Annotated in this window: 129 protein-coding genes, 2 tRNA genes and 30 pseudogenes (2 of these 161 cut by a window edge); 89 read left to right on the forward strand and 72 right to left on the reverse strand. The window is 45.2% G+C overall.

What is annotated here, in order from left to right; genetic code table 11:
* Positions 1 to 134: the beginning of a hypothetical protein gene (locus JCM16161_RS03330; protein ID WP_054854994.1), read on the reverse strand. Its footprint begins 541 nt before the window's first position; 134 of the gene's 675 nt are visible here — the first part of the coding sequence; the start codon lies at positions 132 to 134; its stop codon lies off the left edge, out of view.
* Between the two features lie 224 nt (positions 135 to 358).
* Between JCM16161_RS03330 and JCM16161_RS03335 the strand changes: the two are divergent.
* Positions 359 to 1341, forward strand: a pseudogene (locus JCM16161_RS03335) (NAD(P)-dependent oxidoreductase).
* A 7-nt stretch (positions 1342 to 1348) separates the two neighbouring features.
* On the opposite strand, the gene JCM16161_RS14755 reads toward JCM16161_RS03335, so the two are convergent.
* On the reverse strand, positions 1349 to 1639 hold the full coding sequence (locus JCM16161_RS14755; protein WP_243669159.1) for a hypothetical protein: 291 nt from the start codon (positions 1637 to 1639) through the stop codon (positions 1349 to 1351).
* The gene (locus JCM16161_RS03340; RefSeq protein WP_243668977.1) at positions 1636 to 2415 is read right to left on the reverse strand and encodes a sugar phosphate nucleotidyltransferase; all 780 of its coding nucleotides are present in this window, start codon (positions 2413 to 2415) and stop codon (positions 1636 to 1638) included. The genes JCM16161_RS14755 and JCM16161_RS03340 overlap by 4 nt, the downstream gene beginning before the upstream one ends.
* 98 nt (positions 2416 to 2513) lie before the next feature.
* On the opposite strand from JCM16161_RS03340, the gene JCM16161_RS14760 reads away from it, so the two are divergent.
* From JCM16161_RS14760 to JCM16161_RS14770, 3 genes are read left to right on the forward strand one after another with little or no spacing between them, the layout of a single operon-like run.
* Positions 2514 to 2945 carry a hypothetical protein gene (locus JCM16161_RS14760; RefSeq protein ID WP_243668980.1) on the forward strand — a complete coding sequence of 144 codons (432 nt, stop codon included), beginning with the start codon at positions 2514 to 2516 and terminating at the stop codon, positions 2943 to 2945.
* Complete coding sequence (locus JCM16161_RS14765) at positions 2945 to 3337, forward strand: oligosaccharide flippase family protein (protein ID WP_243668982.1); 393 nt, start codon at positions 2945 to 2947, stop codon at positions 3335 to 3337. The genes JCM16161_RS14760 and JCM16161_RS14765 overlap by 1 nt, the downstream gene beginning before the upstream one ends.
* The gene (locus JCM16161_RS14770; RefSeq protein WP_243668984.1) at positions 3337 to 3984 is read left to right on the forward strand and encodes a hypothetical protein; all 648 of its coding nucleotides are present in this window, start codon (positions 3337 to 3339) and stop codon (positions 3982 to 3984) included. The genes JCM16161_RS14765 and JCM16161_RS14770 overlap by 1 nt, the downstream gene beginning before the upstream one ends.
* Before the next feature lie 93 nt (positions 3985 to 4077).
* Here the strand turns inward: JCM16161_RS14770 and thyX are convergent, their stop codons facing one another.
* The 15 genes and pseudogenes from thyX to JCM16161_RS03395 all read right to left on the reverse strand — a co-directional run bounded on the left by thyX (position 4078) and on the right by JCM16161_RS03395 (position 14414).
* The gene (gene thyX, locus JCM16161_RS03350) at positions 4078 to 4734 is read right to left on the reverse strand and encodes an FAD-dependent thymidylate synthase (RefSeq protein ID WP_243668986.1); all 657 of its coding nucleotides are present in this window, start codon (positions 4732 to 4734) and stop codon (positions 4078 to 4080) included.
* A 73-nt stretch (positions 4735 to 4807) separates the two neighbouring features.
* Positions 4808 to 5176, reverse strand: coding sequence for an ABC transporter ATP-binding protein (locus JCM16161_RS14775; RefSeq protein WP_243668988.1), 369 nt, complete (start codon positions 5174 to 5176; stop codon positions 4808 to 4810).
* 35 nt (positions 5177 to 5211) lie between these two features.
* Positions 5212 to 5559, reverse strand: coding sequence for an ATP-binding cassette domain-containing protein (locus JCM16161_RS14780; protein ID WP_243669161.1), 348 nt, complete (start codon positions 5557 to 5559; stop codon positions 5212 to 5214).
* 41 nt (positions 5560 to 5600) lie between these two features.
* The gene (locus JCM16161_RS14785) at positions 5601 to 5765 is read right to left on the reverse strand and encodes a hypothetical protein (protein ID WP_243668990.1); all 165 of its coding nucleotides are present in this window, start codon (positions 5763 to 5765) and stop codon (positions 5601 to 5603) included.
* Positions 5766 to 5804: 39 nt separating this feature from the next.
* A complete protein-coding gene (locus JCM16161_RS14790) occupies positions 5805 to 5990 on the reverse strand; it encodes a hypothetical protein (protein ID WP_243668992.1) in 186 nt (61 codons plus the stop codon).
* Between the two features lie 20 nt (positions 5991 to 6010).
* Positions 6011 to 6579 (reverse strand): annotated as a pseudogene (locus tag JCM16161_RS14795) (ABC transporter ATP-binding protein).
* Entirely contained in the window at positions 6576 to 6740 is a 165-nt protein-coding gene (locus JCM16161_RS14800; RefSeq protein WP_243668994.1) for a hypothetical protein, read from the reverse strand. The pseudogene JCM16161_RS14795 and the gene JCM16161_RS14800 overlap by 4 nt, the downstream one beginning before the upstream one ends.
* Before the next feature lie 4 nt (positions 6741 to 6744).
* Positions 6745 to 7247, reverse strand: a pseudogene (locus tag JCM16161_RS14805) (ABC transporter permease).
* 428 nt (positions 7248 to 7675) lie between these two features.
* Positions 7676 to 8715 (reverse strand): annotated as a pseudogene (locus JCM16161_RS03370) (ABC transporter permease).
* 141 nt (positions 8716 to 8856) lie between these two features.
* Positions 8857 to 10488, reverse strand: coding sequence for an ABC transporter substrate-binding protein (locus JCM16161_RS03375; protein WP_243668996.1), 1632 nt, complete (start codon positions 10486 to 10488; stop codon positions 8857 to 8859).
* Entirely contained in the window at positions 10464 to 10949 is a 486-nt protein-coding gene (locus JCM16161_RS03380) for an ABC transporter substrate-binding protein (protein WP_054854996.1), read from the reverse strand. The genes JCM16161_RS03375 and JCM16161_RS03380 overlap by 25 nt, the downstream gene beginning before the upstream one ends.
* Positions 10950 to 11118: 169 nt before the next feature.
* On the reverse strand, positions 11119 to 11535 hold the full coding sequence (locus JCM16161_RS03385; RefSeq protein WP_243669163.1) for an acetate uptake transporter: 417 nt from the start codon (positions 11533 to 11535) through the stop codon (positions 11119 to 11121).
* Positions 11532 to 11621, reverse strand: coding sequence for a hypothetical protein (locus JCM16161_RS14810; protein WP_243669165.1), 90 nt, complete (start codon positions 11619 to 11621; stop codon positions 11532 to 11534). The genes JCM16161_RS03385 and JCM16161_RS14810 overlap by 4 nt, the downstream gene beginning before the upstream one ends.
* Before the next feature lie 68 nt (positions 11622 to 11689).
* A pseudogene (gene acs, locus JCM16161_RS03390) lies at positions 11690 to 13664 on the reverse strand (acetate--CoA ligase).
* A gap of 171 nt (positions 13665 to 13835) precedes the next feature.
* Positions 13836 to 14414, reverse strand: coding sequence for a hypothetical protein (locus JCM16161_RS03395; RefSeq protein WP_054854997.1), 579 nt, complete (start codon positions 14412 to 14414; stop codon positions 13836 to 13838).
* Between the two features lie 177 nt (positions 14415 to 14591).
* Here JCM16161_RS03395 and JCM16161_RS03400 point away from each other — a divergent pair, with 177 nt between their 5' ends.
* From JCM16161_RS03400 to JCM16161_RS14825, 4 genes and pseudogenes are all read left to right on the forward strand, one after another.
* Positions 14592 to 14804, forward strand: coding sequence for a hypothetical protein (locus tag JCM16161_RS03400; protein ID WP_054854998.1), 213 nt, complete (start codon positions 14592 to 14594; stop codon positions 14802 to 14804).
* A 39-nt stretch (positions 14805 to 14843) separates the two neighbouring features.
* Positions 14844 to 15563: a hypothetical protein gene (locus JCM16161_RS14815; RefSeq protein WP_243668998.1), complete on the forward strand. Its 720-nt coding sequence runs from the start codon at positions 14844 to 14846 to the stop codon at positions 15561 to 15563.
* A pseudogene (locus JCM16161_RS14820) lies at positions 15560 to 16656 on the forward strand (M1 family metallopeptidase). Before JCM16161_RS14815 ends, JCM16161_RS14820 begins: the two are co-directional and overlap by 4 nt.
* A gap of 38 nt (positions 16657 to 16694) precedes the next feature.
* Complete coding sequence (locus JCM16161_RS14825) at positions 16695 to 17360, forward strand: HEAT repeat domain-containing protein (RefSeq protein ID WP_243669000.1); 666 nt, start codon at positions 16695 to 16697, stop codon at positions 17358 to 17360.
* On the opposite strand, the gene JCM16161_RS03410 is transcribed toward JCM16161_RS14825, so the two are convergent.
* Positions 17357 to 17998, reverse strand: coding sequence for a methyltransferase (locus JCM16161_RS03410; RefSeq protein WP_243669002.1), 642 nt, complete (start codon positions 17996 to 17998; stop codon positions 17357 to 17359). The genes JCM16161_RS14825 and JCM16161_RS03410 overlap by 4 nt on opposite strands.
* 46 nt (positions 17999 to 18044) lie before the next feature.
* Between JCM16161_RS03410 and JCM16161_RS14830 the strand changes: the two genes are divergently transcribed.
* The 5 genes and pseudogenes from JCM16161_RS14830 (at position 18045) to JCM16161_RS03425 (ending at position 20209) form a co-directional block, all read left to right on the forward strand.
* The gene (locus JCM16161_RS14830) at positions 18045 to 18191 is read left to right on the forward strand and encodes a hypothetical protein (RefSeq protein WP_243669005.1); all 147 of its coding nucleotides are present in this window, start codon (positions 18045 to 18047) and stop codon (positions 18189 to 18191) included.
* 2 nt (positions 18192 to 18193) lie between these two features.
* Positions 18194 to 18502 (forward strand): DMT family transporter, encoded by a 309-nt coding sequence (locus JCM16161_RS14835; protein WP_243669007.1) that lies wholly within the window; start codon positions 18194 to 18196, stop codon positions 18500 to 18502.
* Entirely contained in the window at positions 18499 to 18900 is a 402-nt protein-coding gene (locus JCM16161_RS14840) for a DMT family transporter (RefSeq protein ID WP_243669167.1), read from the forward strand. Before JCM16161_RS14835 ends, JCM16161_RS14840 begins: the two co-directional genes overlap by 4 nt.
* Before the next feature lie 56 nt (positions 18901 to 18956).
* Positions 18957 to 19433 carry a 50S ribosomal protein L24 gene (rplX, locus tag JCM16161_RS03420; protein ID WP_054854999.1) on the forward strand — a complete coding sequence of 159 codons (477 nt, stop codon included), beginning with the start codon at positions 18957 to 18959 and terminating at the stop codon, positions 19431 to 19433.
* A gap of 33 nt (positions 19434 to 19466) precedes the next feature.
* Positions 19467 to 20209, forward strand: a pseudogene (locus JCM16161_RS03425) (30S ribosomal protein S4e).
* A gap of 29 nt (positions 20210 to 20238) precedes the next feature.
* On the opposite strand, the gene JCM16161_RS03430 reads toward JCM16161_RS03425, so the two are convergent.
* Positions 20239 to 20892 (reverse strand): hypothetical protein, encoded by a 654-nt coding sequence (locus JCM16161_RS03430; RefSeq protein ID WP_054855000.1) that lies wholly within the window; start codon positions 20890 to 20892, stop codon positions 20239 to 20241.
* Positions 20893 to 20914: 22 nt separating this feature from the next.
* A pseudogene (locus JCM16161_RS03435) lies at positions 20915 to 22163 on the reverse strand (serine hydroxymethyltransferase).
* 178 nt (positions 22164 to 22341) lie between these two features.
* Between JCM16161_RS03435 and JCM16161_RS03440 the strand changes: the two are divergent.
* Positions 22342 to 24137, forward strand: a pseudogene (locus tag JCM16161_RS03440) (ATP-dependent DNA ligase).
* 7 nt (positions 24138 to 24144) lie between these two features.
* Here the strand turns inward: JCM16161_RS03440 and JCM16161_RS03445 are convergent.
* Positions 24145 to 24687, reverse strand: coding sequence for a hypothetical protein (locus tag JCM16161_RS03445; RefSeq protein WP_054855001.1), 543 nt, complete (start codon positions 24685 to 24687; stop codon positions 24145 to 24147).
* Positions 24688 to 24751: 64 nt separating this feature from the next.
* On the opposite strand from JCM16161_RS03445, the pseudogene JCM16161_RS03450 reads away from it, so the two are divergent.
* The 6 genes and pseudogenes from JCM16161_RS03450 (at position 24752) to JCM16161_RS03470 (ending at position 28194) form a co-directional block, all read left to right on the forward strand.
* Positions 24752 to 25689: pseudogene (locus tag JCM16161_RS03450) on the forward strand (carbohydrate kinase family protein).
* A gap of 70 nt (positions 25690 to 25759) precedes the next feature.
* Positions 25760 to 26098, forward strand: a complete 339-nt coding sequence (locus JCM16161_RS03455) for a hypothetical protein (protein ID WP_243669009.1) — start codon at positions 25760 to 25762, stop codon at positions 26096 to 26098.
* Positions 26099 to 26105: 7 nt separating this feature from the next.
* Positions 26106 to 26786, forward strand: a complete 681-nt coding sequence (locus JCM16161_RS03460; RefSeq protein WP_054855003.1) for a nucleotidyltransferase family protein — start codon at positions 26106 to 26108, stop codon at positions 26784 to 26786.
* Positions 26787 to 26849: 63 nt separating this feature from the next.
* Positions 26850 to 27008, forward strand: coding sequence for a hypothetical protein (locus tag JCM16161_RS14845; RefSeq protein ID WP_243669011.1), 159 nt, complete (start codon positions 26850 to 26852; stop codon positions 27006 to 27008).
* Complete coding sequence (locus tag JCM16161_RS03465; protein ID WP_243669013.1) at positions 26963 to 27634, forward strand: hypothetical protein; 672 nt, start codon at positions 26963 to 26965, stop codon at positions 27632 to 27634. The genes JCM16161_RS14845 and JCM16161_RS03465 overlap by 46 nt, the downstream gene beginning before the upstream one ends.
* Positions 27631 to 28194: a hypothetical protein gene (locus tag JCM16161_RS03470; protein WP_054855004.1), complete on the forward strand. Its 564-nt coding sequence runs from the start codon at positions 27631 to 27633 to the stop codon at positions 28192 to 28194. Before JCM16161_RS03465 ends, JCM16161_RS03470 begins: the two co-directional genes overlap by 4 nt.
* Positions 28195 to 28233: 39 nt before the next feature.
* On the opposite strand, the gene JCM16161_RS03475 is transcribed toward JCM16161_RS03470, so the two are convergent.
* A complete protein-coding gene (locus JCM16161_RS03475; protein ID WP_243669015.1) occupies positions 28234 to 28902 on the reverse strand; it encodes a hypothetical protein in 669 nt (222 codons plus the stop codon).
* Between the two features lie 34 nt (positions 28903 to 28936).
* Positions 28937 to 29239 (reverse strand): hypothetical protein, encoded by a 303-nt coding sequence (locus JCM16161_RS14850; protein ID WP_243669017.1) that lies wholly within the window; start codon positions 29237 to 29239, stop codon positions 28937 to 28939.
* 135 nt (positions 29240 to 29374) lie between these two features.
* Between JCM16161_RS14850 and JCM16161_RS03480 the strand changes: the two genes are divergently transcribed.
* The 6 genes from JCM16161_RS03480 to JCM16161_RS03505 all read left to right on the forward strand — a co-directional run bounded on the left by JCM16161_RS03480 (position 29375) and on the right by JCM16161_RS03505 (position 34215).
* The gene (locus JCM16161_RS03480) at positions 29375 to 30760 is read left to right on the forward strand and encodes a cation-efflux pump (protein ID WP_243669019.1); all 1386 of its coding nucleotides are present in this window, start codon (positions 29375 to 29377) and stop codon (positions 30758 to 30760) included.
* A 30-nt stretch (positions 30761 to 30790) separates the two neighbouring features.
* The gene (locus JCM16161_RS03485) at positions 30791 to 31417 is read left to right on the forward strand and encodes a DUF2067 domain-containing protein (RefSeq protein WP_054855006.1); all 627 of its coding nucleotides are present in this window, start codon (positions 30791 to 30793) and stop codon (positions 31415 to 31417) included.
* A 45-nt stretch (positions 31418 to 31462) separates the two neighbouring features.
* The gene (locus tag JCM16161_RS03490) at positions 31463 to 32206 is read left to right on the forward strand and encodes a glycosyltransferase (RefSeq protein WP_054855007.1); all 744 of its coding nucleotides are present in this window, start codon (positions 31463 to 31465) and stop codon (positions 32204 to 32206) included.
* A gap of 35 nt (positions 32207 to 32241) precedes the next feature.
* Entirely contained in the window at positions 32242 to 32628 is a 387-nt protein-coding gene (locus JCM16161_RS03495; protein WP_054855008.1) for a glycosyltransferase family 2 protein, read from the forward strand.
* Between the two features lie 14 nt (positions 32629 to 32642).
* Positions 32643 to 33002 carry a hypothetical protein gene (locus JCM16161_RS03500; RefSeq protein WP_054855009.1) on the forward strand — a complete coding sequence of 120 codons (360 nt, stop codon included), beginning with the start codon at positions 32643 to 32645 and terminating at the stop codon, positions 33000 to 33002.
* A gap of 70 nt (positions 33003 to 33072) precedes the next feature.
* Positions 33073 to 34215, forward strand: a complete 1143-nt coding sequence (locus tag JCM16161_RS03505) for a geranylgeranyl reductase family protein (protein WP_054855010.1) — start codon at positions 33073 to 33075, stop codon at positions 34213 to 34215.
* Between the two features lie 130 nt (positions 34216 to 34345).
* On the opposite strand, the pseudogene JCM16161_RS03510 reads toward JCM16161_RS03505, so the two are convergent.
* Positions 34346 to 34549, reverse strand: a pseudogene (locus JCM16161_RS03510) (TRAM domain-containing protein); the annotation flags it as partial.
* Positions 34550 to 34764: 215 nt separating this feature from the next.
* Entirely contained in the window at positions 34765 to 35598 is an 834-nt protein-coding gene (locus JCM16161_RS03515) for a metallophosphoesterase (protein ID WP_243669021.1), read from the reverse strand.
* Between the two features lie 116 nt (positions 35599 to 35714).
* Between JCM16161_RS03515 and JCM16161_RS14855 the strand changes: the two genes are divergently transcribed.
* Both JCM16161_RS14855 and JCM16161_RS14860 read left to right on the forward strand, forming a co-directional pair.
* Entirely contained in the window at positions 35715 to 36236 is a 522-nt protein-coding gene (locus JCM16161_RS14855) for a hypothetical protein (protein ID WP_243669023.1), read from the forward strand.
* Positions 36237 to 36338: 102 nt separating this feature from the next.
* Complete coding sequence (locus JCM16161_RS14860; protein ID WP_243669025.1) at positions 36339 to 36650, forward strand: hypothetical protein; 312 nt, start codon at positions 36339 to 36341, stop codon at positions 36648 to 36650.
* Here JCM16161_RS14860 and JCM16161_RS03525 read toward each other — a convergent pair.
* On the reverse strand, positions 36645 to 37265 hold the full coding sequence (locus tag JCM16161_RS03525; RefSeq protein WP_243669027.1) for an ATP-binding protein: 621 nt from the start codon (positions 37263 to 37265) through the stop codon (positions 36645 to 36647). The two genes, JCM16161_RS14860 and JCM16161_RS03525, sit on opposite strands and share 6 nt — an antisense overlap.
* Positions 37266 to 37395: 130 nt before the next feature.
* On the opposite strand from JCM16161_RS03525, the gene JCM16161_RS03530 reads away from it, so the two are divergent.
* Complete coding sequence (locus JCM16161_RS03530; protein WP_054855012.1) at positions 37396 to 37971, forward strand: flavin reductase family protein; 576 nt, start codon at positions 37396 to 37398, stop codon at positions 37969 to 37971.
* Between the two features lie 21 nt (positions 37972 to 37992).
* A complete protein-coding gene (locus JCM16161_RS03535; RefSeq protein ID WP_054855013.1) occupies positions 37993 to 38988 on the forward strand; it encodes a Gfo/Idh/MocA family oxidoreductase in 996 nt (331 codons plus the stop codon).
* Here JCM16161_RS03535 and JCM16161_RS03540 read toward each other — a convergent pair.
* The 8 genes and pseudogenes from JCM16161_RS03540 to glpK form a co-directional block, all read right to left on the reverse strand.
* Entirely contained in the window at positions 38962 to 39795 is an 834-nt protein-coding gene (locus JCM16161_RS03540) for an alpha/beta hydrolase (RefSeq protein WP_054855014.1), read from the reverse strand. The genes JCM16161_RS03535 and JCM16161_RS03540 overlap by 27 nt on opposite strands.
* A gap of 50 nt (positions 39796 to 39845) precedes the next feature.
* A complete protein-coding gene (locus JCM16161_RS03545) occupies positions 39846 to 40316 on the reverse strand; it encodes a carbon monoxide dehydrogenase (RefSeq protein ID WP_054855015.1) in 471 nt (156 codons plus the stop codon).
* Positions 40316 to 41530 carry an FAD-dependent oxidoreductase gene (locus tag JCM16161_RS03550; protein WP_243669030.1) on the reverse strand — a complete coding sequence of 405 codons (1215 nt, stop codon included), beginning with the start codon at positions 41528 to 41530 and terminating at the stop codon, positions 40316 to 40318. The genes JCM16161_RS03545 and JCM16161_RS03550 overlap by 1 nt, the downstream gene beginning before the upstream one ends.
* 73 nt (positions 41531 to 41603) lie before the next feature.
* A complete protein-coding gene (locus JCM16161_RS03555; RefSeq protein WP_054855016.1) occupies positions 41604 to 42332 on the reverse strand; it encodes a glycerophosphodiester phosphodiesterase in 729 nt (242 codons plus the stop codon).
* A gap of 42 nt (positions 42333 to 42374) precedes the next feature.
* A pseudogene (locus tag JCM16161_RS14865) lies at positions 42375 to 43225 on the reverse strand (sugar porter family MFS transporter).
* On the reverse strand, positions 43147 to 43383 hold the full coding sequence (locus tag JCM16161_RS14870) for a hypothetical protein (protein ID WP_243669033.1): 237 nt from the start codon (positions 43381 to 43383) through the stop codon (positions 43147 to 43149). The pseudogene JCM16161_RS14865 and the gene JCM16161_RS14870 overlap by 79 nt, the downstream one beginning before the upstream one ends.
* Positions 43326 to 43790, reverse strand: a complete 465-nt coding sequence (locus tag JCM16161_RS14875; RefSeq protein ID WP_243669035.1) for an MFS transporter — start codon at positions 43788 to 43790, stop codon at positions 43326 to 43328. Before JCM16161_RS14875 ends, JCM16161_RS14870 begins: the two co-directional genes overlap by 58 nt.
* 125 nt (positions 43791 to 43915) lie before the next feature.
* Positions 43916 to 45492, reverse strand: a pseudogene (gene glpK, locus JCM16161_RS03565) (glycerol kinase GlpK).
* Positions 45493 to 45575: 83 nt separating this feature from the next.
* Between glpK and JCM16161_RS03570 the strand changes: the two are divergent.
* Together JCM16161_RS03570 and JCM16161_RS03575 are read left to right on the forward strand one after the other, a co-directional pair.
* The gene (locus JCM16161_RS03570; protein WP_054855017.1) at positions 45576 to 46598 is read left to right on the forward strand and encodes an aminotransferase class I/II-fold pyridoxal phosphate-dependent enzyme; all 1023 of its coding nucleotides are present in this window, start codon (positions 45576 to 45578) and stop codon (positions 46596 to 46598) included.
* 183 nt (positions 46599 to 46781) lie between these two features.
* Positions 46782 to 47030, forward strand: coding sequence for a hypothetical protein (locus tag JCM16161_RS03575; RefSeq protein WP_054855018.1), 249 nt, complete (start codon positions 46782 to 46784; stop codon positions 47028 to 47030).
* Between the two features lie 123 nt (positions 47031 to 47153).
* Here JCM16161_RS03575 and JCM16161_RS03580 read toward each other — a convergent pair.
* The 3 genes from JCM16161_RS03580 to JCM16161_RS03585 form a co-directional block, all read right to left on the reverse strand.
* Positions 47154 to 47241, reverse strand: a tRNA-Leu gene (locus JCM16161_RS03580).
* Between the two features lie 59 nt (positions 47242 to 47300).
* Positions 47301 to 47531 carry a hypothetical protein gene (locus tag JCM16161_RS14880; protein ID WP_243669037.1) on the reverse strand — a complete coding sequence of 77 codons (231 nt, stop codon included), beginning with the start codon at positions 47529 to 47531 and terminating at the stop codon, positions 47301 to 47303.
* 38 nt (positions 47532 to 47569) lie between these two features.
* Entirely contained in the window at positions 47570 to 48169 is a 600-nt protein-coding gene (locus tag JCM16161_RS03585; RefSeq protein WP_243669040.1) for an amidohydrolase family protein, read from the reverse strand.
* An 84-nt stretch (positions 48170 to 48253) separates the two neighbouring features.
* On the opposite strand from JCM16161_RS03585, the gene JCM16161_RS03590 reads away from it, so the two are divergent.
* Positions 48254 to 48664: a class II aldolase/adducin family protein gene (locus JCM16161_RS03590; protein ID WP_243669042.1), complete on the forward strand. Its 411-nt coding sequence runs from the start codon at positions 48254 to 48256 to the stop codon at positions 48662 to 48664.
* 170 nt (positions 48665 to 48834) lie between these two features.
* On the opposite strand, the pseudogene JCM16161_RS14885 reads toward JCM16161_RS03590, so the two are convergent.
* From JCM16161_RS14885 to JCM16161_RS03605, 3 genes and pseudogenes are all read right to left on the reverse strand, one after another.
* Positions 48835 to 49172, reverse strand: a pseudogene (locus JCM16161_RS14885) (CTP-dependent riboflavin kinase).
* A gap of 547 nt (positions 49173 to 49719) precedes the next feature.
* Positions 49720 to 50013: a winged helix-turn-helix transcriptional regulator gene (locus JCM16161_RS03600; RefSeq protein WP_054855019.1), complete on the reverse strand. Its 294-nt coding sequence runs from the start codon at positions 50011 to 50013 to the stop codon at positions 49720 to 49722.
* 54 nt (positions 50014 to 50067) lie between these two features.
* Positions 50068 to 51114: pseudogene (locus JCM16161_RS03605) on the reverse strand (hydroxymethylglutaryl-CoA synthase).
* 138 nt (positions 51115 to 51252) lie between these two features.
* On the opposite strand from JCM16161_RS03605, the pseudogene JCM16161_RS03610 reads away from it, so the two are divergent.
* Positions 51253 to 53492, forward strand: a pseudogene (locus JCM16161_RS03610) (CDC48 family AAA ATPase).
* On the opposite strand, the gene JCM16161_RS14890 reads toward JCM16161_RS03610, so the two are convergent.
* Positions 53478 to 53795 carry a hypothetical protein gene (locus tag JCM16161_RS14890; protein WP_243669169.1) on the reverse strand — a complete coding sequence of 106 codons (318 nt, stop codon included), beginning with the start codon at positions 53793 to 53795 and terminating at the stop codon, positions 53478 to 53480. The pseudogene JCM16161_RS03610 and the gene JCM16161_RS14890 sit on opposite strands and share 15 nt — an antisense overlap.
* A 450-nt stretch (positions 53796 to 54245) precedes the next feature.
* Here JCM16161_RS14890 and JCM16161_RS03620 point away from each other — a divergent pair, with 450 nt between their 5' ends.
* The 4 genes from JCM16161_RS03620 to JCM16161_RS14905 all read left to right on the forward strand — a co-directional run bounded on the left by JCM16161_RS03620 (position 54246) and on the right by JCM16161_RS14905 (position 56367).
* Positions 54246 to 54827, forward strand: a complete 582-nt coding sequence (locus tag JCM16161_RS03620; protein ID WP_054855020.1) for a hypothetical protein — start codon at positions 54246 to 54248, stop codon at positions 54825 to 54827.
* Between the two features lie 84 nt (positions 54828 to 54911).
* A complete protein-coding gene (locus JCM16161_RS14895; RefSeq protein WP_243669044.1) occupies positions 54912 to 55583 on the forward strand; it encodes a hypothetical protein in 672 nt (223 codons plus the stop codon).
* A complete protein-coding gene (locus JCM16161_RS14900; RefSeq protein WP_243669046.1) occupies positions 55571 to 55765 on the forward strand; it encodes a hypothetical protein in 195 nt (64 codons plus the stop codon). Before JCM16161_RS14895 ends, JCM16161_RS14900 begins: the two co-directional genes overlap by 13 nt.
* Before the next feature lie 32 nt (positions 55766 to 55797).
* Positions 55798 to 56367, forward strand: coding sequence for a hypothetical protein (locus tag JCM16161_RS14905; RefSeq protein WP_243669048.1), 570 nt, complete (start codon positions 55798 to 55800; stop codon positions 56365 to 56367).
* A gap of 27 nt (positions 56368 to 56394) precedes the next feature.
* Here JCM16161_RS14905 and JCM16161_RS03630 read toward each other — a convergent pair whose 3' ends face one another.
* The 4 genes and pseudogenes from JCM16161_RS03630 to JCM16161_RS03645 form a co-directional block, all read right to left on the reverse strand.
* Positions 56395 to 56709, reverse strand: coding sequence for a hypothetical protein (locus JCM16161_RS03630; RefSeq protein WP_054855056.1), 315 nt, complete (start codon positions 56707 to 56709; stop codon positions 56395 to 56397).
* Positions 56710 to 56746: 37 nt separating this feature from the next.
* Positions 56747 to 58369 (reverse strand): annotated as a pseudogene (lysS, locus tag JCM16161_RS03635) (lysine--tRNA ligase); the annotation flags it as partial.
* Positions 58370 to 58411: 42 nt separating this feature from the next.
* Positions 58412 to 58657: a MoaD family protein gene (locus tag JCM16161_RS03640; RefSeq protein WP_054855021.1), complete on the reverse strand. Its 246-nt coding sequence runs from the start codon at positions 58655 to 58657 to the stop codon at positions 58412 to 58414.
* Positions 58658 to 58774: 117 nt separating this feature from the next.
* Positions 58775 to 58867 (reverse strand) — tRNA-Glu (locus tag JCM16161_RS03645).
* Positions 58868 to 58960: 93 nt separating this feature from the next.
* Here JCM16161_RS03645 and JCM16161_RS03650 point away from each other — a divergent pair.
* From JCM16161_RS03650 to JCM16161_RS14945, 11 genes are all read left to right on the forward strand, one after another.
* A complete protein-coding gene (locus JCM16161_RS03650) occupies positions 58961 to 60136 on the forward strand; it encodes an alpha-amylase family glycosyl hydrolase (protein ID WP_243669050.1) in 1176 nt (391 codons plus the stop codon).
* Positions 60043 to 60261 carry an alpha-amylase family glycosyl hydrolase gene (locus tag JCM16161_RS14910; protein WP_243669052.1) on the forward strand — a complete coding sequence of 73 codons (219 nt, stop codon included), beginning with the start codon at positions 60043 to 60045 and terminating at the stop codon, positions 60259 to 60261. The genes JCM16161_RS03650 and JCM16161_RS14910 overlap by 94 nt, the downstream gene beginning before the upstream one ends.
* A gap of 300 nt (positions 60262 to 60561) precedes the next feature.
* Positions 60562 to 61377 carry a hypothetical protein gene (locus JCM16161_RS14915; protein ID WP_243669054.1) on the forward strand — a complete coding sequence of 272 codons (816 nt, stop codon included), beginning with the start codon at positions 60562 to 60564 and terminating at the stop codon, positions 61375 to 61377.
* 87 nt (positions 61378 to 61464) lie between these two features.
* The gene (locus JCM16161_RS14920) at positions 61465 to 61986 is read left to right on the forward strand and encodes a hypothetical protein (RefSeq protein ID WP_243669057.1); all 522 of its coding nucleotides are present in this window, start codon (positions 61465 to 61467) and stop codon (positions 61984 to 61986) included.
* A 239-nt stretch (positions 61987 to 62225) separates the two neighbouring features.
* Positions 62226 to 62879: a sugar ABC transporter permease gene (locus JCM16161_RS03660; protein WP_243669059.1), complete on the forward strand. Its 654-nt coding sequence runs from the start codon at positions 62226 to 62228 to the stop codon at positions 62877 to 62879.
* On the forward strand, positions 62876 to 63748 hold the full coding sequence (locus JCM16161_RS03665) for an ABC transporter permease subunit (RefSeq protein WP_054855023.1): 873 nt from the start codon (positions 62876 to 62878) through the stop codon (positions 63746 to 63748). The genes JCM16161_RS03660 and JCM16161_RS03665 overlap by 4 nt, the downstream gene beginning before the upstream one ends.
* A gap of 70 nt (positions 63749 to 63818) precedes the next feature.
* Positions 63819 to 64262: a hypothetical protein gene (locus JCM16161_RS14925; protein WP_243669062.1), complete on the forward strand. Its 444-nt coding sequence runs from the start codon at positions 63819 to 63821 to the stop codon at positions 64260 to 64262.
* A 5-nt stretch (positions 64263 to 64267) separates the two neighbouring features.
* Positions 64268 to 65047 carry a hypothetical protein gene (locus JCM16161_RS14930; RefSeq protein WP_243669064.1) on the forward strand — a complete coding sequence of 260 codons (780 nt, stop codon included), beginning with the start codon at positions 64268 to 64270 and terminating at the stop codon, positions 65045 to 65047.
* Complete coding sequence (locus JCM16161_RS14935; protein WP_243669065.1) at positions 64939 to 65787, forward strand: hypothetical protein; 849 nt, start codon at positions 64939 to 64941, stop codon at positions 65785 to 65787. Before JCM16161_RS14930 ends, JCM16161_RS14935 begins: the two co-directional genes overlap by 109 nt.
* A gap of 158 nt (positions 65788 to 65945) precedes the next feature.
* The gene (locus tag JCM16161_RS14940) at positions 65946 to 66245 is read left to right on the forward strand and encodes a hypothetical protein (protein WP_243669066.1); all 300 of its coding nucleotides are present in this window, start codon (positions 65946 to 65948) and stop codon (positions 66243 to 66245) included.
* Positions 66218 to 66595 (forward strand): hypothetical protein, encoded by a 378-nt coding sequence (locus JCM16161_RS14945; RefSeq protein WP_243669068.1) that lies wholly within the window; start codon positions 66218 to 66220, stop codon positions 66593 to 66595. Before JCM16161_RS14940 ends, JCM16161_RS14945 begins: the two co-directional genes overlap by 28 nt.
* 281 nt (positions 66596 to 66876) lie before the next feature.
* Here JCM16161_RS14945 and JCM16161_RS14950 read toward each other — a convergent pair whose 3' ends face one another.
* Positions 66877 to 67017, reverse strand: coding sequence for a TRASH domain-containing protein (locus JCM16161_RS14950; protein WP_243669070.1), 141 nt, complete (start codon positions 67015 to 67017; stop codon positions 66877 to 66879).
* Between the two features lie 280 nt (positions 67018 to 67297).
* On the opposite strand from JCM16161_RS14950, the gene JCM16161_RS03680 reads away from it, so the two are divergent.
* The 8 genes and pseudogenes from JCM16161_RS03680 (at position 67298) to JCM16161_RS14960 (ending at position 72679) form a co-directional block, all read left to right on the forward strand.
* The gene (locus tag JCM16161_RS03680) at positions 67298 to 67594 is read left to right on the forward strand and encodes an MTH1187 family thiamine-binding protein (RefSeq protein ID WP_054855025.1); all 297 of its coding nucleotides are present in this window, start codon (positions 67298 to 67300) and stop codon (positions 67592 to 67594) included.
* Between the two features lie 2 nt (positions 67595 to 67596).
* Complete coding sequence (locus tag JCM16161_RS03685; RefSeq protein WP_054855026.1) at positions 67597 to 68055, forward strand: YkgJ family cysteine cluster protein; 459 nt, start codon at positions 67597 to 67599, stop codon at positions 68053 to 68055.
* A gap of 245 nt (positions 68056 to 68300) precedes the next feature.
* A pseudogene (locus JCM16161_RS03690) lies at positions 68301 to 68854 on the forward strand (2-oxoacid:acceptor oxidoreductase family protein).
* A gap of 1 nt (position 68855) precedes the next feature.
* Entirely contained in the window at positions 68856 to 69131 is a 276-nt protein-coding gene (locus tag JCM16161_RS03695) for a 4Fe-4S binding protein (RefSeq protein WP_054855057.1), read from the forward strand.
* Positions 69132 to 70346, forward strand: coding sequence for a pyruvate ferredoxin oxidoreductase (locus tag JCM16161_RS03700; protein WP_054855027.1), 1215 nt, complete (start codon positions 69132 to 69134; stop codon positions 70344 to 70346).
* Between the two features lie 5 nt (positions 70347 to 70351).
* A pseudogene (locus JCM16161_RS03705) lies at positions 70352 to 71255 on the forward strand (3-methyl-2-oxobutanoate dehydrogenase subunit beta).
* A 46-nt stretch (positions 71256 to 71301) separates the two neighbouring features.
* Positions 71302 to 71931, forward strand: a complete 630-nt coding sequence (locus JCM16161_RS14955; protein ID WP_243669072.1) for a hypothetical protein — start codon at positions 71302 to 71304, stop codon at positions 71929 to 71931.
* An 89-nt stretch (positions 71932 to 72020) separates the two neighbouring features.
* A pseudogene (locus JCM16161_RS14960) lies at positions 72021 to 72679 on the forward strand (hypothetical protein).
* 26 nt (positions 72680 to 72705) lie between these two features.
* On the opposite strand, the gene JCM16161_RS03715 reads toward JCM16161_RS14960, so the two are convergent.
* Entirely contained in the window at positions 72706 to 73455 is a 750-nt protein-coding gene (locus JCM16161_RS03715; protein ID WP_054855028.1) for a TrmB family transcriptional regulator, read from the reverse strand.
* 67 nt (positions 73456 to 73522) lie between these two features.
* Here JCM16161_RS03715 and JCM16161_RS03720 point away from each other — a divergent pair.
* From JCM16161_RS03720 to JCM16161_RS03735, 6 genes and pseudogenes are all read left to right on the forward strand, one after another.
* Positions 73523 to 75239: pseudogene (locus JCM16161_RS03720) on the forward strand (radical SAM protein).
* A gap of 84 nt (positions 75240 to 75323) precedes the next feature.
* The gene (locus tag JCM16161_RS14965; protein WP_243669075.1) at positions 75324 to 75956 is read left to right on the forward strand and encodes a hypothetical protein; all 633 of its coding nucleotides are present in this window, start codon (positions 75324 to 75326) and stop codon (positions 75954 to 75956) included.
* A complete protein-coding gene (locus JCM16161_RS14970; RefSeq protein WP_243669077.1) occupies positions 75943 to 76227 on the forward strand; it encodes a hypothetical protein in 285 nt (94 codons plus the stop codon). Before JCM16161_RS14965 ends, JCM16161_RS14970 begins: the two co-directional genes overlap by 14 nt.
* 47 nt (positions 76228 to 76274) lie before the next feature.
* On the forward strand, positions 76275 to 76478 hold the full coding sequence (locus JCM16161_RS14975) for a hypothetical protein (protein ID WP_243669079.1): 204 nt from the start codon (positions 76275 to 76277) through the stop codon (positions 76476 to 76478).
* A complete protein-coding gene (locus JCM16161_RS03730) occupies positions 76475 to 76738 on the forward strand; it encodes a CTAG/PCC1 family protein (protein ID WP_054855029.1) in 264 nt (87 codons plus the stop codon). The genes JCM16161_RS14975 and JCM16161_RS03730 overlap by 4 nt, the downstream gene beginning before the upstream one ends.
* Positions 76739 to 76814: 76 nt before the next feature.
* Positions 76815 to 77448 (forward strand): annotated as a pseudogene (locus tag JCM16161_RS03735) (30S ribosomal protein S3ae).
* Here JCM16161_RS03735 and JCM16161_RS03740 read toward each other — a convergent pair.
* Together JCM16161_RS03740 and JCM16161_RS14980 are read right to left on the reverse strand one after the other, a co-directional pair.
* Positions 77421 to 77816 carry a hypothetical protein gene (locus JCM16161_RS03740; RefSeq protein ID WP_243669171.1) on the reverse strand — a complete coding sequence of 132 codons (396 nt, stop codon included), beginning with the start codon at positions 77814 to 77816 and terminating at the stop codon, positions 77421 to 77423. The pseudogene JCM16161_RS03735 and the gene JCM16161_RS03740 overlap by 28 nt on opposite strands.
* Positions 77777 to 78019 carry a hypothetical protein gene (locus tag JCM16161_RS14980; protein WP_243669081.1) on the reverse strand — a complete coding sequence of 81 codons (243 nt, stop codon included), beginning with the start codon at positions 78017 to 78019 and terminating at the stop codon, positions 77777 to 77779. The genes JCM16161_RS03740 and JCM16161_RS14980 overlap by 40 nt, the downstream gene beginning before the upstream one ends.
* Positions 78020 to 78225: 206 nt before the next feature.
* Between JCM16161_RS14980 and pgk the strand changes: the two are divergent.
* From pgk to JCM16161_RS03760, 4 genes and pseudogenes are all read left to right on the forward strand, one after another.
* Positions 78226 to 79358: pseudogene (pgk, locus tag JCM16161_RS03745) on the forward strand (phosphoglycerate kinase).
* A 3-nt stretch (positions 79359 to 79361) separates the two neighbouring features.
* Positions 79362 to 80407: pseudogene (locus JCM16161_RS03750) on the forward strand (type II glyceraldehyde-3-phosphate dehydrogenase).
* A 44-nt stretch (positions 80408 to 80451) separates the two neighbouring features.
* Positions 80452 to 81507, forward strand: coding sequence for a M42 family metallopeptidase (locus JCM16161_RS03755; protein ID WP_054855030.1), 1056 nt, complete (start codon positions 80452 to 80454; stop codon positions 81505 to 81507).
* 17 nt (positions 81508 to 81524) lie between these two features.
* A pseudogene (locus JCM16161_RS03760) lies at positions 81525 to 81958 on the forward strand (UPF0179 family protein).
* A 6-nt stretch (positions 81959 to 81964) separates the two neighbouring features.
* On the opposite strand, the gene JCM16161_RS03765 reads toward JCM16161_RS03760, so the two are convergent.
* From JCM16161_RS03765 to JCM16161_RS03790, 8 genes are all read right to left on the reverse strand, one after another.
* Complete coding sequence (locus tag JCM16161_RS03765; protein ID WP_243669084.1) at positions 81965 to 82366, reverse strand: 30S ribosomal protein S15; 402 nt, start codon at positions 82364 to 82366, stop codon at positions 81965 to 81967.
* Positions 82367 to 82475: 109 nt separating this feature from the next.
* Entirely contained in the window at positions 82476 to 82952 is a 477-nt protein-coding gene (locus tag JCM16161_RS03770) for a Kae1-associated serine/threonine protein kinase (protein WP_243669085.1), read from the reverse strand.
* On the reverse strand, positions 82916 to 83143 hold the full coding sequence (locus tag JCM16161_RS14985) for a hypothetical protein (protein ID WP_243669087.1): 228 nt from the start codon (positions 83141 to 83143) through the stop codon (positions 82916 to 82918). Before JCM16161_RS14985 ends, JCM16161_RS03770 begins: the two co-directional genes overlap by 37 nt.
* Positions 83144 to 83179: 36 nt before the next feature.
* Positions 83180 to 84292: a (Fe-S)-binding protein gene (locus JCM16161_RS14990; protein ID WP_243669089.1), complete on the reverse strand. Its 1113-nt coding sequence runs from the start codon at positions 84290 to 84292 to the stop codon at positions 83180 to 83182.
* Positions 84226 to 85041: a hypothetical protein gene (locus JCM16161_RS14995; protein WP_243669091.1), complete on the reverse strand. Its 816-nt coding sequence runs from the start codon at positions 85039 to 85041 to the stop codon at positions 84226 to 84228. The genes JCM16161_RS14990 and JCM16161_RS14995 overlap by 67 nt, the downstream gene beginning before the upstream one ends.
* Positions 85042 to 85052: 11 nt before the next feature.
* Complete coding sequence (locus tag JCM16161_RS03780) at positions 85053 to 85733, reverse strand: electron transfer flavoprotein subunit alpha/FixB family protein (protein WP_054855032.1); 681 nt, start codon at positions 85731 to 85733, stop codon at positions 85053 to 85055.
* Complete coding sequence (locus tag JCM16161_RS03785; RefSeq protein ID WP_054855033.1) at positions 85730 to 85975, reverse strand: hypothetical protein; 246 nt, start codon at positions 85973 to 85975, stop codon at positions 85730 to 85732. The genes JCM16161_RS03780 and JCM16161_RS03785 overlap by 4 nt, the downstream gene beginning before the upstream one ends.
* The gene (locus JCM16161_RS03790) at positions 85975 to 86769 is read right to left on the reverse strand and encodes an electron transfer flavoprotein subunit beta/FixA family protein (RefSeq protein WP_054855058.1); all 795 of its coding nucleotides are present in this window, start codon (positions 86767 to 86769) and stop codon (positions 85975 to 85977) included. Before JCM16161_RS03790 ends, JCM16161_RS03785 begins: the two co-directional genes overlap by 1 nt.
* A 744-nt stretch (positions 86770 to 87513) precedes the next feature.
* On the opposite strand from JCM16161_RS03790, the pseudogene JCM16161_RS15000 reads away from it, so the two are divergent.
* From JCM16161_RS15000 to JCM16161_RS15015, 6 genes and pseudogenes are all read left to right on the forward strand, one after another.
* Positions 87514 to 88376 (forward strand): annotated as a pseudogene (locus JCM16161_RS15000) (phenylalanine--tRNA ligase subunit alpha).
* 134 nt (positions 88377 to 88510) lie between these two features.
* Entirely contained in the window at positions 88511 to 88846 is a 336-nt protein-coding gene (locus JCM16161_RS15005; protein ID WP_243669093.1) for a hypothetical protein, read from the forward strand.
* The gene (locus tag JCM16161_RS03800) at positions 88782 to 89417 is read left to right on the forward strand and encodes a hypothetical protein (protein WP_243669095.1); all 636 of its coding nucleotides are present in this window, start codon (positions 88782 to 88784) and stop codon (positions 89415 to 89417) included. The genes JCM16161_RS15005 and JCM16161_RS03800 overlap by 65 nt, the downstream gene beginning before the upstream one ends.
* A 247-nt stretch (positions 89418 to 89664) precedes the next feature.
* Positions 89665 to 90826, forward strand: a pseudogene (locus JCM16161_RS03805) (thiolase domain-containing protein).
* A 5-nt stretch (positions 90827 to 90831) separates the two neighbouring features.
* Positions 90832 to 91143 (forward strand): zinc ribbon domain-containing protein, encoded by a 312-nt coding sequence (locus JCM16161_RS15010; RefSeq protein ID WP_243669173.1) that lies wholly within the window; start codon positions 90832 to 90834, stop codon positions 91141 to 91143.
* A pseudogene (locus tag JCM16161_RS15015) lies at positions 91128 to 91172 on the forward strand (hypothetical protein); the annotation flags it as partial. The gene JCM16161_RS15010 and the pseudogene JCM16161_RS15015, both read left to right, overlap by 16 nt.
* Before the next feature lie 131 nt (positions 91173 to 91303).
* Here the strand turns inward: JCM16161_RS15015 and JCM16161_RS15020 are convergent.
* The 7 genes from JCM16161_RS15020 to JCM16161_RS15030 form a co-directional block, all read right to left on the reverse strand.
* Complete coding sequence (locus JCM16161_RS15020) at positions 91304 to 91693, reverse strand: hypothetical protein (RefSeq protein ID WP_243669097.1); 390 nt, start codon at positions 91691 to 91693, stop codon at positions 91304 to 91306.
* Entirely contained in the window at positions 91671 to 92087 is a 417-nt protein-coding gene (locus tag JCM16161_RS15025; protein ID WP_243669099.1) for a hypothetical protein, read from the reverse strand. Before JCM16161_RS15025 ends, JCM16161_RS15020 begins: the two co-directional genes overlap by 23 nt.
* A 474-nt stretch (positions 92088 to 92561) precedes the next feature.
* The gene (locus JCM16161_RS03825) at positions 92562 to 93101 is read right to left on the reverse strand and encodes a hypothetical protein (RefSeq protein WP_054855035.1); all 540 of its coding nucleotides are present in this window, start codon (positions 93099 to 93101) and stop codon (positions 92562 to 92564) included.
* Positions 93088 to 93672, reverse strand: coding sequence for a DUF429 domain-containing protein (locus JCM16161_RS03830; RefSeq protein ID WP_243669101.1), 585 nt, complete (start codon positions 93670 to 93672; stop codon positions 93088 to 93090). The genes JCM16161_RS03825 and JCM16161_RS03830 overlap by 14 nt, the downstream gene beginning before the upstream one ends.
* A 15-nt stretch (positions 93673 to 93687) precedes the next feature.
* Positions 93688 to 94503: a D-aminoacyl-tRNA deacylase gene (locus tag JCM16161_RS03835; protein WP_243669104.1), complete on the reverse strand. Its 816-nt coding sequence runs from the start codon at positions 94501 to 94503 to the stop codon at positions 93688 to 93690.
* Between the two features lie 58 nt (positions 94504 to 94561).
* Positions 94562 to 95923, reverse strand: coding sequence for a phenylalanine--tRNA ligase subunit beta (pheT, locus tag JCM16161_RS03840; RefSeq protein WP_243669106.1), 1362 nt, complete (start codon positions 95921 to 95923; stop codon positions 94562 to 94564).
* On the reverse strand, positions 95923 to 96216 hold the full coding sequence (locus JCM16161_RS15030) for a hypothetical protein (RefSeq protein WP_243669108.1): 294 nt from the start codon (positions 96214 to 96216) through the stop codon (positions 95923 to 95925). The genes pheT and JCM16161_RS15030 overlap by 1 nt, the downstream gene beginning before the upstream one ends.
* A gap of 42 nt (positions 96217 to 96258) precedes the next feature.
* Between JCM16161_RS15030 and JCM16161_RS03845 the strand changes: the two genes are divergently transcribed.
* Positions 96259 to 96864: a YbhB/YbcL family Raf kinase inhibitor-like protein gene (locus JCM16161_RS03845; RefSeq protein WP_054855038.1), complete on the forward strand. Its 606-nt coding sequence runs from the start codon at positions 96259 to 96261 to the stop codon at positions 96862 to 96864.
* On the opposite strand, the gene JCM16161_RS03850 is transcribed toward JCM16161_RS03845, so the two are convergent.
* Entirely contained in the window at positions 96861 to 97529 is a 669-nt protein-coding gene (locus JCM16161_RS03850) for a hypothetical protein (protein WP_054855039.1), read from the reverse strand. The genes JCM16161_RS03845 and JCM16161_RS03850 overlap by 4 nt on opposite strands.
* A 143-nt stretch (positions 97530 to 97672) precedes the next feature.
* Between JCM16161_RS03850 and JCM16161_RS03855 the strand changes: the two genes are divergently transcribed.
* Positions 97673 to 98413, forward strand: coding sequence for an adenine phosphoribosyltransferase (locus JCM16161_RS03855; RefSeq protein ID WP_054855040.1), 741 nt, complete (start codon positions 97673 to 97675; stop codon positions 98411 to 98413).
* Between the two features lie 32 nt (positions 98414 to 98445).
* On the forward strand, positions 98446 to 99843 hold the full coding sequence (locus JCM16161_RS03860; protein ID WP_054855041.1) for a glycosyltransferase: 1398 nt from the start codon (positions 98446 to 98448) through the stop codon (positions 99841 to 99843).
* Position 99844: 1 nt separating this feature from the next.
* Here JCM16161_RS03860 and JCM16161_RS03865 read toward each other — a convergent pair whose 3' ends face one another.
* From JCM16161_RS03865 to JCM16161_RS03875, 3 genes are all read right to left on the reverse strand, one after another.
* On the reverse strand, positions 99845 to 100492 hold the full coding sequence (locus tag JCM16161_RS03865; RefSeq protein ID WP_054855042.1) for a uracil-DNA glycosylase: 648 nt from the start codon (positions 100490 to 100492) through the stop codon (positions 99845 to 99847).
* A 78-nt stretch (positions 100493 to 100570) separates the two neighbouring features.
* Entirely contained in the window at positions 100571 to 100774 is a 204-nt protein-coding gene (locus JCM16161_RS03870) for a chromatin protein Cren7 (protein WP_054855043.1), read from the reverse strand.
* Positions 100775 to 100999: 225 nt separating this feature from the next.
* A complete protein-coding gene (locus JCM16161_RS03875) occupies positions 101000 to 101455 on the reverse strand; it encodes a 30S ribosomal protein S6e (RefSeq protein ID WP_054855044.1) in 456 nt (151 codons plus the stop codon).
* A gap of 129 nt (positions 101456 to 101584) precedes the next feature.
* Between JCM16161_RS03875 and JCM16161_RS03880 the strand changes: the two genes are divergently transcribed.
* From JCM16161_RS03880 to JCM16161_RS15040, 3 genes are read left to right on the forward strand one after another with little or no spacing between them, the layout of a single operon-like run.
* Positions 101585 to 102580 carry a YeeE/YedE family protein gene (locus JCM16161_RS03880; protein ID WP_243669110.1) on the forward strand — a complete coding sequence of 332 codons (996 nt, stop codon included), beginning with the start codon at positions 101585 to 101587 and terminating at the stop codon, positions 102578 to 102580.
* Positions 102577 to 102783 carry a hypothetical protein gene (locus JCM16161_RS15035; protein WP_243669113.1) on the forward strand — a complete coding sequence of 69 codons (207 nt, stop codon included), beginning with the start codon at positions 102577 to 102579 and terminating at the stop codon, positions 102781 to 102783. The genes JCM16161_RS03880 and JCM16161_RS15035 overlap by 4 nt, the downstream gene beginning before the upstream one ends.
* 29 nt (positions 102784 to 102812) lie before the next feature.
* Entirely contained in the window at positions 102813 to 103193 is a 381-nt protein-coding gene (locus tag JCM16161_RS15040; protein WP_243669115.1) for a hypothetical protein, read from the forward strand.
* A gap of 90 nt (positions 103194 to 103283) precedes the next feature.
* On the opposite strand, the pseudogene JCM16161_RS03885 reads toward JCM16161_RS15040, so the two are convergent.
* The 3 genes and pseudogenes from JCM16161_RS03885 to JCM16161_RS03890 all read right to left on the reverse strand — a co-directional run.
* Positions 103284 to 103981 (reverse strand): annotated as a pseudogene (locus JCM16161_RS03885) (exodeoxyribonuclease III).
* A 78-nt stretch (positions 103982 to 104059) separates the two neighbouring features.
* On the reverse strand, positions 104060 to 104416 hold the full coding sequence (locus JCM16161_RS15045; RefSeq protein WP_243669175.1) for a hypothetical protein: 357 nt from the start codon (positions 104414 to 104416) through the stop codon (positions 104060 to 104062).
* A 27-nt stretch (positions 104417 to 104443) separates the two neighbouring features.
* Positions 104444 to 105743 (reverse strand): annotated as a pseudogene (locus JCM16161_RS03890) (AMP-binding protein); the annotation flags it as partial.
* A gap of 101 nt (positions 105744 to 105844) precedes the next feature.
* Between JCM16161_RS03890 and JCM16161_RS15050 the strand changes: the two are divergent.
* The 10 genes from JCM16161_RS15050 to JCM16161_RS03925 form a co-directional block, all read left to right on the forward strand.
* Complete coding sequence (locus JCM16161_RS15050) at positions 105845 to 106357, forward strand: MBL fold metallo-hydrolase (RefSeq protein WP_243669118.1); 513 nt, start codon at positions 105845 to 105847, stop codon at positions 106355 to 106357.
* A gap of 59 nt (positions 106358 to 106416) precedes the next feature.
* Positions 106417 to 106653, forward strand: coding sequence for a hypothetical protein (locus JCM16161_RS15055; RefSeq protein ID WP_243669120.1), 237 nt, complete (start codon positions 106417 to 106419; stop codon positions 106651 to 106653).
* A 39-nt stretch (positions 106654 to 106692) separates the two neighbouring features.
* Entirely contained in the window at positions 106693 to 107352 is a 660-nt protein-coding gene (locus tag JCM16161_RS03900) for a hypothetical protein (protein WP_054855045.1), read from the forward strand.
* Between the two features lie 46 nt (positions 107353 to 107398).
* Positions 107399 to 108028, forward strand: a complete 630-nt coding sequence (locus tag JCM16161_RS03905; protein ID WP_243669123.1) for a hypothetical protein — start codon at positions 107399 to 107401, stop codon at positions 108026 to 108028.
* A complete protein-coding gene (locus JCM16161_RS03910; protein WP_243669125.1) occupies positions 107977 to 108537 on the forward strand; it encodes a DUF4129 domain-containing protein in 561 nt (186 codons plus the stop codon). The genes JCM16161_RS03905 and JCM16161_RS03910 overlap by 52 nt, the downstream gene beginning before the upstream one ends.
* Entirely contained in the window at positions 108521 to 109600 is a 1080-nt protein-coding gene (locus JCM16161_RS03915; protein ID WP_054855048.1) for a hypothetical protein, read from the forward strand. Before JCM16161_RS03910 ends, JCM16161_RS03915 begins: the two co-directional genes overlap by 17 nt.
* Positions 109601 to 109620: 20 nt before the next feature.
* Positions 109621 to 110379, forward strand: coding sequence for an AAA family ATPase (locus JCM16161_RS03920; RefSeq protein ID WP_243669127.1), 759 nt, complete (start codon positions 109621 to 109623; stop codon positions 110377 to 110379).
* 8 nt (positions 110380 to 110387) lie between these two features.
* Positions 110388 to 110573: a hypothetical protein gene (locus JCM16161_RS15060; RefSeq protein ID WP_243669129.1), complete on the forward strand. Its 186-nt coding sequence runs from the start codon at positions 110388 to 110390 to the stop codon at positions 110571 to 110573.
* Between the two features lie 131 nt (positions 110574 to 110704).
* A complete protein-coding gene (locus tag JCM16161_RS15065) occupies positions 110705 to 110914 on the forward strand; it encodes a hypothetical protein (protein WP_243669132.1) in 210 nt (69 codons plus the stop codon).
* A 20-nt stretch (positions 110915 to 110934) separates the two neighbouring features.
* A protein-coding gene (locus tag JCM16161_RS03925; RefSeq protein ID WP_243669134.1) for a DUF58 domain-containing protein crosses the window boundary here: on the forward strand, positions 110935 to 111060 show its start. 813 nt of this gene lie beyond the right edge of the window; only the first 126 of its 939 coding nucleotides appear in the window; it begins with the start codon at positions 110935 to 110937; its stop codon lies beyond the right edge, outside the window.

Here is a 111060-nt window from a genome sequence, read left to right on the forward strand (position 1 = left end):
CCTTCAACATTATTAAACCTCTCTTCAATTCTATTGAACGTCTTTTCAATATTATTGAACCTCTCTTCAATACTATTGAATTTACCTTCAACATGGTTGAACCTTAAATCAACATGGCTGAACCTGGACTCCACCTCCGCGAACTTCCTGCCGAGCCAGTAGCTAGAGATGCAGTTGATGACGCAATACTCACCAACACGGCGATTATCGTAATAACATCAACCAAAGCCCACACCCCATTAGAAGGTAACGAACTTAGTATAAATACCTTATTACGTCGTTTATCATTCGCGTCGGCACTATTAGTTAGTCCTGGGCTTGGAAATCCTTAAAAGTAAATGCGTGCATAGACGTTATTGTGAGGGTCCTGGTTACCGGGTGTGGTGGTTACATAGGTACGTTATTAACGCCATACCTACTTAGGAAGGGTTATACTGTAAGGTGTGTTGATAGAATGTTCTTTGGTGATGATGTGCTTAGGCATGTAATTGGTGAGAGGGGTTTTGAGCTCATTAAGGCTGATACAAGGTCATTAAGTAAGGATGTGCTCAATGGTGTTGATGCCGTTGTCGACCTAGCGGCATTATCAAATGACCCAACAGGTGAGTTGAACCCCCAGTGGACGCTTGACATTAATTATAGGCTAGGGCCAGGTTAGCTAAGTTGGCAAGCGAGGTTGGTGTTTCTAGGTATGTGCTTGCCTCAAGCTGTAGTGTCTATGGTAGGCAAAGCGGCATAGCTGATGAGAATACTGAGCCGAATCCATTAACGACCTATGCCAAGGCCAATTTATTGGCCGAGGGAGATGTGCTTCCACTTGCCAGTGATAAGTTCACCGTGACCGCTCTAAGGTTTGCAACCGTGTATGGACCGTCAGTTAGGATGAGGTTTGACCTCGTGATTAATGCGATGACTCTCTCGGCATTTACTGAGGGTGTTATTTATGTTGAGGGTGATGGAATGCAGGAGAGGCCCCTTGTCCATGTTATGGATGTTGTTAGGGCTGTGAATGCAGTACTTGAGGCGCCGAGCGATAGGGTTAATGGCATGGTGTTTAATGTTGGTTCCGATGAACAGAACTTCAGGGTTATTGACATGGCTAGGATCGTGCAGAGTATCGTGGGTGGTGAGGTTAGGTTTAGGGGCATGGTTGATGCCAGGAGTTATAGGGTCAGCTTCAGGCGTATTAGGGAGGTGCTGAACTTTGATGTGCTTTATAACGTGGATGATGGTGTTAAGCAGGTTTACCATGAATTAATCGTCGGGCATTTGAGACCTGAGGATAGGTGGTTCACGGTTAAGTGGTACAAGAACTGCTTGAGCAAAACCCGAAGCTGTTAGATACTTATTAAGCTGTGCTAATGATACTATTTCCCTCACCGAGTATTAAGCTATAATTACCACTACTAAGTCTAACCCTGGATCTGGGACCAATAATGCTATCAATAAGCCTGGCCCTACTCAACTCGAGTGATGCATCGTTAAGTATTAATGACCTGCTTAGGCTCCCACCATTTATTGAGGCGTTCGATTCGACATCAACGTAATGCTCAATTACCGTATCCTTACCAATCACCGAACCCCTCCCAATGTAGGCCGGTCCGTGAACCCTACCCTCGATTACTGCTCCTCGCTCTATAATGACCCTACCATTAACCTCGCCCCTGACCTCACCCTCAATCCTTGGCTTAGCTCATCAAGCATTAGGTAGAGTAGGTCGAGTATGTCCTGGGGTGTTCCCATGTCCTTCCACCAACTATTGGTCACTGAGTACCCCACCCTCCTGCCGTTATCGATGAACCACTGAATTAGGTCTGTTATCTCATACTCACCCCTTGCCGACGGCTTAAGCGTGCTAAAGGCCCTCTCCACATCCCTGGAGTCCCTGAACATGTATATCCCAGTCATTACCAGGCTGTTGGGTGGTGGTTCCCTGGGCTTCTCAATGAGCCTTATTACCTTACCGTCCTTAATCACGGCATTCCCAAACCTAGTTGGGTCCTTATGCTTGGTTAGTACTATGTAGACGTCGTAATCGCCCTCCCTGAACTCGCGGATAAACCTATCGAGGCCCTCACCGAAGTAATTATCGCCTAAGTGCACTATTAACTCGCCGTCCGCGCCCTCCTCAATTGCCCTGTGTATTGCATGGGCAATACCAAGCCTCTCCCTCTGCTCAACATACCTAATACTCACGCCCAGGCTTGACCCATCACCGAGCGCCTGCTTAAATAGAAAGCCTAGGTGACCAATAACCACATGGATATTGCTAATGCCATTGCTCATTAATCCCTCTATTATCCTCGTGATGAGGGGCTTACCCATTATCGGTATTAAGGGCTTCGGCAACGTATATGTCAACGGCCTAAGCCTAGTGCCTTCACCAGCAACGAGAATAATACCATTTATAGGCATTAAATGTCTCCTTTTAGAATTAGTTTTAAAGTGTTTAATTTATGAAAATCGATTTAGTATCCATAATACTTAAAACACTGAGCATGGGGATTTCGTGAATGGTTAAGGAAAGCACCGTTGCCGCTGTTGTACTTAATTACCTACCAACCGCGGCCAATTACGCATTGGCTATTGCGTACATAGTTGTCTTAACGAGGTACATACCATTGACGCAGTACGGCTACTACAACGCGCTCTTCGCAATAATTAATTCAATAGGTGCCCTAATACCAATACCGGGAATTTCAGGTGCAATTGCTAGGGAAGGGGCTATTGAGTATGCCAGGGGTGGTGATGCCAAGCCCTACTTCGCCGCGATGACCTTCATGTCCCTAGTAATGGCTGTAATTTACGGCTTAATCATTGCCTTGGCAACCCCGTTATACGTAGGTAATGGCATACCCAAGTGGTTGCTTGGTACGGCGTATATCTACATCGGTACTGTGTTTATTCAGTCAATTGCGGGTGCCTGGGTCTTTACCTATGGTTGATGGGTAGGGTTGCATCTCAGGGTATGGGATCAACTCTCAACATGCTCGTGATGAGGGCCTTTCAGGTGCTGTTAATAGTCATTATGCGCAATGTCTATGCACTGGCCATATCAGTGCTCCTGGGCTCACTGACGCAATTGCTTTATTACCTTGGCGTTGTTAAGGGCTTTGTAGATCCAAGGTCTGGCATTAACATAGTAAGACGCGGAGCAAGGGGACTTCTAGAGTTTGGTTTTCAGTCGTGGATACTTGGTTACATGGGTACGCTCAGCTTTAACCTATTAATGTACCTTGTCTATGTTTACCTTGGTCCGGGATTCACGGGGATTTACGGTCTAGCAGCCGCAATTGCGAATGCTGTGACTGCTCTAGGCCCCGCGTATCCACGGTAATGAACAGTAGGTTGTCTCAGGGACTTGGTATTGGCATGGATGTCGCCAAGACATTCCGTGAGTATGCAATACCTTCATTCATAGCCGCGTCGTTACTAGCCCAGTTAATAGTCCTCGCATTACCTGCCCTACCAATGATAGGCATAATTAGTGGTGAGTATGTTAGGTCAATACCCTACGCATCGGTACTACTGGGTTACACGCCATTAGCCGTCATAGCCAACGTATACACGTCCTATTACTGGGTCATTGGCAGGGGTTGGTATGCATTACTGGCGAACTCCATTGGCCTGGGCCTTGGGGTGCTCACCTACATAGCCCTTCACTTCCTGGGTATTTACATGGCGATAGCCAGTAACTACCTGATCTACGTATTGACACTCATAGTCTTTTGGTTCAGTGAGAAGTGGAGCGTCCGAAGCATCAATGTCCTGGTCATCGGTTTGTCCCTAGTACTAACCATAATCTCCTCCTGCGCGGTGCCTCTTTTCGACCCACCAATTACCTGGCCATCAACGCAGTTGATTGCCATGGCCATATTATTAACGGTCCTTTACCTAATTAAGCCATTGCCCAAGGCGCTGGTTAACCAGGTTCCAGGGTTTGCGAGACCAATGATCAAGCCATTTACTAGGTCTGAGAAATGAGCTCCATAATTCCCTTTGGTATTTCCATGTTCCATTTGTTGAATGCATCCTTAATGCTTATTATCCTGCAGTCATTGGTGCCGTACAAATCCTTTAGTTTGTCGATGCCCCTGCAGTAGTCTGGGTGTAGCTCGGCAGGTTCTCCCAGACCCACCTAGCCGTTATTGGGAATTTATCGACTAACGTACTGAACATCAACCACGCAACCAACCTAATCTCATGAAAAGCCCCAAGCCCCGTCCTAAGCGGCATGAAGTTTAGGAAGAACTCCCTGGCATTCATCTGAACCCAAGCCCTACTGGCCATAGCGTTGGGTAGTAGGTACCTGGCATCCTCGGGCGCTAATCCCTCCCTAGCCTTAACGTAGGCCTGCGACGCATTGCTAAGGAAGCCGGTCCACTCACTGGCTAGGCCCGGCGGTAGTACGTAGCGTAGTTGCCCCCTTGCGTAGTCGACGTACCTCTGGCTCTCCTGCCAATAACTAGCCACCCTATGCCTAACGAGCTCATGCGTGAACGCCCTACTACCCTCAACAAGCCAACTTGCACCCATGAATTCAAGCACGCTGTGGTGCCCATCCCTCAGAAAACCCGTTATCCTCCTCTGAACAAGCTCGGGCTTCTCCCTAACCCTTTTAATGGCATCCTCAATCGAGTAGGCCCTATAAACCACGTCGGTCATCGCCGCTATCAACTCCTCACTACCCCAGGTGAGTACAAGCTCAACCCTTGGTTTAATTATACTAACCACATTTACCTTTACCTCCTGCACACTTATAAACCGACACTTAATTAAAACTGGGTATGGTGTAAATTAAGCAGTATTACTGCTGTTGATACAGCCAGCAAGCAACCTGCCTATTATTAACTCTTATTAACTGCGGCTCCCTCTCCTTACACACACTCATTGCGTATGGGCACCTCGGGTGGAATCTACAACCGGGCGGTGGATTCACCAGGCTTGGTACCTCACCGGTTGGTGGTTCAAGCTCCTTCCTGCCTATCGTTGGCACGGACTTAAGAAGTAACTGCGTATATGGGTGCATTGGCTTCTTAAAGATCTCATCAACATCCCCCATCTCCACTATCTTACCTGCATACATTATGGCCACCCTATCGGATATGTAGTATGCCACGGCTATGTTATGGGTTATGAATAGGTAGGTGAGTTTCAACTGCTCCTTAAGGTCCATTAACAGGTTAAGTACCTGGGCCTGTAGTGACGCATCTAGGCGGATGTCGGCTCGTCGAGGACTATGAACCTCGGTCTCTTGATAATTGCCCTGGCTATGGCAACCCTCTGAACCTGGCCACCACTCAGCTCCCTGGGCCTCTTATTACCATGCTCCCTATAATTAAGGCCCACCATCTCCATTGCCTCCCTAACCCTATCCTCATCGAAATGACCAAGTGGTTCTGAGATTATTTCCTTAACGGAGAGCCTCGGGTTGAGTGAGCTGTATGGATTTTGGAACACCATGGCGACCTGCTGCCTAACCCAGGGTATCTTATCCTCAGTAACCCTCTCACCCATGAAGTAGTACTCACCACCATCAGGCCTCTCAAGCGTGACCAGTAGCTTGCCCAGTGTTGTCTTACCTGAACCACTCTCGCCAATCAGCCCAGCGTCTCGCCCTCCTCAATCTCAATGCTCACGTTATCCACTGCCCTGACCCAGGCAGGCTTCTTACCAAACAACCTATCCAATATGCCAATCTTATAGGCTAGGTAGTACTTCCTGAGGTTGACTGTCTTAACTATTGGGGCATGCCCATCACCCACCGTAGAGCCAGCACCTAACTACCCTATTATTCACCCTTGTTAATTTGGGTTCCTGAACCTGCATATGTCCTTAACATATGGGCACCTCGGGTGGAACTTACAGCCGCTTGGTAGGTCTAGGAATGATGGTGGGTTTCCAGGTATTGACTGCAACTTAACCTTGCCACTAACGAACTTCGATAGGTCGGGGACACCGGCTATTAATCCCTGGGTGTATGGGTGCATTGGCTCCCTAATAACGGACTCTATGTCCCATCCTCCATTATGCGCCCTGCGTAGAGGACTACGAGCCTCGTGGATATTACGTAGGCAAGGCTTATGTCGTGGGTTATGAATAGGATCGCCGTCTCCATCTCCTTACTCAACTGCTTGAATAGGTTTATTACCTGTGCCTGTATTGTAACGTCCAACGCCGACGTTGGCTCATCCGCAATGAGTATCTTTGGCTTAAGTATTAATGACATTGCAAGCACAACCCTCTGTATCTGACCACCGGAGAGTTGGTGTGGGTACCTCAGCATTATTATCTCTGGGTCTGGGAACCTGAGGTCCTTAAGGCTTGAATGGCCATTTCATAGGCCCTATCCTCACTGTATTTTTCACCACTTCTCTCCATCCTAATCCTGGCGGCCTCCATGAGTTGGTAACCAACGGTCTTCACGGGATTGAGGCTTGTGAATGGGTTCTGCAGAATCATGAATACGGTGGTGCCCCTGTACTTCTCCATCTCCTTCTCACTAAGCTCCAGTAGGTTGACTCCGTCAACCATTATCCTCCCAGAGACGAAGGCATTGCCTGGTAGTACCCTGGCTATTGCCTGGCCAAGGGTTGACTTGCCTGAGCCGCTCTCACCGACGATGCCACTATCTCGCCCTTATCAACGTCCAGGTTTATATCATCAAGTACGTGGAGCTCCCCCATGACCGTCCTATAACCAACGTATAAATCTCTAATTGATAGGAGGACCATACCCACCACTTCAGTACACGGCCCTACCACCTATTATGTCCTGCAACCTATCACCAAGTAGTACAAAGCCCAGCGCAATAATAAGTATTGTTATGCTTGGGAACACGGCCCACCACCAGTACTTCGGGAATCCCCAGCTAACGCCATCAGAAGCCATCTCGCCGAGTATTGGAAGCCCGGGTTGTAAACCGACCCCTATGAAGTTAAGTATTGCCGCCGCCAGTATTACATTGCCGAAGTCGAGCATTGCATAGGCTATTATTGGGTCTATCGTGTTAATAAATAGGTACTTAAAGAAGAGCTTGATTGGCGATACCCCGTAGAGTTGGGCAGCGGCTATGTAGTCCATGGCCTTAACCCTAAGGGTCTCAGCCTGAAGAGCCTCGCGTATATTGGCCACCAAACAATTATGAAGGAGTAAATCATACCTATGAAACTAGCCTTTAGCAGTACGGACACCACTATGGCGAGTATTATGGCTGGTACTGATAGGAATGCGTCGGTTATCCTCATGAGGATCTCATCCCACCAACCGCCCAGATAACCAGCGCTAATGCCCAATGCAGCCCCAATTAGTATTGCCGAGAGCACCACGAGGAATGCCGGGTAAGCGGCGCTGTAGGGTATTGAGTATAGGATCCTCGACAGTATGTCCTGACCCATGTAATTAGTACCCATTAGGTGAGCCCATGATGGTGGTTGGAATGCACCAGCCAGGTTTTGGGCAAATGGATTATACGGCAGCAATACCCATCCAAGTCTTGGGTCTCTGAGGTATGCGGCCAATATCTCTAGTATTCCCTGTATTATCGACCAAATAACGAATGCGGCCACTATGACCAGCCCGACAAGGCCGGCGGGGTCCCTGGATATCAACTTAATCCAATTCCATGCGGCTGCTGCGAATCCGCCGGCAGCCCTTCTCTCTGTTACCTGCTCTGTCATGTTATCCTCACCCTTGGGTCAAGTATTCCATAGAGTATGTCCGCGATGAAGTTTGCAATAATGACTGATATTCCAACGAATAGCGTTATGTCATAAACCATTAATGGATCAACGCTCGTTATGGCCACTGTTGTTATGTAGCCCATTCCGTGATAGTCAAACACGTCCTCAGCAACGTAGGCCCCAGTCCAGGCTAGGGCGAATGTTAATACCATGAGAGTTACCAGCGGTATTAAGGCATTCCTCAGACCAATCTTGTAAACCACGACCCTCCTTGATAGGCCCTTAACGTATGCAAGCCTTACGTAGTCGCTCTCGAGAACATCAAGCATGGTGTTCCTGGCCATCCTAGTATAGACGCCAAAGCTGTAAAGGACTACTGCGAACATGGGCAGTATCATGTGTATTAAGTAGCTCTCCGCATAGGCCCAGTCGTGCTCGATTAACGCATCGATTAAGGGCCAACCTGTTATTGGCTTGGGCCTGGGGAGTAGTGGATTTACGTAGCCGCTTGTTGGTAGGTGGGTCCATGGTCCAAGCATATGGCGAATATTAATAGTAGGAGTAGGGCTATGAAGTATGGTGGTGAGGACCAGGTGAATATGTAGAATGCCCTAATTAAGTAGTCAGCCCACTTATTCCTATTTGCTGAGGCAATGGCGCCTAAGTATGTTCCAAGGAGTACGGTTATTATTACTGCGGGTATCATGAATGTGAGTGTTATTGGCAGGTAATGCATTATTATATAGGCCTCGGGCTCCTTATAGATTGGGTCGTAACCAAGGTTACCGCTAAAGACATTTATTAGGTAGTCAATGAATTGAACATAAAGTGGCGCATCAAGATGATACTCCTTAACTATTGTTTCCAATTGGGCCATTGTGGGGTGAGGGCCTGCGTAAAGCCTAGCCAATGCAAGCGGTGTTGTATATATTGCGTGAACTAAAACGAACATTAGTAGGAGTAATAGCAATAGTGTTATTATGGCATTAATAAACCTCCTTACTACGAATATTAGAAAGTCACGACCAGCCATACAAACATCGATATATTCGTTTCTTTAAAAAGCTTACCCACAGGTACATAGTCCTAAAAATACCTAGGATTATAAATTGATCTGTATTGATTATAAAAAATATCAATATAAATTTTTAAATAATTATAGAAATTATTTATATTATGAGCTTACCTGCACAACCTTGGTTCCGTTGGAGTACGTCACAACTGTTATGGTTACTGGCTTGTAGTACATTGTGTTGTAGTAGTAGCCTGTCCATGTGACTACTATACCCTTCACATACGGCTGCACTAGGAAGTATGGTACTGGGTCTGGTATCCAGACATACGGTGCCTGGTTATAAACTATCTTATATACCTGCTTAGCAATCTGTATCTGCTCGGTTAGGTTTGTCGTGAATGCGGCCTCATAGAGTAGGTTTGTGACGTTCGGGTTGTTATACCAGGCGTAGTCACCGGTTGGTAATGAGCCCGTTAGTATTGATATTGCCATCTGCATTATTGGGTCTGGCCAATCAGCGCACCAGCCAACGTCATAGATCAGCCTACCACTTACTGATGGTGATGTCCAGCTGTCAAACTCTGATGATGTTACGTAACTCACAGCAGTCGGTATTCCTATTTGGCTTAGGTCTTGAGACACGATCTCGAGCTGCTCCTCTAACTGCGGCGTTACTGGCGGTATTACGTATATCGGTATTGACGGTAGCTTCTGCCCACTTGGGTTGCCGATGACGGTGCCGTTTGGTAGTACTGTGTAGAAGTCACCCTCCCAACCGGACTTGTTGAGGTACTCAATGGCTAGGTTCGGGTTATAGCTATAGAATGGTAGGTGGTCTGGGTTGTATAGTGCTGGGTTTAGTGGCGTGAATGGACCTAGGTAGTACGTAGCCAGTGTTGTGTTTAGTAGTGGTGAGTAGTACGTGTATAACAATGCCGTGTAATTAATGGCATGCTCAATGGCTAGCCTGAAGTCCGTTATGTTCGTTGGCCACCTCTGCGTGTTCATTGATAGCATCATTATGCACTCAGGTGTTAAGTCCCAATCAATATGCACAATAGCTGTTGGTGGTAAGTACTGATTGTATGGCGACCAGGCACTATAGACCTGGCTTAGGAATGGCGAACTCACATAAGATAACTGGGCCTGGTTCTCTGCAAATAACTCGACCCTGTCTGTATGTGACTCACTTATCTTCAAATCAATTATTTGTATGTGACCTGGTTGGTCAAGTACAGGTAATGAACCCGCTGGATAATTATTGCCCCAGTAGTTGGGATTGATCTTAAGGACTATTTCTGTGAACTCGCCAGGTGTACCCGTGACACTCTCAATCTCGTATGGTCCTGTACCTGGTAGTCCGTATTGGCATAGGTAACTGTTTGGCGAATTGGGTTGTACACCGCCGTGCGCGTCTACGTAGGCTGGCGGAACCATAGCACCCCACCAAGACGCAATATCAAGTAGGAAGTACATATATGGATGTATCAGGTTTATCTCAACCTCGTAAGGCCCAAGAACCACCACTGCCTGGTTCGGATAACTCATCATCTTCTGAATTGTTGCGTTGTTTACGTTAAAGTTGCTTAGGACATTCGCCAATGCATAGGCACACAGTGTGGCGTTGCTTATGTAGGCATTGTTACCGGTTGCGTAGGCAAGTGCATGGCAAGCACCCCATGGTATGGCATAGCCAGTCTGGCTGTAAACACTCATGTGGAATAGTAATGAACCATAATTACTCACACCTGGTCCTTGTCCCATGATTATAGTCCTGTATAGCTGAACCATACTACGGTTGCGTTGAATGGCTCGCCGTCGGTGAAGTAGACGCCTTGTCTTAGGGTGAAGATGTAGTGCTTGTAGTCTGGGCTCACAGTCCAATTAGTAGCCAACATAGGAACAACATGGAAGTAATCACTACCATTCCAAGTTACCAACTCCTGGTAAACAACATTAAATATCGGCTCATCCATAGTCCAGAAACCTGTTGCTGGGTCTAAGCAATCAGGTGATGCTACGTCCGTTAAGTCAATTAGTTCGTTTGGGTTTGGTGGTGCTAGTGTTATTGTTTGGTTCGAGACCACGGTCACCGTCGGCTTAGTAACTGTCGGAGGCGGAGAAACAACCTTCTTACTCGGGTGATAAGTCACCGCGAAGTAAGCACCCAACGCAACAACCACCACAACAACCACGATTATACCTGCTAGTGCCGCCTTTGAAATTCCCCATTTATTAAGGGACCTAGGCATGAATTAGGATCAATTATTTATCCTTAAAAGTTTTACTCACCACCATATATTAATACTTATGGTTTAGAGATAATTTAGCTAAAAGGCTACTAAATATAAATGTACAAATGATCGTTCTAAATATAAATAGATTATAATTAACCTTTTAATTATTCAATTACACTATAGCTCATGCCGCTGCTGCCTTTGCCCTTATTGGCTGTGAGTTTAATAGTGGTGCTGGTCTATTGAATACTTCCTGGTATATCATTGCGAATGCCGTGTACCAAGCCAGTAATGCGGTTATTATACCAACGTAGCCACCCACGATTGTTAGGCCTGCGGCGAGCAGGAAGAATGTGAGCCAGAGCGTTAGGAATACTAGCCAGAGCGCCCAATTAAGCCTGAAGGTATATATCCAGAAGATAAACGTAAATATTCCAAACGCCGCTAAAACGGCGCTTATGCCCGCAGCGCTCAGTGTAACTAGTCCCATGTGCGCCAGCAGCACGGTTATGAAGTACCACTCCCAGAATGCGCCGTATGTGAAGAATGCCGCGTAGCCAAAGGTATTTCCACTCCTCCACTCATAAAGGCCAGCGACTATTTGGCTAACCCGCCATAGAATGCCGCCAGACCTATTACTACGTCTGAGCCCGCGGTTATTATGTGCGCATTAAATAAACTGAGGATTAAGGTTGTTAATGCGAAGCCGGATAAGCCAAGTGGTGCGGGGTTAGCGGTCTTTTCAGGCATTTAACTCACCCCTGTTTACCAAGCCTTTCTATTTCAGCCTTAAACTCCTCATAGGCCCTCTTAACCTCCTCAACGCTTGCCTCATCCTCGAGCGTCGTAACATCACCCAGCGGTTGACCCGTAACCACAGCCTTAACTAGCCTCCTCATTATTTTACCACTCCTTGTCTTAGGTAGTTTGGTTACGAAGAATATATTCGATAATGTGGCTATTGGCCCCACGAGCTCCCTAACCTTATTATTCAACTCAGCCTTCAACTGCTCAGAGGTTGGTAACCCTGCTTAAGGACTACGTAGGCCACTGGTACCTCGCCCTTCACAGGGTCTGGGACACCGACTACTGCGGCCTCGGCCACGGCTGGGTGTTGTATCAAGGCTGACTCCAGCTCGTACGTACCGAGCCTATGCCCGGCAACCTTAATAACCTCGTCAGCCCTGCCAAGTATCCAGAAGTAGCCATCCTCATCCTTAACCGCGTAGTCGCCTGCGTAGAACATCCCAGGGAACTTACTCCAGTATGTCTTAACGTACCTATCCGGGTCCTTCCAAATCGTCAGTAACATCCCAGGCCATGGCCTCTTAATCACGAGGTAACCCCTCTGGCCCGGTGGCACTGGGTTGCCGTTATCATCAACCACATCCGCATCAATGCCTGGTAATGGCGGCCCATTAGTACCCGGTTTAAGTGGGACCAGGGCGAGGCCTGGTGCATGCGATATCAATATGCCCCCTGTCTCCGTCATCCACCAGGTGGAGCCAAAGGGCACCTTCTCCCTACCCACCAAGTTCCATAACCAGCGCCAGGCCTCTGGTTTATTGGCTCACCAACACTGTGAATGAGCCTTATCGTGCTAAGGTCATGCTTCTTAACCCACTCGTCACCAAACCTCATCAGCGTCCTAATACCGGTGGGGCTTGTGTAAAGTATAGTTGCCCCATACCTCTCAACAATAGCCCACCAACGGTCTGGGTTAGGATAATCGAGGGCCCCCTCAAACATTATCGTGGTCATACCCTCAAGGAGCGGTCCAAAGACTATGTAACTATGGCCGGTTACCCAGCCTATGTCGGCTGTGCAGAAGTGTATGTCGTCCTCCCTGGCATCGAAGACCCACTTCATGGTTGCGTGTAGCAGCACCATGTAACCTCCGGTATCATGAACAATACCCTTTGGTTTGCCTGTCGTACCTGACGTATATAATATATATAACGGGTGCTCACTCTCCACAGGCTCTGGCTCCACGTAGGCGTTCATGGGCACGTCAGCCATAACCTCATGCCACCAGTAGTCCCTGCCCTTAACCATGTTAATGTCACTTAGCCCAACCCTCCTGTAGACGATTACGTTCTTAACCGTGGGCGCTTGCTCGAGGGCCTTATCCACGATATCCTTAAGCCTAATCACCCTACCACGCCTATAGCCGCCATCGGCCGTTATCACGAGCTTCGCATCCGCATCGTTAAGCCTATCCGCCAAAGCCTGCGCCGTAAATCCGCTGAAGACCACCGTGAATATTACGCCAAGCCTTGCGGCTGCGAGCATCGCTATGGGTAGTTCGGGAATCATCGGTAGGTAAATGCCTATGGTATCCCCCTTCTTAAGGCCGAATTTATTCTTAAGCACATAGGCGAGCCTATTGACCTCACGCCATAGGTCGTAATACGTCAATTTACGAACCTCAAGTGGATTGCCATTTTGGTCGACAGGCTCGCCCTCCCAAATAATGGCTACTTTATTCTTTCTACCACCCTTAACATGCCTATCAAGGGTTAGGTACGAGGCATTGAGCTTGCCTCCAACGAACCACTTATAGAACGGTGGCTGTGGATCGGCGACGAGTACCTTATCCCAGGGCTTAAACCACTCAAGCTCCCTGGCAATATTCGACCAGAATGCCTCAATGTCCTTAAGGCTTTCCTGGTGGATCCTTCTATATTCCTCAGGATCAACGGCCCTCTCTTTACCAACCTCGGGAATTATTTTTTTCCTTGAAGGGTAGAGCCCATGTTACGGACATACAAAGTAATACTAATTTAAGGATTTTATAAGCTTTATTAATGATTCATTACTTTATAATAATATATAAAAAATGATAATATAATGATAATATTCAGAATATATAATTAGCGCCAATCAGGTCCTCATTAAACATTATTGAATGGGCCTCCTACTACTCAGTATGTGCTCCACCTGCCTTTCTAGGTAATTCACCGTAAACCTCACACTACTAAACTTCTCATCAATCTCCTTAATCCTAGGCTTAATCTCCTCATTATAAATCCTCCAAGCCCTAGGCTGAAGCACACGCACCAACTGCGCCGTCCTATACATGGCAACAATCTCGGTTGGCCTTAATTCCCAGGGAAGTCTCAACTCCTCAAGTCTCCTAACCCTAACGTACTTGGCCCTACCCATTTCGATGGCGTGCACGTGATGGGCAAATAGGTGGAGGAGCGTGTTCATGTCGATCCTATAATTAATTAGTATTATTGATTCCTCGGGGAGGTACTTACCCGTAATTACCTGGCATTGCTGATCCCTATCGACGTACTCTACGCACTCGTTTGTGGGGTTTACCGTGGCTATTACCCTGGGCTTCTCGATATTCATGCTCTCCGATAGGCTCTCGAGAATTCCCTCTGCGCTACTCTCGATATCCTCGAGGGGTTTAAGGATTGAATTCTCGATCTCCGTAATTACCTGATTAACGAAGTCCCTACCTGCCGACATGAACCCACAATTACCTAGTCCCGAGACTTATAAATTCTCTCCAGGATTATTACTTAATAATAAATATAAATCAAGCGCACGCGCATGGAAACCTATGCAAAAATGCGCAGTGTATTATGCCTAAAGTATTGCTAAGAAACCATTAATACCCTGTGAGTTGGTGAATTAACGGTTGATTTGAGGGGTATTGGCTGTCCGTATGGTAGTACGCTAGCTATGCAGCATTTTCGCGATGCGCCTGTGGGCTCTGTGATAACGTTCATACTCGATGATTTGGAGTGTTATTTAACGCTGAGGAGGTTATTTCCATTACTTGGGCAGAGGGTTATTAAGGCTGAGGAGCAGAATAGGGTTTATAGGCTATCGGTTCTCAAGGTGAGACTCTTCTAATGAGGTAATGCATATTAATTTCGTTTAATGCCATAGCTTGTGTCCTTTGATAAGGCCGGCTACTTAATTGGTAGAAACTTCGTATACCCTGACTATAGGCTTCAATTCCCCAGGTACTACGGCTATACCCTAAGGCACCTAAAGGCTCAAATACGGATTAAGGCCAGCGATAGGGCAATAGAGGGGTTAAGTGAGTATACCATTGACGTACCTCCGGGCAGGGACTATATCGAGCTTGATGCCGCCGAGATGAGGATAGTGTCGGTCAAGGTTGATGGGCAGGATGCGAGGTTTGAGTATGACGGCAGGACCCTTAGGGTATACCTTAACCCAGGGAGTCATGTCGTGCAGGTGAACTATGAAACTAAACCTAGGAAGGGGCTCTACTTCGTATTGCCGGATGAGCATTATAGGGATAGGGTGCCCATGGCTTGGACACAGGGTGAGAGTGAGGACAATCATTACTGGCTACCAATGCCTGACTACCCAAATGTTAAGTTCACGAGTGAACTGATAATAATAGTTCCGAAGCCCTGGACCGCGGTCTCCAACGGCGTATTAGTGGAGACTAGGGACCTCGGTAATGAGGTACTGTGGCACTGGCGGTTGGACAAGCCGCACTCGGCCTACCTCGTGGCCTTTGCGGCTGGCGAGTTTGAGGTCGTCAGGGAGGATTGTGATGGACTAGCCATTGAGCATTATGTACCAGGGGGTATGGCGATAGGGCCAGGTTCAGCTTTTATAGGACATGCGACATGATTAGGTTTTACAGTGAGTACACGGGCATTAAGTACCCATGGCCTAATTATAAACATGTTGCCGTTGGTGAATTCATATATGGCGGTATGGAGAACACCACCGTGACCATAGTCACGGATACCACACTACATGACGAGCATGCCCACTGCCCAGGTTCCAAATTCCCATGCCCAGGTATGGAGGACTTCACGTCGGATGGTTTGGTCGCGCATGAACTCGCTCATCAGTGGTTTGGTGATTATGTCACGACTAAGGACTGGGCCAATATATGGCTTAACGAGGCCTTCGCCACGTACTTCGAGGCGCTCTATATGGAGCATGCAAGGGGCGTGATGAATTCCTATACGAACTTTACCAGAACCTCAGGAACTACCTTAATGAGTATGGCAATAGGTACGCGAGGCCCATAGTCACGAGGCTGTATAAGGACCCTGAGGAAATGTTTGATAGACATACATATGAGAAGGGTAGCCTAGTATTGCACACCCTCCGTAACCTACTCGGTGATGAAGCCTTTAGGAGGGGCATAAACCTATACCTAACTAGGCACGCCCATGGCAGTGCCGATACGGAGGACCTTAGGAAGGCCCTTGAGGAGGTTTCCGGGCAACCGCTTGATTGGTTCTTCGCGCAATTCGTTTACTCATCTGGTCATCCCGTTATTAAGTATTCCTGGAGTTACGACCCAGGTAATAAACTCATTAGGTTAAGTATTAGCCAGGCCCAGGGGGATGACTCATACCCAATCTATAGGCTGCCCCTTGAATTTGAGATTAAGTATTCAGGTGGTAAGGTCGACATGTTCAGGTTTGAATTAAGTGAGAGGGAGGCCACGGTATACATACCAGCCAGCGAGAGGCCTCAATACGTATGCCTCGACCCGCAGTTTAAGGTAGGCATTAAGTCCGTGAGCGCCGATAAGGGTGTTGAGGAGGCCATTGCGGAATTGGGCAGTGATAATTTAATGTGTAGGCTTGAGGCCATTGATGCCCTAGCCAGGGACGGCAGCGCCAGGGCTGTTGAGGGATTGAGTAAGGCGTTAATGAGTGACTCATTCTGGGGTGTCAGGCTGAGGCCGCCAGGCACTCGGTAGTAGGTACGGAGGACGCGCTCAAGGCATTACTCAACGCGTTGAATAATGAGAGGCATCCAAGGGTTAGACAAGCCATTGTGGAGGCCCTGGGCAACTTCAGGGGCAATAGGGATGTGGCTAAGGTCCTTACGTCAATCCTTGAGAATGCGTCTGAGAGTTACTACGTCAGGTCAAGGGCTGCCCAATCACTCGGTAAGTTGGGAATTCTTGATTACGCAGGAGAACTCACTAAGGCCCTTGATTACCCAAGCCATAACTACGTAATAACCCAGGGCGCGCTACAGGGGCTTTCCGAGCTGGGCACTGATGAGGCGGTTGACACGTTAATTAAATATACGGAACTCGGTAAGCCAACCCTCGTTAGGATGGTCGCGACTCAATCCCTGGGAAGGTTCGTGGGCATTAGGAGGGTTTATGATAGGATTAGGGAGCTGCTTAAGGACCCGTATTACAGGGTTAGGTATGCCGCCGTGGCGGCCGTGGAGAGCTCCCTGGACCCGAGGTTCCTGGATATACTCGATGAATTAGCCAGTAGGGACTTGGATGGCCGTATAAGGCGTTATGCGAGAGATGTGGCCAGGAAGATTAGGGAGCATGTGCAGAGGGGCGTTGAGTATGCAAGGCTGAGGGAGGAGATTGAGAGGATTAGGGAGGAGCAGAGAAGGATAATGGATAGGCTGGATAGGATGGAGGCGAAGGGCTAACCCATGACCTTGGCCACATAGGCTATGTAATTACCTGACTTGGCCAGCCTCTCCACAATGTCGTAATTACCATACAGGATCTCCTCAAACCTTGACCTCAACTTTTTCGGCACCACGATCTGCAGTAGGCCGCCGGGTTTAAGGTGATCCTTTGCCTCAATTATTAATCTCCTATTTACCTCGAGACCGGCGGTTATTGGTGGGTTTGAAACTATGGTATTAAACCTCTCGCCCTGAACGGCACTGTATAGGTCGCTTAATCGAACCTCGGCATTACTAACCTTATTAATTCTTATATTAATTGCCGCCAGCTTAATAGCGAGCTTATTTGTATCAACCATGACCACCCTACCCCTTGGCGCCAACTTAGCCGCCACAATACCGAGGACGCCATACCCACAGCCCATGTCTAGTACGTCCCAGTCGTTCATTATGACCATGTTCTCAGCCAACAACCTAGTGCCTGCATCCACATTCTCGCTTGAGAATACGCCAGGGGCTAACACGAAGGTTAGTGGGAATCCCCTGATCATGGTATTAATCCTCCTAACTCTCATCTCCTTAAAGACGGGCTCCCTATCGTAATAATGCATCAATGCACCAAATACCCCTAGGGACAAGCCTTTTATCCCTTTCATTATTTTCAGGAGGAACGGTTTTTAAGGTATGCCATAGCCCGTAGTGATGATGAGGAAGTCCCTATTCATTGGTTACTTACTAATTTATGTATTATCAGCATCATTTAATTACTTCTTCGTAAAATTCGGATTGAGATACGCAACGCCATTGGGCTACATGGCAATTAGGTACGCAATAGCCGGAGCCTATTAGCCATGGCCGCAGCATTAATTAATGGGAGATATTACATAGTATTAAGTAGGGACATAGTCCTCCTGAGCCTATTCTCCTCATTAAGTACGGCGCTCTGGGCCTATGGATTGGCCTATATTGACCCGGGTTCATCAGCCATTTTCGGTTATACAATGCCCTTATTCGCAATACCGCTATCGATCTTACTAATTCATGAGAGGCCAAGGATCCTCAACGTGGTTGGGGCTATTGTTGGGTTTGCTGGCGTTGTTATTTATGGAGTTTCCTCAATAATGAGGGGTGTCTCGTTAATTGCGCGTTGCTTACTGTGATAAATGCCATATTCTGGGCCCTGTACAGTATATACTTCAGGAAGTTGGGTAATAGTGATGGCTTGATCGTTGTTTCTAACATGTTCATAATTGGCTCGGTACTACTCGCCATAATGGGGTTATTGGTTAATGGGCCTGAGACCTTCACCGGCATTGAGTGGGTACCTGGGTTTATCAGCAATTTATTGGGTACCTCCGTGGTTGGCGGTGCCGTTCTGTTTCTTGTTTGGTACCTACTTGTTAATACCATTGGTGTTGCGAATTCAACGCCGTATATATTCACAGTGCCTGCATTGACGCTTGTGCTTAATTACCTCATAATGGGTATTCAACCAAGCATACCCGAGATTATTGGTTCGGCGGTGATGTTCGTCGGTATTTACCTCGCCTCGACCTAACCGTGGACCACCGGCATACTAAAATTTTTAAGTAATTAGCTTAAGCGGGTTCTTGCATGGCCACATTAACAAGGTCCAAGCAACCAAGGAAGCAGAGGAAGGCATTATACAATGCACCACTTCATATTAGGCATAGGTTGATGACCGCCAGGCTAAGTGAGGACCTGCAGAGGCAGTATGGCATTAAGAGACTACCGGTTAGGAAGGGAGATACCGTGTTAATACTCAGGGGCGACTTCAAGGGTGTTAGGGGTAAGGTTATCGATGTTGATTTGAGGAAGATGAGGATTTACGTTGAGAACGCAACCCTGAAGAAACCGAGCGGTGAAACTGTTTATTACCCAATACACCCGTCTAAGGTCATGATCGTCGAGCTAGACACCAGCGATAAAAGGAGGCTTGAGGCTATCGAGAGGGCTAGGAAGCAACGTGAGGAGTACCTAAGGAAGCTTGAGGAGGCTAAGGAGACAAGGGCTTTGAGAAAGCCTGAGGTGATCGTGGTTGGCCAGGGCGGTGGCGAACAAAGGCAGTAAGCCTTTAAATGGGTTTTTCCACGGTGATGCCTAATGCCCAGTAGGCACTTAAGGCGTTATCAAGCACCTGAGTGGTGGCCGGTATCGACCAAGGAGACAGTGTGGGTCGTTAGGCCAAGCCCTGGACCACACCCACTGGCTAAGTCATTACCGCTGGCACTACTTGTGAGGGATGTCCTTAGATACGCGAAGACCCTCAGGGAGGCCAGGTACGTGATTGGTAAGGGGTTAATTAAGGTTGATGGTAGGGTAAGGAGGGATTACAAGTACCCAGTGGGTTTGATGGACGTCGTCGAGATCGTGCCAACAAATGAGATTTACCGAGTGGTTCCACACCCAACGAAGTTCCTATGGCCAATACCAATAGGCCCGGATGAGGCTAATTACAAGCTTTGTAGAATTGAGAATAAGACCATGGTTAAGGGTGGGCAAATACAGCTTAATCTGCACGATGGCAGAAACATACAACTGCCCTACGAGGAGGGGAGTAAGTATGACACACTCGATACAGTGCTAATCGACATTAACGAGAATAAGATCGTGGATCACGTAAAACCGGAACTAGGCTCACTGGGCTTATCGTTGATGGCAGAAACGTGGGTTACTACGGCAAGATAACCGAGATAATACAGACATACAGGAAGAGGGAGTCCACGGTTAAGATCGTTACGAGCGACGGCAGGGAGGTCAGGACAATAATGGATTACCTATTTGCAGTAGGTAAGGAAAAGCCCTTAATAACTATTGCACAACAACAAGTGACTCAATCTCAGTAATTATACTAAGTAATTATTAAGTAATTATACTAACTGACTAATTTAATCATTATATTACTGTTCACGGCCTTTTGAATGACCCTATTAATTAAAGCCCTCGCTATCTCCAGCTTCACCCTCTTTACCTCATCATCCCTCTTCACAACTTTACCTGGATCGAAACCATAAATCCTAACTTCCCTAGCACCCATGTAATAAGCTAGGTAGACAGCCCTGTCGCCGTCGGTAAATCCAGGTATTAATAATGAACAACCCCTGGGCCATACCTGGACCGTTGGCAGTAATTTCCTGACCCTTGATGCATACTTGGGGTAATAGGCGATGTTGTCGCCATGCGCATGACCAAGCACCAAACAATCGCAGTCGATCAACTCCTCAGGTATGAAGTCGAAGTCCGTGATGACAATATCGGGGTTTAGCCCCCAACCACGAAGAAGCCTAACTGAGTAACCCTCAACGGCAATTAATAAACCATTGTCATCAGGCATTGCCCTAGCTGGCGGCATCACTATATTAACAACATCCCACCTAAACTCCCTTAAATTACCATCATAATTACAGAACCTAGGCGCCAACTCAGCCGCTAGGTAATCATCCTTAAAATTCAATTGAGGAAGTAATGCGGTGTAGTAACTCCTAACTAGTAGCCATTCCATTGGATCAAGAACAACGCCACCGCGCATGGCAACCCTAATTTTTAATCGGCTACATTAACATGTTTATGCCAACATCAATACCAACATCCCTCGGGGTTAAGCCATACCTAACCTGGGTAAACTCCTTCCTAAACTCAATAACCTCCTTCCTAACGCTGCCGGGATCCTCCCTCCTTATGAGGACCCTCGCCATGAATTCCGCAATTGTTCTCATCTCGTCCTTACCCATGCCGAACCTAGTCATCTCCTGAACACCAAGTCTAAGCCCGCTTGGATCCCTGAATCCCCTGTCCCAGGGTAATGCATTCTTATTCACGATGATGTTAGCCTCCTCAAGTAAGACCGCTGATTTAGTACCGCCACCAACACTGGATACATCAATAAGTACCTGGTGAGTCCTCGTAAAACCCTTATTCTCAGCAACAACCTTGAACCCCAACGCGTGTAACTCCTCTGCCAACGCCCGTGCATTACTAACGACCTGCTCCGCATATGCCTTACCGAATTTCATCATCTCAATCGCCGTTACGGCAGTCGCGGCATACCTATGGTGGTGATAATTCGATGTCAACCCAGGAAATACCGCCTTCTGAATGACCTTAAACAAGTCCTCCCTATTAGTGAAGATTACACCACCCTGAGGACCGGGAAATGTCTTGTGGTTGATGATGTCATAACATCGGCACCCAGATCAAGTGGGTTTGGAAATGCCCCACCAGCGATTAAGCCGAGTACGTGGCCGAATCATGAAGAAGCACCGCATTGACCTCATGAACGACGTCGAGAAGCTCCTTAATGGGATGCGGAAATAGATATACGGAACCACCGAGTATCACAATTCTTGGTCTAACCTCCCTAATTAACTTAATACTCTCATCAACATCAACATTGAACTCCTCATTATCCCATGGCAAATCCACTACCTTCAACCTAAAAATCCCAGGGGCGCCCGTAGTTTTATGACTTATGTGACCCCCTGAATTAAGCGGCACCGACATTATCGTATCGCCAGGCTGCGCTAACGCTGCGTAAACAGCGGCATTGGCTATAGTGCCTGAGATTGGCCTAACATCAACAAACTTAGCGTGAAATAACTCACCCATTAAGCCTGCAAGGAGTCCCTCAAGCTTATCGATATACTTAGTGCCTTGGTAATACCTACTACCCAGCGTGCCCTCGGCATACCTACCCTCCATATCATTTAAATAAACATACTCGGCTAACGGCGACATCACATTCTCGCTGGGTATGAGGTTTATCGTCTCTAACCTACGCCATTTATTATGTGCCTTAACCATGTTTATTACATCATTTAAGGCTGAGTCTGGATCTAATGACATTTAATGTGGGCTTAGTGAGTAATATATTAAAGCTTTAATGCCCTGCCCAACCAACCTATTCTTAGGGTATTATGGAGCGGTGGATTAATTAATCTCTATAGAGTGTTTAGGGTTGATGTCCGCTGGCAGTAATGACATTAAATTCATCGACGTCGTGAAGGCACTCGAGAGTATTGAGGCGACTACGCAAAGGACAGTAATGGCCAAGTTACTCTCATCGCTCCTCAAGAAGACTCCGCCCAACGCCATTGATAAGGTCATCTACTTCATACTCGGTCAATTAAGGCTGATTGGGAGGGTGTGGAGCTTGGCGTTGCTGAGAAGCTCACCTTTAGGGCTATCGCCAACGCCACTGGTGCGCCCATTAAGCAGGTTGAGGATCTTTATAAGAGACTCGGCGATGTTGGTGAGACGGCTAGGAGAATAATGAGTAGTAAGCCTCAGCAGGGTGGCAAGTCAATACTCGAGTTCTTCGGTGGTGGGGGTGGTGAGGAATTAACGATGGGTAAGGTCTACGATACTTTAATGTCGATAGCCAAGGCGAGTGGTGAGGGTGCTCAGGACACAAAGGTCAAACTCCTCACGTACCTATTCTCAAGGGCTAAGCCTGAGGAGGCTAAGTACATTGCTAGGTTCGTAATTGGTAGGCTAAGGCTCGGGGTTGCCGACATGACGATACTGGACGCATTATCAGACGCGTATAAAGTGCCTAGGGAGGCCCTTGAGAGGGCTTACCACATTTACCCAGACCTCGGTTATATAGCGAAGATGGTTGCCCAGGAGGGTCAGAATGCCCTGGCTAAAATCCACGTGACGCCCGGCGTACCAATACAGCCAATGCTTGCCGAGAGATTGAGCACGCCCGCCGAAATCCTGGCTAAACTAGGCGGCATTGCAATGGTTGAGTATAAGTATGATGGTGAGAGGGCCAGGTGCATAAGACTAGGGATGGTGAGGTTAGGATCTTTAGTAGGAGGCTGGAGAATATAACGCATGCGTACCCTGATGTTGCTGAGTATGTTAAGGAGGCTATTGACGCTAAGGAGTTCATTGTGGAGGGTGAGATAATAGCCATTGACCCGGACACGGGTGAGTTTAGGCCCTTCCAGGAGTTGATGCATAGGAAGAGGAAGCACGACATTAAGGAGGCAATGAAGGAGTACCCAGTCAACATATTCCTGTTTGATGCCATGTACGTTGATGGGCAGGACCTGACGAACCTGCCGCTCATTGATAGGAAGAGGAGGTTATTGGAGATCCTTAAGCCGAGTGAGTATGTTCACTTGGCGACGTGGAGGATAATAAATGATGCGGAGGAACTTGATAAGTTCTTCCATGAGGCTATTAGTGATGGTTGTGAGGGTGTCATGTGCAAGTCCATTAAGGCTGACTCGATATATGAAATGGGTGCCAGGGGCTGGCTCTGGATTAAGTATAAGCGTGACTACAGGAGTGAGTTGACGGATACCCTGGACCTGGTCGTCGTGGGTGCATTCTGGGGTCGTGGGAAGAGGGCGGGTACTTACGGGGCATTGCTGATTGCTGCCTATGACCCGAAGACTGATCAATTCTACACGGTGAGTAAGGTGGGTAGTGGATTCACCGATGAGGATCTCGTGAAGCTGAAGCAGATGCTTGACCCATACAGGATACCGCATAGGCACCCAAGGGTTGTCTCTAAGATGGAGCCTGACGTGTGGTTCGTACCGGCCATAGTACTTGAGATAATTGGCGCTGAAATAACCCTAAGCCACTCCACACATGCTGCATGGGCGCCATTAGGCTGATGTTGGTCTAGCCATTAGATTCCCAAGGTTCACGGGGCGTTATAGGACGGATAAGTCGCCGGAACAGGCGACGACCGTTGATGAGATTCTAGAGATGTATAAGGAGCAGAAGAAGGTTAAGATAGAGGAGGGCGCCAATCCCTAGGATTAAATCATTCACCTGCCTCCTCCTTCAAAACCCTTTCGAGCGTCCAGCGTATCGCCCTAATTATTTCCCTGAGTCTCTCATCACTCCTGTAATTTTTAATGACTATGCCAACCACATTGTCACCATCAAGCTTAATCTCATAATTGAAGGCCTCCTCACGCCTTAACTGACCATCCTTAACCAATTTGTCATCCTCCTGCTTAAAGCCCTCGAGTATCTTATCCCTAAAGAATCTCCTGAATGCCGTGTTATCCTTATCGAAGGGCTTTATCGGCTTAATGCTCACGCCATTCTCGTAAACCTCGACTGTGCCCAGCAATTCATTACCGACCCTAGACCTAATCTCCCTAGTCTCCACTAACTTGCCTAGGTCCTGAGGCTTGCTCATCAATTCTGTGGCTGGAACTATCGACTGTGACTTAATTATGCTATCGATAACGCCCTTAACCTCATTCAATAGGTCAAGCTCCTCCTGAAGCTCCTTAATCCTACTATCCAACTTATCTCTAAGTTCAAGCAATCTCTTTACATCCACTGCATTATCCACGGTTAAGAATTAATAAGTCCAGTTAATAAAGCTACGCGTGAAGAGGCAGGCCGTAGTATTATCAATGGGCAACCTAAACCTAGATATTTATGTAAAGACCGACGCAATACCAAGACCCGATGAGTCAATTGATGCCTATGAGACCTACATGGGCGGTGGAGGCTCCGCGGCTAATTTCTCCGTTGCAGTGGCTAGGCTTGGTCTTGGCTCTAGGTTCCTCGGATCCGTGGGTAATGACCAATTTGGTAATATGCTAATTAAGGAGTTAGAGTCTGAGGGTGTTGATACTAGGTTCATAAAGCGCATCAGCCATGAAAAGACGGGTACCGTTATCGTGATTGTGGGTCTTGACGGCTCTAAACGAATGATCAGGTACTCAGGGCTAACCTGGGATTAACACCGAGCGATATCACTAACGATGTTATGAACGGCGTAGCGCATGTCCATGTAGCCCTTGGTAGGATTGAAATTATCGAGACAGCAAAGCGCATTGCTAAGTCTATGGGGTTAACGGTCTCGGTTGATGGGGGCACACCACTAGCTAAGAAGGGGCTTGATGTTATTAAGGATGTCATGAATAACGTAGATATTTGGTTCATGAATAGCTTTGAGGCTAGGGAATTAGGCCACTCAGAAAATGTTGTTAGGGCTGCGGAGAACATAGCGAGTAGGGTTAGGGTTAGGGAGTTAATAGTTACGCTCGGTCCTCGTGGAGCGCTATTGTTTAGGGATGGTGAGGTTAAGTACTCCGACGCATTTAAGGTTCCTCCAGTGGATACCACGGGCGCCGGTGATACATTTGCCGCGGCTTACGTTGTTGCCTCCGTACTAGACCTAGACCCAATAGATAAGCTCATTTTTGCCAATGCGGCAGCATCACTTAAGGTCACTAGGAGGGGTGCCAGGTCATCGCCTAAACTGAGTGAAGTCATTGACTTCCTTGAATCCCTCGGCTACGCTAAGCTGGCTAATGAGATATTGAGTAGGCTTGGTTATTCCTGAGTTATTTAGTAATGGAAAAAAACTTATATATGTAGGGATTACATTGTGTATTAGGAGTTAGGGGATTACCGTGTCTAAGGTTAATGTTCAGGTTAAGGTTAAGTACTGCGATGGTACCTGGTGTAACTTCCAATACTTCAGGTGCGCAAAGAAGGCACTGAAGATTACTAGGCAGGGTAGTAGAGTCGTTACACAATGCACGTTATTTGGAGGACCCTGCATTGGTTATAAGTGCCAGTACGCCATCTGCGAGGCCCACGTAATGGCTCCCGACGGCAGGTGCCTACTTGATCTCAGGAATATGGAGACTAAGGAGAGGGATATTGTTGAGGAGGCTAAGAAGCTCGATAAGCAGGCCTCAGTGATTAATAGGCATTTAAAGAAGCTTGGGCTTAAGGACTATATGTAGACCGTGAATGATTAAGGCAGTAATCCTAACGGCAGGGCTTGGCGAGAGACTTAGACCGCTAACATACCTGGTTCCTAAACCGTACCTTCCACTTCGCAATGGATTAATAATCGAACACATACTAAGTTGGGTTAAGTCACAGGGCCTTAAGTACGATGACGTGATTATAGTCACCGCGTACATGGCTGATAGGGTAATTTCACTATTAAGTAATTCCATGCCTGGCATTAAATTCGTCATCGCTGATCAATTATTGGGTACCGCAGGGCAGTTGTGGTACGTGAGGGAATACGTTAGTGATAATGATGATGTGATTGTGGTTAATGGCGATGTATTAACCGACATACCCCTAGCGAAGGCTCTTGATTACCATAGGTCAGGTAATGCCGATGTAACCATAGTCTCGATTAGGTATAAATTAACCGCTAGGTATGGGGTACTTGATATTGGCCCGGGTGGTGAGTTCAGGGGTTGGCTTGAGAAGCCCACCATCACACTACCAATAGTTACTGGAATATATATAATGAGGGGCTCATTAATTAGGAGGTTGAATAAGGAGAGGCTTGACATGAATAAGTACATTGAGGGCTTACGGCAGGGTGGTATGAGGATCATGGTCTTCCTAACAGATGGTAATTATGTAGACCTTGGCGTGCCCCAGGACTACCTTAACTCATTAGTAACATGACCATGTTCCATAAATCATTCAACGCAACATATATAAACAATTAAAATACAGGGATTATTAATAATGTCTAGGGCTGTTTGTCCAGGGCTTGAAAGGACCGCGAGCGGCTATGTATGCACATACGCACAGAGACCAATTAACCCATTCCAGTGGTACTGCTTTGGCGATTATTTTGAGTGCCCAATATACGTTCAGTACATGAAGACCAGGGCGCCCAGGTAAAGGCCGAGACCAAGCCCTCACAAACCGTCCAGCCACTGCAGCAGACCCAGCAACAGCCTCAGCAGGTTATTACCGCAGCACCGGCTGCTGTGACCGCGGCGCGTGTTGAGACTGCAGGTGATGCTGAGGATGAGTTAATTAGGAGTAGTGAGTCGATATTATCGAGGTTTGAGGGTAATGCTAAGACCCTTAATGATAAGTGGAGGGATTACGAGAGCTCCGTACAATCGACTAGGCAGAGTTGGGAGGTTGAGAAGGCTAAGTTGAGGAGGTATATTGTTATTCTTGAGAGGATTCGTAATAAGTATGGTGAGGATCTTAAGGAGGTTGAGCTAAGGAGGAGTATGGGCCTAATTAACGATGATACCTACAATAAGCTTAGGGATAGCATTCAGAAGAAGCTTGATAGGATCAGTGATAAGCTTAAGGAGTTGAATACCAGGTATCAGGAGGTTGAGGCAACAATTAACCAACATTATAAGAGGTTGTTAATGACAACGGTAACGCCTGAGGTAAGCAAGCTTAAGCTCTCACTGGCTAAGCTTGAGGAGATGTATAGGGATGGTAGGATTAGTAAGGAGGTTTATGAGAAGTTGAAGGCTGAGATTGAGGGGGTGATATCATGAGCAATGAAATGCTGAAAATATACGAGGAGTTGCTGAAACAAATCAATAAGATGTATGACAACTATACCGAGCAAATAAAACGCCTAAACAACATGTGGTCTGATTACAAGACCGCGGTTAATAATGTTAAGAGAAATTGGGATGCTGATAACATACTGCTGGAGCTTAGGGTTAATGAACTTAAGGCAAGTATTGACTCAATACGTGAGGAACTCGACATGCTTAAGGTTAAGAAGGAGCTTGGCCTGATAGATGATGATGAGTACTCAAAGTCCTCCGCCGAGTTAACGGATACTCTAACGAAATTAACCAGCATGTATGATGAGGCTAAGTCAAAGATTGATGAGATTGACAAGGGTATTAAGGAGCATTGGTTCAGGTCAATGGACGTAACGTCACTAACCACGGATCAGGTCGATGGCATGATTAAGGAGCTTGAGGATAGTAAGGCTAAGGGTGAGATACCTGATGATGTGTATAGTAGGGTTAAGGCGGATCTTGAACTCGTGAGGAGGGTCGTTCAAGCCCTAGCGTTGATAAAGACGGAATCAAAGTCCTAAGCTAATTTAATATTTTAAATTTTTTTTATAAATTTAAATTCATGCATTTGATGTCGAGGAATTTAACCTATGTATTTTGACGGCCTCCTTATACGACTTTATTATGCCGTATAGTCCAATTACACCAACCACTGATATCACTAGTAGGAAGCCTATGTCTATTGCGTCCAGGTTTGGTATTGGTATTCCGGTGCTTATTGCCCAGGCATCGATTTGTGGTAGGAATATTATTAACAAACCAACTAATGCGAACACGATTCCTCCGTAGTAAAGCGTTATTCCTGCGGTCTTCCTACCAACGTACTTAACCTCCTCCTCAGTGAACTTCCTAGCCCTTAATGACCCGCCGAAGATTGCGCCAAGTATTATCTGCATAATCATAGTGCCTATACCGAACATTAAGCCGGGCAATGGCGCATACCAAATACTTGGCATCTGTGGGGCAAGGACAAACGTTATTATTGATGCGTAGGCGCCAAAACCGAAGCCCGCTATTAATCCATGAACAATAGTCATCTTTATCGGAACCTCCCTTGGGTGGGCTTCATGAAGTGGTATTCTCTTGGCTTCATTAGTGTGGTGCTGATGCCCACCTAGTAAGACATCAATTGGTAGGTGGATGTACTTACCCCTCAATATGTAGGACCCCGCTATTGCCATGACTAGACCGACCACGAAATATACAGGTCCATCGAGATTATACTTCATGTAGAAATACGCCAGCCTATGTAGCCAAGAGTCGTTAGGAAGGCCCTCTGTATCGTGAAGCCCAGTGAGAATAGGAAGCCTGCTTCATGCCTCCCTTCGTACTATACTCGCCAACTGCATAGCTGAAGGTTATGGGCCATGTATGTTCATCAGGCGTTATTCCATGTAGCATCCCGAGGAATAGGGACACAATCAGTATTTCGGTTACTGGTAACTGGCTTGGCGGGTGTAGCAGGAAGTTTATGTTGAATATGCCGAGCCCAAGCACAACCGTGGCTAGTGTAAGTAATACCAGGTTTGCCGATTGTATTAGGCCTATTCTGGTTCTCGATATCATTAGGGTTACCCTAAAGTTGGGATTAATAAATCTTTCTCCGACAGTTAGTTTTATAAATTGACATCGGATTAGTTATCGATTTAAAGCATGCCTAAAGATAGGTTAATTAGCAATTCTCGGGATAATAAGGCAAGCATGAAGAACATTTACGTGTACATGAGTAATGAGAAGACGAGGGTCGCCTTATTCTCACTACTAGCGTCAGTACTAATAACCGCTATGAACATAACCGCATGGCTACTCACGAACTCCCTTGCCGTTCTTGCCGAGGCCATGCACACGTTCCTCGACATACTGGTGACTACGATAACGCTGATTGCCGTTAGTGTGGGTTCTAAACCACCCGATAAGGAGCACCCATTCGGTCATGGTAAGGCTGAAAGCATTGGTGGGCTTTTTGGCTCCCTATTCATAATTGTGGCTAGTATACTCATTGGTTATGAAAGCGCCGAGCGTATAATAATGAGGGTACCGTTTAGTCCTGATGTCATCGCCATAATAGTCATGACCATAGCAATAATTATTGACGTGAATAGGTCAAGGGCATTAAGAAAGGCGGCAGTTAAGTGGAATAGTAGGGCCCTTGAGGCTGATTCCTACCACTTCCTAAGTGATGTTGCTATCGAGACTTCCGTTATTGCCCTCATGATCATTGGTTTATTAATGGAGAGGTTAAGCATTGGATTATTTAATGAGTGGGGCACAATACTTGATGCCCTGGTCGCCTTCGCGATAGTCATTTACTTCTCGGTAATTGGTGCGCGTATAATGAGGACCTCGATCGATGAATTAATGGACAAATCATCCGAGGATCTCACTAGGAGAGTTACCGACGTTGCGAAGTCGGTGCGGGGCGTCGTCTCGGTTAAGGATGTTAGGGCTAGGAGGGCTGGCTCAATGGCTCATATAGAGGTGACAATAGGGGTGTCCGACCACCTAAGTATTGCTGAGGCGCATAGTATTGCCGATGATGTGGAGTCGGCAATAAAGCGTGAGGTTGGTCCGTCGATAGTCATGGTCCACGTAGAGCCCGAACTCCGCGAGAAGGTGGAGAGAGCTCTCGCCGGTGTTAAGAATCCGTTAATTAATAATATTCATGAGTTAAATATAATGAAATCTCAGGATGGCGTGATAGTCAGTATGCACATGGTCGTTAGGAGCGATGCTAAACTAAGCGATGTTAATATAGCCATAAGCGAGGTTGAGGACAAGGTGAGACAGGTAATACCCAATGCACTGGTTTGGATCCACTTGGAGCCTGATAAAAAGGCAGGGAATATTGATGAGATTAGGAGAGCCGTGAATGCCGTCTGCTCTAAGTATGGTGGCCGTGTCGGGGACATCAATGTTGTCGATATTGAGGGCATAAGCGCAATACACATCCTGGTATATCTACCACAGAGCATGAGCATTACCGAGGCCCATAATATTGCCACTGAAATAGAGAGTGAGGTGGCGAAGATCTATAGTATGCCGTATCACGTAATAGTTTCGGTGCTACCCGACACCAAAACCTTATAACCCGTTACCTGGATCATAATGTGATCAGTAGTGCGTAGGGAGTTTGTATTTACATTTAATAATATGGATGAGGCATTAACATTCATGGAAATGCTCACCAGCAAGATTAAGAGTAGGGAATTACTTATTCGGTATGACACGGGCAGCGGCATTAGGGTTTGGGTTTCAATACAGGGTGAGCCCCATGAGGTTGAGCTTTACTCAATGGAGATTAAGCGTGTGTACAATGATATTAAGTTGATGAGGGGTAAGTTCGGCGCCCGTGCTTATGACGTATCACTAATACTTAGTAAGGCTAGGCTCAACGCTGCAATACCCATTGACTTAATAATTGACTTACTACATATTAAGGGCGTGAATGCCGAATTAGACGGCTCTAAGATAAGGGTTATGAGCGACATTAAGCTTGAGGATTTAGTAAATCTTGCTGAGGAAATTTCCAGGATATATGGTGAATTAATTGATGCGGAGGTTTCGGCGCAGGCTAAGAGGATAATTGCGCTTTATGCGTTATTGATGGGTAAGGACGTTAAGGACAGTATTAGGGAGTTGCTTAGCAGGGGCTTGTTATCGAGGTATGGTGATACTGAATTGCTCGTTCTTTCCATGGATTATAGGCATGCATTATTGAAGCTTCAGGAGCTCGTAAATAGGTGAGAGAAACGCAAATTAAGGGTCTTAATCAGTAATTGGCATTACATAATGAGCGGTAACGAATATATCGAGATTAAGGAATTGACTAAGCAGTTAATCCAGCAGTACATAATGAATCAATACCCCTGGGGGGTCATAACAAGGCCGTTAACGCCAATGGCCATGACGATACTCTTAATAACGTATGTGATAACAATAGCCATGTTAGTGCTAAGCCTAGTGCAATTAGTCGTACTAGTTAGGTATGGCATAACGAGTTTGGGGTATATGAAGATGCGTAACCATAATAATTATTTGTTAGGGATGGTTAAGGTACGTGATTTACCATTCATATCGATACTAATACCTATTAAGAACGAGGATTTCCTAACCATAGAACGAAGCCTACAAACCATAGCATCGCTTAACTACCCTAAGGAATTACTTGAGGTGCTGTTTATAAGTGATGACCCTGAGTACTACGTAAGCAGTCTCACTAGGATAATAGCGCCAATTGTGAGTAGGCTGGGTATAAACGTTAAAATAATACGCAGGGCGATTGCCAGGGGTTATAAGGGCGGTGCCCTTAACTACGGCATTAAATACGCGAGGGGTGATGTAATTGCCGTGTTTGATGTTGACACCGTAATGCCGAGCGATTACCTATTAAAGGCTGTTGGCGCATTATTAGGTGGTTATGACGCGGTCACCGCGGTATGGAAGGGTTATTATACAATTGATAATTCTATTTCAAGACTCCTGAAGTTCATGTATGATGTATACAACGAAATCTTCATTAGGGTAGATTCCTAAGTGGTGGTTTTCCAGCCATAACTGGGAATAACCTGGTGATTTGGAGAAGGGTCCTTGAATCCATTAATGGATTCTGTGAGTGCACCGGTGAGGACCTTGACCTAAGCATAAGGTTGAGATCAAAGGGTTACAGAATTGGGTTGATTGATGCCGATGTTTATAGCGAGGTACCAAATACGTATTTAGCATTTAAGAAGCAATTCAGTAGGTGGTTATTTAATAGTATTTGGAATATGAAGCATAACTTAAGGTTACTACTCATGAGTAATGATGTCTCAATGTGGGAAAAGGTCGATGGCGTGCTCTGGATGCTTCAGTTCCCAAGTATGTCCTTCGCTGCATTATCAATACTCGCAACCGTAATACTCTCGGTAATTGGCGTTTTAATTCCACCAATGCTATATTACTCCTTGAGGTATTAAATGCCGTTATTATATTGCCATTGACCATAGTACTATGGTTAATTAGTAATGATATTGGTTATAGGACGTGGGATTTCCTGGTGAACGCCGCGAAATCCACACTACTCACTGCATTAATGTCATTCCCAATGCTCATATATTCAATAGAATCATTAATAATAGATGAGTGGGAGTGGGTACCAACGCCAAAGGGTTACTTGATCCATAAGTACTCATTCCTGAGGGATTTAATTCATGAATTATCGATTATCCTAATGCTGATTACCGTAATGATAGTGCTGATATTAAATAATCAATTACTAACAATGTTTTACATAGCCAGCATACTAATTATCCTTTTATACGGATTCCGACTAGTGATTCCGCGTAGATGATTAGATAAAATAGTGGAGGGTATATGAATTAAAGTATCATTATTTTTATTTATTTTTATTTTGGATAAGCATGACTAATACATATGATGTAATAGTAGTTGGTGCCGGCCCATCGGGTTCGATTGCCGCATACGTAGCCGCAAGGCTCGGTTTAAGGGTATTGGTATTAGATAGGTTCCGATTCCCAAGGATTAAGCCCTGCGGGGGTGGTTTAACGCAGAAGTCCATAGCTTTATTGAGGGGTCTTGGTATTGATTTAGATGGTATAATTAGGGATACCTGCAGGAGAGTTGTTGTTATTAATAATGCTGGATCCTTCCTATTGACCGATAATGAACCGATAATAAGTGTGGTCTCCAGGGATGAGTTCGATAATTACCTACTATCTAATGCCCTGGAAATGGGCGCTGAGTACGCTGTTGATAGGGTTATTAGGGTTGATGTTCATGAGGATTACGTTAATGTTGTCGGTACAGACAATACGTATACTGGTAAATACGTGATCGCGGCTGATGGCGCCAATTCCGTAATAGCAAAGCAGCTGGGTAATGACATTAGGAGGAATACGGCTATGGCATTCATGACTATAGCGCGCGGTGATTACCTAAGTGACGTATGTCTAATAGATATGTCAAGGATTAAGTGGGGTTACTCATGGGTATTTCCACGGGGTGATGAGGAGTACGATGCTGGTATTGGCTCAATACATTGGGGTGATTACAAGGCTCAATTAATTAAGTATGTAGGTGATCTTGGATTACGAGGAGGTGAGATACGTGGCCACCCTATACCAATTAAAGCCCGCGATAAATTAGTCTCCAGGCGAGTAGCCCTGGTTGGTGATGCAGCTGGGCTTGCTGACCCAACCACGGGTGAGGGCATCTTCTACGCGATGTATAGTGGTGCGTTGGCAGCATTAACCCTGAGACATTCAATCAATCCAACAGAGTTTATGAATAATTACCTGGGGGTTATTAAGCCATTGATCAAAAACTTATCAATTGCGTATTACCTATCGCTGGGTACGTATGGAATTGATCACCTGGTTATGGGGAGACTTGGGGTAAGTGCGTTTGCCGTATCAGGTACTAGGAACTTGGTTAGGAAAATAATGCGAGGGGATACTTGGTATTACCAGGTACCTATGTCTATGGTTAAGTTCTCGGTATTAAAGGGGCCTCAGTTAATACTTAGGGGGATACTAAACGGGTAATTTTAATTTAGTAAAATTGTGGAGAAACGCGTTATTCTTCGGATTCCTCTTCGAATTCTTCGGTCCCGGTTTCCTCTTCCGTACCCTCCTTAGCGGTTTTCTGCGTTGTAGATTGAGTCCCTTCCTGCGTGACCTCGGCCACTGCGTATGTTCTACCGATCTTTGTTATCTTAACCTTAACCTTATCCCCTGGCTTAGTATTGGGTACAAAGATCACAAAGCCCTTCACCCTAGCTATGCCATCGCCTCTCTTAGATGTCTCAACTATGTTTACCTCTATTACATCACCAACATTCACCGGCTTAGGACCTCTTGGGCCTCTACCCCTGCCTCTTTGGAAGTTTCTCCTTCTCGGTCTTTCGGACTCGGACGTAGTAACCGCCTTACAGCATTAATGGAGAAAGACCCCTTTATAAATCATTCTAAGGCAATTAATATTTAAACCACCTCATTAATTGGTAATATGCGTGATGACCACCTCTGATTAGGACCCATGACTGAGCCAAGCCCCAGACTGAGCGATTAATTATTAATTAATGCATGACATGACTATGAAACATCGACAATATTTAATGAATCATTGTCGAGAACCACCACGTGAGGCCTCGTATCACTATATGGGCCTGCCCTCGACGAGAATACCGTGAGTACCTTACCCCCATGATTCCATTTATAACCCTGCGGTGTGTATTCATGCCCCCGAATAATCATCTTCAACCCACCACTATTAAGGAAGCTCTCGGTTAATGCTGGTCCAAATACATAAGTGCCCGGTCCTCTAATGATGTTTGGTTCATAGTATTTAACGTCATCTGATGGATCATTCCACAACAACTGAAATGTTACCTCATTGTTTGGGATCTCATCAGGCTTTGGCAGCTTAGCTATGTTATCAATACTAATATTATTTATGGGTAAACCACCATGTACCAGGAAGTATTTTTCATTCAGTATTGCCGCTATAGGCATTTGCGAGAATAATTCCTTTAGCCTATCATAGATTGAGTCGCCGTCATACGGTCCAAACTTCCTTAGCAACTCCATGTAAAAGCCATATTCGTAATTTGTCAATGGCGATTCATGATTACCCCTCAATAACACAGCCTTATGTTCAAGAAATAGTCTTAATGCAAGGTACAACGTTTCTATCTGATGTTCGCCCCTATCTACGTAATCTCCAAGCATTATGTACATCCAATTGTCTGGCGGGAACCTTTCTATTATTCGCAGTAGTGTGTTGACATCTCCATGAAGATCCCCAACCACCACAGCCTTACTAGTCGTAATCCTAAGTAACGGCTCATAGGCGCTGAACTCGTTATATAGCTTATCAATGTGCTCCTTAAGGAATTCCTTAATTGTTAAGATGTCCACGTATAGCATTAGTTAATGTGAATTTAAATAAGTTATACTTGGGTTCAGGGACTTGGTTGATAACGTAGTGATGATTAAAATCAGTTGATAAGTTTTTAAATTTTTTAATTTCAATCATTAATTAAATGAATGCGCTTGAGATCCTAGTGAGGATTAAGAGGATTGTTGGTGATATGGTTAAGGAAGCCTTCATAGTTAAGGCGATTAAGGAGGGCTCAATAATGTCGTTAAGTACTGAGGATATTATTAACCTATACCCGTACAATGCCTATGATTACAGGGTTGATGGTAAGAACATGGACTACATAATTGGTGAGGACTCAGTAGCCTTACTGGCTGATTTGGCGAAGATAAATAATTGGCCAATCGACAATATTAAGTACGCGGAATTTAATGACTGTATATCAATAAGTTCCAATGAGGGCGTACTCACCGTGACGTGTAAGGATAAGACAATACGTGAAGGCGAGAGGGTTGCCTATCTCGATAAGTCGTTAATGAGGAAGTACGGTATTGATGTTAAGATAAGGAGTATTGATAGCGAGTCGTTAATACCCCTTGAGAAGGTGTTTGAGAATCCAACGAGCATAGTTGTGGAGAGCTTAATAACACTGCCAATATACTTCGTGATAAATCCAACCATTTAGGCCTTGACGTACTTGCCGACACATACATATACCTCCTGACCAAGGGCTTGAATAGTACCCACGAATACCGACACCGCAGAGTACTTAATAAGTACCAATAAGTTGGGTGATACCTACATTAAGGCTTATGTACTAAAGGAAGACCTCGACACACTTAGAGAGTACTTTGACGTTAAGTTTGATGAGAAGAATGGCATTGTTGAGTATTCAATAAATGGTGAGCATGCACTCACGGCGACGACTATTCAGGGCAGTATTAACCCTGGCCTCCTTAAAATAAGTTGGATTGACCTTGAGATCTTTAAGATGAATGGCATTGGCATAAACCTAATTGATCTGGGTAGTACGAACATACTTGATTGCTCGGGAATGCTTATTGAGAGGACTAAGGAGGAGTTTCGAGGAATACTATAGCACGACATTACCATCATTAAGCACATCACCAATTGCTGAGTTGCCATTACTCATTTTCCTAAAGTTCCTCAACAACATACCGGGCGTCCTCATTGCCGGCTTTACATATTTAATACCAATTCTTTGGGCAAAGAGTCTCAGGTCGTCATCGTGATATTCAATGATCATCCTTGGCGCTGAGTGTAGGAATTTTATTAATGGCTCGAGGACCTCCAGGTCATTTCCCACGAGTAGTGGTATCGTTAATGTGGTAATTACCGTACCGTTAAACCCAAGAACTTTATTAATAAAGCCCTGGGCCATCCTGGGTATTGTGAATGCAGCATCAATATCATCAATGAGAAGAACCCTTGCATTTAAATCATTATGGCAGTCAATAAGCTTTACTGACCTAAGCCCGAGCTCGTTATACGTATTTACGTAGGCCACGGGTATTCTTAACCTTCTCAGTCTATTCATTATTGCTATTAACACCGTGGTCTTACCACTACCAGACTCACCCATTATTACCAACGCCCTCTCATTACCCATAACCTTACCCACCGCCCAATTAATGACCTCCCTAATTGATGAACCAACTAACGAATCCTCATTAGTTCTTCCACAGTTAATCACGTAATCATACATCAACTAGTGCTGTTTCACGAAATAAAATTACCATATATTTACAATAATTGATAATGCATGGGAGAATACATGGGTAATACCACCATGTAGGTGAGGAACTAGGTTTTTAAGTACCGTAATGTCTCTATGCGTGTCATTCATAGAGTATAAGGGTGCGTTCTATAGACTCCTACATCCAAGACCGACAATACTACTGATTACTTTATGCCCTGGCGATAGAACGAACATAATGCCGGCCAGCTGGAATTCGCCATTATCCGAGGAACCACCAACGATTGGCGTGGCTATTTACAGGGAGACATTCACATACCAATGCCTTAATTATCACCCGGAGGCCACAATTAATGTACTAAGTATTGACCATGTCGACTTGATTTACCAACTCGGCTCTGTCTCGGGTAGGGACGTGGATAAGATAAGGGAATTCAATATCCAATTAATACCGAGCGACCTCGTTAGGGTACCGACCTGGAGAGACGCCATTGCCGTGTATGAGACTAGAGTCATTAATAGGATTGATGTTGGTGAGAGCACATTATTCGTGTTTAAAGTGTTAAAGGTTAAGGTTAAACCGGGGATTGCCGATGAGTGGAGTATAGACTTTAGTAAGACGAACATACCACTTCACGGGGCTGGCAGGGTGTTTCACAGGGTTGATCCAAGGAAGGTGTTTGCCAAGAAATACATTAAATAGCAATGCGTATCGGCCTCTTTAATGACCCTTAAAATCGCGGTTGTTGGATGTAGGGGTTTTGGCAGAGTCCATCTAAATGCAATGTCGAAATTACGTGATAAGTATGGGCTGGAGATCTACGTGTTCAGTAGAACCGAGGATTACGCCAGGGACTGCTATAGAGAGTATGATGCGAGTGGTTATTTCACGAAGTACAGCGATGTCCTAAGGTCTGACATTGATATTGTGGACCTAGTGGTTAGTCACGATGCCCACATGCCCATGAGCATAGCAGCACTTGAGGCTGGTAAGCACGTGATGCTCGAGAAACCAATAGCAAGGACCATCGAGGAGGCAATGAGCATAATCAATGTTGCTAGGTCCAGTGGTAGGAAATTCATGGTCCTTGAGAATCATTATTTCGATCCGTCAGTATGGAAGGCCAAGGAACTCATGGGTAAGTTAGGTAGGATCTCGATGATTATTGTTAGGAAGCTTCAGTTTAATTCACCAAGTGGTTGGAGAAGGGTTAGGGAGTTGATGGGTGGTGGTGCGCTTATCGATGGTGGTATTCACTACGTCGATACCTTACTCAACCTTGGCGGTGACTATACCGAGGTTAAATCTATGTGCATGCGAGGCTTTTCCGGACTTGAGGGTGAAGACGTGAGCGCATCAATGTTTAGGTTTAAGAGCGGGGCCTTGGGCATTTTGCTTTATTCCTGGTCTGCACCAGGTGGTGACAATGCTCCGGTCTTTGAGGTTTATGGCGAAAGGGGATTTATAATGGAGGACCCGAGCAGTCGAGTTCCTGGCAAGCCGTATGGTGACTTATTAATTAGCAGTGATGGTAAGCAGGAGAAGATAATTGTTGAGAAAGTCAATGTTATTGAACGGGAAATTGAATCATTCATACAGGCCGTTATCAACAATACCGACTTGCCGATGCCTCCTGAGGTCGCATTACGTGATTTAAGGGCCGTACTGGACGCCTATAGGAGTTGCGGTGAGTTAGGTGTGGGTTTTCAACCAATCTAGCACGTCCCTATAAACCACCTCCCTATTCAACTCATTTAGTATTTCGTGGTACATCCCATCATAGATCTTCATAGCCTTATCACTAACCCTCAACCTACTGAATACTTCCTGGGTAGCCCTTGGTGGTACCACCCTATCCTCACCACCATGCATCATCATTATGGGTACCGATATATTATCGACATACTTCCAAACATTCCTTGATGCCCTAACAAGCTCATACAGGATCCTGACAGTTGGCTTTTTAAAGACGAGGGGGTCCCTCACGTATTCCTCAACGACCCTCTTATCATGGGTCAGGAACTCAGGGTTTATCGGTAGGTTTAGTCTATACCTTGGTGATAATGCATTGAGTAATGATAGCATGAACCAGGAACCAGCGCCAACATCGACTATCGCGGCGGCTCCACTCGTCACCGCAGCGCGAATCCCCCTACCAATCCTACCTAGGTAGTGAAGCACTATTAAGCCACCCATTGAATGCCCAAGTAGGAATGCCGAGTTGAAGCCTGTCCTCTTGAGCATTAACTCGATGAACTCCTCCAGGTCATTTAGGAATAGGTCGAAGTTATCTACGTAACCAAGGTCCTTGGGACTCGCCGTTAATCCATGACCCCTCAGGTCCTGCATGCACAGTGAGTATCCATTGCTTGATAGGTAATTACCGAAGTCATTATACCTACCGCCATGCTCTGCGAAACCGTGAACCCCAATCACGAGACCCAGTGGTTTATCTGCTAACCAACACCTATAATACGCATTAATGCCCGTGCTCAGTGAAATCCTATCCTCAATCCTCTGAGTCATGAATATAGCCTATACTACCTGCTTTTAAGCTTACGAAATACATAAACTACTTACCTCAATAGGCATTCTATAAATCCATGAATAGTATCCTCAGAAATCCTCTTAACCAATGAGTCAATGCTTACAAACCTGCTCATCATCTGAAGTAACCTGCCCAGGCTTGCGGTGGCGTCCCAATCAATTCGAGAACCATCACCCAACTCATTAACCCTTATGGCCAGTAAAACGCCTATTGCGCTACCCGCGGCCCTACCATCAACCCTATACCTAACCTCGTTACCTAACTGACTAATTAATTCAATGGTCGCGTCCGTGGTTATCCTCCTCAACTCGGCAATGGGAACCTCATTACCCAGGTCAACCCTAAACCTGGCCCTAACCCTATCCTTACTAAGCACCTCATAACTAATGATATTGGGTATACAGGTTATTGCCCTAGGCAAATCGGTTATGAAGTTTAGGACATCAATTGGTGACTTGCCTACTGTAAATGAACCACTATAATGTAACTCGCTCGACATCAGGACCACCCAATCAATGACCTACTCCTATGGGCAACGTGTTGGAGTATTAACGATAATGACGCTATTAAGCCCCTCTCCTCATCAATGCTTCCCCTAAATGACTTGATAATTGACACCACCTCCTGATCCAAATCCTTAATATTAATACTTAAGTCAGATCCAAACAATGTGTAATTCCTGGTCATTGATGCCTTATTAACACCCAGTACCTTGGAAACCTCATCAGCAAGTTTCTCGCCGACCAACCTACCCGTTGTGAACTTGCCGCCGATGACCGAGACGAGGTTCCCTGGCTTATCATGCCTAACAACCATGAAGTCCCTGGTGGCCTCCCTCCCAGTAGCCCCCGGTATACTTATTAACGGCCTAACAGATGCGTAGGCCCTAACAATGGGTTCCCTCGCTAATGCAGGGACCATTTGAGAACCCTCTGACGTTAGAAAATCAATGTCATCCTTAGCTATTGTTAGGTTGTCTGGATCCTCTATGATTACTGCCGTGGTTCCCATAATCGATGCTGAACCATACGGCACTAATATGTCACCATCTGATGGAGGTCTCATCCTATTAATGACCCTCCTCGTTAATCTATGCCTATAAACCACCATAACGCCCATCGTGGGCATTATATCAACGCTTATACCAGCCATACTAGCAATACGCCCAGCCCAGGGACCAGCCGCATTAACAAAAACCCTTGCATTAACATGCTTAACATCACCCTTAACATTATCCTTAACCTTCACACTCGTTATCTCGTTATTGTTAATATCGAAGCCCACGACCTCGGCACCCTGAATTATCAATGCACCTTCAATGTATGCCGATATAGCCGCACTCATTAGTAATTCCCTCGCATAGACTACCTTATCAGGAACCTCAATCACCGCCTTAACCTCAGGATTTAGGTTAGGCTCCTCCCTAATTGCTTCTTTAACGTCGACAATCCTATAATCAATGTTAGCCCTCCTTAAACTACTAACGAACTCCTCCTGGAAGTCCAGGTCATCCTTCGTAATCGCCACGAAGTAACCACCAGTATCATCAACCGCGTGAGGAGCTATCCTGGCAACGACCCTATTCTCCTCCGCACACTCAACAGCGGCCTTTGGATCCGTGACCACGTACCTAGCACCACTATGTAGCAGACCATGCATTTTACCCGACGTGCCACCACCAATGACCCCTCTTTCAAGGAGTATAACCTTCAATCCCCTAAGGCTAGATCCAACGCTGTAAATACGCCGTTAACCCCACCGCCGATCACGGCTACGTCAAACTCCATTACCAAGTCACCTTACTGGTCTTAACAACTCGTAAAATCCTGTCCGGATAATTACTAGTAATGTCATCAATGCCCATATCGACGAGACGCTTTGCCTCCTCCTCATCATTCACAGTCCAGGCACCAACCTTTAGACCAAGCCTATGTGCCATTTCAATGCCCCTCTCATCGATTAGGTCGTGGGATGCATGAAGCCATTGTGCATTCAATTTCTTAGCAATGTCTATGAACCAGTTAATCCTACCGATAAATATTATGCCAATCTCTATGTCCCCATCAACAGCCCTGACGTTGCTCAGGGCATCAAAATCGAAGGAAATTATTTGAGCATCCACACCGTACTTCCTAATTAACTCAACAACCTTCTTCTCAATGCCAGGGTAGTAATCACTACCACGCTTAATCTCAACCTTATACTTAATCCTCCTACCAAACTCCCTAAATACCTCCTCAAGTGTTGGAATAGCAACACCACGCCACTTACCACCAAACCTGGCACTAGCGTCGAGTTTCTTAATCTCCGCCAGGGTTAAGTCCTTAACAAAGCCGCTACCGTTTGTCGTCCTATCAACCGTGAAGTCATGAATAACCACGACCTCACCATCCCTAGTCATGTGAACATCAAGCTCAACACCATCAACACCCATGTCAATGGCCATCCTAAACGAGGGCAACGTATTCTCAGGGGCATAACCCATGGCGCCCCTATGCCCAAAGACCAAAACCATATCTTTATCGTTTTAACTTAAAGCGATTACAGTAATTAAACATTACTGATGCCTTTCAACACCTGGAATCTCAAGTCTTGGATGTAGGCTTGGTGCTCTAGTTCTGGCTATGGCTATCAACTCAAGGGGAATGCCCTTAGTCTCTGGCGTGAAGAATATCGTGAAGATAAACGCGATAAATGTTACTGCAAATAGGAACTCAAAGAATGTTAACTTACCGATGGCTAAAGCAATGTATGGGAACTCAAAGGCGCTTAAGAACGATACGAATCTCGTTATCGCAGTTGCGGAGCCCATTGATGTAGATCTTAACTTTGTTGGGAATAACTCAATTGCGTAAAGCCCCATCGTATTTCCTGGACCCAGGTTACCAATACCATATCATAGTATAAGCCCTATAACACCAATAATTAATGCCAATAATGTAAACGCGCTCTGCCAAATGGCGGCTAAGGCGACGAATAACATGCCAAGGCAGAACCACCAAAACCAATTAACTGCAACTTCCTCCTACCCCAAACATCATTCAGAAATGCAGCCCCTAAAGCTCCTAAGAAGCCAGGTATGTATAGCAATGATGAAAGAAGTATTGCCAGCGCCCCCTTGAACCCGAGCATCGCAAGTATTGCAGGTGCGTATAATCCAAAACCGTAAGAACCAATATCATATAGTATCCATTGCGTCCACACAATTGCCGTCCTCTTAGCAAAATCACCCTTGAATAGCCAGCGCCAATCACCTGGTCTTACCTGATCCATTAATTTCCTCTCAATTTCTATTAATTTACTCAATTCCTCCTCAGTTAAGCCGGTAACTACAGAAAGTCTCTTTGCCTCTGTAACAGCATCCTCAGTACCCTGTACGGCGACTCTCCATCTCGAAGACTCGGGCATGCTAGCCTTAGCACTACAGTAATTAGTGCTGGTATGGCGCCAAGGCCAAGAGCCCAGCGCCACCCAATAATGGGATTCCAAATATAGAGATAATACCCGATTAAGAAGGAAACCAGAGCTCCAATACTCCAGAAGGACCAAACCCAGCCATAGCCCATACCCCTCCTACCCGTTGGTACATCTCAGTAGCATACACGGGGCTTAAGGAATAATCAGCACCAACGCCCCAACCAACAAAGAATCTAAAAATAATTAATTGAATAATATCGTTAGCAACCGCACTGAGTACGGCAAATATTACGAAAAACAATAAATCCCAAACATATAAGTACCTACGCCCAAGTCTGTCAGAGTAATGACCGAATATTATCGCACCAACCATAGCACCTAATAACGCGGCCCCACTCACGAAGCCAAGTTCTAAACTAGTATAATGCCAAAACTTAAACTGAAGAAGAGCGTAAGTGAAAACACTGATCACGCTAAGATCATACCCATCTAAGAAGTAATCCATTGCTGATAAAACCGTATATGTACTTCTTTTAGGCAACTTCTGAATGTTCATATAAAGGCGGCCGATGAACATTATTTTTAAGTATTGCCTTTATATATTTAATTTATTATTATTTTTTTCGTAAAATATTTTTACTATTAATAAATATATTATGACTATATATTATTCCTTATGTTTCACCTATAATCCATAGGCCACGGGACCTCCTTAGCCCAGCCCAGGGCTCTCTGTACGGCTGCCCTCCAGCCCCTGTACAACCGCTCTCTCGTTTCTATGTCCATCCTCGGCTTAAATACCCTATCCAATTTCCAGTTCCTGGCAATTTCATCTAGGTTTTTCCAAAGACCAACTGCTAAACCAGCCAGGTAAGCCGCACCCAGCGATGTTGTTTCAAATATGACAGGTCTCCAGACCTCAATACCCGTTATGTCGGCCTGGAACTGCATTAGGAAGTTATTCCTAGCGGCGCCACCATCGACCTTGATCCTCGGTATTTTAATCCCCGTGTCGCTCATCATGGCCTCAAGAACATCCCTATTTAGGTACGCTATTGCCTCAAGGACAGCCCTGGCAATGTGCTTCCTCTCCGTACCACGCGTAATGCCTATTATAAGCCCACGGGCATGTTGGTCCCAATACGGCGCACCAAGTCCCGTGAACGCTGGTACGAAGTAAACGCCACCGGTATCAGGGGCTGAGGCTGCCAATGCTCTATCTCGTCAGAAACCTCTATTATCTTAAGACCATCCCTCAACCACTGCACCGCCGCTCCAGTTATGAATATGCTACCCTCAAGCGCGTACATAGCCTTACCCTCCTCAATGGAATAATAAACCGTAGTCAATAAATTCGCCTTAGACCTTACCGGCGAGTCCCCAATATTCATCAGTATGAAGTTGCCGGTGCCGTAGGTCGACTTAACCTCACCAACCTCAAAACCAGCCTGCCCAAAGAGAGCCGCCTGTTGATCACCGGCATCGCCACAAACCGGAACACTCACGCCACCAAGTATTTGAGAGACCTCTGGGCCCGTATAACCATATATCCTACTATCGCTCGATGGCCTTGGTAAGGGTAGTATGTCCCTGGGTATCTTACCTTCAATCTCGAGTAACTCATCATCCCAGTCAAGCTTATGGATGTTAAATATCATGGTCCTGGATGCATTGCTATAGTCAGTAACATGTGCACCGCCTCTCTCGGGTGTTAATACATCCTTATTACCCCTAGTTAGGTTCCAAATTAACCAGGTATCGATAGTGCCAAAGACCACCTCGCCTTTCTTGGCTCTGTCCCTAAGTCCAGGTACATTATCAAGGAGCCACCAAATCTTTGACCCAGAGAAATAAGCGTCTGGAACGAGGCCTGTCCTCTCCTGGATCACACCCAGGTAATTCTGCTTTAAGTAGTCAACCATAGATGATGTCCTTCTGTCCTGCCAGACAATGGCGTTGTAGACCGGTTGTCCATTCCTTGGATCCCAAATAACCGTGGTCTCACGCTGATTAGTAACTCCAATCGCCGCTATTTCCCTCGGGTCAACCCTTGCGAATTCAAGGACCTCCTTAATCACGAGCCTGGTCTTCTCCCAAATCTCCAGCGGATTATGCTCGACCCAGGCAGGTTTGGGGTAGATCTGGGCATGCTCGTGATATGCATAGCCTATTATTGAGCCGTCCTGGGAAATCAATGCTGCCCTCGTACCGGTGGTTCCCTGGTCAATGACTAATACAAACCTCTTTTCGTGCGTCATGACTTAACAATTAATACACCGTATTTTAGGATTAACCCGATGTGGATATTGCTTATTAATTAAGGAGCGATGTTACCCAAATCGTGGAGATTGGGCACTTCACATGGCTGAGAACCCACAGGGCTAGGTATGACGTGTCGAGCAGCGGTGTTAAGCCAATACCGCTGGATGATGTGGTAAAGCTTGGTGAGGTAGGTAATTTCATGGAGGATTTAATGAGCGTTTACGGTGTTGATAGGAAGAACCTGGCTATTACGCATGGTACGCAGGAGGGTAATTTCGCAGCATTAACTGCATTAAGGGAGTTGGGACTTGTTGAACGCGTGGTTACCGTAATACCTGAGTATGAACCAATTAGGGTGTTACCAGGTTTTCTTCATTTAAGGCAGGTGGAACTTAGCATTAATGAATCATTGACTGAGCTGCTTAACCATATCGAGAAAGGCTCTACGCTCTTCTTCTCAAATCCAAATAATCCACTTGGCGTGTTCCTTAGTAAGAAATTGCTTTGGGAATTGAGTGATGAGTTGAGGAGGAGGAATGCCTACGCTGTTATTGACTCGATATTCCTGGAGTTCGTGGAGAGGGACTTGAGGGACCTACCCACGGAGAATGTTGTCTTTACCTTCAGCACATCAAAGTTCTACACAATGAGCGAGCTTAAGGTTGGTTGGGTCGTCGGTGACGATAGGGTGATAAGGGAGATTAATGGAATAATTGACTTAGTTAGCCCATTAGTTATTGACTTAAACCTGAGGTATGCATCAATACTCATACGGAATAGGAACTGGGTCAGGGAAAGGAATCTTGGTATTATAATACCGAATGTCGATATCATGAGGAGGGTGATGGGTGATGTCCGTGATTATGCAGACATTAGTTATGTGGAGTACATGCCAATATTATACATGAGGATTAAGTGCAATGGGGTTTCAGGAACATCCCTTGCGAATGAATTATTGAGTAGGAATGTCCTGACAGTGCCTGGGCATTACTTCGGTAGGGATGATGGCATTAGGGTTGGGTTAGGGTCTGTGAGTAGTGAGGACTTTGAGGAGGCCATGAAGATAATAATGAACGTGACTTATGAAAAATGCCGAAGATAAACTGTGCTGGGGGAGCCCCATGACCCGACGGGTACCGATTCACGGGCCCGCGGTTTCGCGGGTCTTATCGGCGCGGGGAACCATTATCAATGTAAGGTATTAGTCAAATAAGCTTTACTGAGGATTTCCGACGTGATCATTTCCGTGCAATGGGTATTTAAATAGGCCAAGTGAGGAATTACCGTGGACTTAAAGGTAATTATCATATCAATAACTGTATCATTACTGATAATAGCCGTGGCGATGATTATTCATTGGTTAAATACTGCATATGGGCATGTACATTATGAAATAGGTAGCGTTAATAATACCGTGAATCCACGGATGATTAAGAATTATTACGGCAATAATGAAATTAATTACACAGCAATCATGACAGAGAGGGAGGCAATGGCTAGGAATAAACACGTTATTAGACCATGCGGTGCCTAATCAACGACAGGGTTAATCACGGAATCCCCAACAACATCGCCAAAACACGCAATTACCAAACCATTAACTACGCAGAAACTCATCGAACACGCCATGAAAACAGACCAAAGAAAAATCAGTTCCTGGTGCGGGGGGTGGGATTTGAACCCACGCAGGCCTTCGCCAGCGGATCTTAAGTCCGCCCCCTTTGACCAGGCTCGGGCACCCCCGCAGGACTAATCTTCACTACGGGATTTTTAAACCTTAAATTACCCTGATAAACATTCATTCCTATCTATTTCTCGATAATGGTTTTAGCACCTTCCTTGGGTTATCATCAACGATCTTCTTTATTGCCTCCTTCGGTATTGGGATGTTTAGAAATGCCTGTAGGTTCGCCTTTATGTCATAAACACCTGGTCCTGGATAATCACTCCCATATATTGATTTATCACTTATCTCAATTAGCCTTGGTATATAATCAAGGATTCTCCTAGGTGGTATGCTCGATAGGTCAGCCATTATATTTTGCCTTATCCTGATTAATTGAAATGCTGTGGCTACCCAATTTGGCCTGCTACATGCGACATTATTATTGTTAGCCTTGGGAAGTCTACCGCAACGTCATCAACGAATATCGGATCTCCATACTTATTCCTTGCCCTTGAGAAGGCGCTGGTGCCTGTATGAATATAAACAGGCAGTCCATGGTCCTCCGCGAACTGATAAATAAGTTCAAGCTGCTTTAGACCGCCCTCCTCAGGTCTATAGGCATTTGGCTTAAGCCACATGTGCGGTGGATGAACCTTAATCGCGCTAATACCGGCCTCATACTGTTTCTCAAGCCAGTACCTAGTTTCCTCGATTGTTAATTCATTGGCCTCCACACCCCCTATAATCGCGAACCTATCGGCATAGTCTCTAACGGCATTCACAACCTTTATTGCATAATCCTCCCTGGCAATGCCTAGTTTCCTCGATGGATACGCCATAACACCTACGTAATCGATGTTCGCATCATCGAGGATCTCGACGACGTCCTTGACACTCATTGTTAAGGCTTCACGTGGTGCACCCCACTCCCTTAACGCGAAGTTCATTAATTCCTCGGTTATCGTCTCTTTAAACACTATGTGGGTGTGAGCGTCGATATAGCCCATCAATTACAGATTTATGTTAATGCTTATACGTTTTTGCGGTATATAGAGTATGTTTTTTTATGCCTATAGCATACCGCCCCTTGTATGAATGAGGCATCCCTAAGGAGAATTATTGTTGAAATATTTAGGTTGGCATACGTAAGGAGGCTCGTAGACCTACTTGGCGGTAATGCAAGTGCTAGGCTAAGTAGTGATGAGGTATTGATAACACCGACGTCAATGCCGAAGGTACTCATGAAGCCGCAGAGCATTGTTAAGATTAGGCTTGATGGTACGGTGATATCCGGCGGAAACCCCAGCAGCGAGTGGAGGATGCACGTGGGTATTTACAGGGTTAGGGATGATGTGAGGTTTGTACTTCATACACATCCACCCAACATATTGGCGTTAACCAGGGCAGGCTTAAGATCGACCTATCCCTTAGCGAGGCAATTTCGTATGTTGGTGAAATTGCCGAGTTCCATATTTAAAGCCAGGAAGTGCAGAGCTTGCTGACGCAGTTAGTAAGGCGATATCTAGGAGAAATGTTACCGCGGTGATTTTAAAGAATCATGGATTGGTTACGGTGGGCTCAACACCATATGAAGCACTCAATAGGGCTGAGGTCCTTGAAAACCTCGCATATATAACGTTACTTTCAAATTGCTTTGCCAAATAATTGAAATTTACAGAGTCACTAATACCTCAATCTCATCGCCATCCCTAAGGCTAAGCCTATCCCTTAGTTTATAGGGCGATATTACCTCTATGGTGTCGGGCCCGTGGTGTGTCCTTTCAATTAGCAATACAGCACCTGGCAACCCCTGTATTGTCGCCCTGAAGCATTTAACGCCTCCGTAGGTCCTAACGCCGTTACTAAAGCCCTCTATGTATATGCCGGGCAGTGCATCTAGGTAGAGCCTATACTTAACGTATTCGGGCTTTAACCTAACATTGAGGTTCCAGGGTATGGCTTAAACCCGAGCTTCTCGATGAACTGCTTGACATAACCGTCAAGGCTCATGTAGAAACTACCCTCACCAAGTCCAGAAACGATGTATCCAACGAGCCTAATCACTAACCTCTCATCAAGGTAATGCCTAATTGTGTCAATCACAAATTGAAGTGCCTCAGAGGCCCTTTGCGTGAACTTAATTGCTAATTGGCCACTAATGGTGGACTTTATTATCAACCCTTCCTCAGCAAGCCTATTTATTATCTTAAATACGTTCTGAGGCGTTGTACCAATATCATTGGCAAGTCTCGTTAGGTTTATCGCAGTATAATCCTTATCATTAATCCCATACTTAACGAGAAGTATTAGGTACGGTATTCTTCGGAGAAGCTTATAGTCAATTCCTAATGAAGCACGGCTCACGGTACTTCCCATACACTTCGTATTGGCGTAAAGAACCTATTTATTAACGCTTTCTCCTAATCGTGATAACCTGACTCAATAGGGATGAGACCCATGTATATCATCGTAATCAGTGTGAGACAGTCTCGTCATTTTTTACGGATTCTGCCCGCCTCATCACTCAACTATCCTATTTTTATATAGATTAAAAAGCCTAAGCCCCCTCTGCCGATTCCTCGCCCTCCATGACCTCCTCCTTAACCTCCTGCTCAAGCGACTTAAGGGCCTCCTGGGCATTATCCGCAGCCTTCCAATAAGCCACCTTACCCCTCTTAATCTCCCTAATCAACCCATCCCTCTGAAGGAGCTTTAGTGCGTAGAAGACTTGGCTGTGGCTTAGGTTCGTCTTCTTGACAATCTCGTTTGTCGGTAATTCACCCTCCTTAATTAATAATTCAAGTATTTCCTTCTTCCTCTCCACGATTCGTACTGTCTGTTTGCGAGGCATTACGATGATTTTTAACTAATCATTTTTAAAGATTAAGAGACCGACAAATCGATATTACTGAATTACCTTGATTAAGTTCCTAAACCTCAGGTAAAGCGCGTAGTCTATGTAGGTCTTATTCTCAAGGTAATAACCAACGGTTCTTGCCCTACCCACCTTCTCAGGTAGTAAGTCCGTGGTTACTAAACTGAACGCGTTCGAACCAGCACCACTGCCGAAGGAAACCATGAGTATCCTAGAGCCTGGCTTGGCATTCTCAAGTATGTTTGCAAGCCCTATCAATACCGCGCCATTGTATGTATTGCCTATCCTATCAACCACAATACCAAGCTTAACCTTCTCAAGGGGTATACCAAGCATTTGAGCAACCCTTACTGGGAACCTCGCGTTCGGCTGGTGAAATACCGCGTAGTCAAAGTCACTTGGTTTGAGGCCAGTGGCTCCATGAGCGCCTTCGCGGCGTTCACGATGTGCCTAAAGTACGCGGGCTCGCCCGTGAATGACTCACCATGTACCGCATATGGTATGCCATCCCTACGCCAGAAGTCTGGTGTATCCGAATTATATGCATATATGTGCTCAATCTCGGCAGCAACATTGTCAGACCCTATGATGTACGCTGCTGCACCGCCAGACACCGTGTAATCAAGGTGATCCCCCGGCTCTCCATGACTATGATCAACACCGACGGCCAACCCATACTTAATAAGGCCACTCTTGACAAGGCCTGTTGCATTAACTATGGCGTCTGAACCTGCCTTACATGCAAACTCCATGTCAACGGCAAAGGACTGCTTTTTCATCCCAAGGGCTTCAATGAGTATTGAAGCAATGCTTAACCGCGTAAGGCTTCGACTCAGTACCAACAAACACGGAACCCAACTCCCTAGGATCAATACCCGCCCTCCTCAGTGCATTCCTTGAGGCCTCCACAGCCATCGTAACCGCATCCTCATCAGGACCACCAACACTCCTCTCCTCAACCCAGTAAAGATCCTTAATCCTTAGTGGGTCATCACCCCAAACCCTAGCTATTTCCTTTGTGCTTATTCTGAACCTTGGTATGTAGACGCCCCAGCCAACAATGCCTACCTTACCCACAGAACGCGTTATTTTATGCCCTATTTAACTTTTAGCGTTGCTGAATTCGACAGATAACGCACGGTATTGATCTACTGAAGTGGTAAGATGAAGATAATTATATAAGCTGACCCCGGGATTAAGTAGTGAGGATTAATCATGGGTTCTAATAATGAGGTTAGTCTTAGGGTTGCGGAGGCTAGGACTAGGGATGTTGGTAGGCTCATTGTTAGGATACCCCAGCGATACATGAGGGTGCTTGGCATTGAACCTGGTGAGTACGTGGAAATTGTTGGCAATAAGCGCAGCGCCTATGCCAGGTATGGCCTGCCTACACCGATGATGAGGATAAGGACTACATAAGGATGGATGGTGTCCTAAGGCAAAATGCCGGTGTTAGTATTGGTGACGTTGTTAAGGTTAGGAAGGCCAATTTAAGGTCTGCACAGAGGGTCACGATAGCGCCAGTGGGTGAGTACATAAGGGTTGACCCTGACTATCTGAAGAGGGCTTACTTATTAGGTAAGCCGTTTGGAAGGGTTCAATTATCGAGATACCGTATTACACGGGTTCCATTAGATTCATGGTGACGAGCGTAACACCAGGGCCTGCGTCCTACGTGGGCATCGATACTGAGGTTCAGGTTAGGGAGGAGCCTGTTAGGGAGGTGGAACTAACGATGCCTAGGGTTACCTGGGAGGACATTGGTGACTTAGAGGAGGCGAAGAGAAAAATTAGGGAGTTGATTGAGTTACCGCTGAGGCACCCTGAGATATTCAAGCACTTGGGTATTGAGCCTCCTAAGGGTGTTCTCTTGATTGGTCCACCTGGCACTGGTAAAACGCTCTTAGCGAAGGCAGTGGCTTCAGAGGCTAATGCCTACTTCATATCGATTAATGGCCCCGAAATAATGAGTAAGTACTACGGGGAATCTGAGGCTAAGTTGAGGGAGATTTTTGAGGAGCTAAGAAGAACGCCCCAGCCATAATCTTCATTGACGAGATAGACGCAATAGCACCAAAGAGGAGGAAGTAACAGGCGAAGTAGAGAAGCGTGTGGTTGCTCAGCTGCTCACATTGATGGATGGACTACAAGAAAGAGGTCAAGTAATTATTATAGGTGCCACGAATAGGCCGGAAGCCGTAGACCCAGCACTAAGAAGACCAGGAAGATTCGACAGAGAAATTTACATCGGAATGCCTGATAAGAATGCTAGGAAAGAAATACTACAGGTTCATACCAGGAATGTCCCGCTGTGTACTGAGGACGATGTTAAGGAGAAGATATGCGATCCTAATGATGTTGTGAGTATTGACGCCATTGCTGAAATGACCCATGGTTATACAGGCGCTGATCTGGCAGCTCTTGTTAAGGAGGCTGCAATGATAAGGCTTAGGGAGGCTATAGACGTCACGAAGGAGATCGACCTAGATCAACCACAGATACCACCCGAGCAATTGGCTAGGATTAAGATTAGGATGAGGGACTTTCTGGAGGCCATGAAGTACATACAGCCAACAGTGCTTAGGGAGGTCATCGTCGAGGTCCCCGAGGTTCACTGGGATGATATTGGTGGTTATGATAATGTGAAGCAGGAGCTTAAGGAAATGGTGGAGTGGCCGCTTAAGTACGAGGTACTTCGAGGAACTTGGCGTTGAGCCTCCTAAGGGTATTCTTCTTTTTGGTCCTCCTGGTACTGGTAAGACGCTTTTGGCTAAGGCTGTGGCTACTGAGTCGAATGCTAATTTCATTGCTGTTCGCGGACCTGAAGTACTGAGTAAGTGGTTCGGAGAAAGCGAGAGGGCAATAAGGGAAATATTCAAAAAAAGCAAGAATGGCAGCACCATGCGTAATATTCTTCGACGAAATAGACGCAATAGCACCAGCAAGGGGATTGAGGGTTGATAGTGGGGCTACCGATAGGATCGTTAATCAATTACTAGCCGAGATGGATGGGATTGCGCCGTTGAAGAATGTGGTGGTTATTGCTGCTACGAACAGGGCCGACATAATAGATCCAGCTATTGAGGCCTGGCAGGTTCGATAGGATCGTCTATGTGCCACCGCCCGATGAGAATGCGAGGTTCGAAATACTTAAGGTCCACATTAGGGGCTTGAAGCTCGCTGACGATGTTAAGGATGGAAATTATAAATACCTTAGGGACCTAGCCAGGAGGACCGAGGGTTATACCGGGGCTGACCTAGCGGCGTTGGTTAGGGAGGCCGCAATGTTGGCTCTAAGGGAGACCATAAGGAGTAATACGAATCAGGTTAAGCCCGTCGGTATTGAGCACTTTGAGGATGCCCTGAAGGTTGTTCCGCCATCATTGTCTAAGCAGGACATTGCCAGGTTTGAGGAGATGGCTAGGAATCTCAGGAGGACATTAAGGGGTCTCTGATTTTTCATACTCAACCCTCTTCCTAATAAATACATCTACACTATAAATTGGCTTAGCGGGTACACCAGCAACGACCACGCCTGGCGGTACGTCCTTAGTCACCACCGAACCCGCCGCAACCACCGCGTTCTCCCCAATCTCAATGCCCGCTATTAACGTCGCATTGGCGCCAATTACGGCGTTTCTCCTAATCTTAACACCATCAAGTCTCTTACTTGGTGGATACTTGTCATTCGTTATCACGACATTGGGCCCTAGGAACACGTTATCCTCGATAACCGTACCCCTCGGTATATAGACCATGCTCTGTATACTAACGTTACTACCAATCACCGTATCCCCATCAATAATGACCCCAGACCCAATCCTGGTATTTGCACCAATCCTCGTGTTCTCCCTGATCAACGCATTATGCCCTGTCTCAACACCATCGCCCATCTCCACATTCTCATAAATAATTACATTACTCCTAATAATGCAGTTCTTACCAATTACAGCACCATTACTAACATCATCCATTAACTGCTCAATGACCGAGCCCTTATCCCTTATGCTTATGAGCTTTGATCTAATGGGATGGCCTATAACAACGAAGGCTCCACTATCGTGCCCTCGCCGATTACTGATGGGCCAAGTACTACGACATCCTCACCCATGCTTTTACTTAGTATTTTTGCCCTTGGGGATATGTACGTCATTGATTGATTCTCACAAGATAAATATTTAAGTAATTACTAATTTGGTTAAATTGCAATGGGCTATTACCCAGCGCCGCCCCCACCTCCACGTGAGGACCCAATAACCAGGATTCTCAGGGAACTTATGAACCTAAATAGCAAGGTTGATCAGCTGTCCAGGAATCTAACAGACATTGGCGCCAGGGTTGAGAACCTGGAAAGTAGGGTTAATGAGATTGAGAAGTCGCTATCCAGTCTAATCAAGGCTCAAGAATTAATTAGTGGCATAACTCCACAGAGCATGGCTGAGCTGGCAGGTATGCTGTCAAACACATTGAGGGAGTTGACGAGGATTGAGGCATCGTTAATTGCCTATAGGGACTCAATATCGTCATTGCAGGGTAAGGTTGAGAGTGCCGTGGATTTACTGGCGAAGGTATCCATGGATTTAAAGGAGTACAGGACCCTCGATATTAACCAGGTCGTTGAAATTACAAATCAATTGTCTAATGTTGCGACAAGACTTAATGAGGTACAGAAGCTTATTGAGGAGCAGGGTATTAGGTTGATTTCTGAGTATAGAAAAAGTTCTGAGACGATTGAGGGGCTTAAGTCAGTTATTTTGGATGTTTTGAGTAAGGGCGCTGGTAAGTCCTAGTTTTATGTTGTTTTTCATTACGTTCAATTTCATTTAGAATAATAAAAGCAAAATATATTAGTTCCCCCGTTTAAAATACGTACCGTGTTCAGGTCTAAAGAGACGTCTGAGCTTTACCAGAGGATTAATGACATAAGTAATCTACTTCAGGCATTGCAGCAAAACGTCCAAGCCCTAATCAATAGCGCCAACCAAATGCAGAAAAGCCTTCAAGCAATTTCAACTGGAGTTGAGAGAAACGACAAGACGCTACAGGATGCCATTAAGGTCATAAACTCATCAACCACGGACATAGCCAGTAGAGTCGCCCAAATGAATACTATCGTTAATCAATTCAACGACACGAGTAAGAAGCTTATGGATTCATTATTTGATGCCCTTGAGAAGATAAACAACCTACTAGATAGGCTTCAGGGATTATCAAGTAATATGCAACAAAGCCTCACGAGCGCGACCGCCATCCTGGAATCAATTAATAATAACGTTAAGGACCTCAACACAAAAATTGAGAGCGGTGTCGATAAGGCATCAGCCCTTGTCTCGGAGGTATCCAAGTTGAGTAATTTATTGGCGGAGTTGAATAAGGTGTATAACGAGGTTCTCAATAGGGAGAAGGACCTAGAGAATAAACTACTTGACATCAGTAGGAGAGAGAGTGACGTTTCCGTTAGGGAGAAGAGCCTTGAGGAGGTTAGACAAAGGTTGGAGAGCGATAAGAAGGTCTTGAGGAGGAGAGGGCTAAGTTGGCTGAGATGAGTAATGTAATGGCGTCGCTCATAACGCTCTCTAATCAATTAACAACGAGACTTAGTGAGCTTGATAATAGGGAGAAGGCCCTGGCCGAGAGGGAGAAGGCACTTAATGAGAGGGAGGCCAAGCTTAGGGATTGGGAGTTGGAGTTGAAATCGCGTGAGCAGAGGCTTGAGATGGAGCCGTAAGGATTGATGCCGAGAATGCAAGGCTTAGGGAGTTGGAGAAGAGGGAGCAGGAGATTAAGGAGAGGCTTGAGCAGTTAGCTCAGAGGGAGGCTGAGCTTAAGGAGCTTGAGAAGAAGTTGAATGAGAGGCAGGAGGCGTTGAATAAGCTTGAGACCGAACTTAAGGATAAGGAGAATAGGCTCAACTCCCTAGAGAACCTGCTCAGGGAGAGGGAGGATACGTTGAAGAGACTTGATGAGGAGATTAATAAGAGGAGGAGAGAGCTTATGGATAAGCTTGAGCCGTTAATGACGAAGCTTCTTGAGGAGGAGAAGAGGCTCACGGATTGGGAGAAGAGACTTCTTGATAAGGAGAGGGAGTTGATGAATTATCAGAGGGCGTTGATAATTAGGGAGAACACCCTGGTCGAACTTAGGGAGAAGCTTGATAGGGAAAGGGAGGAGCTGGAGAGCAAGATGAAGGAGGTTAGTAAGATTGAGAGTGAGTGCCAGGATATACGTAAGAAGTACGAGCAATTGCTTAAGGAGAGGGAGGAACTAATGAAGATTATTGAGAGCAAGGATAAGGAACTTAATCAATTGAGGGCCTTAATCAAGAAGTAAAAACAATACTCTTTTTCAATTATTATTTTAAATAACCACGATAAGTACGTATGCAAAAACTAAAATAATGTTAATAATGTTTAGCCCCAGCGAGAAAAATGCTAAAATTCTCTTTAGCTTTCCAATTATTAATTCCCTATCTGTATATGCGGTGTTAACATCATACCAGGTCTGCTTAATTGATAGGAATGAAGTAAAGAAACTAATTAACGCTAATACGAGTACGGTAATGTCCAGGGTAAAATTACCCTTACTTGGTAGGTATGTACCTGCCAGTGATGATAGTAAAACCGTATAAACAACCACCGCGAGAACTATAGCCGCCACCAACAACCTGGACATAATCATCACCTCAACGCGTCCCTTAACCTATTAATTACGAAGTCCTTACCAAGCATCGCCAGATAAGGCGCAATCCTCGGGCCACTCGGCTTACCGAAAAATATCAAATAGGTAGCCTCAAAGAAGGCTCTCTCAACATCCTTATTCTCCCTGGGAACCCTCTTCATAGCCTCCTTAATATTATCCTCACTCCAAACATCAACCCTCTCAAGCTCCTGAAGCAAAAGTCCCAACTTACTTCTTTGAATATCCGTTAATGAAGCCCTTACGGACTCCGGCAACTCCTCAAGAACCTTAATCCTGTACGCTTCGGGTGCGTACTTACTGACCCAATTACGAGCTCTTATGAGCCTAGACTTGATCCTCTCACGGGATAAATCATCCAACTCCTTAGTGAGTATCTTCGTATCCCTCAACCTCTTAATAACCCTCTCCATAAGCTCCTCCTCACTCAGCGACTGCGGCAACGTCTGTATCAGGGCAACAGCATGTAGGTATGGCAATTGAAACGGCATTTCCTTAGGTAATGGTCTCCTCAACTGTGCATATTCATAGGACTTAATAATTAGGTCAAGGTAATCCTTCTCCTTGGGGCTGGGCTTATCAACGCCGTAGTAAAGGCGCTCAGCCCTATCATAGATATCCACATATTGATAAATAGAGTCGAGGCTAAAGGTAAGCCTCTTCGTTGGTTCATGGAATATGTATATGTACCTAAGAACCTCAGGCTCGGCAACCTCAACCCACTCCCTCGGTGTAAAGCCTATAAAGTCACTACTACCCATATCACCGACGTCCTTACCATTAACCACATAACCAACCCATTCATACCAGGTACCCAATGGTGGGTTAATACCATAAACAGACTTGGCAATCTCAATGGCCGAGTCCCTAGAGCCACCGGGCATTGCGTGGTCCTTACCGTAGGCTCAAAGTCGACTTGCAACGTATACCAAACACCGACCCACTCAACCCTCCACGGAAGCTTGCCATCCGTCAACTTAGCCCTACCAACATGACCACAGTAAGTGCACCTATACTCAACTTCGTATTTATCGAGATCAAGCTTTGTGACCTCCGCGGTGCCAATCCTACCGCAGTTCTCGCATATTGGTTCGAATGGTATCCAATCTTTCGGGTATGGATTCCTACCCCTATACTTGTTAATGACTTCTATTAGCCTCTCTCTATTTCTCATGGTCATTATTATGAACTCCCTCATCCTAGGATGCTCCCTATACATCTCGCCCGTCGTTATAACCTCAACATTCTTCGCGAAGTAATCAAGGTAATCACCAAAGTCCCTCCAGTAATGATCAACCCAGGACTTATGGCAACCCTTAGGGTCAGGAACACGCTCAAGAGGCCACTCAATGTATTTCCTACCAACCTCAGGATCCAGGAACTGCTCGAGCTGTTTATCCTTACCCTTCCAGGGATCCATTGTATAGAGGGTTAAGACCTGCCTGACCTTCAATCCAGCATCCCTTAATTTCTCAGCAATGACACTATTCAGTATTATCTCACCCCTAAGCCTACCAATGTGCTGAAGTCCGGAAACGCTAAGGCCACCATTAAGTACGCACTCATCCTTACCCTCACTACGGCACCTCTCAAGAACCTGGCTTGCTATCTTATCAATCCAATGTGTATAACTCATTGCTGGGAAGAAAAGCATTAACTAATTTATAAGTTATCCTAATTAACCGCCCTCCGCAGGTGGTAAGAACACCACTTCATCATTATCGTTAAGCTTCGTGGCAAGTCCATTAAGCCACTCAATGGCCTTACCATTAACCAGGACCACGTACTCACCCCTAAGCTTGCCATCACCATCAAGCACGGCCTCGGCGAACTTAGGATTGAACGTATGAGAAATAAGGTCAATGAGGTCGCGCACAGAGAGACCATTTGGAGTCTCAAGCTCAATTCTAAATGCACCAATCAATTCATAAAGATCACCAAAAAAACTTAACCTTAATCCTCACAAGACCGGGCAGATTAAGTACAAAATAAAAATTTAACTCAGTTTATAGGTTTGTGTTAAAATTAGAAATTGAACGTATGGTGCCCCGGCCGGGATTTGAACCCGGGTCACGGGCTTTCCTTGCCTAGGCTCGAAAGGCCCACATACTTGACCGGGCTATACTACCGGGGCTCGTTAATCATTAAATACGTCGGTTTTTAAGCCTTTATGCCATTTTTCTCATTAGGTTAATTAATTTAAGTTCGCGACTTTGCGGTTGGTTTAATGCCCATTGCCATATTTAGAAGCGGTGATCTTTACTTCATTAGGTTCTCAATAAATAGACGCCCCAGGAGGGCTGCCTTCGTTATTGGTAACTTTACAGCATTCATGAAACCAATAGAACTTGAGTTTTGTGGCTCTGATTACTGCGCCTACGTTTCGTTACCTCCAGGTGATTATTACTATAGGTACTTAGTTGATGGTGAGGTGGTCCTTGATGATGGCCCTACGGAGAATGGCTTTAACGTACTTAGGCTTAGTGGTTTTGTTAAGAGAATTCCCGAGAATAGGCGCAGGCTGTTTAGGGCTATTTATGGTATTTTCGTTGATAGGTTTGGGTGTAAGAGGGAGGGTGGTCCTAGGGATAGGCTCGGTGGCGATTTGCTCTTCATTAAGGACAAGCTTAGTTATATTAAGTCCATGGGCTTTGACGCGGTTTATTTAACGCCGATCTTTAAGGCAATGTCTTACCATAGGTATGACGTTATTGATTACTTGAACGTCGATGACGACCTGGGCGGTAATAAGGCATTTAGGGAGTTGCTGAGGAGGGCTCATGAACTCGGTATTAAGATTATACTGGACCTGCCCATACACCACACAGGCTCCGACCACCCAGCCTTTAAGTCCGCCTTAAGTGGTGACCAGGAGTATTCCCGTTGGTACTATATCTATAATGGAGATTACGAGAAGTTCATGGATGTCAGGAGAATGCCTAAGCTTAACATGAAGTTCGCCGGTGAGTGGGTTAAGGGCGTAGTGCTTCACTGGGCATTGATGGGTGTTGATGCCTTCAGAATAGACGTTGGCGCCGGAATACCGCCCTGGTTCTTGTGGGACCTAAGGAACTTCATTAATAAGCCATTAATTGCCGAGGTCTGGGGCGACCCATTCCTATGGAGAAATGCCGTTGATGGCGTCATGAATTACCAGGTCTGGGAACCACTGATTAAGTTCCTACGTGGTGAAATAGATGCTGAGGATTTCGTCCAGGTGCTTAAGAGGCAATTGAACGTATTGCCAAAACACTTCTTAGTTAATTCCTGGCTCTTCATGGATACCCATGACACGCAAGGGCAGTTACAATGCTTAATAATGATATTGAGAAGCTTAAGGCAGCGCTCGTATTCGTATACACCTGGGTCGGAACACCAATGCTTTATTACGGTGATGAGGTAATGCTTGAGGGAGGCCCCGACCCTGATAATAGGAGGTGTATGGATTGGAAAAGAGTTAATGGTCCCAATACACTTCATGAATTCATAAGAAGACTATCAGAATTAACCTTAACGCCAAGCACGTAATAGCTAACTCAAGCGATTTAACATATTATGATGATAAATTCGAGGTTAGGTTGAGTAACGAGCCAAGAAGGTATAATGGTGGTATCCTAAGTGGTGATTACTTCGTTATTAAGAGTAGGTAATTTGCCGAGAACTATCGTTACTTAATGGTTATTAATAACTGTTTATTAATGAGTATACCTAGGTATAAACATATAGATTAATATCTAAGTTTTATCTTTTTTTATTTATGAACATGCATGAATTATATAAATCAATCACGGTAATGCTTTTAAACCTATTCATAATACCTGAATACGTATGAACAGGCTTGGACTATCCACAGGCGCTATAATAGGCATAATCGTTGCTGTGATAGTCATAGTAGCGGCGGTCGTTGCCGTAGTTTACCTGTATAAACCCTCCGCACCAAAACCAGCAACACCACCTGGCTTCGTAATACCAATAAGTGACTTCACACCGCAGAATGTGTATAGCCCTAGCTTTGCCCAAACCTTCTGTTCCAAGGTTGGTAACGTAACAATAACCGTGTGGGATACCTACAGCGTTAGTGAGAATCAGGCATTCAATGCCTCATTGGCATCCTTTGAGCAGTTATACCCATGCATACACGTTGAGGTAACGTACGGCGTTGGCATTGCAACGAGCAACTTCATATCAGCAGCAAAGGCTGGGCAGGCACCCATCGTCTATAGGGACACAAGCGATGATGCCGGCAAATTATTCGCAGCAGGCCTACTGCTTAACCTAAGCGAGTATCTACCACCATCGGTTTTTGAACAGTACCTACCCACGGCCGCCCAGAACTTCTACTTAAACACGCCAAGCGCCCATGGTTATTACGGCCTACCTGATAACATAAACTACATAGTCATGTTCTACAATAAACAATACATAACATCACCACCAAACACCACGGACCAACTAATCAACATGTGCCTGCAGGTCAACAGTACGTACCACGTATGGTGCATTGCCTACGGCGTCGGCTCTGAGTGGGGTTATAGGTTCGCCGCCTGGTTCGCTGGCTTTGGTGGGCAGATATTCGGCCTAACAACATGCCGCAACTCAACTCAAGCGCCATGGTTAATGCCTTGGAATTCTGGTACAACCTAACGTACGGCCTGCACATAAATGCCCCAGACATGAACCCAAGCCTTGAAGGCCAGTTATTCACAAGCGGCCAAGCTGCAATAATATTTGATGGCCCATGGGATTTGTACGTACTTCAAGGCCCTTGGCTGCAACCTGGGTGCCGCACCACTACCAGTGGTTAGCCAGACGGGCCTGCACGCGAGCCCGTTGATAGGCAGTACTGGTTGGGTAATTGCGGCGCCGCAGGCAAGCGGCGCCACGCCGCAGCAATTGGAGGCCGCGTTAGTGTTTATATTGTACATGACTGGACCGCAGGCAGATCTTAACCTATGGAATTATGCTCACGACATACCAGCCAATATACAGGCCTATGACCAGGCAGTTAGTCAGTTAAAGGCTGGGCAGCTAACGCCGTCGTGTCTAAACGACATTATGGAGGCATATTCGCCCAGGCCCAGTATGGTCAGAAGTTCCCCAACATACCGGCCATGGCCTATTACTGGCCAGCATTCCACCAGTACGCAACTGCCTACTTTGCTAACCAGACTACTGCTCAAGCCGCTGCCCAGGGTATGGAGCAGTACATGCTCCAGCAGTTGGCTCAGTCAAGCGGTTAGGTTAGGTGATTAATAATGGATTCCCTTCAAAATCTCAATCGTGTTTTAATCCAATACCTCTACCTCCTTCCCATCATTGCCATTGCGTTATTCCTATTCCTGTACCCAGTGGCCTACGCTGTGTATATATCATTCACAAACTTTGATCTTTATCATCTATTTTATTACACATTCGTTGGATTAAGAATATATCAGAAAATACTAACTAGTAATACTTTTTATACGTTATTACTGAACACGGTTATTTGGACGGTGGGTAGTTTAGTTCCAATGGTGGTTACCGGGTTCATACTGGCCCTAATACTTAATCAGAGGGATATTAAGGGTAGGAATGTATTCTTTACATTACTCCTGGTACCCTGGGCATTCCCAGCATACATCTCATTAGTGATTTGGTATGGCATGTGGAATTACGAGTATGGAATCGTTAATAAATTTCTCGGCTTATTTGGTATCCCGCCAATTAACTGGTTAACATTTACAAACACCGCCTGGGCTGCGTTAATATTAACGAATCTGTGGTTATCATTCCCATACTACACGGCGGTCTTCCTATCAAGCCTGCAGAGTATACCTAGTGAGTTGTACGACATTGCCGTGGTTGATGGCGCTAATGCGTGGCATAAGTTCAGGTATATAACATTACCCCTGATGAGGAGCGCCATAGCCTTCGTCAGTGTTGGCGGCTTTGTTTTTACATGGAATAACTTCTACCCAATATACATACTGACGGGTGGTGGTCCCGGCATATCAACCGATATACTAATTGTTTATACATATCAGGAGGCATTCTCCTACGGTTATTACAATATTGCCGCTGCATATTCGGTAATTTCAACAATTATCCTAGCAATAATGGCCATACTAATGCTCAGGGTTGGTAGGGTACTCGAGGTGATAACATGAGCAATAGGTATAGTCTGAAGAATAAGGTAATTAGTTGGGTTAGGCTTGGTATATCGTACATAATACTCGCTATAGTAGCTGCCATAGCGATATTCCCAATATATTACATAATAATCACGTCCGTAAACCCAATACCAACCCTTGCCTCAATAACCCTACGCTCACTCCTACCTGAGCACCCATCACTAGAGGCATATTATTACATATTGTTTAAGGAACCATTTCTGCTTTGGCTCAGGAACAGCCTAATTCTCGCGACAGGTACCATAGCCATTACGGTGATAGTCGCCTTCATAACGGGGGCTGCCCTGTCGAGGTTTAACGTACCTGGAAAAACAACGCTTATGGTGACGATCTACGTCATGACGTTCTTCCCGTTTGCAGCAACGGCGCTGCCGCTTTACCTAATGTTCGCATCGCTGGGTATGCTTAGGGGGTGGGCCGTATACGTAGCTTTAATATTGGCTTATTCTGGAGGTACGTCGATATTTAGTTCATACCTGGTTAAGGTGTTCCTTGATAGGGTACCTAGGGATTATGAGGAGGCGGCGTTGATTGACGGCTTAACGAGACCCGGGGCCTTCTTTAGGATTCTCCTGCCGATGGCTAAGCCGATAATTGCGTTTGTGGCGCTCCTGGCGTTCATGGGCGCCTACACGGATTACGCATTGGCCAATGCTTTCATAATGCAGGGTAGTATGTGGACGCTGACCCTGGGCATGTATTATCTGGCCTTCGTTAATAGGGCAACGCTGTATAATGTGCTTGCAGCATTCTCCGTGCTCATGGGAATACCGATATTCGCAATATTCATTGCATTCCAGAAGTACCTGGTGCAGATATACGCGATGGGCGGAATTAAGGCATGAGAAGTTGAAAATAATTAAAAGAATAATTGAAAAGAAAAGTTTAAATATCTAAAAAAAATACCCAAATATTATGACAAATAAAATAATATACACGGTATTTCTTTTACTAATAGTAGCAGTACTACTCGCAGCACCCAGAGCCCATGCCCAAAGCTCATGTCTATACATAGTGTCCTTCAATGTGACACCGACGTCGGGTCCTGCATACATAACAGTGGCAATAACAGGATTGCCAGAGGGCCATGAAGTTTATCTACACTGGGGCATTGAGCCGTATCCGCAGGGACCTTGGTCAAGCGTTACTGATACGTTAATGACCTGGAACGGGACCAGTTACGTAGCCACAATTGGGCCATTCCAACCTGGTACCTGGGTTGCTTGGGTATTTCATGATGCAACCACGAATACCTGGATTAACTATCAATGCGTACCCTTCTGGAACTGGAACGTTGATGTTAATCCACCGAATCAGGCTATACATGGGCCTATGTTTACCCAAATGGCTCAATACTAATAACGGTGCTCGGTAGAACGCCAGACAACATACTCCTTTGGTACGGCCTAACCTCAGGCCCTGGAAACGTGCCCTGGTACACCACGAGCGGTGCGCCGGGCGCCATGAACGCAACAATGACGTTCAACCCACTCTGGGGTAATTACTCAGTCATGATTGGGCCATTCAAACCGGGGCAGTGGGTGCAATGGGTTTATTGGGACACGACGACCAATACCTGGCTCCACTGCTCAACCAATTTAATAAGTGGCGTTGTAACATGCACACCCAATGGGAATTTTGCAATACAGGATGTCTACTCACCATTAGTTTTCATAAACGCCACATACAGTAGGTACGTTTACCTGGTTGGGCAGAATGCCACTGTCTACGTACTTTTTAAGAATGAGTTTGGAGAGCCCGTTACGGTTAACATGACGCTCACGGTAAATAATGAGGAATTCAATTATTACGATATAACCATAATGCCGGGTTACTACACGGTGGCGCTTAACTTTACCGTGAATATGCCACAGGGCATTTATACGCCTATGCTCACGGTCTACAGCCTAGGAACCACACTGACCCAAGCCTCACTACCAAGTCTCTATGTACTCAATACAACTGGTAAGCCACCAATTAGCCTTGTCATTGTATGGAACATGCATCAACCACTTTATATTGAGCCTAACGGCACGTGGGAGCAGGCCTGGTCCTACTTCATACATGCCACGACTTCCTATGGAATGGGACGTGGGTCGGTGCCTATGAACTTCAGGCATTACTGCTTAGTGAGTATAATGTAAGCGTAACCATCGACTTCACACCCGTGCTTCTGTATCAGTGGGAGACAATACTCACTGAGGGTACGTTCCCCTACTCACCCGCTTGGCCAAGCCCATCAACACTTAATGTAAACATGACCCAGTGCCTCGAGGCCATAAACTACACAATTAGCCTATACAGGGAGCTTGCCCAGGAGGGTAGGGTCGAGATTTTAACCGTGCCATTCTACCACCCATTGCAGGCAATAATCTATGATAATGGTTGGCAGAGCGACCTACTGGCTCAAATACTCATGGGTGAGGAGATGACTGAGGAGGTATTTGGCGTTAGGGCAACGGGCGCTTGGACACCCGAGATGGCATTTAACATGGGTCTGGTCCACTTATATAATGAGACGGGTATTGAATTCACAATACTTGATGCCCAGGCATTCCTACCCTACGCAACCGTAGTCAGCGGTACTCCATCACCGTACGGGCCTATAATTGTTGAGGACTCTACTGGTGAACAGGTGATAGTCCTGTTCAGGGATACGGACCTCTCGAACGCATTCTCCTTCGCCTACTTCAGCCAATCACCGCAGGTAACCGCCAGAGAATTGATTCATTACCTAGCCAGGATATACATGCAGAACCCGGGCGCTGTCATCGTGGTGGCGTTAGATGGCGAGAACCCACTAATCTTTAACCCAACCACTGGGCCTGCCGACCTACAGGCTATTTACCAAGTACTCTCCGAGTACCAGGTACCTGGTTCATAACGCAGACGGCCAGCGAGGCCATAGAAACCCACAAACCCATAGCAATACTGACTAACCTGCCCGAGTCCTCATGGGCCCTAAACCTAAACAATTGGAATAATGGCTATCCAGGTAAGGTCGAGATATGGCGCTCGGTAGCTCTTGCCAGGGAGTACCTAGTGGCGTTTACGAAGGCCGTGGGCATGCCAATATCACCTGTAGTACCACTACCCTTCAACATAACACCGAACTCAACAAATCCCATATACACGCTGTGGAACTACCTATACATTGCCGAGGGTAGTGACTGGACCTGGCAGACTGGACCTCCGAACTACGGCCCGGCTTGGTTCCAGGAGCAGGCATTGACGTACACGAGCGCCATAATTAATACCATAGAGGATTGGTTATCCCAGGTCAAGCTTGTTAAGTACGTTGTTAAGGATGATGCGTGGTACTCCAGATATACAACGGCCTGAACTACACACTATACGTAACGCTGGTTGTGGGTAATGGCACGTACACAATTGCTAAGCCCATAGTGCTGAAACCGCACCACATAATGACGATACCCGTGATAGGCATTGAGAATGCAACGATAGCTCAGCTATACTCACCGATTACGGATAATGAACTTGGTGACCACCCAATACCAATTAACCAATACGGATTCCCACTAGCCACATTTGCGCTATCGCACGGAAACTCACAGGCAATATCAGCAACGCAGGGAGAATCCAGTGAATTAATAACAGGCCTTATAGCTGTTTTACTTAGTGCGTCAGTAATAATGATGATTTTACTAATTCAAAGAGGAATACTTAGGTAACTTCTTGTCATATGATAGTAGATAATATAAGTTAAAAATCATTTCTCCTCTTTGCCCAATTCCTTAGAGGTTATTGAGTAATACCTACTTAGTACTGGGCATCCACGACCACCACTAAGGCAGAAATTAATGAATTTACTCCTGCTTACCCTCCAATCCTCAGGCGACATGAGTATACAACGCTCACCATCATACGTCCTCTGATAAAAAAATGCACTTATTCCCACTGCTAGATGACACGGTAATTCACGACGCACTAGCCTTATTTTTATTACTCCGGCCTATTTCTTCTTCAATTCCCTTAAGCAAGTCTCACAACATATGTAATACGTCCTCCTACCCCTCCTATACACGATTAGCACTGTTATTGGACCGCCGCAGTAATCGCACACAAAGCCGACGCTAACCAACTGCCTGCTCACCGGTCTCAGTGCTATATGAAGCCCATCCCTACCTTAGCATTAATGACACCGATTAATTCATCGAAGTCCTAGCCCTTACGACGGTATGTACTTATCATAAAACCAACTTGAAGCACTCACCGAGCCTAGTAATTATAAGCGCCTTCAGTGAATTCTCTGGAGCATCTGCCGTAAATTTAACGCTCTTATTAACTAATGACTTCAATGCCTGTATACAGTTATCCTCGACAGCAGTGAACCTAGTAAGTCTTAATAATAGCATTAAGTTCTAGCTATAAGTATGAGCGTCATTGTGGAGATAGCAGTCGATCCAATCGGGACGGGTACCCCGAGCGTTGGTGATTACGTTAAAATTGCCATAGACGTTATTAAGAGGTCAGGTTATAAATATGAGGTAGGCCCCATGGGAACCTCGGTTGAATTACCGAGCGTTGAGGCATTGGGCAAGTTGCTCCAGGATATCCATGATGCCCTTTATAGGGCTGGTATAAAGAGGATTGTGACCACTGTTAGGATTGATGATAGGAGGGATAAGGCAATAACGATGGCTTATAAGGTTGAGAGGGTTAGTAAGTGATTATGGTTAAGATACGCGTTAAACTTGGCACGGTATTCGACGACCCAGAATTCTTCGAGGTTAAAATGAACTGCACAAAATGTGGTAAGTGCTGCCTAAACACACAAATGGAGCTCCTACCTGAGGACATAGAGAGAATAGTTAGGCTTGGCTATAGGCTCAATGACTTTGCAGTGTTTGATGGCGAGACGTGGAGGTTAAGGAATGTAGATGGCCATTGCGTATTCCTTAATCCACATACCATGGAGTGCACCATTTATGAAAATAGACCAATTGGTTGTAGGCTATACCCACTGGTTTATGATAATGTTGAGGGCCCATATATTGATAGGGAATGCCCAGCGTGGAATACCGTGAATCCCAATGAAATAAATAGACTTGGGAAGTACCTGCCATTATTCATAGCCAGGTCATACCAAACAGATCAATGGGTCAGATTGAGGTACGGCATTCGACGTTAACCATTTTACTTAAATAAATAATGCTTTAATAAACTGTCACTAAAATATCTTTTGATGATATCATCATATTAATTTAGGCATGTTTTTAGATAATGCGACGACTAATCTTATGTAATTCATAGCTTATTTATTAAGTCATTTCAATAATCCTATGGATTTATATTTAACTATTTTTACCATTTAGAGATAAATAACCTACCAGAAGCATTTATAAAGCCCTAGTGTTTTACGGTTCATGAGATAGTATGGCTGAGGTAACTGAATTCATAATACTTGGTAGGGGTGGGCAAGGTGGCGTTACCGCTGCTAGGATACTTGTGTCCGCTGCGCTTAAGGATGGTAAGTGGGGTCAGGCAATTCCTGAGTTTGGTGCTGAGCGCAGGGGCGCCGTTGTTAAGTCATATGCGAGGATCGCTGATAAGCCCGTACCCCTTCACAGTAATGTTAGGAAGGCTGACGTACTTATTGTCCTCGTCTCAAGCGTTTTAGACTGGTAAATGTTGATGACCTTATGAAGAGCAGGGACTCGATAATAATTGTTAATTCAGCATCACCAATAAGGACTGGATATAGGACTTACTACGTTGATGCAACATCAATAAGTGAGAAGCTTGGGCTCGTAATCGCCGGCTGGCACATAGTGAGCACTCCATTGTTGGGCGCGGTTGCTAGGGTGACGGGTGTCGTGAGCCTTAATTCAATAATTGCCTCACTGCCCGAGTTTGTTGGTAGGGAGAATCTGGTTAAATTGAATGCCGAAGCCGTTAAGATGGGTTATGAGTTGGTCAAGGGTGAGTGATATGAGCGCGGCTGAGAAGTTAAGGGGTCTCTTATTATCAACACCAGCCGAGGGCGCTGGCGGTAGGACAGGCACGTGGCGCGTGTATAGGCCCGTGATTAATTACTCCAAGTGCACGAAGTGCGGGATTTGCTGGTTATACTGCCCTGAGAACGTGATTGAGTGGCTTGAGGATAAGAACGTTAGAATTGACTATAATTATTGTAAGGGCTGCGGAATCTGCGCCGATGTTTGCCCTGTCAAGGCTATTGACATGGTTAAGGAGGGGGTGGTGTGAATGAGTAAGCAAATATCCCTCGCAAGGCAGGTTAGGAAGGTCCTGGTCGGGGATCACGCAGTCGCCGAGGCTGTGAAGCTGGCTAGGGTTAATGTTGTCTCGGCATACCCAATAACACCACAGACATTAATCGTCGAGAGGATTAGCGAAATGATCGAGAGAGGCGAATTAAAGGCTGATTATGTGAGAGTCGAGAGTGAGTTCGCCGCGTTAGCTACGGTGTACGGCGCCGCCGCAGGCGGTGCAAGGGCTTTCACCGCAACCTCAAGCCACGGACTCTTCTACATGTATGAGATGCTTTGGTGGGCCGCGGCCTCGAGGGTCCCACTCGTTATGGCTGTGGTTACTAGAGTTGTTGGGCCTCCATGGAATATACATGACGAGCACACAGACCTGCTTGCCATTAGGGATAGTGGTTGGATAATTGGAATGGCTCAAAACGTGCAGGAGGCATTTGACATGACTCTGACGGCATTCAAAATAAGTGAGGATGAAAGGGTATTATTACCCGTCGCAGTAGGCCTTGATGGATTTATCCTAAGCCATACGGCAGAGCCCCTTGACATTCCATCACAGGAGGATGTTGATTCCTGGTTACCACCTAGGAACCCGAGAATTCCATACACCATTGAACCCGGTGGTGAGGCTATTACGATGGGTAATCTGCCTGGCAATGACGTTTACCACGCATTACTTAAGAAGTATATGGATGAGTCTATGGAATCTGCGAAGAAGGTTATTGCGGAGGTTTATGACGAATACGCTAAATTAACGGGCAGGAGGTACGGCCCATTAACCGAGTGCTACAGATGCAGTGATGCTAAGTACCTGGCCGTATCAATGGGTGCATGGAGTGGTGATATAATGAACGCAGTTGATAGACTTAGAGATGAGGGATACCCAATCGGTCTGTTAAGGATGAGGTATATCAGGCCATTTCCTGAGGAGGACATTGCTGGGTGGGTTAATGGCATGAAGGGAATAATCGTGTTTGATAGGGACTATTCAGCGGGTATGGGTGGTGTATTAGCCAGCGAGGTAAGTGGCTTTGTTCCTAGCAACATATCCTTCGAGGGCGTTTTAGCCGGGATTGGAGGATTTGACGTTTCATCGGATGAATTTAAGATGATAATGAGGGAGTTCGTTGATAAGGTTGAACGCGAGGGTTTAGTAAGGATTAGGAAGTACTGGTATATACCTAAGATTGAGAGGTGATGGGCATGGTCACGATGAACGAGCTACATAAGTATGGGAGGACTAAGTTCATAATGCCTGGCACTGCGGCATGTCCAGGCTGCCCATTGCAGGTTGGTATGAGGCAATTAGCGATGGCTCTTGATGGTAAGTTCGTCATGGTGATACCGGCTGGTTGCTCAAGTGTAATACCAGGTTCTGCGCCGTACACGGCATACACGGTACCCGTACTCCACGTACCATTTGCATCAAGCCCAGCCGTGGCAAGCGGCATAGTTAGGGCCGTTAGGCAGAGGGGTAATAATGGACCTGTGGTTGTTTGGGCTGGTGACGGCGCAACCGCAGATATTGGGTTCGCCACATTAAGTGGCGCTGCCTATAGGAATGAGGACATACTCTACATAATGGCTGATAACGAGGCATACATGAACACGGGAATACAGGCTAGCGGCACAACGCCCTGGATGGCTTGGACGACCACGTCACCAAGGGGTAAGACTGAGGATAAGAAGGACGTGGCGTTAATAATGCTCATGCACAAGGTGCCCTACGTAGCCACAGCAAGTATTGCCTACCCCATGGACTTCATCGACAAGGTTAGGAGGGCGATGCAGGTCAAGGGCTTCAAGTTCATACACCTACATGCACCCTGCCCACCCGGTTGGAAGATGGACGATGCATATACGATCAGGCAGCCAGGCTCGCCGTTGAGACGGGCGCTGGATACTCTGGGAGTATAACCAGGGCAAGCTAACGATAAGTCCACCAAGCCTTCCATATAAGGATAAGTCAAGGAGAAAGCCGCTGGAGGAGTATCTAAAGATTCAGGGTAGGTTTGCCCACCTCAAGCCTGAGGATATTAAGATCATGGAGGAGAAAATAGATAGGCAGTGGGACTTGATACTCAGGCTGGCTGAGATTTTCAAATAATCACTTCAAATAAAATTTAATAATTGTGTAAATCCTAGGAACAACAATGAGCTGGAGCTTATTGGATGCATTACGAAATAAACCAGACATTGTTAGGGAGTCACTCAGGAAGAGGAGGATGGACGTTAGTATCGTCGATAAATTCCTCGAATTAGACAGTAAGTGGAGGAGTCTCAAGGCGGAGATTGATGAGTTGAGGCATAGGCATAATGTAATCACTAAGGAGGTTAGTAAGCTGAGCGGTGCTGAGAGGGAGAGGAAGATAATGGAAGCTAAGGAATTACTAAATGAGATTCAGAAGAAGGAGGAAGAGTTAGAAGGCGTTGAGAGGGAGAGGGAGAGGGTTCTTAGATCGATACCAAACCTGGTTCATGAGAGCGTACCCTATAATTGCCCGGAAGGTGTTGACGCAATACCAGTTAGGTTTTATGGAACACCCAAGGTTTGGGTTGGGCATATTAAGGAGTTTAAGGATCAAACAGAGCGTTTTGGCTTCAATGTACCATATGAAACCATTGATTGGAGACCCATTGGCCATGCCGACATGCTTGAGATAGTACTTGGCATGGGTGATACGCTTAAGGCCGGCGAGGTCGCTGGATCCAGGTTTTACTACCTATTTGATGACTTGGTAATGCTTGACATGGCGTTGATAGCTACGCCATCGATTACATGACTAAGAAGGGCTTTAGACTCGTGCTTCCACCATACATGCTAAAGTACGAGGTACTCTCCGAGGTGCTGGATATGGAGACATTTAAGGACATGGTGTACAAGATCGAGAATGAGGACCTATACTTAATAGGCACTGCCGAGCACCCAATAGCCGCTTATCTAAGGCGTACAGAGCTCCTAGAGGATCAACTGCCGCTCCTATTTGTTGGCGTCTCGCCAAGCTTCAGGAGAGAGGCCAGCGCGGGTAATAGGGATATGAAGGGTATATTCAGGGTTCATCAATTCCATAAGGTTGAGCAATTTGTATTCTCACTACCCGAGGAGAGTTGGAAGTGGCATGAGGAGTTGATAAGGAATGCCGAGGAACTGTGGCAAGGCCTTGGTCTACCATACAGAGTCGTACTGCTTTGCGCCATGACATGGGTAGGTGCGCCGCCAAGCAGTATGACCTTGAGGTTTGGATGCCGGCCCAGGGAATGTATAGGGAAATGGTCTCATGCAGTAACTGCACTGACTGGCAGTCGGCTAAGCTCGGTGTCAGGGTTCTTAGGAAGGATATGAGGAGGGAGTTCGTGCATACTCTTAACTCAACAGCCATAGCGAGCACGAGAGCCATAACGGCGATCCTCGAGAATTACCAGGAACCTGATGGTACCGTGGTAATACCCAAGGTCCTGAGGAAGTACCTAGAAATATTTAGTAAGGGGCCAACCGATGCTATTTACCCGAGGAGGAAGGTGAGGAGATGATAAGGGTAATCCAATAATTGAGTGAATTAACGCCGGAGAAGCTCGGCATCACTCCATAAATTATTGAAATAGGTCTTCGCGATATCGATTATGTAGTCCTGCCTCGAGAATAGGCTTATGTAATCCACGCCGTGCTTAATAATGAGGACCACACCACCAACACCAATAAAACCACCGCCAAATAGTTTATCCCTAATCCTAATGTGTATCCTGGGCGGCAGGTCCTTAACATGGTTAATAATGTCACGGGAAACCAACAGCCTCACCTCATTATTACGTGATATATCCTCAACCATGGATAGCACCCTATGGTCAAGCAACTCCATGTATGGAGTTGCAACATCGAGGTTTCCATAACCCATGGACTTCATTATTAATTCCTTAGTACTATCGAGACCCCTAACAACATAGAGAAGCTCGCTTTGGGCGGCTACCCTACCCTTATAGGCCGATTCATACATTAACTGCAATGAATCTATTAATGGCTTTATTGAATTCACATAATCGGAAAACCTCTGGATTAATTTATTAAATATGTCCGTTGGTGACACGGCATAGAATAACTCAGGCCTCTTTTTATCATCGATCTCAACGTAACCCAGCCTATACAGCTTATGAAGTACTGAGTATACCTTAGATGATGGTATGTTGGCCTTCATCGCGACATCTCTTGCGGTTAATGGACCATTCTCCACAAGCGCTATGTATGCCTTTATGTCGTAACTTGTTAATCCTATGAACCTGGCGAGCTCCTGAAGTCTCTTCTCAATGCTCATACTAAGACACTTCTGAGAGTATCAGTTGGTGACAAAGTTTTTAAATAATTAACCCTCAACTACCGTAATGGTTCAGGTCGCGGCTGCAAAGACGGAATTGATCGAGGTACAAAGACCGAGAAAGCCACTTGTGGACCTAAGCAGGTTTAAATTACCCAGCACTACAGGAATGCCCTAGAGAATGAGAGACTCCAGCAGATGTGGAAGAAGCAATTCGGCTTACCGGACCATGTTCGTGTAGTTAAGGTCTCGGTATCCGTGTGCCCCGTCTGCAGTAGGCAGATACCAATGGTTGTCTATGAGGAGGATGGAGCAATATGGCTGAAAAAGACTTGCCCAGAACATGGAACATTCAGGGATTTGTACTGGGGCGATGCCGAACTTTATTACTACTTCCTCCAGTGGGATTCTCCGGAGTATATTGGTAATGGTACTGCGAATCCCAATACAGACCTAGATTACTACGTAATTACCAGTGGTTGTCCGTTCGCTTGTGGATTATGCCCTGTTCACAAGACTAATACCGTACTTGCCATAATTGATGTAACGAATAGATGCAACATGAAGTGCCCAGTATGCTTTGCCAACGCCTATGCCGCCGGCTACGTGTATGAACCAACACTCGAGCAGATAGAGCACATGCTTAGGACGCTCAGGCTCAGAAGCCCTGGGCGCCAAATGCCATCCAATTTAGCGGTGGTGAACCAACATTAAGGAATGACCTGCCTGAGATAATCAAAATGGCGAAGGCGCTCGGCTTTGACCATATCGAGGTAAATACTAATGGTATAAGGCTTGCGAATGATATTGATTACTATAAGAAGCTCCTAGACGCCGGCATGTCAACGATTTATCTGCAGTTCGACACGATAGACCCGAATAACCAGGGAGTATGGAGGCACAGGCTTTATGACCCAAGGGCATACGTAGCTGTCAAGAGAAAGGTCATTGAGAATGCCAGGAAGCTTGGCCATAGGTCTGTGGTTCTCGTGGTCACGATGGCCAGGAACTATAATGATAAGGATATCGGTAAGATAATTGACTTCGCAGTTGAGAATAGGGATGTTGTTAGGTGGATTAATATACAACCAGTTGCCTTTGCGGGTAGGGCTAAGGAGTATAGTCCTGAGGAGATTAGGCAGTTTAGAATCACAATACCTGATGTGATAAATGAAATTGAGGCCCAGACAGGCGGTAGGATAAGTAAGTGGGATTGGAGACCTGTTAATTGGCCTGTGGCCCTTGGTAAATTGGTTGAGGCGATAACGGGTAGTCCAAAGCCAATATTCGGTAATAATCCAGTCTGTGGTGCATCAACGTTTATTTACTATGATGAGGATACCAAGGATATACTACCAATAACAAAGGTTGTTGATGTTGATGGTTTCGAAAAGGCTGTTTGGGATCTACATAGTAAGGCCGTTAGGGGTGGTGTTTGGAGGGGGATAGCCACGGTGGAGACCCTTAAGTTGCTTAGGTACGTTAAGCATAAGGGCTTTAGGAACATACTTGCTAATTTCCTGATAAAGAAGGACTATGAGTCACTGGGGCAGGTAATGTTTAACGTGATTGGCCTCGGAATAATGCACTTCATGGATGTCTTTAACTTTGATGTGCAGAGGGTCCAGAGGTGCGATATACACTACGCCACACCTGACGGTAGGATAATACCCTTCTGCACAATGAATAACTTCCATAGGGATAAGGTTGAGCATAGCTTTAAGATGGACGTGAAGGATTGGTTGAAGATAAAGCTTGCAAGGAACACGGCAGTTTATATATGATTTAATACTTCGTAAAGATTTGTCCGTATTTATTCAACCCACACCTAAGTAATTATTAATAAGTATTCTTTACCCACAAGAAGTGTGAAATCTAGAGGTAGGCTTATCCTGGATTCAATCATAAATTCATCAGATAACCTACTCATAGTAGTACCGCCATTCATAAATTCCCTATTTTCAGCCATGACCATTTTAATGGAACGATTTAATAGGGGCTTATTAACGCACCTAACATTATTAACGTTGGAGTCATTAAATGACTTAAGAAGAGACGTAATAAGTAGGTATAATTCGGTCCTGCTCATTGATCCACCCACAATTATGAGACTTGACGAGCTAGCGCATTCATTCAACGGCAAGAGAGTGCTAGTAATTGGTAGGGAGGGTATTGACTGGATCACTGCCGATGCCTATTTGGAGTTTATGGACTCAATGCCTCAATTAATATGGCAATTGTTAAATAATGAATTAAGCCAGGACTCAATGAAATTCCTGGAGACCGCTATCACCTACGAGTTTTACGTAACACCTGACTATAACACTTCATTATTTAATGGTTGGTTAACAACCGAATTAATTAATTACCCAGCATTACCCGGCATACTCAGATTGCCGCTGAGCACCTCACTCTCACGCGCCTTCTCACCCATAATACCCAACATCACGGGTAATGAGGCTGAGGCTAGGAATCTCATAAAGGCCATTGCCAAGAGATGATGCATCATACAGGGATCTCGGTGAGGACGAGGTAATGACCCTACTTAAGTATATTAGTGATTTTATGCTGAGGGCAGGGTTTAGGGGTGATTACCTCGATAAGTTAGTGCTTATGCATAGGAGGTGGATTAACACGGATGTCGATGTTCTAGAGACAATACTTGCCGTAGAGTCTCAATTGGTGCTTTGGGAGTATGCGGGTGGCTTATTAAACCCAGTACTTAACCCACAAAGTGTTAAGGACATGATGGCACACTTACTAAGTATGTAGCCGTAATCAGCGAGTACGTAAAGCAACTGGATAGGGATAGTATTACGGTGAAGCAGGGCTATCAACCATTAACATTGATTGACAGATTATGCTCAATCATAAACTTCAAAACCGAGACCGGGAGTAAGCCCTTCCTCATTGAGAATGAGCCACAGCAATTAATTTGTGCATTTAATGAGGATATTACAGATGCGGATTTAGTGTTTAAACGCGGTAATTACTCAATAGCCGTGAAGGGGTTAAGGCAATGATGATTAGGGGCAGGGTTATCCTAGAAATTACTGTGAGGAATTATGAGGATTGCCAAGTAATTGCATCGTCATTACTACCCGATGAGAAAGACCTGCCGCAGGGTGTCTCATCAATTATTAAGTGCGTTGATAATAAGTTGGTTTATGAGGTTACATATAATGTTAATGATGATAAGTTATTGAGTGTTTATAATACGATTGATGACTTTATTAGAAATTTAAAAGTCGTGATGGAGTCCCTCAGTGGTTTAGGAAGGTAAAAATATAAAAAGGGTTTTTTTGATCAATGATAAGATCAACGTGTCTGAGCAGAAGCAGGCTAAGACGGGTAAGTGGATGATTAAGAAGTGGTTTACGGTGTATGCGCCTGCGTTATTCAATGGTATAGAGATTGGTGAGGTGCCTGCCAACGAGCCTAACGCGCTTATTGGTAGGACAATAGAGGTAACATTATTTGATATAACAAGGGATCTTAGTCACCTTCATATAAAGTTGAGATTTCAAATAGATAGGGTTGAGGGCGAGAAGACTTATACGAGGTTTAAGGGCATGGAATTAACTAGGGATTATATAAAGAGCTTGATCAGGAGGGGTTCAAGCTTGATTCAATTAATACAGGACATAAATACCACGGATAACGCATTGCTTAGGGTCACAGTACTCGCCATGACACCAACAAGGTGCAAGTCAAGCCAAAAAAAGGGCAATTAGGAAGGAATTTTCTAAGACTTTGAATGAATTTGCGAGTAAGGTTGACTTTAACGGGTTCATAAAAGCCGCGGTATTTGGCGATGTAAGTAATCAATTATTTGCTGTTGGTAAGAAGATATATCCACTGAGGAAGGTTGAGGTTTATAAGATAAAGGTATTGAGGTACCCAACAGGTGGTGAGGTCAAGCCCGTGGGTGAGGAGGTTAAGGTCACAGAAACAACAGCTGAGTCTCAACCCTCCTCCTCGCCTTCCTCGTAATAAGTCCTGCTCAACCTCTCCATCAACTCCCTATACCTACTCTCCCTCCTCCAATTCTGAATCCACCTATACACAGTGGCGTGTTGCCTACCTCGGATGAGCATCTCTATGGCCTCTCTGGCAACCTTAACGTTCTCATAAAGACCGAGAATCGCTATGTACTTATCACCAATCACTATGTTCGTATCCGTTAACTCCTGGAGAACCCTCTTAGCCCTACCATCCTCACCAATTATCCTAGCCTTGATCCTACTGATGTGGTTGGACTTATCCTTATTATTAATGTAGTCCCTCAAATCAATTATCTCAAGGGTATAATCATCGCTCCTTAGGTTTTGAGCGTCATTATAGTCAAAGCCGTATGAAATGGCCTCAATGATATTCTTAGCTTCATTAACTGATCAAAGTTTGTATTAACGCCTGGGATTATCGTGACCTCACCTTTATCATTATCAACCATTACCTTAACGCCAAATTCCTCCTCGATTGCCTTTACCGAATCGCTGATTGCCTTCAACCTATTCTTCTCAACCACGAGCTTGAAGCCTCCCTTCATGTAGTCACTTATCATGTTCCCATTTACATAGTCTCCTCGGATTAAAAATCTTGCTTTCTCCGTGAATTTGTAAATTATTAATAATTATAATTATTACTATGGTAGGAAAATTTTAAATATACTACCTATCATAACTGAGTAGTATGGGTTTACCCAGTTTACCCAGTTCACTTCCAACAATAAACCTATGTAGTAAGGGCAGGGTCTTAGTTAGGGTTGACATGAACGTCCCAATAAATAGGGACTCCGGCGAAATACTTGATGAGTATAGGATTGAGGCTCACTCAAGGACTATTAAGCACCTAGTTGATTCAGGTTTGCCCGTCGTCGTAGTGACGCATCAGGGTAGGCCCGGAGATCCAGAGTTTGTGTCCCTTGAAATGCACGCTAAGGTACTAAGTAAGTACCTGGGCATGGAGGTGCATTTCGTAGATGATGTAATGGGGCCCAAGGCACGTGAGGAAATAAGTAGGTTAAGGCCCGGCGAGGTATTAATGCTCGATAACCTCAGGTTCATTAGTGAAGAGGTTATTGAGGGGGAGCCGCAGAAACTTGCGAATACGTACCTAGTGAGGAGGTTGGCGCCATTATTTAATTACTTCATTCTTGACGCGTTCGCCACGGCGCATAGGTCACAGCCAAGTATTGTTGGTTTTCCATACGTACTACCAAGCTGTATGGGGCTTATCATGGAGAGCGAGGTCAATGCATTGGGTAAGGTATTAAGTACGAGGGGCGTATCCACGGTATTAATCGCGGGCGGCGCAAAGGTTCCCGAAACCGTTAAGGCCATTAAGGCATTGCTTAGTAAAAACCTGGTTAGTAAGGTGTTGGTCGGCGGTCTGGTTGGTCAATTGTTCCTTGCCCTGAGACATGGTAATAATAAGTTGCTTAGCAATGTTAAGGTTGACCAGGGCACGGTTAATGACGCTATGGATATCATGAAGCTATTTAATGATAAGGTGGTGCTTCCAGTCGATTCTGTTCAGCCAGATGGTAAGGTCGTCGAACCAAGCAATGCGCAGTCAATGCTCGATATAGGTCCTGGGACCATTGACTTATTTAGTAAGTACGTTGCGACAGCCGATATCGCAATAATGACAGGACCGCTCGGCCTGGTTGAAGTTGATCAATTTGCGGTGGGTACTAGGGATGTTATGAGGCTATGGTTGATAATGCACAATTCACGGTAATTGGCGGTGGTCATACGATAATGTCCGCCAGGAAGTTCGGGTTAATAAATAGAATAAGCCACGTGTCCACTGGTGGTAGGGCATTCATCCAGTTCTTGGCAGACCCATACCTACCCGGTATTAAGGCCCTCGAGCTTTCCAAATCTAGGTTCTGGGTGTGAGCCATGACTGTGAGGATTGGCATAATGGGTTATGGAACGATTGGTAAGAGGGTTGCTGATGCAGTAATGAGGATGGATGACATGGAGCTGATTGGCGTAATTAAGCAAACACCTGATTACGAGGGTGAGGTCGCCATAAGTAAGGGCATTAAGTTATACACCTATGAGGATAGAATCAGCAAGTTTGAAAAGGCTGGAATTAAGGTTGCGGGGACTGTCAACGACCTTATAAAAGATGTAGACGTAATCATCGACGCCACACCAGATGGTGTTGGCGCTGAGAATAGGTCAAGGATCTATGAACCATCGGGGCTAAGGGCCATATTTCAGGGAGGTGAGGAAGCGAGGTTGCCGAAGTGAGTTTTAACGCGCTTGCTAATTACGACATGGCCATTGGCAAGAGGTTTGTGAGGGTCGTTAGTTGCAACACGACCGCACTCTCGAGACTAATAAGCGCCTTTTTAATCCATGGTTATAAAATAAGGAGGGTCAGGGCATACCTAGTAAGGAGGGGTGCAGATCCCAGGGAGTTTAAGAAGGGGCCCATCAACGACGTAGTATTCAACCCAGCAACCGTGCCCAGTCATCATGGACCTGATGTACAGACGGTAATACCCACTATCGATATCATCACCATGGCGGTAGCCGTACCCACAACCATGATGCACCTACACATGGTCAACATAGAGTTTGACGGGCAGGTAAGTAGGGGCGAGGTTATGAAGGTTCTTGAGGAGACCCCTAGGATACTATTGTTTAGCTCATCATCGAGAAAGTTCGAGTCACTTGCACAAATAATTGAGTGGGCTAGGGATGTGGGTAGGCTTAGGGGCGATGTTATGGAGAACGCGGTAATCGAGGACTCAATAACGGTGTTCCAGAACGAGTTATTCCTTATGCAGGGTGTTCACCAGGAAAGTATTGTAGTTCCCGAGAACATAGATGCCGTAAGGGCCATGTTTAAACTCTCCAGTAAGTGGGACTCTATTAGGAAGACTGATTTGGCGCTTAATCTCGTAACCACAGGTAAGAATTACAACCTTTCTTAATCACAGATTCAAAGCTTTTAAGCCCGAATAATCCCCGTACTTGTATGGACATAGACATACTGAGTCGATTATCAACGGAGATAGGCCCCTCGGGCTTCGAGGATAGGGTAAGGAGAGTTATTAGGGACTTCATAAGCGATTATGTAGATGAGGTCACTACTGATAATATGGGAAACCTAATTGCTAGGGTTGGTAATGGCCCATTCAAAGTCCTGATCAGTGCCCATATGGATGAGGTTGGCGTTATGGTTTCCCACATAGACCAAAGGGGCTTTCTAAGAATAATACCTATTGGTGGTCTAGACCCATGGACACTCCTTGATAAGGAGTTAGTGTTTATGGGTAAAAATGGCGATGTTGTTGGTATTGTTGGTGTTGACCCACCGCATTTACGTAAGGAGAAGCCTCCATCAAAGTTTGAGGAGCTGTATGTTGATGCAGGCTTTAGTAGTAAGGATGAGGCCTTAAAGAATGGTATAATGCCTGGCGTTCCAGGCACGTTCGTGGGTAATTTTAGGCTGAGGGGTTCCGTGGCTATTGGTAAGGCATTTGATAATAGGGTTGGTTGTACGGTTTTAATAGACGTAATTAAGGACATTAGGAATAAGGTTGATGGCGATGTATCGTTGTACTTCTCATGGAATACTCAGGAGGAGGTCGGTCTTAGGGGTATCAATGCCGTCGTTCACCAGGTCAACCCTCACATGGCATTTATTGTGGAGACTACGGTTGCTGCCGATGTACCAACAAGCAGTGAGGATGTTTGGATAACGAGGATCGGCGGTGGTGCTGCGTTGAGGGCGTATGATAGGTCCATGATAGCTAACCCTAGATTATTGTCTGTGGCTATGGAACTCGCTGAGAGTAGTAATGTTAGGTATCAGGTTCAGGTTAACCCGTATGGCGGTACGGATGCCGGTGTGGTGCATACTTACGGCACTGGTGTACCATCACTAGTAATATCAACTCCCGCAAGGTACATCCACTCACCAGCCTCGCTAATTAGTATAAATGATGTGGAGCAGGTTGAAAATTTATTGAGAATTCTATTGCTAAATCTTAACCTAGTTAGGAACAAGGCCCTAATGAGTGGGAAGTGATGGAGACCAAGAGGGTAATGACCTTGATTGGTAGGGAACAGGCTGTTGTTGGTAAGACTTTCAGGCTATATTCAATTCCAAATGAATGCAGGCAATGTAAATTATTCAACATATGCGTGGCTAGCTTAAGCCAGGTAGGGTTTATAGAATTGTTGAGGTTAGGCATGTTGGCTTGCCACAGCCAAATAAGTGCCTTTTAACGGGTGAGGATATGGTCCCAATAATTGCTGAAGAACTCCCAATAATTATCCCAATACCAACCAAGTTGTTCATAGAGGGGGTCGTTGTTACATATACGAAGTCGTTAATTACGTGTAATGACGCTAAGAGGTACCTGCCCAGCGATAATGTGCTCAAGGATGGTACTAAGGTGAAGATTGTGAGGGAGACTGGGCGAATTAGGTGTGATAATGAGGGTTACGTGCTCGCTGAGGTAATACCGCTTGATTAAGTCTCATTATGCGAGCATTGAGAATGCCTCAGGCGTGTAGGTGAAGTCCTGCGGTAGCTTACCAACACGCTTATAGTACTTAATTAACCTATGTATCTTAGACTCGACCAGGTTTAAGCCCCTCCTAGCGCTCAGGTCCTTTGGATGCTCCTCAAGGTGCTTCCTAATCTTTATAGCCCTCCTAATTAGGTTCATTAGGTCCTCAGGTATTTGTGGTGCCAATCCGTGTTCCTGCAACACCTCGGTGATGCTCTTACCAAGTATTGGCTTAACCAGCGGTATTCCATATTGATCCCTAAGTATTATGCCTATCATCGATGGTGAGAAACCCCTCTTGGCCAGTTCAACGACTAATTGCTCAACCTCCTCCTGCGTGTATGAAACCCATGAAGGCGTTACCTTAGACACAGGCCTTGTACTTCCACTCTTACCTCGCTTATGCCTGCTACGGTGAGGCACGCCTAACGATACACAGAGAAGTTTTAAAGCTTATTTATTCGTGAGAGTAATTGGGCAATCACCTAACGGCATACCTAACCATCCTCCTTATCCTATTAACCATTGACTTAACCCTATCCGTTAATTCAGGCCCCATGGCACTCCTATACCCATTAAGGAACTCTGTGAATAGGAAATTACTTTGGTCCTTATGTAATGCCTCAAATGACCTCAGGGTTACGTTAAGGTCAAGGGCCAACTTATATAGCATCCTAATGTCCTGCGCATTAGGCGGTCTACCGAGGATTTCCGATAGTCCAAAGTCTATGAGGTATAGCTTATCATCGACTACTAATGCATTGGCCGGTGTTGGATCGCCATGCACAATCCCACCCCTATGCAGTATACCTACGTAATTACCCATTATTCTTACGTAATTAATGACCTTATCATTAAGCCCCTCATTACTCATTAAGAACTTAACCAACGGCACTCCATTTAGGTACTCCATCCTAATCCTCATGTTGACCAGGTCAACATCGTATATCCTGGGCACGGGTATGCCCAACTCCCTAGCCTTAGCATGGCCCTTGCCTCATTAATGGTTCTCAATCTACGAATATAATTATCAAACTCAGCCCTTCTATAGCCCTTCGGTACCCTCTCCTTAACGAGCACGGTCATCCCAAGCCAATCCTCTAGGTAAAGCACGGCCTCCGCACCAATTGCTATTGGCTTACGACTCACTAAATTAGGGATTAATTTAAGTTGAAAATTTTTACTTTAGGAAGCCTTAACCTCCTCCGGCTTTATTAATGAGGCCTTAACAATCTCGGATATGTCCAGTATTCTAACCCTATCCTCAACACCCTTCACCCTAGCAGCATCGGTAAGCATGGCATTGCAAAATGGGCATAGTGTGACTATCGTTTGAGCATTCGTCTCCATTAACTGCTCAAGCCTTATATGGCTAATCCTCTTCTTCTCAGGCACATCATACCAATAATTAGCGCCACCAGCGCCACAGCAGAATGTTTGAGCGCCATGTTTCTTAGCCTCCTTTAAGTTACCAATCTTATTAACAATGACCCTTTGAGGCTTAGTGATATTATTATACCTGGCTAGGTAGCATGGGTCGTGTATCGTAAAGACTGTGTTATTCCGACCAACGTTTATTTTGCCATCATTTATTAACTGCTCAAGGAACTCCGAGTGATGAATCACCTTCACATTGCCCATCCAAGGATCAATCTTTGGATAGTCGTTCTTAAAGACGTTATAGCCGTGAGGACATATTGTTATTATATTCTTAACGCCGTACTTCTTAAATAACTCAATGTTATTAAGTGCCAATTCCTGAAACCTACCTTCCTCACCAAGTCTTCTCGCTGGATCTCCACAGCACGTCTCCTCATCACCAAGTATTGCAATCTTATCTAGGAGTCCTGCAACCTTCAGTATTTCTATTAATGACGTGATTATTTCCCTAGCCCTATTATCAAAACTACCCATGCAACCAACCCAGAGCAGGTACTCAAAGCTTGGATTCTCTTGAACAGTCTTAACGCCAAGTTCCTTAAGCCAGTCGTGCCTACCGTAATTGGGCATACCCATTGAGTTATTGTATTGGGATAAGTTCAGGAGTAAGTTAGACTTCTTCTGGTCAAGCTTTCCCAATTCAACGAGCTTCCTCCTAAGATCCATTATTATGTCTATATGCCTAACACCGACTGGGCAGCTGTACGTACATGCACCGCAGGTTGTGCATGCCCATAGTTCATCCTCATTTATGACCTTAAAGGCATCAGCTTCAAGCCCTGCGGAATTCCTCAGCAATGCAAGCTTCCTAACGAGCACCCTTGGCGATAAGGCCTGCCAGCCGCAACCGCGGGACATGCTTCTTCACAAGCTCCAATTTCAACGCATGAACTAAAGCTGTGAATTTCATAGTCCTCAAATTCACTCAACTTCTCAACACCCATCTTAACCTGGCTTGCATCGACCTTACCATTAATCACATCCTTAATATTAAACGGCATACGTATATTGGGCAGACCCCTATCAAAGTCCATGAATAAATTAACCTCAGGTCTTGCATAGAATAGCACAATAAGTAAATAGTCGGCTATTGTTATTGCTAGCTTAACGTCAATATAGAATAATGATGGCAATATTGTCAATACGAGGGTTGACGTAGTTAGCAATATTATGGCCATGAGAATTCCCTGGAGCGTCAGTGATTTACCTCTGAAATCCTGGGACACTCCCAGGAAGTTATGTACGTTAATTGCCCGAATAAAAACCTGCACCCTCCATGCAAATGCCGCCAGTAATCCTGCAATGAATGGTACGGCTATGGCGAACATCACGTAATGCGCAATGACATACCTGTAAATCCATGGGTAGAGAAGTGTATAAAGCATTGATAAAGAAACACCACCTAATATTGAGAAGTGAAGCGCATCAACATAACTTCTCCTTATACCATTAATTTCGTACTTAACGAAGTTTATTAAGCGATCTATGGATAATCGCATCTTACTTATCCTAACCTCATAATATAGTCTAACTATTAATGCTATTATTAATGCCAAATCTACCGTATATAGCGAATAAAGTAGGCGAATTAGGGCAATTTGATCCATAAATTAATCCCTCACCTCTTAAGTAACTCCCTGAGCTTCTTCGTTAAGGCAGGTACAAACTTATAGAGGTCCTCAACAATGCCATAGTCACAATTCTTGAAGAATGGTGCGTTGGGATCGTTGTTTATAACAACCACCGTCTTAGATTCCATCATTCCGGCCAGGTGCTGTGGTTGTCCACTTATGCCTATTGCCATGTATAGCTTTGGCCTGACCTTATGACCGCTTAACCCAACCCAGTGGTCCTCACTGAGCCACTTAAGGTCTGCGGCTATTGGCCTTGAACAACCAATCTCAGCCCCAAGAACCTCAGCCAACTCAAAGGCGAGCTTAAGATCCTCCTGCTTCTTAAAGCCCCTACCCACGGAAACAATCAACTCAGCATCCTCAATCCTAACCTTACCCTTAGGCTTCTCCTCAGTAGAAACAACCCTAATGCTGGGGACGACCTTAGGTTGCAGTGTTTCCGTAGATACCGTAGTGGCCTTCTCAACTGGCTTAAAACGTGCTGGTGGTGCCATTAGGAATACCCTATCGGTTACTTTAACGGTTATCTGGGCCCTATTTCCAATACCATTATACGTAATCTCAAAGATATTACCGCTCTGTTTTAGGTCAATCACATCAACTATTAGTGGCGCTGACAACTTTTGCGCAGCAATGGCGATTGCAGTCTTGAAGAACTTACTCACTGGGACGCTATTGCCGAGTAATTATTAACATTGATTAGATCCACAAGGGTCTCCGAGAACGATGCCTCATCAACCTGAGTACTCAATACATAGGCCTTTGTCACTCCATACTTACCTAATTGGGACGCATCCCCAGCCCCAAGTAATAGGTAATGAATCTCTGAGCTCTCCAACTTCTGCGCCAGACCTATCAATCCTAGATCATTTATTGAACCTATTACGAGGACCTTCGCCATGCCCATCACCTCGGGGTTATTATGCCTTCCTGAACCAATGCCTGAACCAGCTTATCCACCTTTTCATCAACACTCCCCTCCTTAATAATCACACCTTTCCTCTTGACTTGAATCGGCACTACGTTCCCGACCTCAACGGGTGACTTTACGGAAATCCCAAGGTCAGCAAGACCTAGTCTATTTATGGGTTTCTTCATTGCCGCCCTAATCTGGAGTAAAGGTGGTATTCTTGGTACGTTTATTTCCCTAGTAACGGTCACTAAGACTGGTAATTGAGCCTCAACGGTTTGCACGGCCTCCTCAAGGTCACGCTTCGCAATTACCTTATTACCTTCAACCTTCAACTCTCTAACGAAGGAGATTACAGGTATCCCGAGCTCAGCCGCAACCCTAGGCCCTACCTGGCTCGTATAACCATCTATTGTTGCCTCACCGGCTATTATTAAGTCATAATTGCCCAACTTCCTTACCGCCGCGGCTATGGCCTTAGCCGTTAGTAATTGATCACTATTTATGAGTGCATTATCGGCTATTATATAAGCCTCATCAGCGCCCATAGCCAACACCTCCCTGAGTAGGCTCTCGGCCTCCTGCTGTCTCTTTGCCAGTGGGCCGTATTTAAGTGCGGTTATTACCCTGACCCTGCCACCGGCCTTCTCCTTGATTCTAACGGCCTCCTCAACCGCGTTTCTATCAATATCGCTTATCTTGAGCGGTGTGGCCTCAATATCCACCTTCGTCTCGCTAACCCTTAATTGTCCCGTATCGAGAGCCAGTTTTACAAGTGCTAATATCTCCATTGTGGTTAGGGTTTGATATGAGTTTTTTTTAGCATTATCCATTATTTATGCTATATATTTGCCCAGGAGAGTACGCATCACCCTTAAGTAATCCTTATAAGATATGAGTATTGCTTATCACGTACATTAATGAGTGAGGATAGGAATAGGGAATTGATATTACCACAGCAGGAGTTTGACATACTGAAAATATTAAGGGATAGTACAACACCCGTAAGGATTGACAATATTGCGTCTAAGTTAGGTACCGATGTTAATTCATTAATGAGGAGTATTGCCGAACTTGAGAACCTGGGCTTAATTCGAATTAATAAGGTTGTAAGGAGGGTCATTGAATTAACGGAGGAGGGTAGGAAGTACCTTGAGGATGGATTGCCCGAGGTTAGGCTGGCTAAGGTATTGCTTAATTGCGGGTGTAAACCCACCATTAGTGAGGTACCCAACCTGGCTAAGCAATACGGTATTTCATTAACGCCTAATGAAATTAACTATGCAATATCATCATTGAGTAGGTTGGGCATCATAAGGGTTAATAGGGGCGTAATTGAGGCGACCTCGCCGGATAGGCTTACCAGCGTGATTAATAGGCAGGATATACTTAGTCAAATTAGGAATGGGATATTTGAGGATGAGGCTCCTAACGATTTAAGGTCTATCATTCAGGAATTTCTTAAAAGGGATATTGCTAGGGTGAGGGAGAGGAGTATAATCGAGTTATTAATAACCGATGAGGCACGTAACCTCATGGATAGGGGCTTATTAAAGGCTGGCGTTGTGGTTACAGCATTAACGCCTGAATTAATAACGAGTGGCGCCTGGAGAAATGTCGTTATTAAGAGGTTTGATTTGACAATACCAACGCCTCAGGCACCCATTGTGACCAAGCACTTCTTCTCAGAATTCATTAAGTTTGTTAAGGAGGTCTTCATATCGCTTGGTTTTGAGGAGGTCTACGGACCACACGTGGAACTCGAACTGTGGAACTTCGATGCGCTGTTTCAAGCGCAAGACCACCCTGCCAGGGAGATTCACGACACGTACTTCCTCAAGTATCCAAGCACGGGTAAAATACTCGATAATGAATTAATGAGTAGGATTGCGCGCACCCATGAGGATGGGTGGATAACTGGCTCAAGGGGCTGGGGCTATAAGTGGGACCGGGTAGGGCTGTTAGGCTTGTGCTTAGGACCCAAACCACGTCAGTCTCCGTAAGGACTTTGTATAGGCGTGGCGATGGTGAGTACAGGGCATTCACAATTGATAGGGTCTTTAGGCCTGAGGTTCTCGATCCGAAGCACTCCATGGAGTTTCACCAGGCTGATGGCATTGTGGTTGGTGAGAACCTAAGCTTTAAGCACTTGCTCGGAGTGCTCGAGGCTTTGGCGAGGGGTATGGGATTGAAGAAGGTCATGTTTAAGCCAGCCTACTTCCCATTCACAAGTCCGTCTGCCGAGGGCTATGCATACCATGAGAAGCTTGGTTGGATAGAGTTCGTCGGTTCAGGAATATTCAGGCCCGAGGTCGTGATGCCACTCGGCCTTAGAAAAAGTAGGGTTTTGGCGTTTGGTATGGGCTTGATAGGATCGCATGATACTCATGAACATTGAAGACATCAGGGATTTATTCTCCAGGGATATTAATACGATCAAGGGTTATTGGACGAACTTCTCGAGGTTCATAAATAATCTAAACCGCTGAAGTTAGTTAAGGTTATAAATCTTGAAGAGGTTAGTAGTGACCTGTGTCAAGGAGTGAGGAGCATGCCATTAAGTCGGCGCATTTAATATTGCCATTAACATCACCAATAATAGCGGTACTCCTCATATTAGGATTAATCAACATTGGCGAGACCCAGGTTCCGGCGGGTCCACCATTTCAATCAGTGAACACGTCAAGCGCCGGCCTGTATAATGTGGCTGTTATCATAGTGATAATGATCGTGGCGACATACATAATTTATAAGTTAATAAAGCGGAGGTTAATAAGGACATTCGAGACCCTAAAAAAACATATTGCTGGCCATCGTCATAATAAGCTCCGTTTTATTCTACACAATGACCTACGCGTATGGGTATGACATAGGACCACTAATTAATTACCCAGCATTAATATTCGTGGTGGCCATCATAATAAGTGCATTAATCATGTACGCAGCAATTAGGGCTAGGAACACCGTGGTTAGAGCTCTGGCAATAAGTGCGTATAGTTCCATGGCCGGCGTAATATTCACAATAGCCCTACCTGCATGGACCTTGGCAATATTATTAGTTGCATTACCACTCTATGACATAGTGATGGTGTATAGGGGATTACTTGGCCGATTAGTTACTGAGCTTTCTAAGTACGGTGAAGGTAAGTACCCACTGCTCAGGGGGTTGATCCTGGACATGGATGGTATAGGCATTGGCGTTGGTGACCTGGTGCTATACGCAACGCTGGTCTCATTAACAATGCTTCAATACGTTAGTCATAACTTCACATTAATTCAGGGCGCACTGGCTTCAATTGCTTCACTGATTGGGATACTCATTGGTCTCTTCATAACGTTTAAGTACTTATTACCAATCAAGAAGTATGCGCCGGCACTACCAATACCAATACTGCTCGGGTCCATCCCACTCATATACCTGGTTACGATAATTATATGACCTATAACTGGACAATGTCAACCTTTCTAAGGGCCTCACGATCCTTCTGAGTAGGTACTTACTAAGTATTTTAATCCAGGGATTATTGACCATCTCAGCAAATGGGAATTCCATCACCCGTAACTCATAATACGGCAATAAATAACAAGTGAATAAAAAGAGTAATATTATGACGCAGTAATGCTATATAACAATAAATACTATACTCAGGGAGTAGCCTTATTTAGATCCTCACTAAGGCGCCCAGGTGCGTAGGGTCGGCATTATTGGTGTTGGTCAGTCTGTCTTTGGTGTTAGGAATGACGTGACGATTCAGGAGCTTGCCTGGGAGGCTGTTAAGGAGGCCCTTGAGGATGCAGGTTTGACGCAGAGGGATATAGAGATATCGATTGTCGGTAGCGCTGGCACCAGGACCTATGAATTATATCCGGCAGTTCCTGTTAATGAGTATAGTGGATTTAGTGAGAAGGGCCCTATTAGGGTCGAGGCTGCCTGCGCCACTGGTAGTGCTGCGTTGGCCGTGGCTTACAACATGGTTGCCTCAGGCTTTGTGGACGTGGCCCTAGCCATTGGTGTGGAGAAGATGAATGAGGTTGACACAGCAACGTCACTTGCCGTCGGCGGTAGAGGCGGTAATTACCTCTGGGAGTATCACTTCTACGGTACGACATTTCCGGCATACTACGCCCTATACGCCACAGCGCACATGGCTAAGTTCGGAACTACCGAGGAGCAGCTGGCCCTGGTTAGGGTTAAAAATCAAGTATGCTGCTAGGAATCCAAAGGCTCAGTTCCAGTTTGAGGTGACTGTCGAGGACGTACTTAACTCGAGACCCATTGCATGGCCATTAAAGCTTTATGATTGCTCGGCAATAACCGACGGTGCCGCAGCCGCCATAGTGGCCAGTGAGGATGTAATTAGGAAGTTACATATTGACACCCCAGTATGGATTGAAGCCATAGGCTATGCATCTGACACATCAAATATAACTAGGCGTGAGGATTACGTGAGCCTAAGGGCCACAAGAATAGCGGCCCAAATGGCTTATAGGAGAGCTGGCATTGAACCGAGGGATGTCGAGGTTGCTGAGGTTCATGATTGCTTCACAATAGCAGAGATCATGGCCTACGAGGACCTAGGCTTTGTTGAGAAGGGCAAGGGCGGTAAGTTCATTGAGGAGGGACAGAGCGATATTGGCGGTAAGGTTGCCGTTAACCTAAGCGGTGGGCTCCTTGGGAAAGGCCATCCGCTTGGGGCCACGGGTCTTGCTATGATTTATGAGTTGGTTAAGCAGTTGAGGGAGGAGAGGGAGCGTGGTAGGCAGGCGCCTTTGAAGAGGTACATAGCCCTTGCCCATAATATTGGTGGTACTGGTCATTACGGCTATGTGACAATACTGAGGAGGTGATGGGAATGGCAGAGAAGAAACCTAGTAGGAAGACCGTTAAGGCTGAGGGACCTACCATAGACTCGGTACCAATAGTCTATAGGCATAAGATACCCATTGGTAAGACCGTTAAGTATTGGGATGGCCTTAAGGAGGGCAGGATATACGCAACTAGGTGTAAGTCCTGCGGTGCGGTTTATTATCCACCGCAGGCCGACTGTCCATATTGTGGTTCAAGTGATGTTGAGTGGATTGAGTTGCTAGGGAGGGCGTCCTTGAGACCTTCACCAGGGTTTACTCAAGACCTCAGGGTTATGAGGACTTTGAACCCTACATAATCGCCATTGCGAGGGTTGGTGATGTTAGGGTCATGGGCTGGCTAGTCAATGTTAAGGATGAGAGGTGCGTTAGGGTTGGTGATGAGGTAATACTCGGCACAACCTACATTGAGAAGCACAATAAGTACATAATAACACTCCAACTAAAGAATAAGCAATGCTAATGATTGCTATCTAGCACTGACTTACTTAAAATGGTGTTAACGACTTGCTTAACCACGCAATCCTCGTTTAATATCTTGAAGTACGTGGATTTAGGACCCAGGGGTCCAGGGGCTATTATTGGCTCAACACAACCATCCAGGCTATTAATTAGGGATTGCTTTATATCAATACCTCCTAATGACTGCTTAATGCAGGTATTTAAATCATCGATTCTCAAGACCTTTTGAGGGCCTATGGACGCCATCGCCCTTCTAATGCATTCGCTCACAGACGCCGTGTACTTAATGCTAACCTCCCCATTAACCACCTCCACCACGCCGAGGTCCGTTGCAAGCCCAATAATCGCCTTAAAAGCAACCTCATTAAGCCATGCGGTTGGTGACAAATCCCTCATTTTTTTGATTTATTAATTTATGAAGCTCGGCAATGTTAATAGGCCCCTCCTCACTTATTAGGTTTATTAACAATCGGTAATGAGGCAACTCCTTATAAAGTATTAGATGAAGCAGCATCTTCGATAAAGCAAGATCCCTATTCAAAGCCCTATATAGCGTGTTACCCGTGTCCGTCAACCTAATGTTACAATCCCCATAAACCTCTACCAACCCAATCCTCTGAAAGAACCTCGTTATATCACCCCTACCCTTACCAATGTCAAGACCTCTATCCTTAATTGCGGAGCAATTAATTCCAGGATTTTCACCAACCACGAGTATATAATTTATGAGCTTCTCAAGGCTTATCCTTGGTATCGGTATACTCCTCTGTATATTAAGCATTAATGATTAGTTATTATGCATGATTTATTTGCAGTGAACCTGTAAAATAGCGCTAATATCAGTATCAATACTAAGCCAAAATACCTCAATGGAACCTTTACCTTAGAATTGTTTCTTAGTAATACTGTCCTGATGCATTAATGGTATGAATTTATCTACCTGTACCCGTGAGAATATTAATAGCAGGACTATAACGTCAACATTTTAACTGTTAATTAAATATCCCTGCCAGTTTCAATACCTAAACAATGGTATCCGAGGAGACATTAAAGCTGGAATTGAGCCTGAAATGCCCCATATGCGGCTTCAACCTTCAGTTAATTGAGAATTCAACATACGTAATCCTTGGATGCCCGCATTGCAAAATATACACGAGGATGACGAAAAAGCACATCTATAGGAATTACATTGAGTATGGGGACAACCACATTCATTTGAAATGGGCTGAATTAATAAAGGAGCTTTACATAAGAATTAGTGGTAAAGCTCATCAAGAATCAAGTGAATCTTAATCCCTGACCTCCTTAGGTACTCAAGGGCTGTATCAAATATTGAGTTAATATCGTATGTAGACTTTCCCACACCCCTAATGTATGGGCGGTATAAATGAACATAAATAGTTACACCCCTACCTGCTAAGTCGATTATTTTGTAAGCATCAAGATGAACCACAACGCTCTGGGTTAATGAACAGTCATCGCCCGTGAAGTAATTCATGACAGTAAAGCCAAGTCTACTCAATAACATTACCCTGTCCTGAGTAATGCACGGGTACGCAATAAGCCTATTGACCCCCCGCTGTAGTAATAATTTTATCAGTGATGGACGCCTTAGCAACTCATTGACCTGCTCAGGGTCTATCATTAACCCATGCACACGGCACTTAAGCCCCCTAACATAACTCCAATCCGTCACCCTAATAATACAGTCATCGCCACAGCAGTCAATCCCCAACCTATAAACACTAATTACTACGTCCTTATACTTATTAATTAACTCCCTAAATGAACTCATGACTAACTACCCTGGTTATGCAATCACTACGCGGAATTATTAGTGAACCCTCGTCCTCAAGCCCCGTCAATTCCTCCGTACACCCATTATCATGCAATAGGCAGGTAAATGCCGACACCAATGCATCAACCTCATGCTCATTACCTATTAAGGGTCCCCTTAACCTCGATGTTATGAACTTAACGAAGTCCTGCCTATCCATCCCAAGTATTTTGAGTGTTGATGTTGGGTGTACCTCGAGAACGCTAAAGCCGTGCTGCCTCAACTCATTCGCTATCTGCATACCATACATTGTTAGCTGCCTCATAGGACCTAGTAACGGTGGGATTAACTTAAGACCAAGCTTCCTAGCCTTAATCTCAACTAACCTATTAATGCCACGTTTAGGGAGTCCGAGCGGTGCATCTATGCATATTAATGATGGAGACTGCCGCAGTATCACGTCTATTATCTCCTCCTTTGTGGATAGAGTACTCACCACGTAGGTGCGTTCATTAGCGTTTATTAATCCAAGGCCCGTCCTCTTCCTATTAGGTAGTGCAAGATCAATCCCTACGTATATACCCCTCACTACTGGCGGTGTCATTTAAGTCCTCTTAATTACCTTTACATTAAGTTCATTAAGAACCTCAGTAACGAGCTTCCTGGCCTCACTATCAATTGCCTTCCAACTAACGTAAGCCTTAACCGGCCTATGGGTCATCATATTCACGGCCTTAACAATCATTTCCCTAGTTATTGGCGTTATATATTTCGGTATTGCGTGACCAACATCCGCCTCACCATTGATTAACCTATTATCCATCGTCAAGTAATGTAGGTCACCTATTGATATTGCGGGCTCATAGTTACTAATTAATTTGCCCTCAAGGAATTCATCAACAACGTAATGAAGCAACTCCCAACCCCTACTTATCAACCATTCCCTCTCACTACTCCCCTGCTCTACGAAGGTCACAGGTATTGACTCTATCGTGGGGCCGTGATGCGTTGCCTCAACATGGCACTCGAAGTTCTCAAGACCATAGTCAGGCCTAATCCTACACAATTCCCTATAAAATGCCGTAATAGTGTGCGGATTTGCCAGCGATATCGTGTTCGGCCTTCCACCCAACTCGGCAGCGCCCCAATTACCTGTAACGTGGGACGTAAACATGGGCCTTGGATTCCTCATTTCATGGCGACTAACGAAGATTAACTCCTGAGGTCTTTCCTGCACTCTTGAAATTACTTCCTCAAGGTCATCCAAGTAAACAATATCCTTATTCAATGCGTAAAATGCGAGATTCCCCTTTAAGTCATAGACCTCATAATCGCCTAAGTTCATTCTATACCTAAGATTACCATCCCTATTGAATAATTCAAAGACCCCCCTTGATACCACATCCACCTTACTAAACACTATACCATACATGTTAATTCAGTGATTAGTAATGCGGCCCTCCCCCTTTTTAATATTCCTAGCTCATTAACTCATTAAGCCTAATCTCACTTACAACAACGGGATACTCAAGATCGAATGCCGTTATTACGTCAGGCCTCACCTCCATCACAAAGCCAACATCCCTATTACCAACGTGTACGCAGGCGGTCCTTTCGGGCAATCCCGATACGTACTCACAGGGCTTGAGTGAGTAGTTAATGCCGAGGCTTATCAATAATGACCTCAGTACGGAAAGACCGTCAGTGAGCGTTATTTCGGGACCACTAATTAAGTAACTAAGTACTAAGTCCTCCTTAACCCCAACCTCACTCTCCTGATTTGGCGACACGACAAAGCCAACCTCAAATATCTTAAGGACGCCCTCAATCAAAGCCTTATTCCTGGCCGCAACCTCCATTAATTGGGGCCATATGTGGTCCCTAATAACTGTGTAAAGCTCAGACTTTGGGTTCTCAACCTCAACAAGCTCCCTCTGATCCATAGTCCTCCTTACCATGACGTCCCTATTACTCATCATGTAATTCAGAACCTCCTGAAAACCAAGACCAACCATTAAATCCCTAACTAAATCAGCGAAGGCGCTTAATCCGTCCCTAGCACCCCTAACAGGCTGTGGCGGTAACTCCCTTGGTACGTTTTCATAGCCGTAGGCAACCGCGATGTCCTCAACGAGGTCGACGGGATGAAGCACGTTGAACCTATATGGGGCGACCTTCACGAGTAATTCCTCGCCAGAGTCAGTAACGTCATGCCTAGACATTAATAGGTAGTTAACGATGTCATCCTTACTCAGGTTAAGGCCTAGATAATCATTCACAAAGCTAATGGGTAATCGAAACTCAAGAGGATTGAGCTCCGGAGATGTTGTGTTACCCCATGGCGCATTTATATTGATCACTTCGACAGTCTTTGAGGAGCTCCTCTCAAGCAGATTGTAAACTAAAACGGCGAGTATTGACCTAGCAAGTCTTAGGTCTGTGGCCGTCACGTCTATTAGCACATTCTTCGTCTTTTCCGTAACCTTAAAATCCTCACTACCAAGTACTGGTATTATCACGAGCACCCTATTCTCGGAATCAATTAATATTGGCGCCTTACCATCATAAACTGCGTACTTACCGTATAACCTGCCCTTCTCTGTATTCTCAATAACCTCAGAACCACTCATCTCCCTATCACTATCTAGCGGCCTATACCTAATGGCATCAAGTCTCTCAAGCCTATACGTGAGTGGTGGCTTAATCTTATCAGCGTCGTAAAACCCAATGGCCATCTTCCTCCTATCCCTACCGTAGGTTGCATGTAGTTTCTCCTGAAGCTGAATCATTTGCCTAATAGCCTCATCATCGAGCCTCAGGTCACGTACAATACCCATCATTATATATGGCCTATTAGGAACATCCTCGGCAATAAGCTAAGGCCATTATTGACAATACTCAATTTAGGAAGCCCAACCTCAATCCTAAACAAGCCCTTAAGTGACCTAGCAATACCCTCCACGGAAAACAGGTCAGGCCTATCATGGGTAACCTCAAATGTTACGTCATCGCCGGAAATACTCTCAACCTCGCCCTTAAGCCTATTCAAAGCCGTGGCAAGCTCCTCCTCACTACCAAAGTACTTACCCAATAGACCCTCCAGGTCGCTTCGTTTAAACGTAATTACAGGCATGCACCACTACGAAACAACAAAACCTATTAAGTATTTTTAAGCATGGCTTATAGGGGTATGAAGCTGGGTTACGTGATCGCAGCCTTAGTCCTAGCCATAGCCGTAATAATGCTAATAACCTTTACAATACTGACTGGGCATAAGGCGTCGTACGTAGTAATAGGTCTCGTTAAAGTCCCAATGAGTGTGCCTCGTATGACCGTAAGTTCAGTATTTACCAATGGTTCTCAAATACCCATTAATTACACATGCAATGGCCTAGATTACTCAATACCACTGTACATAAGCAACGTACCAGGCAATGCCAAATCCCTCATGGTAATAATGGAAGACTTAAACGCACCTGGCGGCGTCTTCATACACTGGGTCCTTTATGACATTCCACCCAATATAACGGAGCTACCACAGGGGATCCCCGCGCAGTACTACGTGCCGGGTATTGGTTATCAGGGAATTAACGATTTTGGTAAGATTGGTTATGGCGGGCCATGCCCACCGCCTGGCCCTCCGCATGAGTATGTAATAATAGTTCTTGCCCTGGACAGGGAATTACCGCCATTAAATGAAAGCGATGTTTATTTAATAAGGTCTATTAGTGTGGGTGATGTTGTTAGTTATGGAGTTTTAATTGGGTATTACGGAGGTTAACCAACCAATTGCTTAATACTTTCTAGCTTCTTCTTCAGCTCCTCATTCTCAGACCTAAGCCTATTAACCTCATTCGTTAGTTCATTGACCCTATCCTCGAGTTCCTTAACCTTATTCGCCAGCTCATCCCTCTCCCTCCTTAACTTATCAACATCCTCGGCACCAGCCCCTGCCGTAATACCAAGCTCCCTACACTTCTCGGCAACCCTATCACTCCTAACCCAGTAAATGACCTGCGTGGACTCCTTATCCCACTTAAGCTCGCCAGTATTGATGTTTAGCTCGAGCGTTGTTGATATCACAAATACATCGCCACGCTCCAGCTTGTACTTAGGCACTATCTCATCGAAGAACCACCTCTTCATTGACTCAAATACTTCATCTAGCGAGTCCTTAAAGCCCTGGGAATTCCTAATGTTGTTGAATAGCTCATTGGCCTTATCCTCGGGAAACTGAGACCTGAGACTACCACCAATGGCTCCGAAGAGAAGTCTGAAGAAGTCAGGTCTTCCCTCCCTACCGTACTTACCAAATAGTCTTGCTGCCGAGGTTTTACCCGTAACCCACCTAATCTTTAGAATATTACCCTTAACAAGTTCTGCTGTTGCTCCTCCTCTTTCAATCTCCTCCTCACCGGCCTCCTCCCTTCTCTCTTCGCTACTCATACACTAAATAAATAACTAATTTCTAATAAAAACCTTTCACCACATATTCATTAGTGATATATTTAGTTTTACCGTGTCTATATGATTTACGGGCATTTTCCACCAATTAACTTTTTAAACAATTGTTTAAAGGAATAAATTAAATGCGTGCAGGTAGGAGGCTTGCTAAGGTTGATGAGCAATTGGAGGCCGTCGAGTTGATAAATTCTGCTAAGTCCATTTATAACCTGTCATATAGGGAATTATCACAAATACTGAACATACCAGAGAGCCTACTTTGTAGGTATGCTAATGGAGATTTATTACCGTCATTAGACACGGTCAGCATCATTAAGGAGAGACTGAGACCCATGCTTGACCTAACCGAGGTTTTGAGGAGGAATGTGGTGATTAAGGATGGGTTTATTGACCTAAACAATGTTTTGTTCAACCCATACATCCTTAAATTATACCAAAGGAGGATTAAGGACCTATTCTCTGACCTACCAATTAATAAGGTATTAACAGCAGCCACAGATGGAATACCCCTATCGGTAATGGCATCATACGCATTAAATGCTAGGTTAGCCATCGCTAAGCAGTACAAGGACGTTGCCTCTGAGGATTTCTACGAGGTTAGTTACATAGTTGATTCACCACCACGTAGGGCATCCCTATACCTACCAAGGCATTTGCTTGAGAGAGGTGACGAGGTTTTGATCGTTGATGATATCGTGAGAACAGGTAGAACATTAAATGCATTGATTGAGCTAGTAAATAGTGCGGGGGCTAAGCTGGTGGGTGTTTCGATATTAATCTCGATGAGTAAATCCTGGGTCGACAAACTAAGGGATAGGAATGTGCGTATTGACATAATCCTGGACTTAAGTGACTTAAGAAATTGAAATTAAGAATAAATTAATAAGTTATTACGATCATGGTCAACACAATGGTAATCAATTACGAATTAATAATCATAATATACCTCATATTAACGATAGTCTCATTCTACCCAATAATATACCAATTAATAATTATTAGCATGGGCAGAAACGTGCATGATAGAAGTAAGATAAAAAGCACGAACTCAGAAATTAAGGGGAGGGTATTCCTCGTAATTCCCGTCAAATCCGAGCCCCTAGACCTGGTGGAAGCCTCAATGAAGAGATTAGCCTCCCTGCAATCAGGCCTTAATGTTATTTATATCCTTGATAATTATGATGATAATACCTTAAATATCGTAAGAGCAATGGGCAATAGGTATGGTTTTAGGATAATTCATAGGGAGAAACCGAGTGGTTATAAGGGTGGGGCGTTGAATCACGTAATCAAGAGGATTGAGGCGGGCCCCGGTGATTACATGCTGGTGCTTGACATTGACTCAGTAATAAGTCAGGAGGCGATTAATGAGTTAATTAGGCATGCTGGTTCAGCCGGTGCCGTGGTTCCTCATTGGGTAGTAAGTAATAAGGATGATTCATTACTAGCGCGTGGGCAGTGGATTGGTTACCTATTCTTCTTCAGGGTTTTAAGGGCCCTTAACGAATTAATTGGTTGGGTGCCAATACTTGGTAGTGGCTCCTTAGTGAGCATTGGAGCGTTGAAGAGGGTTGGTTATTGGCCTGAGGATGTCCTTGAGGATGTGGAGCTTGGGGTAAGGTTCTTCATCAATGACTTAAGGGTTGCATACGTTGATAATGCACTTACTAATGTGGAGGTTCCCGTTAACTATGTCGGATTCCTTAGGCAGCAATTGAGGTGGAGCTTTGGCGTTGGTAGGGTTATTAGGAAGTATCTTTGGCAGGTCATGCGCAGGAAGCACGGTACCGCAGTGCTACTTTACCTAGGGCAGTACTCCGCCTATGTTCTTCAATTAATATCAATACTCATGCTCGCGGCCATGAACATCGCCGGAATAGGCATACCACCTTGGGCATTTATTACATTACTAGTGATAGTCGTGCCATCATTATTAATGTACCTATACTCACTGCTAATGCTTGATAGAGAATTTGGTGGCGATCCCCGTAGGGACATCTTCGCAATTAATAGCGCGAACCTGGCCTTCATAATGGCCTTGCCCAGGATAGCGGCTGCGAACCTAATGGGCTTACTTAATGTTGGTAGGATTAAGTGGATACCAACACCAAAGGGCTCCCGTAAGTGGGCAAGGGAAGGCATTAACCTATTTCCGGAGTACCTAATGACTACGCTCATAATAACCGCGTTTATACTCTCCATAGTACACCTCGAACTAACAAACATTCTTATCACCTTACCATACTTGGCAGGATACGTGAGAGGACTATGGAGGATACTTAACGGTACGTTGTGACTTAAGACCCCAGGTAATCAAGTATTCCTCCACCTCCCCCGCTCTTATCGAGTAGCGCCTTTACCTTTCTTAAATCCTCCTCGATGATGCTCCTAAGCCTCGGATTATACAACGCGGCGGCTGGGTGATACGTTGGTAGAACCTTGACATTAAGGTCGCCAAGCTTTGCACTGAACACTTTACCCCTAATACTGCTTATGTTCGATACGGACTTCTCCGGGTAGCCGGCCATTGTGAGGATTTCCCTAGCGCTATGCCTACCTAAGCACACGATTATTTGGGGCCTGATCATTAATATTTGGGTAACCAAATAGGGTCTGCATGCCTCAATCTCGTCAGGCTCGGGATCCCTATTATTGGGTGGCCTACACTTAACAACGTTCGTTATGTAAACCTCCTCCCTCCTAATGCCCACGCTATTCAATAACTTAGTCAATAACTGACCAGCGGCACCTACAAACGGCCTACCCTCCTCATCCTCCTTCTCACCAGGCGCCTCACCAATAATCATTATCTTAGCATTTAAAGGACCCTCCCCCGGAACAACCCTCCTCCGTGACAAGTGTAACTTACACTTGGTGCAGTTCAGCATTAGGTTAACTAACTCGTCATAATTCGCAACATTTATCTTCATTTTAATAATGTCCATGCCAACCCCTTTATGGTAGGAAAAGAAAAAAATTGTTAATTATTTTTTTTACTTAAGTATCGATATAAACATTCACGCTTAGGTTATTATGTTGCCCTGCTCATCAACCTTAGCCACAACCTTCCTAACAACCTTGCCAGTGGGTAACCTGAACAAGGCCATTACGAAGCCCTTCCTACCCTTAGGCTGAACCTTCCAAACCTTCGTAGGCTTAAGCTTGTACTTACTCCCCTCATACTCTATTTCATACTCCTTCTTCGCCAGATCCTCTAACTTTACCATACATTGTCTTTTCTATAATGCAGATTTATAAATATATCGCTTTAGAAAAAGCCGTGAGAATAAAATGAGAAAGAAATGAAAAACAAAAACAAGAAATATTACAAATGCAAAAAGGTATATTTTTATCTTATAAAGTTATTAATAATGATAAGGTCTTGAGCATTATTCTATTTTCCTTAATGACTAAGATCAATATTGAAAGGGGAAATTGAAATAGTGAAAAACTTACTGCTTTTCCTCAGCCTTCTGCTCAGCTCCACCACTAAGTTTTTGGACTTCCTTGTCACCAAGTGGAATTATTGGACCCTCCTTCCAATCCTTCGGGTAGACAAGGACTGCGTTCACCTGAACTATCTGATCACTTATTGTATTACCCCTAACCAGCTTTCTCTTCCTCATACCACGCTTCTCAGGGTGATAGCCAATACCCTCAGTCATTAATAGGTACTTCTTAACGGCACCCTCAATGTTTGGTAACATTGGGGCACCATCAACGCCACTACCACCCGTGATCCTGATCTTAAAACCAGGCGGTAATTCAAAGACCTCCTTAATCACCCCACCATCAATCTCATCCCCAATCCTTAAACCCACAAACCTCTGGGCAATTGGATCCTTAACCTCAAACTGCTTAGCCCTCCCACTCATTGGATCACTAAGTACTAACTTAAACGTTGGCATCGACTTGAACGTAAATAGGGGCTATTAAAACACTTCTATCATTATGAATGACGAATTATCGGTATGGAATGTCAAGATTCTGAAATAAAAGTATTTAAATATAACCAAAAATTTGGTTTTATGACCAACATGGGCAGCAAGTCCCTGAAAATACAGGTTGGTACTGCAAATCTTAGACCAATGTGGATAGTTGCATCAATACTTTTAGTGGGTGCCTTGGCAATGCTTATGGGTGGCGTCGTCATGCAATTGGTATATCATATAACACTTGCGCCGTTATGGGTTGGAGTCTTTGCAGGGATATTACTATCAATTCCTTTAGAAATTTGGGACTTCTCGAACCCCGATGTCATAATTAGGGCAATTACTCTGAAAGATAGACTATTAATGGTGTGTTTTGGGCTAGTTATAGGTCTTGGTGCAATACTTCTCTACGCGCTTAACCTGTTTGTTCCTGTGCTGCATTGGGGTATTAAGGCGTTCTTTGTGCCCGGTGTGGTCATTGGAGGTTTATTATTTGGTATTGGTGTGGCCATTGCTGGCTACTTCCCGGGGACCATATGGATTGCACTTGGTCAGGGTAGGAGGGATGCGGTGTATGCCGTGATTGGAGGCTTATTGGGCGCATTGACCTGGTCATTAATCTTCGGGCAGGCAAGGTACTTCTTCTGGGATACCCTTAACTTTGGTCCAATAACGTGGCCCACGTTATTTGGCCTAACAACAAAGGTTGATGAGTTAATCGTGGCTATAGTATTCGGTTTATTAATGATTAGTATGTGGTTATTCATACCAAGGAGGCAGGGCGGCAAGGCATGCGTACTTCACCTAACTGGTAAGACTAAGGAAGTACTGCCGCTTGAGGATGAAATTAGTGAGTTTAAGGAGGACTATCCAAAAATACCTGACTACGTAATTGAGGCAGTTTCTGTTCAGCAGCCTCGCTCATCAAGGATAATATTTGCACTGGCCTTCGACTTCACATTAGTGGCTGTGGCGGTGATTGTGCTCAGGCAAATATTTGGTGAATCAACAACGTATGCCTGGATCTGGTCACAGATACTGTATTTCATGGACCCACGCTGGCTGCTAGCCTACCCTATTTCCAGTTGTTTGGTGGGTTGAAGATTGTTAATGGAGTTCCAGTCGATAAGCCATTCAGCGAGATTGGTTGGGAACCACTCTCAGACCTAGGTACATTCCTTGGCGGCTTAATATCATCTTTGTTCATAACGAAGAGGTTCATGGGGTTCAAGCCATGGACACCGCACATATGGAGGAATAGGTTCGGCAATACACCAGGCTTAGGGCCCTTGCCTCCTTCATAGGCGCTTACCTAGTCCTATTCGGCGCAAGGATGGCTAATGGATGCGCCTCAGGCCACATACTAAGCGGGAACCTGCAGATGGCTGTTAGCAGTTTCGTGTTCTTCATGGCTGTAATAGTCGGTGCAATAATCACGGCATACATAATGTACGGCTTAAAGCCTGGACCTCAAGGTAATTACACAGATAATGTGAAATTTCCCTTAAAATCCTCAAAATCTCTAGTTTTATTAATGATTGTGAGATTTTATAAGAGGGGTTCCGACTATTACGTTGATGTTGATGGTTCAGTAACTAAGGTTAGTAATCTAAGACCCATTGATTATTTGCTGATTGCGTTGGCCTATGGTCTTGGTGTACGTTATATCGATAGGTATGGCGTTAATGAATACGTTATTAACTGCGAAAAATAAATAATGATAATATTAAATGCGAAGCCTGCTGTAGTGGGTATGAGAATAAATGCCTTGTATATAAGTTATTAGTACGTGGTAGCTTCACTCTCAGGTGTGTATCTCAATCATGACTGGTACGTGGTCGGAACCCTCTATATTGCTTAAAATCTCGGCTTTAACGACATTATTCCTTAACTCCTCACTGATTATGCAATAGTCAATCCTCATTGCCCTCCACCTCTCCCTGTAGCTACGCCATGTAAACACCTTCGCGCTTGGGTGTAACTCCCTGAAGGTGTCGATGAAGCCCTTCTTAAGGAATTGATTAAGCCAAGCCCTCTCCTCAGGGGTTAAGCCGGGGTGCTTCTCATCCCAAAATGAGGAATCAACCCTGTCCCTAGCTATGTTGAAGTCCCCGCATACAATCACAGGCTTCTTACTCCTTAGATCAATCAAAAACCTCTCAATGGCGGCGCAGAAGGACATTTTGAAGCCCAGCCTACTAAGGTCGTCACCGGCCTCGGGAAGTAGGCATTAACAACGTAGAAGTCATTGAACTCGGTCGTAATCACCCTACCCTCGGAATCAAACTCCTTAATGCCAAGACCCTTAATGACCGAGGTTGGGTGCATCTTCGTTAGTGTCATAACACCGGCATAACCCCTCCTCTCGGCTGGAAACGGGTATGCCTCATAGCCCAAGCCCATTATCGTCAACGGCACATCACCCGAGCTCCTAATTTCCTGAAGTAAGACAATGTCGTAATCACCCATGCCCAGGAGCTTATCAAGCGAGCCCTTCCTCATTATACTCCTTAAACCATTGACGTTCCAGGAAATGATCCTCATTTTGTTTAAGTTAATTCAATGATTGAATTTAAGCACTTACTTACTAAGTACATCCTTATACTGATCCCTAAGCACCTTCTTATCTATCTTACCAGTACTCGTTAATGGCAGTTCCTTCACGAATATTACCTTGTCTGGTATCCACCACTTCGGTATCTCACCCCTTTCAACGAACTGCATCAGATAACTCTTTATCTCGTCCTCCGTCAACCTACCCTCATAGCCAGGCTTGGGCACTATAATGGCTACGGGTCTCTCACCCCACTTCTCATGGGGTACGCCGACAACGGCTACTAAATTAACGCCAGGGTGCGTGCTTATTAAGTCCTCAAGCCTGAGACTCGGTATCCACTCACCACCGCTTTTGATTACGTCCTTAAGCCTATCAGCGATCTTAACGTAATTGTCAGGGAACCAGACAGCGGCGTCTCCCGTGTGGAACCAGCCGTTGCGCCAAGCATTCCTCGTCTTCTCAGGATCACCAATGTACTCCCTGAAGAGCCATGGGGCCCTAACCGCGATCTCGCCAATGGTCTTACCATCCCTTGGAACATCCCTATCCTGCTCATCAACAACGCGCAACTGAACAAGGGGTATCACAATCCCAGTCCTTAGGTAAATCTCGTTCTTCCTCTCAGGCGGTAAATCCCTATGATCAGCCTTAGGTAGGCTATGGTAAGCACTGGCGCGGTCTCCGTCAAGCCATAGCCGCTTATTACAGTCATACCCCTGGCCTGGGCGGCCTTTAACAAGCCTCAGGTAATGCCGCACCGCCGACTATAAACTTCAACTTGCTAAGATCATACTTAGGCGAGTCCGGGTGGTTAAGTATGTTGTATAGTATCGTTGGTACACCCGCTGAGAATGTCACGCCTTCCTCATGAATTAGCCTTAGTATATGACCCCAATCAAAGCGGCCTGGATATACAATCTTCCTATGACCACTAAGCATTGTCGACCATGGAAAGCCCCAAGCATGAACATGGTACATGGGTACTAGAAACATCGTGACATCATCCTGCGAGGCGTTTATGGGTGGATTCCTCACGGCGAGCGCCGTGGATAACGTATGCAACACTAACCCCCTATGGGTGTGATAGCCTCCCTTGGGCAATCCCGTTGTTCCAGATGTGAACATTAGTGTGGCTGGTGTTCTTTCGTCGATTTCCGGAAACTCCTTAATTGGGTCATGCTTGAGTAATTCGTCGTACGGTATCATCTTAATGCCGTAGTCCTGACTAGGCTGCTTATTCTTATCACTCATATAAATAACGGCCTTTATACTCTTGACATTATCAAGAATTGGCTTCAGCAGTGGCTCGAAATAATCAATGTTCACGACAAATACCTCGGGCTTAGCAACACCCATTGTGTATATGATCTCCTTAGGGGCGAGCATTGCATTGACTGTGAATAGAGCAGCGCCAATGCTTGGGACTGCGTAGTACAGGTCTAGGTACCTAAGAGTATTCCACTCAAGCACCGCAACCTTACTACCTAACTCCCAGGCCTTGCCAGGCTTTAGGTCCAGGTCCATTAAGGCGGCTGCGATCCTTCGGACCCTATCGGCAAATTGCGCGAAGGTTACGGATGTCCTGGAACCGCCAGGGGGCCAATAAACAACCTCATTATTAGGAAAGGCAGTAACTGCATAGTCAAGTATCTTGTCTATTGTCAATTGATAGTCATAGAAAAAGGACTTAATCTCCTCAGGTGGCATGTCAGTGATTCTCGTTCATAATTTATAAGACTTCTGGATATAATTCATATATAGAAATATATACATTAAAACTTAAAATTTAAGTAATCTAATGCAAAATTATGAAAATAACAATATTAGTGGATAACTACGCGACGCAACTATCCTCATTAAGCAGGCGTTTGCTGAGTGAGTGGGGATTCGCAGCCTACGTGCATGATTATAAGATACTATATGACACGGGGCTTACGGGGACCGCCCTTCTAAATAACATGAGGGCACTGGGCATAGATCCCAATGAACCTGATTACTTGGTGATCAGTCATAGGCACATTGATCACACAGGCGGTGTGAGGAAGTTCTTAGAGAATCGAACCAGGCCCATAACAATGATAGCGCATACTAATCTATTTACAAAGGCGTACGCTAAGGATGAGAAGGGAAACCTTGAGGATATAAGTGTGGATTTCACGGAGAATGACCTTAAGAATAGAGGTGTCAATCTAGTCCTAATTAAGGAACCGTATAAGCTATTTAATGACGTTATTATTTCAGGACAAATACCAAGAACGTGGGGGCCCAGTCACCTAGGCGCGGTTACTGACGACATACCTGACGATATGGCCTATACATAAAGCATCCGAAGGGTTTAATCGCAATCACAGGCTGTGGGCACTCAGGTGTTGAGAATATCGTGGAGTATGGATTCCAGGTAACCGGGTTGAGTAAGCTATACGCGATTATCGGTGGGCTTCACTTCATGGGATTGAGCGAGGACAGAATTAGACAGGTAATTAGTTACTTAGCCAATAAATCACCTAGTGTTGTCGTGGGTACGCACTGCACAGGTGTCCTAGGCATTGCAGCATTGTACAATGCCTTGCCAGGCGCATTTAGACTTGGTGGTGTCGGCTCGGTTATTGAGCTTTAATAATGTTTTAAATTAGCCTTTGATTAAAATTACCTAGGAATGTCAATTGATCTTCTGGAGCGTGGGATTACGTATATTCGCTGGTCATTACTCATAATATCTGCCGATGCCGTTATTCTGACATTACTATTACTTTTATCACTATTAATCACGCCTATGGCTGCGTACATATTCACGGTCGTGGTCTCCTACTTCCTCTTGATATCCACGGTAATACCATACGTACTCGTGGTGCTATTTTGGTTGCTTGGCTTTAGGGACCTGTCCCATTACAGTAGGAAGTATTTCATGGGTTTTATTGGTTCTGCGGTGACCACAATTTCATACTTCATTAACATAGCCTACATGGGTTATCTCACGGCTAATGAACTCGCGGGAAATGTCCTAGTCCCCAAGCCAATAATGCTTGAACCTCTCATCCTAATGTATAATAGGTATTTCATAGTGTTTTCACTTTACCTACCACTACCGCTCTTCATATCATTAATCCTAGGGATCCTCGGGTCTATCCTAAGTATGGTAACGCTATATAGGTTGGGCAGTGACTTTAATATAACGAGAATTAAGGTTGGTGCCCTTATTACAATAATCGGTGTTTTAAGCATAGAGGCGCCATTAATTGGTGGAATACTCATTGATGTTGGCACCGCACTGCTTACATTTGACCTGGGCAGGGTACTTGATGCGTTAGGTAAGTAAAAACGAGGTCACTAAGAATTTTAAATTCGGGTTTGTGAATGATTATGTGAATAAATCCGCAATTTTAATACTGATTATTGGATTAGTAATAACGTGGTTATTGACATCCTCGATAGGCATATTAATAAAACTGAATGAAGCAAGGGGACCTCAGGGAAGCAGTCCATTAAATATCCACGTTAATCTACCGCAACCAGTTATCACATTACCGCCAATAAACATAACAATACCACGGCATGTTAATGAAACAGTCGGCGCTGAATTATACGTACCACTCATACCACTACCAATAATAATGCCCAACATACCAATAAACATCACAGAATACCTAGCAATAAGTACGCCGAAACCCCCGCAGATATTGGGCGGCGGATCTTTAGGTGCTTCAGGCTCGCAGGAGGGTTTGGGGAGTAGTCAACAGCCCGTGGGTAATGCGGTTGCCCCGTTGAGGATACCGCCATTATTAATCATCATTATTATAATCGTTGTTACTATAATCATTGGCGTTAGTTCATTGACAATAGTAAGGAGGGCGGTACACGGAGGTGGTCAATCAAGTGGTGCTGTGGGTGTTAACGTGAGGATAAGCCTAGGACCACTGTTGAATCGAGGAGCAGTAATGGTGTGTTTATTAGGTCGTCAAAGGAAATTGAATTACTACCGGGGGAGGTCGTGAAGAACATTAGTGGTTGGGGTGGTAATGACCTAATTGATTTGGGAATACCTAGGGATTTGCCATTAATCTGGAGACCCAATGAGCCATTACCCGTGGTCATTAGGAAAGGTGCCCAGGTCACGGTGACGAAGCCGGGCATCCTTAGGGAGGGCTCATTGATAATGCCTTCAAGGGGTTGTTATAGCATCAGCGCTAGGCTTGGTGATAGGGAGGAGCGCCTATTTATTAGGGCCAGTGATTATAGGAGCGATGTTATTAATTTCGTTAGGTTAAATATAGGCGACTTCGTAGTTAAGGACTCGGCAACCATCAGGGAGGTAATGAGGCAATTGGTTAATGATGGCGCTATTAATGATGATCGGGACTCAATTAATATAATTATTAGGTTGTTTGAGAGAGTCAGGTATGGGCTTAGGGATGTTGATAGGGGTGATTATGAGGAATTCCTCAGGGCCTTGGGAATGGTCTTTAGGAATGCCAGGGTGATCGTTTGTGAGGGCGCGTCATAGTTCAATTATTAAGTACGTAATTGCATACGTAATAATTGCATCGCTCACATTACTACTGCTTCTAATGAGGCCCACTGGCACTTACTTAGTTACCACGTTAATAATGCCAACAACAGCCCTGGTAACAACGACCCTAATAAGTGACTTCATTAAGTACCGTAGCAATACCGCTGCTGATGTGCTTAGGAGGTTAGTGGCACCTTCATTATTCGCATATCTATTGATTGGAGGATTAACCTCCATACTCATTAATAATTATAGGGGGTACTCACTCATTGTTAATTACCTAATGAACTTCCTGGCCCTGGTCATAATTGGTGCAATAATCAATAGGTATTTAACGAGACAGACAACCTGGACGGGCTCCATTGAATTGTTGTTTAAGTACTTATCGTATTTCTTCATATTCCTTGGACTTGCCTACCTATTTGGCGCTGTTTACTTACCGCTGTTTTACCCATTTGCTGCGGTGTCCATCATTTACTTAATACTTGCCCCAGTGACGGTGCTTGAGAATCGTGGTATTAACGTTAAGGGGATTGTTGGGAATTCACGCCCATTAGCCCTTGCGGCATTTGGCATTGGTTTGATGTATTCGTTATTTTCAATTCCAAAACCATCGTCATGGAACCTATACATATTGATTACATTCATAATAATTGCCTCAATATCCATAATATACGCAGGCTATAGACTATACCTCAGTGGATTAGGTATCGTGGAGAGCATCGAGGAGGAGTTATATGAAAGGCATAAGCGTGAGATTGAGGTTGTCCCATCACACGAGTACTCACTCTTTGAGGATGCGGTTAAGGAATTCATAACTAATGGTAAGAAGGATAAATTAATTGCGTACCTGGTCCATGAATTAACAAACGACGGCTTAGACTACGAAACAATCATTAATAGGCTTGATAAATTAATAAATTACTCAAGCGTAACAACCTGCAGGAGGGTTAGTAGGAGAGTCCTTGAAATGGAGGTTAAGGAAAGGATAGATCTCGTTAATGAACTGCTCAATGAGCTATTAAGCACCAAAAATACTAAATTTAACTCCCCTTAACACTCAATCTAGGCCTAATAATGAGTAAGGTTGGCATTGATTACGTAACGGAGAGGGTCAGGGCTGTAATTAATGAAATAACTAGGTACTTTGTTGGTGATGAGGAGGTCCTCATGAAAATACTGGCTTCAATAATTGTTGGCGGTCACGTACTCATCGAGGATGTACCAGGAACCGGAAAGACAATCCTGTCAAAGATGCTCGCCAAAGTTCTCGGACTCAGGTTCAGTAGGATCCAATTCACCCCAGACCTACTACCTAGCGACATTATCGGCACTAAGGTCTGGAGACCTGACAAGGACAGCTTCGAGCTAGTACTTGGTCCAATATTCGCAAATTTCGTTCTTGCTGATGAGGTTAATAGGGCTCCTCCTAAGGTTCAGTCTGCCTTGCTTGAGGCTATGCAGGAGGGTCAAGTAACAATTGAGGGCGAAACCATCAAGCTTCCACAACCATTCATTGTAATCGCCACTCAGAACCCCATCGAACTCGAAGGAACATACCCACTACCAGAGGCACAACTAGACAGATTCATGATAAGAATAAGACTAGGATACCCGAAGGATGAGGTTGAGCTATTAAGGCGTAGGATTTCATGGCGTAGTAACGACCCAACACCCCGGGTGAGGACTGTGCTAAATGGCGATGAATTATTAATGATCAGGGATTTCGTGGAGAGCAACGTCAAGATTAGCGATGATGTCATGAAATACATAGTGAGCTTTAACGTTATTAGGAAGGACCTAGAGTACTCGCTGGGCCAAGTCCCAGGGGATTGATAGCGTTGATGAGTATGGGTAGGGCCATGGCTATCATTGATGGTAGGGATTACGTAATACCAGATGATATAAAGAGTGTTATTGTTGAAACTCTCGGTCATAGGATAGTGCTTAAGCCTGAGGTCGCCCTGGAGGGAGTAAGTGGTGAGGATATTGTTAGGGAGTATGTTGAGAAGATACCGATACCCAGGTAGTGATTATTAATGAGAGAAATCTCGAAAACACTCCTACTTTTAATACTGCTTCCAATGGTTATGGCCGTGATTACCGTATTGACAACATCTAAACTTACATCCTCTCTATACTCTTTCCCCTAATTACGCTAGTGATAGCCCTGAGCCTAAGCGATAAGCCCACAATATCGATAACCCTTGGTACCGATAAGAGCGTTTTGTACGTTGATGAGGAATTGAATATAGAATTAAACGTTGATGTTCACGGAGGCTTCGGCCTATTAATAATCAGGGCACCACCAATCCCCAGTACCTCCATGGCCGAGGGCTTCGAACTGATTAAGGCAATAACGTCCATGTAATCTTTAAGGGGTTTGGCGATGTGAATAGGAGGATTACGTACGTATTAAGGGCCGTTAAAAGAGGCAATTATTCGCTAGGTGGAATTGACTACGTATATTACAATATCCTGGGGATCCACGAACCAATTAAGGGCTTCATCAAACTT

The sequence above is a fragment of the Vulcanisaeta sp. JCM 16161 genome, assembly GCF_001316285.1.

What these genes read in the sequence shown, in the direction of transcription:
- JCM16161_RS14910 (WP_243669052.1), top strand. Translation starts at nt 60,043, where the DNA reads ATGCTTAATAATGATATTGAGAAGCTTAAGGCAGCGCTCGTATTCGTA.
- JCM16161_RS03410 (WP_243669002.1), bottom strand. Translation starts at nt 17,998, where the DNA reads ATGAAAGGGATAAAAGGCTTGTCCCTAGGGGTATTTGGTGCATTGATG.
- JCM16161_RS03470 (WP_054855004.1), top strand. Translation starts at nt 27,631, where the DNA reads ATGAGCAATGAAATGCTGAAAATATACGAGGAGTTGCTGAAACAAATC.
- JCM16161_RS14920 (WP_243669057.1), top strand. Translation starts at nt 61,465, where the DNA reads ATGGCCCATGGGATTTGTACGTACTTCAAGGCCCTTGGCTGCAACCTG.
- JCM16161_RS03530 (WP_054855012.1), top strand. Translation starts at nt 37,396, where the DNA reads ATGTCTCTATGCGTGTCATTCATAGAGTATAAGGGTGCGTTCTATAGA.
- JCM16161_RS03845 (WP_054855038.1), top strand. Translation starts at nt 96,259, where the DNA reads ATGGCTTATAGGGGTATGAAGCTGGGTTACGTGATCGCAGCCTTAGTC.
- pheT (WP_243669106.1), bottom strand. Translation starts at nt 95,923, where the DNA reads ATGATGGGTATTGTACGTGACCTGAGGCTCGATGATGAGGCTATTAGG.
- JCM16161_RS03785 (WP_054855033.1), bottom strand. Translation starts at nt 85,975, where the DNA reads ATGGGCATGGCGAAGGTCCTCGTAATAGGTTCAATAAATGATCTAGGA.
- JCM16161_RS14955 (WP_243669072.1), top strand. Translation starts at nt 71,302, where the DNA reads ATGAGCTGGAGCTTATTGGATGCATTACGAAATAAACCAGACATTGTT.
- JCM16161_RS03620 (WP_054855020.1), top strand. Translation starts at nt 54,246, where the DNA reads ATGGGCTATTACCCAGCGCCGCCCCCACCTCCACGTGAGGACCCAATA.
- JCM16161_RS14915 (WP_243669054.1), top strand. Translation starts at nt 60,562, where the DNA reads ATGAACAGGCTTGGACTATCCACAGGCGCTATAATAGGCATAATCGTT.
- JCM16161_RS14765 (WP_243668982.1), top strand. Translation starts at nt 2,945, where the DNA reads ATGGGTAGGGTTGCATCTCAGGGTATGGGATCAACTCTCAACATGCTC.
- JCM16161_RS03460 (WP_054855003.1), top strand. Translation starts at nt 26,106, where the DNA reads ATGATTAAGGCAGTAATCCTAACGGCAGGGCTTGGCGAGAGACTTAGA.
- JCM16161_RS14890 (WP_243669169.1), bottom strand. Translation starts at nt 53,795, where the DNA reads ATGGTCTATATACCGAGGGGTACGGTTATCGAGGATAACGTGTTCCTA.
- JCM16161_RS15050 (WP_243669118.1), top strand. Translation starts at nt 105,845, where the DNA reads ATGAAAATAACAATATTAGTGGATAACTACGCGACGCAACTATCCTCA.
- JCM16161_RS03630 (WP_054855056.1), bottom strand. Translation starts at nt 56,709, where the DNA reads ATGTCCAGGTTGTTGGTGGCGGCTATAGTTCTCGCGGTGGTTGTTTAT.
- JCM16161_RS03730 (WP_054855029.1), top strand. Translation starts at nt 76,475, where the DNA reads ATGATGATTAGGGGCAGGGTTATCCTAGAAATTACTGTGAGGAATTAT.
- rplX (WP_054854999.1), top strand. Translation starts at nt 18,957, where the DNA reads ATGGCCACATTAACAAGGTCCAAGCAACCAAGGAAGCAGAGGAAGGCA.
- JCM16161_RS15025 (WP_243669099.1), bottom strand. Translation starts at nt 92,087, where the DNA reads ATGCTTAATATACAGAGGAGTATACCGATACCAAGGATAAGCCTTGAG.
- JCM16161_RS14845 (WP_243669011.1), top strand. Translation starts at nt 26,850, where the DNA reads ATGTCTAGGGCTGTTTGTCCAGGGCTTGAAAGGACCGCGAGCGGCTAT.
- JCM16161_RS15030 (WP_243669108.1), bottom strand. Translation starts at nt 96,216, where the DNA reads ATGCCTGTAATTACGTTTAAACGAAGCGACCTGGAGGGTCTATTGGGT.
- JCM16161_RS14775 (WP_243668988.1), bottom strand. Translation starts at nt 5,176, where the DNA reads ATGGACCTTAAGGAGCAGTTGAAACTCACCTACCTATTCATAACCCAT.
- JCM16161_RS03590 (WP_243669042.1), top strand. Translation starts at nt 48,254, where the DNA reads ATGAATGAGGCATCCCTAAGGAGAATTATTGTTGAAATATTTAGGTTG.
- JCM16161_RS03680 (WP_054855025.1), top strand. Translation starts at nt 67,298, where the DNA reads ATGAGCGTCATTGTGGAGATAGCAGTCGATCCAATCGGGACGGGTACC.
- JCM16161_RS15060 (WP_243669129.1), top strand. Translation starts at nt 110,388, where the DNA reads ATGAGTATGGGTAGGGCCATGGCTATCATTGATGGTAGGGATTACGTA.
- JCM16161_RS03870 (WP_054855043.1), bottom strand. Translation starts at nt 100,774, where the DNA reads ATGGTAAAGTTAGAGGATCTGGCGAAGAAGGAGTATGAAATAGAGTAT.
- JCM16161_RS03340 (WP_243668977.1), bottom strand. Translation starts at nt 2,415, where the DNA reads ATGCCTATAAATGGTATTATTCTCGTTGCTGGTGAAGGCACTAGGCTT.
- JCM16161_RS14850 (WP_243669017.1), bottom strand. Translation starts at nt 29,239, where the DNA reads ATGATATCGAGAACCAGAATAGGCCTAATACAATCGGCAAACCTGGTA.
- JCM16161_RS03700 (WP_054855027.1), top strand. Translation starts at nt 69,132, where the DNA reads ATGAGTAAGCAAATATCCCTCGCAAGGCAGGTTAGGAAGGTCCTGGTC.
- JCM16161_RS03855 (WP_054855040.1), top strand. Translation starts at nt 97,673, where the DNA reads ATGCGTGCAGGTAGGAGGCTTGCTAAGGTTGATGAGCAATTGGAGGCC.
- JCM16161_RS03695 (WP_054855057.1), top strand. Translation starts at nt 68,856, where the DNA reads ATGAGCGCGGCTGAGAAGTTAAGGGGTCTCTTATTATCAACACCAGCC.
- JCM16161_RS03375 (WP_243668996.1), bottom strand. Translation starts at nt 10,488, where the DNA reads ATGGTTCAGCTATACAGGACTATAATCATGGGACAAGGACCAGGTGTG.
- JCM16161_RS14830 (WP_243669005.1), top strand. Translation starts at nt 18,045, where the DNA reads ATGATGAGGAAGTCCCTATTCATTGGTTACTTACTAATTTATGTATTA.
- JCM16161_RS14995 (WP_243669091.1), bottom strand. Translation starts at nt 85,041, where the DNA reads ATGGATCAAATTGCCCTAATTCGCCTACTTTATTCGCTATATACGGTA.
- JCM16161_RS03920 (WP_243669127.1), top strand. Translation starts at nt 109,621, where the DNA reads ATGAGTAAGGTTGGCATTGATTACGTAACGGAGAGGGTCAGGGCTGTA.
- JCM16161_RS03480 (WP_243669019.1), top strand. Translation starts at nt 29,375, where the DNA reads ATGAAGAACATTTACGTGTACATGAGTAATGAGAAGACGAGGGTCGCC.
- JCM16161_RS14760 (WP_243668980.1), top strand. Translation starts at nt 2,514, where the DNA reads ATGGTTAAGGAAAGCACCGTTGCCGCTGTTGTACTTAATTACCTACCA.
- JCM16161_RS03880 (WP_243669110.1), top strand. Translation starts at nt 101,585, where the DNA reads ATGGGCAGCAAGTCCCTGAAAATACAGGTTGGTACTGCAAATCTTAGA.
- JCM16161_RS03865 (WP_054855042.1), bottom strand. Translation starts at nt 100,492, where the DNA reads ATGGACATTATTAAAATGAAGATAAATGTTGCGAATTATGACGAGTTA.
- JCM16161_RS03755 (WP_054855030.1), top strand. Translation starts at nt 80,452, where the DNA reads ATGGACATAGACATACTGAGTCGATTATCAACGGAGATAGGCCCCTCG.
- JCM16161_RS03650 (WP_243669050.1), top strand. Translation starts at nt 58,961, where the DNA reads ATGCCCATTGCCATATTTAGAAGCGGTGATCTTTACTTCATTAGGTTC.
- JCM16161_RS03790 (WP_054855058.1), bottom strand. Translation starts at nt 86,769, where the DNA reads ATGGAGATATTAGCACTTGTAAAACTGGCTCTCGATACGGGACAATTA.
- JCM16161_RS14770 (WP_243668984.1), top strand. Translation starts at nt 3,337, where the DNA reads ATGAACAGTAGGTTGTCTCAGGGACTTGGTATTGGCATGGATGTCGCC.
- JCM16161_RS03475 (WP_243669015.1), bottom strand. Translation starts at nt 28,902, where the DNA reads ATGAAGTATAATCTCGATGGACCTGTATATTTCGTGGTCGGTCTAGTC.
- JCM16161_RS03585 (WP_243669040.1), bottom strand. Translation starts at nt 48,169, where the DNA reads ATGGGCTATATCGACGCTCACACCCACATAGTGTTTAAAGAGACGATA.
- JCM16161_RS03540 (WP_054855014.1), bottom strand. Translation starts at nt 39,795, where the DNA reads ATGACTCAGAGGATTGAGGATAGGATTTCACTGAGCACGGGCATTAAT.
- JCM16161_RS03825 (WP_054855035.1), bottom strand. Translation starts at nt 93,101, where the DNA reads ATGAGTTCATTTAGGGAGTTAATTAATAAGTATAAGGACGTAGTAATT.
- JCM16161_RS03715 (WP_054855028.1), bottom strand. Translation starts at nt 73,455, where the DNA reads ATGAGCATTGAGAAGAGACTTCAGGAGCTCGCCAGGTTCATAGGATTA.
- JCM16161_RS03515 (WP_243669021.1), bottom strand. Translation starts at nt 35,598, where the DNA reads ATGCTATACGTGGACATCTTAACAATTAAGGAATTCCTTAAGGAGCAC.
- JCM16161_RS03685 (WP_054855026.1), top strand. Translation starts at nt 67,597, where the DNA reads ATGGTTAAGATACGCGTTAAACTTGGCACGGTATTCGACGACCCAGAA.
- JCM16161_RS14880 (WP_243669037.1), bottom strand. Translation starts at nt 47,531, where the DNA reads ATGGCTGACCTATCGAGCATACCACCTAGGAGAATCCTTGATTATATA.
- JCM16161_RS03430 (WP_054855000.1), bottom strand. Translation starts at nt 20,892, where the DNA reads ATGCGCGGTGGCGTTGTTCTTGATCCAATGGAATGGCTACTAGTTAGG.
- JCM16161_RS03850 (WP_054855039.1), bottom strand. Translation starts at nt 97,529, where the DNA reads ATGAGTAGCGAAGAGAGAAGGGAGGAGGCCGGTGAGGAGGAGATTGAA.
- JCM16161_RS03395 (WP_054854997.1), bottom strand. Translation starts at nt 14,414, where the DNA reads ATGTCGGCAGGTAGGGACTTCGTTAATCAGGTAATTACGGAGATCGAG.
- JCM16161_RS03545 (WP_054855015.1), bottom strand. Translation starts at nt 40,316, where the DNA reads ATGTCGAGCGAGTTACATTATAGTGGTTCATTTACAGTAGGCAAGTCA.
- JCM16161_RS14990 (WP_243669089.1), bottom strand. Translation starts at nt 84,292, where the DNA reads ATGTCCCGCGGTTGCGGCTGGCAGGCCTTATCGCCAAGGGTGCTCGTT.
- JCM16161_RS14980 (WP_243669081.1), bottom strand. Translation starts at nt 78,019, where the DNA reads ATGATAAGTGACTACATGAAGGGAGGCTTCAAGCTCGTGGTTGAGAAG.
- JCM16161_RS03535 (WP_054855013.1), top strand. Translation starts at nt 37,993, where the DNA reads ATGACCCTTAAAATCGCGGTTGTTGGATGTAGGGGTTTTGGCAGAGTC.
- JCM16161_RS14875 (WP_243669035.1), bottom strand. Translation starts at nt 43,790, where the DNA reads ATGAACATTCAGAAGTTGCCTAAAAGAAGTACATATACGGTTTTATCA.
- JCM16161_RS03665 (WP_054855023.1), top strand. Translation starts at nt 62,876, where the DNA reads ATGAGCAATAGGTATAGTCTGAAGAATAAGGTAATTAGTTGGGTTAGG.
- JCM16161_RS15010 (WP_243669173.1), top strand. Translation starts at nt 90,832, where the DNA reads ATGGCAGAGAAGAAACCTAGTAGGAAGACCGTTAAGGCTGAGGGACCT.
- JCM16161_RS15040 (WP_243669115.1), top strand. Translation starts at nt 102,813, where the DNA reads ATGGCTAATGGATGCGCCTCAGGCCACATACTAAGCGGGAACCTGCAG.
- JCM16161_RS14835 (WP_243669007.1), top strand. Translation starts at nt 18,194, where the DNA reads ATGGCCGCAGCATTAATTAATGGGAGATATTACATAGTATTAAGTAGG.
- JCM16161_RS03600 (WP_054855019.1), bottom strand. Translation starts at nt 50,013, where the DNA reads ATGCCTCGCAAACAGACAGTACGAATCGTGGAGAGGAAGAAGGAAATA.
- JCM16161_RS03860 (WP_054855041.1), top strand. Translation starts at nt 98,446, where the DNA reads ATGGTCAACACAATGGTAATCAATTACGAATTAATAATCATAATATAC.
- JCM16161_RS14870 (WP_243669033.1), bottom strand. Translation starts at nt 43,383, where the DNA reads ATGGGCTATGGCTGGGTTTGGTCCTTCTGGAGTATTGGAGCTCTGGTT.
- JCM16161_RS03490 (WP_054855007.1), top strand. Translation starts at nt 31,463, where the DNA reads ATGAGCGGTAACGAATATATCGAGATTAAGGAATTGACTAAGCAGTTA.
- JCM16161_RS03505 (WP_054855010.1), top strand. Translation starts at nt 33,073, where the DNA reads ATGACTAATACATATGATGTAATAGTAGTTGGTGCCGGCCCATCGGGT.
- JCM16161_RS14790 (WP_243668992.1), bottom strand. Translation starts at nt 5,990, where the DNA reads ATGCACCCATACACCCAGGGATTAATAGCCGGTGTCCCCGACCTATCG.
- JCM16161_RS14925 (WP_243669062.1), top strand. Translation starts at nt 63,819, where the DNA reads ATGACAAATAAAATAATATACACGGTATTTCTTTTACTAATAGTAGCA.
- JCM16161_RS14855 (WP_243669023.1), top strand. Translation starts at nt 35,715, where the DNA reads ATGAATGCGCTTGAGATCCTAGTGAGGATTAAGAGGATTGTTGGTGAT.
- JCM16161_RS03380 (WP_054854996.1), bottom strand. Translation starts at nt 10,949, where the DNA reads ATGCCTAGGTCCCTTAATAAATGGGGAATTTCAAAGGCGGCACTAGCA.
- JCM16161_RS03900 (WP_054855045.1), top strand. Translation starts at nt 106,693, where the DNA reads ATGTCAATTGATCTTCTGGAGCGTGGGATTACGTATATTCGCTGGTCA.
- JCM16161_RS03875 (WP_054855044.1), bottom strand. Translation starts at nt 101,455, where the DNA reads ATGCCAACGTTTAAGTTAGTACTTAGTGATCCAATGAGTGGGAGGGCT.
- JCM16161_RS03555 (WP_054855016.1), bottom strand. Translation starts at nt 42,332, where the DNA reads ATGGTTTTGGTCTTTGGGCATAGGGGCGCCATGGGTTATGCCCCTGAG.